The following is a 115,343-nucleotide window of genomic DNA, read 5'->3' on the forward strand; positions in this document are numbered from 1 at the left end:
TGGGAGGAGGTCATAATGATAATTTTATGAATTTAGCGATGTCCTAAAAGGGGTAAGGCTACAATATCACATCAACCAAAGATTCCATTTTGCAATATAAATATCTTGACAGTTTATATTTTCAAAAAGGAACTGTGGGATTGGAAGGAATCAGGCAAGCAAGAAACTATACCCCAGAAGATTACATTAATGTAATAAATAGCTATCCGAAATTTTGGAAATCAATTCGAGAAAACACCTTACAAGTAAGCAACGTGGGTGCCGAATTAGAACTTGGTATTGAAAAGCTCAAAGCGATATATCCTGAATTAAAACCTGCTAAAATCTACTTCACAATAGGAGCCTTTCGTACAGGAGGCACAACAATTGATAGTTTGGTTCTTATAGGTTCTGAAATATCATTGGCTGATAGCTCAACAGAGACAAGTGAATTTCCAGAAAACTTTTCCTACTTAAAATCACATTTTGCTACTAACCCCAAAAAACACCTAGTGTTTTTGAATGTTCACGAATATGTCCATACCCAGCAAAACCCAAGAGTTTTCAATATTTTATCATTGACACTATATGAAGGTGTTGCGGAGTTTGTTGCATCAAAAACACTTGATAAAGCATCACCAAATCCTCAAATTGCGTTTGGTAAAGAAAATGCCAAAAGAATACGAGAAGTATATGAAACTGAAATGTTCTATCCCAATAATCTATATAAATGGTTGGACGGAAATGCCCCAAATGAATTTGGAATGAGAGATCTGGGTTACTATGTTGGATATCAAATTTGCGAAAACTATTACAATCAAGCCGACGATAAGTCAAATGCTATTAAGACAATGATTGAGTTGGATTACACTAATGAATCGGAAGTAGAAGAATTCATTAAAAAATCGAATTACTTTTCTGAATCGCTCGACATTTTATATCAAAATTTCGAAAACAAACGACCTTACCTGGTTGGGATAAAGCAGTTTAACAATAAAAGTCAAAATGTGAGTCCCGAAATCAAAGAAATTACGGTAACGTTTTCTGAGCCTTTAAATGGACATAATACAGGTGTGGATTTTGGAGATTTAGGTCAAGACGCTTTTCCAAAAAATGACATTAATGGTAGATATTGGTCAGATGGAAATACCGCTTGGACTATTCCTGTGGAATTAGAGCCGAATAAAGATTATCAAATATTTATAAGCAACAATTTTAGAACTCAAGAGAGTATTCCTTTAAAGCCCTATTTAATTGAATTTAGAACAGGAAATAAATAAAAGCGGTTAATTATTTCAGTTCTTTCGCGAGTTCAGCAAAAGCGCATTACACTGAACAGCAATATTATTGGATGTATTTTATCACTCCCTCCTACCCTGAATAAGTTCTCTACTTTAAAAAAACAATTCGTCCTTGAAAAAGTACGATTCGGAAATAAAAGATTAGGCAACTAATCAAAGAAGTCTAGGTTTGATCAATCAAAAAAAAAAGACATCAAATGAACAAGACTTTTACAGTATTAAAAAAGGTGATTATATCTACTTTTTCTATTTTTTCACTTCTTTCGGTTACGGGTTACATTTACCTCTATGTACTTCCAAAAGGACCTGAAATCACAGCAATCCATAAAATTAATACCGGAACAGACTCTTTTGTTATCCACGCCTATAAAGATAGTAAGAGAAAATCGGTTAAGGTTTGGACGTACAAACCTGAAAGCTGGAATGACAAAGACAAAATAGTTTTCGTCATGCATGGTGGCGGACGAAATGCTGATGACTATCTAAACGCTTGGACTGAATTGGCCAATAAGAACAACCTATTAATAATAGCGCCTGAATTTGAGAATAAGTTTTCAAAATATACAACAAACGACTATCAAGAGGGGAATTTGTTTACCTTTTTTGGAACTAAAAATCCGAAAACAGAATGGGCATACACCGTCGTTGAAAACATATTTGACCACATTAAATCGGTTAATAATATTACAAACGAGCAGTACGATATTTTTGGACATTCAGCTGGCGGACAATTTGTTCATAGAATGGTCATGTTAATGCCGGAATCGAGAATAGGAACAGCTATTGCTGCAAATGCTGGATTCTACAGTTTGCCAAACGAGAACCTTGAATTTCCGTATGGCATCAAAAATACAGAGACGAATCTGCAAGAATCTTACAAGAAAAGATTGGTTGTTCTCTTGGGAGAATTAGATAATGACCCAAGTTTAGGTACTTTTAGAACCACCGATTTGGCAATGGAACAAGGAGCTCATAGATTGGAACGTGGAACCACTTTTTTTAATGCAAACAAGGAGTTGAAGCACAAAAATAATTGGACATATAATTGGGAAATAGACACAATAAAAAATGTTGGTCACGACTATAAAAAAATGTCTGAAAATGCGGTTGAGTGGCTAAAAAACTAACCTTAACATGGTATAACCGCAATGTCGGCGGATTCGACTACGTCAGTGCTTAAATAAAAATTCATAACTTAAAATCCGTAACTGATGGTTGTACAAGAGCGTTACCTGTAATTTATGAAAAATATTCTACTCTTATTGTTAATACTTGTCTGTGCTGATTGTAAATCTCAAGAAACAGAGGGAACAGAAAAAATCAATGTCCTATTTATTGGGAATAGTTTGACCTACTACTATGATATGCCTGAAACCCTGCAAAAAATGATAAACGAGACCAACTCTGGTTTTAACATTGAGCAAAGTACGTTTCCAGGAATATCATTGGATGGGCATTTGAACAGTATAATTGAATTACAAACTGAAAATAGAATTAGTACTCGGAAAAAAGAAGAAGGAGAAAAAACAGAAACGGAAATTAAATTATCCGAAAAGGATTGGGATATAATAGTCCTTCAGGAAGGAACAGTCCGACTTTTAATCCCAGAGGCCAAAGAATACAAGGTGGAAACTGCAATTGCCGAAATAAAGAATCGAATTTCAAATCAAAATTGTAAATTTATTTTATTTAAAACTTGGCCTTCAAAAAAAGAATACCCGAAACAATATTGCTATTCAAAATGGGCAATTAATCATTCATTGGAGAATGATGAGTACTGCTCGCCAGAAATAAAGAATTTAGAACAGGAAATAGAATTAATTAATGAGGCGTATGGTTCAGTAGCGGAAAAATATGGACTCATACTTTCTGACAATGGAAACATAGTGTATGAAATTCTGACCCAATATCCTGACATCAAATTATACGAGGACAATATTCACCCAAACAAATACGGAGCATTTTTAAACGCTTGTATTTTCTATCAAATGCTAACTGACAATAAAGCATCTGACTTGAAATACCATGGAGAAATTGAATCGAAAACAGCGGACATATTGAAGAGGATAGTACAATAAAAGCTAGAGATAAAACTGGCTATAATTCATTGCTCCCTCCTTCCCTGAGCTAAATTCCCTATTTTTAAGAAACCTAATAACAACGGGAATGCTTTCATCCCGCGGCCCTGGCTCGCTGAAAAATCCTGCCGGCAGCCACAACGAAATCATGGCCGATACCATTATATGCAAGCCTATGAAAAATATTCTACTTGTAGTTTTACTTCTATTATTTTGCAGCTGTCTAGAAAAAAAGACAGAAAATAGTACTGAAACCTCAATAGTTAGAGAAAAGAAAACTGAAAGAAAAAATGAGGTTGTAATTAGTATAAATGACACCATAAATTCATTTTTTACCAACCTTTACTTAGATAAAATGCAGCATAAACCTGATATGTTATTTCTAGGAAAGGAAGAAAAAAGAACATCAGTAACCATTCCAACCCAAAACACCATCAAAATTAATGGTGGTGTACCGTGGATTTCATTTTTCTATGAATTATATCTTGAAAAGGGAGATAGTCTTTTAATCGAAATACAAAGAGTAAATGTTAATCAATCTAAACAGATTGAACATCCAATATTTACATTAACAAATAGTGATAGAACTTGGAGTGAAACAAATTTCGGTTTTTTACTTTACAAGGATAATCTCGAAAATAAAGCAATAGTAATCGATGAAAATAAAATTCAAAACAATAAATATGATTCAGAAAAAATATACAGAAATTCAATTAAATTACTGGATAGTCTGAAATCTACTAATAGTATTTCGGATATATTCTACTCAACCAACGCAATTAATCAAAAATTAAAGTTAGCCACCTATAAAGTAAGAAAGGCAAAAAATCAAAACATAGATTTAGACATAGAGAGTTTAGACATAAAACTCAATGAAGAAGAATTTTTTGAAAATAAACAATATGTTAGTTTTTTAAGAGCTTTGATTTCATACAAATATTTTAAGGAAGATAAGCGGGTTAAGAATTCCGTTCTATTCGACTTTGTTGTCGAACAAGAAACATTTTTGAATGAATCTGCAAAAGAGGTTTTATTGGACTCATATCTTAAAAGTATTTTTTTCATTGAAAAATCAAAATTTGACAAATACCTGACAAAGTTTCACTCTATTAATGAAAATGATAAATTTAAAAATAAGTGGAATTCAGTTGTTAATAAACAAAGGGAGAACTCAAAAAAACTAAATACAACTGATAGAACTATCGGAATTTTAACCAATCTTGTCAATGACAATAAATTGACCTTTGAGCAAGTACTTTCAAAGCATAAAGGGAAAATTATTTTAGTGGATTTTTGGGCAAGTTGGTGTGCACCTTGCCGACAAGAAATGCCTTACCTTAAAGATTTAAAACAAAAGTTTAATGAGACGGAAATTAAAATCATCGAAATATCCATAGATAAAGACTATTCGGCCTGGGAAAGAGCATCAAAACTTGAAAAGATATCAAAGGAAGAGGATAGCTATATTATCTCAAATTGGGAAAAGTCTAATCTTTATAAGAATTATAAAATAAAAACTATACCGAGGTATTTACTATTTGGAAAAGATGGAAAGATAATAAATGAAAATGCCCCAAGGCCAAGTGAAAAAGAACTTGTTGATCTAATAATGGCTAGCGTGTAGCACTGACCATAATTCATTTTTCCTACTTCCCTGAGCTAAACTCCCTATTTTTAAGAACATTATAATCAACCACTAACCAATGATAAAATTCTTTAGAAAAATTAGGCGAAGTTTACTTGAAGAGGGCAAGATTGGAAAATACTTCAAATATGCTATCGGAGAAATCATTCTCGTGGTTATTGGAATTTTAATCGCGCTTCAAATCAATAATTGGAATGAAAATCGAAGAGTAAAAACAAGCTCTTTCCCAGACACTTTATAAGGGAAATTTTTTAATTTTGTACCCTAACTACATTTTATGTCTATTACATCTGTAATATCATATTCGGATATTGTAAAATAGATAGTCAATTTTCTTTGACTATCACCATTCTTTACTTCAGGTACTAATCTGAAGCATCTCTACTTATTTCCATTTTACAAATAAACACATCAGTAGTGGACGCTTTTGTATTTGAATTCATTTTTGAATACCGCAAGTGTTTGCACTATTTAAAACACCAGAATATGAAACCAGAACATTTTGGATATAATGACAAAATAGAACAACTAAGAATTCAACATAATCTATTGGGCTTTGAAATCGGAAGAGTTATTTCAGAGCACAAGGAAAGATATATAGTTAAAACTGAAAGAGGCGAATTTGATGCAGAAATCATAGGGAACTTAAGATATACGGCAAATACTCGTGAAGATTTTCCTGCTATTGGGGATTGGGTTGCTATTTCTGAATATGATGACAACAAAGTTCTCATACACTCCATTTTACCCAGAAAAACCATCATTAAAAGACAAGCAGTTGGTAAAAAAGGAGAAAATCAAATCATAGCAACTAATATTGACTTTGCATTGATTGTACAAGCAATCGATAGGGATTTCAACATCAATCGAATCGAAAGGTATCTAACAATTTGCAATGCATCCAATGTAAAGCCAATTATCATTCTGAATAAAATTGACTTGATAAATGATACTGATTTAACCAAATTGATATCCGAAGTTCAAAAAAGAGTGAAGCAAGTACCCATAATTGCTATTAGCAATACGTCCAAAAAAGGGATTGAACGGCTAAAAGAGCATATAGTAAAGGGCAAAACGTATTGTTTGTTGGGCTCGTCAGGAGTTGGAAAATCAAGCCTTCTAAATAATCTTTCAGGAAAACAACTGATGAAAACAAATACCATCAGCACAAGTACAAATAAGGGACGCCACGTTACAAGCCACCGAGAATTGATAGTTGTTGAAAACGGTGGAATTGTAATTGACAATCCCGGAATACGTGAAGTGGGTATCGCAGATTCAGTTGGAGGATTGGAAAAAACGTTTGAAAAAATAGTTGAGCTTTCCAAACACTGTAAGTTCAAGGATTGCACCCATACCATAGAAATTGATTGTGCTGTTTTGAAAGCCGTTGAAAATGAAAAGTTAGATAAATCGTCCTATGAGAATTATCTGAAAATGAACCGAGAAAAGGAACATTTTGAATCAACTGTGGCTGAAAAACGTAAAAAGGACAAAAATTTCGGAAAAATGGTCAAGCAATTTAAAAATTTAAGGAAATCAAATAAATACTAGGCACAACAACATGTTGAAGCGGTGGTGGTCTTGTTCTTTTAACTATATTTAGTTACCCTAAACGGAATCATCACTGCACTTTATTCAACCTTTGACAAATGAAAATAGCTTACAAGAAAAGACAATTGAATGTGAATTTGATCTTAGGGCTTGTTTGGCTCACTTGGTTTTTTATTGGATTTTTTACAAAAGAAGAACCAGGCTGGATTGATTACGGTTGGATTTTGATTTCCTTAATGTACTTAGGCCTCTATTTTTATCAAAAGACCTACAAGTATGTGAGTATAGAAAATGGAATCATAAACGTGAATGGTCCACTCGGAAAAAAACTAAATCTCAATGAGATTAAAAGGATTAAAAAATTTGCAGGGGATTATATTCTGAAAACGGATAAAAATGAACTGACCATCAATACGAAAATAATAGACCCAAATTCACAAACCGAATTGAATGCGGAATTGGAAAAACTGAATGTGGAATGGAATTGAAAACGTTTTATAATACTACATACCCAAACCATAGACTACTGCAAAAGCATTATGCTTAATTTATTCAAACCAAAATGACCAATCAAAAAATCGAACTCAAATATGTCCTTTATGGAATAGTTGCCGTATGCTTTACGTGGATTATTCATGAATTTGCCCATTGGCTCACAAGTGAATCATTAGGGTATGAATCCATCATGAGGATAAATGGGGGCTCTCCGGTAAAAGGAGAGAATCCGTCTGACATGCACAAAGTTTTCATTTCCGCCTCAGGCCCTATAATTACAATACTGCAAGGACTGATCGTCTTCATGGTTTTATGGTCTCAGAATTGGAATAAATACCTTTACCTTTTCTTGTTCACAGCATTCTACATGAGGCTTTTAGCTGGGTTCATGAACTTTATTAATCCGAATGATGAAGGTCGGATTAGTGCATTTTTGGGAATCGGAACTTTTACTTTGCCCATAATGGTGAGCGGACTCCTATATGTGATGGTCTATAAAATCTCAAAAAAACATAGTTTGAATTGGAAGTTTCAACTTTGGACAACCTTGATTGTAATGATCATGAGCTCAATACTGATTTTAATCGACCAATTTTTGGGAATCAGAATACTATAATGGCATGTTATAAAGAGTGACTTGAGAAAATGAGCGATAGCATAAAAATCGATTTTTTGGACCACGTAGCAATTCGTGTCGCGGATATGGAAGTTTCAGCAAAATGGTATGAAGATGTGCTGGGACTCAGAAGATATCAGTTACCGGAATGGGGAGACTTTCCCATCTTTTTATTCTCAGAAAAGTCAGGAATTGCTTTGTTTCCGGCCAATATAAGTGACCCAGAACTACCCCAAGATTCAAAAAATGTAAAAATTGATCATTTCGCATTCAATGTGTCGAAGGATAATTTTAAAAAAGCCAAAAAAAGATATGCCGAATTGAATTTGGAATTTAAAATTCAAGACCATCATTATTTTGATTCGATTTACACAAAGGATCCAGACGGCCATACTGTGGAACTGACTACTATAAAGGTCGACGAAAAGGAATTTTACAAGTAAACGGTCAATCAAGACCGTAATCGATTTTTGAACAAGCCAATCAACAGGTAGCATTTTTTGACGACACCACAGATTGTAATTAGCGTATCGTCTACAGTATTTTGCCTACTTTCACATCATGAAGAAACTTCTATTCCTATCCATATTATGTTTAATTGCCAGTTGTTCTGGAGATAACATAGATAAGGCAGCGCAAATAAATAGATATTACGAAGGGTTCAACAACTCGGATTTCAATCAAATCAAGGGAACTATTGCCGACAGCCTTATTATTACAGAAGGCGATTATGTGATGGAGTTTGACCAACAAAGCTACTACGGTCAATTTAAATGGGACTCCGTTTTTCAGCCTACGTATAAAGTGATTTCAATTGAACATCAAAATAATCAGTTTATAGCCACAGTTGCCGTGGAATCGCTCAGGTTTGAATTTCTACAGAACAATCCATTGACCTGTGAACATAGATTCAGTTTTACCGCAGATAAAATATCAAAGATTGATAATCTGGATTGCAAAGACGCCAATTGGCAGGTTTGGCAACAAGAACGGGATTCACTGGTCAATTGGGTTAAGGAAAACCACTCCGAACTTGATGGTTTTGTACATGATTTGAGCATGAAAGGAGCCCAGAATTACCTTCAGGCCATTGAATTGTACAAAAACAGTCGCTAATACTGATAATTCAGCCTATTCATACCAAAGTGAATTCATTTACAGCTATTTTACAAGGACACCACTACCCTCTCTATATGATTTTAAAACAGATTAAACGCAATACCATTTTTCTCTTCCTATTTTTACATACAACTAAACCAAAGAAGTATGCATAAAAAGCTCTTAATCCTTATCCTGATTGTTCTTTCTTTCCAAACCGATGTCATCGGGCAACAAAATAGCACTTACATAAAAGCAGGGTTACTGTACGATAGTAAAAACAATACCCTTTTAAAGAACAAATTAATTCAGATAAAAGGAACAAAAATCATTTCGATTGATGAGTTCGAATCACTACCTCGTGGCGCATCTGCAATTGACCTGACTGAATATACCGTACTCCCTGGACTCATCGATGCGCATACCCATGTACTTTTTTCTCAGGATGCGGGCAAAGACTTTGCCGAGCACAGCGTGCAATCCTTAACCATGGAGCATGATGGTCTACGCGTACTTCGTGGAGCCAAAAGAGCGGAGAGTTATTTGTACAACGGAATAACCAGCATTAAGGATTTGGGGAATTCTGGGCTTTATCTTGATGTTGCCCTGCGGGATGGCATTAATGAAGGAACCACGACAGGACCACGAATCTTTGCATCGGGACCTATTTTGGCCGCACAAGGAGGACAAATTTATGGGGTTCAACCCGAGCATCAGAAAATTATAGACCTAGAATATCGTAACATAAAAAGTCCTGAAGATGGGAAAAATGCCGTTCGTGAGCATGTAAACCAAAATGTTGATCTCATTAAAATATGTGCCGATAACATCCCGAACAGAACCTACTTGAGTGTTGAAGAGATGAAATCCATTGTGCAAACGGCTCATACTTACAATTTAACCGTAACCGCACATTGCGTTACCAATCAATCAGCTTGGAACGCAATCGAAGCAGGGGTTGATGGGATAGAACATGGTTTTAATTTGGCAGATACCACATTGACAAAAATGGCCGAAAAAGATATCTATCTGGTTCCCACAGAAAATAGTAGGACTTACATGCATATTTTCACTGAACTTGCTGGTTACGAAGCGAATGAATTGGATTGGGTGGATGGCTATGTCAAAAGGAACAACGATAGACTAGCTAGAGCCCGGAAAAACGGGGTACAAATTGTGGCAGGTTCCGATAATTACACAAACATCAACACAACAAGAGGTCAATCATCCAAGGATATGTACCGCTATTATTTCGAAGCGGGGATGCAACCTTTGGACATATTACAATCCAGCACATACATCTCTGCGACCCGACTTAACAAGGAAAACAGGATTGGAGTTATCGCACCCGACGCCTATGCAGACGTCATCGCTGTAAAAGGAGACCTTACCAAAGACTTTATCAAAACCATGGAAAATGTAGTTTTTGTGATGAAAGACGGAGCCATTTATGTCGATACAACCGAGTAAAGCAACTTACCACTACCCCACCTTTGGAAACTCCCAACCGTTATGATATGGCTTGGCCAACAAAGCATCCGCCTCCGAATGGTTGAACTTATGGTTATCCGCATCCCAGAATAATCGTTCCCCTGTTTTATAGGCGATATTCCCTAAATGGCTTACCACGGCCGCATCGTAACCAATTTTGATAGGCGCTTTCAAGATTGACTTATCACGGGTTTTTACGGCTTCCAAGAAATTCTGGGTGTGCAGTCCCAATCCTTGGCCCACACCTTTTTGTAAAGGGACAGTCTCTATTTTAGGCCCTAAATCCTGACTCCAATGTGGACGGTCGTGCTCAGGAATAACTTCCCAACCCCCTCGGTCTAGCACCAAGGTCCCATTGTTTCCAATAAAGGCGACACCATGGTTTCTACCGTAGTTTCCACCATCAATTCCCGTGGCATGTTCCCACAGTATGGAAAAATCGCCAAAGTCGTAGATGGTCTGTAAAGTATCCGGCGTTTCAGCAGCGTCCCCGGGGTAGGCAAATTTACCGCCCATGGCCATTACTGATTTTGGAGTGGAAGCCTTCATTCCAAAAAGAGCATAATCGATTAAATGTACGCCCCAATCTGTCATCAAGCCACCAGCATAGTCCCAGAACCACCTAAAGTTAAAATGAAACCTGTTTTTATTGAAGGGTCTATGTTCCGCTGGTCCCAACCACATATCATAATCCACACCTTCCGGAACGGGGCTGTTGGGAAGCACAGGAACAGACTGCATCCATCCTTGATAGGCCCAAGCCTTAACCAAACGTATCTGTCCCAATTTGCCAGAATGCACATAGTTGATCGCATCCACAAAGTGGGGCTCGCTACGTTGCCACTGCCCAATCTGAACCATTCGGTCACTTCCGTTTACTTTGGCAAGCATCGCATCACTTTCGGCAACTGAATTGGCAATCGGTTTTTCGCAATACACATCTTTGCCTGCATCAATGGCATCCGTAAGTTGTAGGCAATGCCAATGGTCTGGTGTACCGATTATGGCAATGTCAATATCTTTATCCTCCAGCAGTTTTCTATAATCTGAATACCATTTCGGTTTTTTTATGCCTCCTTTTTCCAACTCCGCGGTTTTTTCCCGAAGCACATTTTCATCCACATCGCATAGGGCAACAACATCCACCTCACTGTTCTGCAGCATGGAATTCAAATCCCCATACCCCATACCGTTACATCCAATAAGACCAACATGTATTTTATCGTTGGGGCTGATGGTTTTTCTGATAGAGGCCAATAATTCCGTAGGCAACACCATTGATGCTCCCAATCCGGCTGCTCCCAATCCACTGCGTTTTACAAATTGTCTTCTTGTTCCCATATGATTCTATTTTGGGATAAGATACAAAAAAACGTCCCTTGAAATGTTACTTTCAAGGGACGTCCTATTTTGTATATATGTTTTTTCGCTTACTTCTTCTCGGCGGGAGGTGCGTTTAATTTTTTGCTCATTTCCATGGAGATGGCAGAGCGATCAAACTTTAAACGACCGGCCATAGTCTCAATGACACAAGAGAAATCTTTGTCATTCAATTCAACTATTTTGCCGTGAAGCCCACTTTTAGTGATAATCTTATCACCTTTTTTAAGCTCCGAAGCGAATTTTTTCTCATCCTTCTGACGTTTGATTTGCGGGCGAATCATAAAAAAGTACGCCACGGCGAAAATCAAAATCAGCGGTAAAAACTGTCCTAGGTTTTCCATTTAGGTCTTTTAATTATTTTACAGGACCTGCTGGTGTAGCTCCTGGCGCTTGAACAAATGCCTTGATTCTTACGATTTCAGAACCTTTGGCAGTATTTGCTGTTACAGTAATGGTCTTGGTCACTTGATTTTGACCTGAACCGTTGAATTTAACCAACAATTCTCCAGTGTCCCCTGGTGCGATAGGATCTTTTGGAGGATTTGGCACTGTACATCCACAGCTACTTTTTGCATCGGTAATGATCAAAGGAGCATCACCTGTATTGGTAAAAGTAAAAACAGTTTCTTGTGGAGTCCCTCTTTGAATGGTACCGAAATCGTGCTCAGTTTTTTCAAAGGTCATTACAGGAACCTTTTTGTCAGCCTCATCTCTGCTCACAGCACTTTCTACATTGTCAGCAACTATTTTTTTAGATGCTTTGTCCTTACATGATACGCTGGTTAGGGCAACCACCATGATCAAACTTAAAATTGTTGTTATTCTTTTCATGATTAAAATTTGTTTTCCCAAAATTAAGGAATTATTGTTTATTGCAAACCTCGGCCTATTTTTTGGATCCTTCCGTCCGATTTATACTCCTTTGCCAACTTGTCCAAAACACCATTGATAAAGATGCTGCTCTTGGGGGTGGAGTATTCCTTGGCAATCTCTAAATACTCGTTCAACGTCACTTTTTCTGGAATGGACGAGAAGTTCAATAACTCACAAATGGCCATTTTTAGTATAATAGAGTCGATCTCCGCAATACGATCATTGTCCCAATTCGGCGTTTTGCCCTCTATCTCCTTCTCCCATTTACCATCATTGAGCAAGGTCTTGGTCAAAAGGTCATTGGCAAAGTCCATATCCTGTTGGTCCTTGAGCAAAGAAGGTAAAAAGAAACGGTCTCCAGAATCCGGTTTGGCTTTTTTCAAACGTTTGACCAAAAAGGTATTCACAATAGGGAAATCATCCACCCAAGTCAGTTTATCATCTTCAATGTAATCGTAGATCTTTTCGTTGGGGGCAATGATTTCCTTGAAGAGTTGAATGATCACATTACGGTCATTGGCATAGCTATCCTCATCATTGGACATGTAGTCCTTGTAAATATCACTTGCAACAACGGCCTTGTAAATGATTTTCACATATTCATCATTCAAATACCAATTATCCAACTTTCGATTGGATAATTCATTTTTCAATGCTTCATTGTTGACCAATTGCAGCAACAATCGGTTTTTTACAAATTTTTCTGGATTGGGATACTTGTCCTCTTCGGTGGCCACGTATTTTTTGGAAGCATGGCTCACATGTTTTTCTGCCAAACGATGGAGTTCAGCCAAAAGGCTTAAAATCAAAATGTATAGAACGTACATATTTTCTATACTGACTCGCAGAAACTTTTCCTGCTTTTGCAAAGAATCGTCCTTGGATTGCACCAATGCATAAATGCATTGCATCACTTTTACTCGGATGTGCCTTCTGGTTAACATGTCTAAAGAACTTTTAAAGTCATTGTTTGGCTTTCACACCGCAAAAGTAATCTTATATTTGAATCTTACCTACCAATCTTGCTTTCTTATCAGTTTTATAACATTTACTTTGTGCGGGATGGTATATATTTGCTGGATTGTCGACCATCATAGACACTAAAAAACCACCTTTTTCCCCTTTTTTATGAAGGAACTAAAGCACCTAAATAAATACTTTAAAAAATACTGGCTCAAACTATTTTTAGGGATAATCATTACGATTATTGCCCGTGTTTTTTCCTTGGTAATGCCTTCCTACGTGAACAAATCCATACAAGCGGTGGAGGATTTTACAGCTGATGTGATTTCGCTTTCAGATGCCAAGGGGCTTTTGCTCCAATATATTTTGATTATCATCGGTGCGGCCATTCTTTCAGGTTTGTTCACTTTTTTGATGCGCCAGACCATCATCAATGTATCCCGATACATCGAATACGATCTCAAAAACGAGGTGTTTGACCATTACCAACTCTTAAGCCTCAATTTTTATAAAAAGAACAGAATCGGTGATCTCATGAACCGAATCAGTGAGGACATCAACCAAGTACGATTGTACGGTGGGCCTGCCATTATGTACGGCATACAAACCTTGACGCTTTTTGTGTGTTTGGTGCCATTAATGTTCATAAAGGCCCCTACCCTTGCTGCCTATACTTTATTGCCCCTGCCAATTCTATCCGTTTTGATTTATCAAATCAGTAAAATCATCCATAAAAGGAGCACCAAGGTGCAGGAGTTTTTGTCCACGCTTTCCACCTTTACTCAAGAATCCTTTTCTGGGATATCCGTCATCAAGGCCTATAGCATTGAGCCCCGCATCAATACGGAATTGCGAGGGCTGGCCAACGAAGGAAAAGATACCAGTATGGCTTTGGCCAAAGTAAATGCCTGGTTTTTCCCATTGATGATCTTATTGATCGGAATCAGTAATGTTTTCGTTATCTATATTGGGGGGAAACAATATATCAACGGGGAAATTGAAACCATTGGGATCATAGCGGAATTCATCCTTTATGTGAACATGCTCACTTGGCCCGTGGCTGTTGTGGGTTGGTTGACATCCATTGTGCAACGCGCGGAAGCTTCGCAGAAGCGTATCAATGAGTTTTTAAAGGAAGAGCCTTCCATCCAAAACCTGGTTGAAACCCCTACTCCAATCAAAGGGGATATCGAGTTCAGAAATGTGACTTTTACCTACGAAGACACCAACATTACGGCCTTGAATGATGTTTCGTTCAGCGTAAAAGCGGGACAGACCGTGGCCATTTTGGGAAAAACAGGTTCTGGAAAATCCACGATCTTGGATTTGGTCGCCCGTCTCTATGATACCTCTTCCGGAGAAGTATTGATTGACGGCATACCGGTGCAACATTTGAATTTGAATAGTCTTCGAAGTTCCATTGGTGCTGTCCCTCAGGATGCTTTTCTTTTTTCGGATACGATTGAGAACAACATCCGTTTTGGTAATGAAAATGCTACGCATGATGAGATTGTGGAGGTTGCCAAAAAAGCGGTGGTGCATAAAAATATTGAAGGATTTGCCAAAAAATACGATACGGTCTTGGGCGAGAGGGGCATCACGCTCAGTGGAGGTCAAAAGCAACGGGTTTCCATTGCCCGTGCCCTAATGAAGGACCCAAAAATCTATTTGTTTGATGATTGTCTATCCGCTGTGGATACGGAGACCGAGGAAGAAATCCTCAACAATTTAAAACGCGTTTCCGAAAGCAAGACCACCCTGATTGTGAGCCACAGGGTATCATCTGCCAAAAATGCGGACAAAATCATAGTGTTGGATGGCGGCCGTATCATTCAAGAAGGTACCCACGAAGAATTGAACAATACCGATGGGTATTACAAAGACCTTTATATCAATCAACTTTCAGGTAAAGAATCATAAAAAAGTTGCTGAATTAGCTTTTTTTTTACATTTTTGATGACATAATTCAACATAGTACTAAATACACTATACCAAAATGGGCCAGAAAGATACAATGGATCAGGAAGAGATTTATTCTAAAGTCTTAAGAGCAGGAAGAAGAACCTATTTTTTTGACGTTAGAAGTACCAAGGCCGGAGATTACTACCTAACCATCACTGAAAGTAAAAAGTTTACTCACGACGATGGTTCTTTCCACTACAAAAAGCATAAAATTTATCTGTACAAGGAAGATTTCAGTGCTTTCCGTGAGATTATGGAGGAAATGATGGATTACATTATCGACGAAAAAGGTACCGAAGTCATCTCTGAGCGTCATCAAAAAGATTTTAAAAAGGAAGAAGGCAGTTTTAGTGAAAATGGAAGCGCAACTGACAACAACTTTACCGATGTCAGCTTCGACGATATCTAAAAAATAAATTCCTTTTAATAGTACAACGGCCTGTAATTTTTGCAGGTCGTTTTTTATTTTTATCCTATGGCAGTAACAATCTTAAAATTGAAGAACAATGGCTAGGACACCCAGCAATATGCTTCCCTTGGGCACCAAGGCACCCGATTTTGAACTCGTGGATACCGTTTCCGACAAAACAGTAGCGCTGAGCGATGTAAAAGGTAAAGAAGGGACGGTGGTCATGTTTATTTGCAACCATTGCCCTTTTGTGATCCATGTAAACCCTATGATTGTCAAACTAGCGAAGGAATATCAGGAAAAAGGGATTGCCTTCGTGGCCATTTCCAGCAACGACGTGGAAAACTATCCGCAAGACGCACCACATTTAATGAAGGAAAAAGCCAGTGAAGAAGGCTATACTTTCCCTTACTTGTATGATGAAAGCCAAGAAGTAGCCAAAGCATACGATGCTGCCTGTACACCAGATTTTTATCTTTTTGATGCCGATATGACCTTGGTGTACCGAGGACAACTGGACGATTCACGACCAGGTAACGATGTTCCGTTGACCGGAACCGATCTCAAGGGCGCCATGGATGCCGTTCTAAACAATAAAGATGTTGATGCCGAACAAAAGCCAAGTTTAGGCTGTAACATTAAATGGATAACCACTTAGCAATCCGAGTATGACCACTGCTGTTCTGGATAATGCCCTAACTTTAGAACCCGTCACAAAATCCAATCTGCAACAATATTTGACCGTTGGCTCCAAATCCTATCGCGAACATTACCTGCATTTATGGGAGAAAGAGGATCCAACGCCCTACATTTCGCATGGTTTGACCCAAGAAGTAGTGGAACGCGAACTACAAGACCCCAATGCACTGAACTATTTGATCAATTGGGATAATGAATCCGTAGGGATATTAAAATTGGTAAAGGATTGCGGAATTGATGAAATTTCGGATATAGATGCTTTAAAGGCTGAAAAAATCTATTTGTTGAAGGAGCATTCTGGAAAAGGTATCGGTAAACAACTGCTTCAATTTATTGAAGATACCGCGAGGGCACTCAACAAAAAAGTAGTTTGGCTGGATGCCATGCAAAAAGGAAAACCAGTGCATTTCTATCAAAAAAACGGATTTATCATCAAAAGAGAGAGCGAAGTGGTCCTTCCCCATGTAAAACAAGAAGAAAAGGCCATGTGGATATTGACCAAGCAACTCTAGCCTACCAACCTTTGCGCTTTACCAAATTTTCAATGTGGGCGAAATGATGATTGCTGTGCCACGCATAGCGTCCAATGTTTTCTTCCAATGTGGTTTCCTGGTTGCCATCTGGATGAATGAAGCTCCTTTTTAAATCTTGCTTTGAAAGTCCCCTAATCAAATAAACGAGTTTGGCATGTACTGCACTTAAATGATATAAGGACATAAGAATAGGTGCCGTTCGGGTGTCGAAAAGTTCGGCCCATGCCTTTTCATCATAGGCTTTTATGGTTGGTTTATCTTCTGTTAAGGCCCATTTGAAACGGATGTAGCTATTGTGGTGACTATCGGAAATATGATGAACCAATTGTCGTACCGTCCAGCCATCTGGCCGATATGGGGTTTCCAGTTGCTCCTCGGAAAGAGGCGATACCAAATCACTCAATCGCTGTGGCAATGTTTCCAAAACGGATATCCATTCTTCAAGCTTGGATTCTGTAATGGATTCGGGAATTTCAAATTTTCCAATAGGGTAACGCAGTTGTTCCAACACTTCTTTTTCCATCTTTTAAAAGTAATATTTTGATTGGGATTAAATTCCATCCATAATACTGTATTTTTAATACACTTTTAACTGATTTTAAATGTGATAATCAAATAATCTAGTAATTTTGTAGAGTACTGATTTACAAACCTAAAATTTTAAAAATATATGGCAACTTTAAGACTGGGAGATACTGCTCCGGATTTTACAGCGGTTACTTCAGAAGGAACATTGAACTTTTACGAATACCTTGGCGATAGTTGGGGAATTTTGTTCTCGCACCCGGCGGATTTCACTCCGGTTTGTACTACGGAACTGGGAACAGCAGCCAAGTTCAAGGATGAGTTCGAGAAGAGAAACGTAAAAATGATGGCACTCAGTGTTGATGGTGCAGCATCACATGCGGAATGGATCAAGGATATCAACGAAACACAGAACACAGAGGTTAACTTTCCGATAGTTGCCGATGTGGAAAGAAAGGTATCTGACCTATACGATATGATTCATCCAAATGCGGATAGTACACTTACCGTACGATCGGTTTTTATCATTGACCCAGACAAAAAAATCAAGCTTACCTTGACTTATCCAGCTTCAACTGGACGTAATTTCTATGAATTGTTGCGCGTAATCGATTCTTTGCAATTGACAGCAAACCACAAAGTGGCAACGCCAGCCAACTGGAAAAATGGAGAAAAAGTGGTGGTAAGCCCTGCTATTCCTACAGAAGAAGCCAAAGGAATCTTTACCAAAGGTGTGGAGGAAATCAAGCCATACCTGCGTTTAACGCCTGATCCAACAGCTTAATTTTTTAATTTATAAAGATTTAAGCTTGTTCCCAATAAATTAAACGTACCTTTGGAGTCAATTAATTTTTTTCAATTTATATTATGAGTAAAGGAACAGTAAAATTCTTCAATGACTCCAAAGGTTACGGATTTATCACTGAAGATGGTTCAAACACAGATCACTTTGTACACATTTCTGGTTTAATCGATGAAATTAGAGAAGGTGACGTTGTAGAATTCGAACTACAACAAGGTAAAAAAGGATTAAACGCCGTTAATGTACAAATTGCGGAATAGGTTATAATTAACTTTTTTATAGATAAGCCCGAGCAAATGCTCGGGCTTTTTTTTATTCCTACACGCAACCAATCCATTTTTTGCTATCTAAGTAATAAACACAGTCCCCCATAAACCATTAAACCAATATAAATGAACACCTTTTTCGGAGTACTTTCGTTCCTTTTGATTGTTAATGCCCTATTGTTGGTGTGGAGTGTAAACGGTTCCAAAAAATGAATCAAACAATCAACTGAACAATAGGTAGGGTTTTTAATCGTTGGATTGTTATGTGATAAACACGTACAGCCATGACCACTTTTTTCAGTATTTTAATTTTTTTGCTCGTTCTAAATCTCTTTTTACTATTGTTGAGTGTGAACAGGGCCAAATAAAAAAGCTCCCATTGCTGGAAGCTTTTCTCTTTTATAATGGATGGATTTCTTACTTTACATTCATCAATTCCACATCAAAAATCAATGTCGCGTTTGGAGGAATAACCCCACCAGCTCCAGTGCTTCCGTAGGCCAAGTGCGAAGGGATAACAAATCGTGCCTTGTCCCCTACCTGCAATAAGCCTATACCTTCGTCCCAACCAGGAATAACCTGTCCTATACCCAAAACAAAATCAATGGGTTGGTTTCTTTTGTAAGAAGAATCAAAGATTTGACCGTTGGCCAAAGAACCTTCATAGTGAACAGAAACGGTTTTGCCTTTTTCCGCTTTTGTACCATTGCCTTTCTGAATCATCTTATAGCGTAATCCACTATCTGTTTTATCAAAACCAGCAGCTAATTTTTCCAGTTCGGCTTCAGCTCTTTCTTTTTGCTCTGCAATACGCCTTTCGCGTTCCCCTTCAAATACTCTAAAGGCTTCAATGGCGTTCCATTTTTTGGCCTCATCCCCTACTCGAACAATTTCCAAGGTTTCAATAGTATCGCCTTGTGCAATGGCATCCACAACATCTTGACCTTCTTCCACACGACCAAATACGGTATGCTTGTTGTCCAACCAAGGTGTAGCCACATGGGTAATGAAAAATTGACTTCCATTGGTTCCAGGGCCGGCATTTGCCATGGACAACACTCCAGGCCCATCATGTACCAAGTCAGGGTGGAATTCATCATCGAATTTATACCCAGGGTCTCCTGTTCCAGTTCCTGTTGGGCATCCACCTTGAACCATAAAATCGGCAATTACCCTGTGGAATTTTAACCCATCATAATATGGTTTCCCTTGTGGTTTTACACTGTTCTCCATATTTCCTTCGGCCAGTGCAACAAAGTTGCCCACCGTGCCAGGTGTTTTATCATGAGTAAGTTTTACCAGTATTTCCCCTTTGGAGGTGTTGAACTTTGCGTAGATTCCGTCTTGCATTGTATTTGATTAATAGATTATTCGAAACTTAATTCTCTTTTTTTCAAGGATGCAAAGATACATTTTTAAGAGCTATTCTTTTAGGGTTGAAAGGATTTCCATAGGCTTCTATTTAATACTCAACTACCCCTAACATCAATTGAATCAGTATTTTATGTGATTATTGATGCTTTTTGATTAATTTCTGCGAAAATTCAGTTTCAATAGATGCTGATTTATCAGTATTAAAACAAGAAGACATGAAAAAAACACTGACCCTCCTTTTTTCAATTTTTATGCTTTCCTTCGTTTTTGCACAAAAAGACAGTCAGAGAGTAATCTCCACTATAGACTCCACCCAGAGCCCCGAATTGGTATTGATTCAAGAATTTACGGTGAAAGCCCCCTTGGATAAGGTTTGGAGTGCCTACACCACCAAAGAAGGCTGGGAAAATTGGGCCGTTCCCTTGGCCGAAGTGGATTTCAAAGTTGGGGGAACCATTAAAACCAATTATAACAAGGACGGAGCCATCGGGGATAATACCACCATCACAACCCACATTATCAATTACGTACCTGAAAAATTGATTACGCTACAAGCGGAAATAACGGATAATTTCCCTGATTTCATGAAGAAAGAAGCTGAAGACTTCTATAACGTTATCTATTTTAATGAATTGGAAGATGGTAACACCCAAGTGGAATCCTTCGGAATTGGTTACAAAAACACACCAAAGTATTTGGAACTGATAAATTATTTTATCCCAGCAAACGAACAAACGTTAATGAGCTTGATGAATTACTTGGAGAATGAGTAGTCATAAATTTTCATGTTAGAGAAAAGTAGCTATAAAATGGAACATTCAATATACCATGATTTGGAAGTCCGCGGGACCATTGAAAATACTTTCAAAGCCATTACACAACCCGAGCACCTAATCAATTGGTGGCCACAAAAATGCAAAGGAACCCTTGAAGAAAACCAAGAGTACAATTTCTTTTTCACGCCAGAATATGATTGGTACGGAAAAGTGGTCAAAATAGAGAAAAACAAATCTTTCCATATCAAAATGACCAAATCCGACCCTGATTGGGACCCGACCTCCTTTGGGTTTGACTTGGAAGAAAGCAATAACGGAACAGTGCAATTAAAATTTTGGCACGTAGGCTGGCCCGAATGTAACCATCATTTCAGAAGATCTTCTTTTTGCTGGGCCATATTGTTAAAGGGACTGAAAGATTACGTGGAACATGGAAAAGTAGTGCCTTTTGAAGAAAGGGAATAACAGTATTTTTGTTTTTTACAAATACATGAATGCATAGCAGCACCTTTACAAATAAACTCCTTCTTTTATTGCATCACTTTATTGGATAAAACCCAAGATCATATTTTTCGCTGAAACCCTGAAAGAGAATCAGAATTTGGTATTTTCAATATATAGTTTGTGCTTAATCCTTATCTTCGAGAAGTCTGTTTATACTATAAATTTAGCACGCAGATTAATTTTCAAAGACAATCGCTAACCATTACAAGATTTCAGAATTGTATTGTGGAGGAAACCCATCAAAAATACCTACAAACCTACCTTCAGCAATTTTCATATTTGTCTCCCAAAGAATTGGAGTTGCTCCGCTCACAACTGAGCTTCAACGAGTACAAGTCAAAGGATTTCTTTTTTAAGAATGGCGAAATCCAAAAAAAAATGGGCTATGTCTGCAAAGGATTATTGAGACGATATTACATCAACGAGAAAGGAAAATCCATAACCACCGGCTTTGTAAAAGAAAATGAATACGCCACCGACTACCCTGCCTTTATTCAACAACGTCCCAGTAAATACTATATGGAATGCTTGGAGCCGAGCACAATAATTGAACTTTCTTATGATGACATACAAGAAGGGTACAAAAACTTCAAGAACAACGAAAAATACGGCAGACTTATCGCCGAAAAAGTATTGACCATACAGACCGACCGGGTAGAAAGCTTTCTGTTTGAAACCGCCGAAGAACGTTACCTGAATTTTGTAAAGGACAACCCTAATTTGATCAATCGGATAAGTCTGACCCATCTATCTTCGCTTCTGGGCATAGAGCGCCAATCTTTGAGTAGAATACGGAGTAAGATTGCCAAAAAATAAGTTTGTCACATATGTGTCAGGTAGCACCCAAAATTCAGTTGCATCTTTGTTTCAACAAACAAAACAATATAATGATGCCTAGAAACCTATCTAACACATTAACTATATTCTTTTTCCTTTTGGTGTCCATATCCGCTTTCGGTCAAAAAAAGACCGAAGGCATCCATATGGATATTCAACAACGCACCAATGAAATATTTGACAGTTTAGTTACCATACGAAGGGATTTTCATATGTACCCCGAAGTAGGGGGGAACGAAAAACGAACATCAGAAAAAATTGCAGCTTACTTGTCCCGCCTCGGATTGGAAGTAAAAACGGGGATTGGCGGTTATGGTGTGGTCGGAATCCTAAAAGGTGCAAAACCCGGTAAAAAGATAGCCTGGAGAGCCGATATTGACGCCATGCCATACAAAGCTCCCGATATGGTGGACTTTGCATCGAAAAATGAAGGAGTACGGCACATTTGTGGCCACGACCTACATGCAGCTGTGGCATTGGGAATAGCCAATGTGCTGGTCGAACAGAAGGAAAACCTGACAGGGACCATATACTTCGTGTTTCAGCCATCGGAAGAAAATATTAAAGGGGCTTTGGCCATGATTGATGATGGCTTGTTCGATATGATTGAACCTGAGGAAATGTATGCCATGCATGTTACGCCTTTTCCAGCTGGGACCATTGCCACCAAACCAGAAGAAATGTTTTCGGACTATAAAAAAGTGGACCTTGTTTTTAAAAATAAAACGAATAGTGATGCTTTGTTCGAATTTGGAAAGCAAGCTATTTTATCTCTTGAAAATGTTGCACCCGAGAGCAAGTTTTGGAACATGCAGAATATGGGGGACCCACAAATAGGCATTACACATCCAAAGTCCATTTACAAGGATTTTACTACGGTGGACAAAAACAATTTTACCTTCAAAGAAACACCTCAAGGGTTGAAAATAAGCGGATATCTTAGTTTTAGTGACAAACAACAACGGGATGCGGCGATACCATTACTCAAGAAATTTATATCAAATTCCGAGCACTCCAATGAGTTTTTAGGGGCAGAGTTGGTAAATGTTTTTCCGACTTTGGACAACAACGAGCGATTGGTCAATGAAAGCTTGGAACAATTATCCAGTATTTATGGCAATGACAGGGTACTCCGCATGTACGGTGTGGTTGCAGATGGGCGTAGCGATGATTTTGCATTTTTTCAGCCCAAAGTACCGAGCGTTTACTTTTTTATGGGCGGGTCCAATTATGAAAAAGGTATCATAGCCCAGACCCACTCGCCTATCTTTAATGTGGATGAAAGTTCCATCAAGACAGGGGTTAATCTTTTTGCATCGCTTATAGTGGAGCGCCTAAATGACTAGTAGTTTACTGCTATTTTGGGTTCCAATCAACTAATTTAATTGTGGACTAGCCTTCTTTTTAATAGATTTATTGCATCAACCATTAGCTATGAAAAAGATTGCACTTACCCTGATTGCCATTGTTTTGGCAGGATTCAGTTCATTTGGACAAAGTTCTAACTTCATTGGGACCTTTATTAACGGTTCCAACAGTATTTCCATTCAATTTAAGCGTGTGGGCGATGAGTATCACGGTATGCTGGCAGCTGTTGGCACAAGTTTTGCCATTAGGGCCACAGGGTCTTTCAATAGTATATCAGGTGAGATCTACGGATTGGATGGCCCCGTGGATTTTGAAGCCACTTTGGACGGTACCAATATGAGTGTCCGTGCCACAGGGTACAATGAGCCATTTTACAAGTATTCTGATTTACATAACCTAGGTAATTTTGACCTGACTCCTTACATGAAAAACAACAGCGGCATCGCTGGCACTAATACCAACACTCAAAGAACCGTTACTACACCACCCCAGAATAACAATACAAGTGAATATCCTGAATTGAACAATCAAGGTTTGTTGAATATTATCGCAGGGAGTCAATTGGTTTTTTATCAGCGTACTTCGTATGTAAATGATAGTATGGCAAGCTCCATAACTTACGTGAATTTCTGTGCCAATGGAACCTTTACCATGAATACGGATGGCTCATTCAGTGTTGAGGGAAATTATGGTGGAAATGCACAAGGCGCTTCCAATGGCAATAATTCAGGGACTTGGCAATTGGTTTCTTACCAGGGGCAGCCCGCTGTCTATTTACAATATTACAATGGGGATACCAGCTTGAATCCATTTAACGAGAACGAAGTCCGCCAAGGGAGATGGCGTCGTGGCAATACCCAATACGCATTGCAGCGGAACAAAGTCCGCTGCAATTAAATTTTTCAAGATATAATAGGCTTCTTATTCGCCCATTGCTGCAGCTACGGCAGCTGAAAGTCTTTTGTAAGTTCCGTTTTGTAAACGTTCCCTAATAGCAGAAAAGGCATCTAGCGTTTCCTCGATATCCTTCAAGGTGTGAGTGGCTGTTGGAATCAAACGAAGTAGAATCAATCCTTTTGGAATTACCGGATACACCACAATGGAACAGAAAATTCCATGGTTCTCACGAAGGTCTTTTACCAGCGCCATCGCTTCCGGAATACTACCGTTCAAATAAACGGGGGTCACACAACTTGTGGTCGTTCCTATATCAAACCCTCTTTCCTTCAATCCATTTTGAAGTGCATTCACGTTTTCCCACAACTTGGCTTTGAGCTCGGGCATGGTACGCAACATATCCAGTCTTTTCAATGCTCCTTTCACATATACCATCGGCAATGATTTAGCGAACATCTGAGAACGAAGATTATATTTTAAGTACTCAATGATTTCTTTATCTGCAGCAACAAATGCCCCGATACCTGCCATGGACTTGGCAAAAGTGGCCAAATACACATCAATTTCATCCTGTACGCCTTGCTCCTCTCCTGCTCCAGCACCAGTTTTACCAAGGGTTCCAAATCCGTGAGCATCATCGACCAACAGTCTGAATTGAAACTTTTTCTTAAGGTCCACGATTTCTTTCAGGATACCTTGCTCACCACGCATACCAAAAACCCCTTCGGATATTACTAAGATTCCTCCTCCGGTTTCATTGGCCAATTTAGTGGCACGCTCCAAGTTTTTCTCTAAACTTTCTGGGTCGTTATGCTTAAAGGTAAAACGCTTGCCCATATGCAAACGTACACCATCGATAATACAAGCGTGGCAATCCACATCGTATACAATAATATCGTCCTTGGCCACCAAAGCATCAATTACAGACATAAAGCCTTGGTAACCGAAATTCAATAGGTAAGCGGCATCTTTGTGAACGAATTCTGCCAATTCGTTTTGTAATTGTTCGTGGTAATCGGTGTGCCCGCTCATCATTCGGGCACCCATTGGGTAAGCTGCACCATGTTCCAATGCGGCTTCCCCATCCACTTTTTTGATTTCAGGTAGGTTGGCGAGACCCAGATAGTCATTGATACTCCACGTTATTACGTCCTTTCCTTGAAACTTCATTCTGTTGGAAATAGGTCCTTCCAATTTTGGAAAAACAAAATAGCCTTCTGCTTGCGAAGCCCATTTTCCTAAAGGTCCTTTGTTCTCAATGATTCTATCGAATAAATCTCTCATCTACCTTAATATTGATTCAAATGCAAAAGTATATATTTTTATGAACCTCGCATAACGAAATGTTCATATATAAAAAAACGGCAATGAAATTTCATCGCCGTTCTTGAGGTATTGTAAGGTACTGGTTTTATTTAATGTACTTGATTTCTTCTGGTACTTCAGCATCTTGAATATCGAAAAACCCTTGATTTTCCATCCATTCGTTGCTGTAGACCTTGCTCATGTACCTTGAACCATGGTCTGGGAATACCACAACAACATTACTATCCTCTGTGAATTCTCCTTCTGTGTTCAATTGGTACAATGCCTGAGTTGCGGCACCACTTGTGTAACCTGCAAAAATACCTTCGGTATGGGCTAATTTACGGGCCATATGGGCACTTTCGCCATCAGTTACCTTCACATATCTATCAATGGCATTGAAATCCGTTGCAGCAGGTATCAAGTTTTTGCCCAATCCTTCAATTCGGTATGGATACACTTCATTGTGATCAAACTCTCCGGTTTCGTGATATTTTTTCAATACGGAACCATACGCATCAACACCCAAAACTTTAATTTTCGGGTTCTGCTCTTTCAAATAACGAGCAATTCCTGAAATAGTCCCTCCTGTTCCACTACAGGCTACCAAATGGGTAATCTGACCATTGGTCTGTTCCCAAATTTCTGGTCCAGTACTGGAATAGTGCGCATCAATGTTCAACTCGTTAAAATATTGATTGATGTATATGGAATTAGGCGTTTCGCTATGCAAACGCTTTGCCACTTCGTAGTAAGAACGTGGATCATCCGCACTGACATGGGCTGGACAAACATAAACGTTTGCTCCCATGGAACGCAACATATCAATCTTGTCTGGGGATGATTTTGAACTTACGGCCAAAATACATTTGTATCCCTTAACAATACTCACCATGGCAATACTAAAGCCTGTGTTGCCCGATGTGGTCTCAATAATGGTGCTACCCGGCTTAAGAATACCTTTACGCTCGGCTTCTTCAATAATATGAATCGCAATTCTATCTTTTGAAGAATGTCCAGGATTAAAGCATTCCAGTTTAGCATAGAAATTTCCAGTAAGTGGGGCGGTAATTCTGTTTAGCTTAACTAAGGGGGTACTTCCAATTAGGTCTAGGATATTGCTGTACGCATTTATCTGTTTCTTCATAACTGGTATTAGGTAGGGAACAATTCTTAAAACAATAAGAAATTTGTTCCGTGCAAATGTAACATTTTATTTTTAAAGCGCTTTTCCTTCGAGGTCCAAAATAAAGGCATATTCCTTTGCGGTTTCCTTCAACGCTTCAAATCTGCCCGATGCTCCTCCATGTCCAGCATCCATATTGGTATCCAAAAACAAGAGGTTGTCATTGGTTTTGTACTCGCGTAACTTGGCCACCCACTTGGCTGGCTCCCAATATTGCACTTGGGAATCATGTAGGCCTGTGGACACATACATATGCGGATACGCCTTGGCCTCTACATTATCGTAAGGGGAATAGGATTTAATGTAATCGTAATATTCCTTTTCGTTCGGATTGCCCCATTCGTCATATTCCCCTGTGGTCAATGGAATGGTATCATCCAGCATGGTAGTGACCACATCCACAAAAGGCACGGCCGCAATCACGCCATGATATAACTCCGGCTCAATATTAATAATGGCCCCCATCAACAGTCCGCCAGCGGAGCCACCCATGGCATATAAATGTTCTGAACTCGTGTAATTGCTATCTATCAGGTATTTGGAAACATCGACAAAATCGGTGAAAGTGTTTTTCTTATGCAACAATTTACCATCTTCATACCAAGGTCTACCCAAATACTCACCACCTCGAACGTGCGCAATGGCATAAATAAACCCTCTATCCAACAAACTCAATCGAATCGATGAAAAATAAGGGTCAATCGTAGCACCATACGACCCATAACCATACTGCAACAACGGACTGGTGCCATCCAGTGGTGTATCCTTGTGATAAATAATCGAGATAGGCACTTTTTTTCCATCCCTCGCTGTTGCCCACAAGCGTTCGGTTTTATAGTTGTCCTTATCGAACTTACCACCCAAAACCTCTTGTTGCTTCATTACCGTTTTGGTTTGGGTTTCCATATCAAAATCGATAATGGCATACGGTTCCCCCATCTCGTTGTAATAGTAACGAAGGACTTTGGTATCAAAATCCAAGTTAACGGAGGGCCCAGCAACGTAGGTCTCACTATCAAAAGGCAGATAATAACTGTCGGAACCGTCCCATTTGGCTATTTTCATTTGGTTGAGGCCATTGTTACGCTCGGTTACCACATAATAATCCCTGAAAATCTCAACATCCTCCAACAAAACATCCTCTTGGTGTGGTATAAATTCTTTCCAATGCTGTGATGATGTATTGTTTTCGCCAGTTTTCATCAACTTAAAGTTGGTGGCGCCATCTTTATTGGTCAGCACATAAAAGTCGTCCTCAAAATGGGAAATGGAATATTCCACCCCTTTTTCCCGTGGGGAGAACACCTTGAATTCTCCTTCGGCATCATCTGCGTCCAAAATTCGATATTCAGATGTAAGCGTACTACTGGAGCCGATTACAATATATTTTCTGGATTTGGTCTTATAGACAAAAGTATTGTAGGTGGAATCCTTTTCATGGAAAACCAGTTCGTCCTCATCGGATGAGGTACCCAACACGTGCTTGAAAATCCTATCCGAACGTAGCGTGACAGGGTCCTTTTTTGTGTAGAAAAGCGTTTTATTATCGTTGGCCCAAACGGAGCTTCCCGTGGTGTTTTCGATGATGTCCGGGTAAATCTCTCCAGATTTGAGGTTCTTTACCTGAATATTGTACTGTCTTCTAGAAATAGTATCCGTTCCAAAGGAGGCCATGGTATTGTCCGGGCTAATGGAAACACCTCTTAAGTTGAAAAATTCGTGTCCTTCGGCCATTTGATTGCAATCGAACAACAATTCCTCCTCCGCATTCAAGCTTTCTTTTTTACGGGAATAAATAGGATACTCCTTACCCTCCTCATATCGGGTAATATACCAGTATCCATCCAATTTATAGGGGACCGAAGAATCATCTTCTTTGATTCTACCTTTCATTTCCTTGAAAAGTTCCTCTTGGAATTTCTCGGTGTGAGCGGTCATTTTATGGAAGTACTCGTTCTCAGCGTTCAAATAGTCGAGCACCTGCTGGTCTTCCCTATTGTTCATCCAATAATAGTCATCGATTCTTACATCGCCATGTTTTTCAAGTTGCGTTGGATGCTTAGGGGCCACAGGAGGAGTTATGTTCATGGATTCTTCTTTGTTGTTTTTGCAAGCGGTCGCAAAAATAAGGCATAAAACCAGAACAGAAATTCTTGAATTCGTTTGTTTCATTGGAAAGTGTTTTAGCCAATTTACTACTTTTGACCTTAGGTTTGATAAATATTAATGCATTGCTTGTTTGGACGATTGTCCGACAAGCCTAAAAATTTGAAGATATGTTCGGAGATCTAATGGGAATGATGGGTAAAATTAAAGAAACCCAAAAGAAAGTTGAAGAAACCAAGGAGCGATTGAACACTGTGATGATTGATGAAGAATCCTCCGATGGACTCCTTAAAGTCACCTTAACGGCCAATCGTGAAATAAAATCCATCGCTATTGATGATTCCCTGCTGGAAGACAAAGAGCAATTGGAAGATTATTTGGTACTCACGTTGAACAAAGCCATAGAGAAGGCCAGCAAAGTAAACGAAGCGGAATTGGCAGCTGTAGCAAAAGAAGGCATGCCAAACATTCCTGGCATGGATGCTTTTATGAAGTAGTATGTAAGGTCGAGCGCGGTCGAGACCTTTTTAGACTTCTCGACTACGCTCGAAGTGACGAATTACCCTAAAGTTTTCAAAACTTTTAGGAAATGCTGATGCATGGTATCGGTATAGTCTAAATGGGTAACAATTCTGAGTTTACCTTGTCCCATTCCGATGATGGATACTTGATTTTTGTTCAATTGATCCAAAAATGCTTCGGAAGACATTTTATCCTCATTTATTTCAAATATGATGATGTTTGTTTCGATAGGTTCCACTTTTTTGATGAAATCCAACGATTCAAGCACCCCTCCTATTTCCGCTGCTTTTTTATGGTCTTCTGCCAGTCGGTCAATATTGTTGTCCAAAGCATAAATGCCCGCCGCAGCCAAATAACCTGACTGACGCATTCCTCCACCAAACACTTTGCGAATCCGCAAGGCTTTGTCTATATCGGCTTTGCTTCCCACCAAAACAGAACCTACGGGGCAGCCCATACCCTTGCTCAAACATACGCTTATCGTATCGAACAACTTGCCATAAGCTTTTGGGTCCTCACCTTTTTTCACTAAAGCGTTCCACAATCGGGCGCCATCCAAATGGTATTTTAAATTGTGCTTATCACATACCTTTCGGATTTTCTTCAATTCTTCAAAATCCCAACAAGCACCACCGCCTTTGTTCGTCGTATTTTCTATGCAGACCAATGTGGTCAGAGGACTGTGAGAAAAATCGGGTGGATTTATGGAGGCTTCTACCTGTTCGGCGGTCATCATACCGCGATGACCATCTACCAATCGGCACGAAACCCCACTGTTGAAGCTTACTCCTCCTCCTTCATAATTGTAAACGTGAGCGTATTTGTCACATATCAATTGGTCCCCGGGTTGGGTATGAATTTTAATGGCCGTTTGGTTGGTCATGGTGCCACTCGGGAAAAACAGGGCGGCTTCCATACCAAAATACTCGGCAACTTTGGCTTCCAATTCATTTACCGTAGGGTCGTTTTTAAATACATCATCACCTACTTTCGCATTCATCATAGCCTCCAACATTCCCGCTGAAGGTCTAGTGACCGTGTCACTTATCAAGTTTATCTCCATATAATTATTTAGTCCATGCAGTCCATTCCAATAGGCGAACCGTCAGGGATTTTTTCAACAGGTATCAATTTAAATTCTGAAGGCTCTTTCATGAATGCATCAATTCTTTTTACCATTTCCGCAGCAATGGCATTCTTACCATTGCTTAAGAGTTGTGTTTTCAGATTGTTCAACGCTTCATTGGCAATGGCATTTACTTGTGGATGCACATCATCATGCGCAGCAAGGTTCATGAAATGATAAAGTACCCTAAAGTTGATGGTATTCTGTACTTCTGCCTCGTAATCATCACGGTGTGATACATCAAAAGTAGCCTTGATGGTCTCATCCAGTACTTCTGTTAAGCCCATTTGTCCTTTATCCAAGCTTTTTTGCTGAATCAACCGGGAAGCACGTTGCGGATGGAGCAACAGTCCCAATGTCATATCCGCAGCCGTTTCCGGAATGGAGAGTGCATCAAAACTCACTCCTGTTCGTCCCTTGAACGATTCCCTTGAACGTCCAAATCCAATAGCTCTTGGTGGAAAAAGGTTCAATTTATCCTTGGGAACGGCAATCACTTCGGCATTCAATGTTTGTAGAATGGACTCCAATGCTGCTTCCTGAACCGCTTCATTTATAGGTTTGACGGGAGTTTGACCTCCATCTTTAACGGCATAATTGTAATCCAGGCCTCCGATGACCTTGGAAACTGCTTCAGTTTGATATCTATGGAAGAAATATAGCGGCACAAACACATCTTCCAAAACGGAATAGGCTTCGCCTGTTTTAATATTGTCTATGGAAAAGTTTTCGATGGCCTTTTTTCGGATTTCCAACATCGCATCCAATTCTTGGCTGGCACTTTTACCATTATCCCACAAGTGGGCCAATGCATGCGCTCCTCCCGAAGGACGAGCATCTTGGTCAGAAATATATCTCAATCCATCATCTTGTGCTTTTTCTAAAATGGCATTCAATGCAGCCTCTTCATCAGTGCCGCTTGGAAAATCTGAGTAGGCATAGGTCACAATTACCTTATCCCACTCGCCTATTCCTGTATCGTACGCATTGTCAAAAGTGATTTTCCCTCCTTCCAACTCAAATTGTGGATGTGGGTAGTCCATCACAGAAGCCCTATTGTTGGTACTAGCTGCAAAGTTGTGGGCAAAACCGAGCGTATGCCCTATTTCGTGTGCTGAAAGTTGACGAATTCGTGCCAAGGCCAACTCCAACATCAGTTCATAATTATCATCGCGTTCGGCAAAAGGTTGATTCATCAAGGCTTGAGCAATCATAAAATCCTGACGAATTCGTAAACTTCCCAAACTTACGTGCCCTTTCAAAATCTCTCCTGTTCTTGGGTCGGAAACACTGCTTCCATAACTCCAGCCACGCGTGGAACGGTGTACCCACTGCACCACATTGTAACGAATGTCAAGTGGGTCGGCATCATCGGGCAGCATTTTCATTTGAAAGGCATTCTTGTAACCCGCAGCTTCAAACGCTTGGTTCCACCATTTACCACCGTCCAACAGAGCAGAACGGATAGGTTCCGGGGTTCCGTTGTCCAAATAATACACAATGGGCTCAACGGCTTCGCTTACTTCCGCAGTAGGGTCTTTCTTTTGTAAACGGTGTCTTCTAATGAATCTTTTTACCAATGATTCCTGTACGGGCGTGGCATAATCATAATAAGAAAAGGGATATCCTCCGCTACGGGGATCAAACGCTCTTTTTTCGTAGTCATCATCGGGAAGTGCTATGAGTGAGTGGTGCTGAGCTACGGTTACCAAACTGGGCGTTGGTGTCACAGAACGAATCCAAGCACCTTGTGGCTCTCCTTTGAAGGTCAACGTAACATCGAACTCCACATTTTTGGGAAATGCCTTGGTGCGATCGAAGGCCCATGCACTTTTCGATTTATCCAGACTATACGAGCCTTGCTTGGCCCTTTTTAACCGATTCGAAACACCGTGGGCATCCCGCATAAGAAAATCAGTGAAATCTATCAAGTAGCTACCTTTGGACTCTTCCACAATCTCAAAACCTTCCAGAATGGATTTGGCAAAAGCCTGCTCCACAGATTTACGTTCCAATTCATTTTCCGTAATGGCCCGATATTGTAAGTTTGGCTGCACCAAAAGCAGTTTTTTACCGGCTTTTTTAAAGAAAACAACCTGTTCGTTGCCCAATTGGCCACGGTCGAGACCAATATCATTACTTCCCACGCCACTGCTCAGTGCATAGACATATAAAAATTCCTTTTCCAGGTCATCTACTTGCAGATAGATTTTGTCCGTGGAATCATCATAGAAAAAATCGAAATAGCCAGAAAACTTTTGGAAATCCTTGGCCTTTTCAAAAGTTTGAGCGCCTATCGAGGTGCAAACAAAATAAAATAAAGCGATGAGGGTAGTCGTGTTCTTCATAATCCGGTTGAAATGTTGCTTTAAAATTATGGAAATCCTTTTAAATAAACCTTCAATAACTTCCCTACTTAACAAAACCACAATTTCATAAAATTCGAAGCTTATTTTTAAATATTCCTTTTTTCTACATATTGATTTTTGAATAATGTTAACCCATATAGCCAAATGAATCACCTATCTTAAAAGAAAAACTATATGGGCACTACCGAGGACAAATCCATCTTTTCCAGCTACATAAAAAAAGATGGCCTGTTTGATGAAGTTTTCGATAAAAATGGGGATGTCAAATCCGTTTACCAGAAGCTTTTGGACTTGTATGGCACACGAACCATTGATGATTATGTCAACTTGAACAACAAAGCTAAATCATCTTTTTTCAATCAGGGAATTACTTTTCAGGTATATGGTGATAAGCAAAGTCAGGAAAAGATTTTTCCGTTTGACCTTTTTCCCAGAATCATCTCTACGGATGAATGGGAAATCATAGAAAAAGGTGCCATCCAACGTAACATTGCCCTCAATCATTTTTTATGGGATGTATACCACGACAAAAAAATTGTCAAAGACAAAGTGGTGCCCATAGAGCTTTTGAGTTCATCTCCCAACTATTTGCACCAAATGATGGGGGTTGACCCACCCAATCAAATTTACAACCACATCTCTGGAACGGACATCATTAAACATTCGGATGGCAATTATTATGTGTTGGAAGATAATATCCGTTGCCCCTCGGGCGTGAGCTATGTTATCTGTAACCGTACTGCGTTAAAGAGAGCTTTGTTCGGGGTGTTTAACCATTACAAAACACATTCGGTAACCAATTACGCCGAAAACCTCCTGCATCTATTGGAAACTGCAAAACCTCATGGAGTTGATGCACCAGTAACCGTTGTAATTACCCCAGGTATGTTCAACTCGGCTTATTATGAACATTCCTATCTGGCCAAGGCCATGGGCGTGGAATTGGTGGAAGGGCGCGACCTTTTTGTGGAAAACGATTTTGTCTACATGAAGACTACACAAGGTCCTGTTCGTGTGGATGTCGTATACCGAAGAATTGACGATCTTTTCCTAGACCCCATGGAATTCAGTCCCGATTCTGCTTTGGGGGTGCCCGGCATTTTCGCTGCGTATCGTAAAGGCAATGTTACCCTTGCAAACGCTCCAGGAACCGGTGTTGCAGACGATAAGGCCATTTACACCTATATGCCAGACATCATAAAATATTATTTGGACGAAGAGCCCATTCTTAAAAACGTCCATACTTATCATTGTAGTCGTCCGAAGGAACTGCAGTATGTATTGGATAATATCAAGGACTTGGTCATAAAACCTGTGGACGAGGCTGGCGGATACGGTATTTCCATAGGAAACCGACTGACCAAGGATGAAATTGAACGGGTAAAGTCTGAGGTTAAGGCCAATCCACGTAAATATGTGGCACAGCCCATTATGTCGCTTTCTGTCCACCCCACTTATATAGATCAGAAAGAATCCTTTGAACAACGTCATGTGGATTTAAGAACCTTTACCGTGCTTGGCAAAGACGAACAATTTGTATTAAAAGGAGGGCTTACCCGCGTAGCCCTCAAAGAAGGAAATTTAATCGTGAATTCCTCCCAAGGAGGCGGTTCCAAAGATACGTGGGTCCTAAAACAATAACTATATGCTTTCAAGAGTAGCCAACAACCTATTTTGGATGGGTAGATATATTGAACGTGCAGAACATATTGCCCGTTTTATGAATGTGAATTACTTTGCTTCGTTGGATGCCCCTAATCAACTTTCCCAGTCAAGGAATTTTGTTTTGCAGTCCATGTTGTTCATGGTCGGAGACCCTGTTTCGGACATCGATAAGGAATTGAACGAGGAAGAAGTACTATATGATTTGGGACTGAATCCAGAAAAACCCTATTCCATTATCAGTAGCATAAAAGTGGCGCGTGAAAACGCCAATAGTTCCCGTGATTTGATATCCACTGAGCTTTACGAAAGTTTGAACAAGTTCTATCACTTTGTGATGAACTATCCCACGGAGACCTATAAAAAAACCAACCTTTATGACTTTACCGTCAATATAACCGAAATTACTGCGGTGCTGCGGGGTAAAATCCGAGGTACGCTATTGCATGATGAAGTCTATGCCATCATTATGATGGGCGTAAACATTGAAAGGGCCATTCAGATTACTCGAATCATCAACACAAAATACAACGATGCCCTCATGGCCAAAGGAAGCTATAAAGATCCTATTGGCAACAGTTATGAATGGACCACCTTATTAAAATGCGCAGAATCTTATGATATGATGCGCAGATTGTACAAAAAAACACCTAATGGCACCTCTACCTTAGAGTTCTTGTTGTTGAATGGTAAATGTCCAAGATCGTTCATGAACTGTATCAACCAAGTGCACAAGCATATTTTGGAAATCGACAAAAAGGTAGAATACTCCCAAAGTTCCACGGCATTTTTAGTGGGGAAAGTAAAGGCAGAATTTCAGTTTAAACAGGTAGACGAAGTTTTGGAGGATATCCAAGGAAACCTGAATATGATCCTTAATAAAATGTTCAAAATTAGCGAGAGTATGGAGAAAGAATTCTTTAACTACTGATACTTTTTTGAGTAACTTGGCCGGATTGAAAATCACTCGAATGCTGTATGAATATGAAATAGATTATGATACTCGAAACTCCTATGAAATGGGGCTTAACGAGGCCTTTTGGCAGTTTTTGGTCATCCCGGAAGAGAACGATACACAAGAGCTTACCTATTGGCATTTTGAAAACGACCTTGACGAGAAAAACAGCGTTTCCGAAAACGGACTGGGGTTTAAAACCGTACAGGTACGTTCCAAAAAGGAATTGGACCATATCAAATTCAATGCACATTTTAAGCTTATCAAAAAAGAAATAAACCCGTTCGATTTTGATTTGCCTTTGGACATAAATGAAGAGCGAAAACTAGTGGACAGCTTGGATTTCAGGGTAGATTATGAACCCTATCTCAGAAAGACGAAATTCACACAACTGCTCGAAGAACACAAGTCCATCTACGCCTTTGATCCCAAAAAGTCAATTTTTGAAAACTTGACAGAGCTCAATCACTGGGCGTATGGACATCTGTACTTTAAAACTGGGGTTACCGATGTCAACACTTCGCTGGATGAAATCATTGAAAACCGACACGGGGTCTGTCAGGATTTCACACATTTATTCTGTGCCATAGCCAAACACCATGGGGTTCCAGCAAGATATGTCTCTGGATATTTACATCAAGGACATGGTTTTTTTGGAGATTCGCAAATGCATGCTTGGGCGGAGGCATTTGTACCCAATGTGGGTTGGATTGGATTTGACCCCACCAACAACGTCTTGGCCAATCATAATCACATAAAAGTCTGTCACGGAAAGGACTATATCGATTGTGCCCCATTGAAAGGAGTCGTTTATACCTTGGGCAAAAACGAAACTGAATATACCGTACAGGTAAAAGCTTCACAACAACAGTAAAATACCTAAGGTATTCTGCAGAAAGAAACTTATTTTTACCCAAAATACATTACATGATAACTACAGATCAGCAAAAAGATCTTATTGAGCGCCTTGGTGCGTTAAGGAGGTATCTTTGACATTGATGCCAAACTTATTGAAATAGAGAACGAGGAAGAGAAAACCCTTGCTCCCGGTTTTTGGGACAATCCGCAAGAAGCCCAAAAGCAAATGCAATCCATCAAATCCAAAAAGAATTGGGTAGAAGATTTTGAGGAAGCCAAAACATTGATTGGCGACCTTGAGGTACTTATGGAGTTTCAGCAAGCAGGTGAGGTATCGGAAGAGGAAGTCACTAAGCAGTTTGACAAGGCCCAAACAGCCATTGAAAAATTGGAGTTCCGCAACATGCTTTCAGATGAAGGGGATGAACTCACTGCCGTGCTTCAAATTACGGCTGGTGCCGGTGGCACAGAATCGTGTGATTGGGCGTCCATGCTAATGCGAATGTATATGATGTGGGCCGAGAAAAACGGTTACAAAATAAAGGAACTCAATTACCAAGAAGGTGATGTGGCCGGAATTAAGACTGTAACCCTAGAAATCGAAGGCGAATATGCTTTTGGATGGCTCAAGGGTGAAAACGGGGTGCATCGTTTAGTCCGCATCTCCCCTTTTGATAGTAATGCCAAAAGACATACATCCTTTGCCTCGGTCTATGTGTATCCATTAGTGGACGACAGTATCGAAATTGAGGTAAATCCGTCGGATATTGAAATAACCACAGCGCGATCCAGTGGTGCTGGAGGACAAAATGTGAACAAGGTGGAAACCAAGGTTCAACTGGTGCACAAACCCACAGGAATTCAAATATCCTGTTCCGATTCTCGCTCTCAACACGACAACAGGGCCACGGCCATGAAAATGTTGAAGTCACAGCTGTACGAAATAGAACTTCGCAAAAAGCAGGAGGCACGTGCCGAAATAGAATCTTCCAAAATGAAGATTGAATGGGGATCTCAAATACGCAACTACGTGATGCATCCATATAAATTGGTGAAAGATGTGCGTACAGGGGAAGAGACAGGAAACGTGGACGCCGTTATGGATGGCGATCTGGATGCATTTTTAAAAGCCTATCTAATGATGATGGGCCAAAAAGAAGAACAAGACTAAAAGCATAGGTCATGATCAAAATATACCATAATCCAAGATGCCGAAAATCGAGGGAAGGATTGGCCATCTTGGAAAAATCAGGAAAAGAATTCGAAGTTGTAAAATATTTGGATGATGTTCCCAGCAAAGAGGAATTGAAAACCTTGATTGAATATCTGGGTATCTCCCCTATTGATTTGGTAAGAAAAACAGAAGCCATTTGGAAAGAAAAATTCAAGGGCAAAACCTTGACCGATGATGAGGTGATCACTGCTATGGCCGAGAACCCAAAATTGATAGAGCGTCCTATCGTTGTGAATGGTAAAAAAGCAGTTGTGGGAAGACCTCCTGAGAACATAGCCAACTTGCTATGATTCTGATATCCAACTACATTTAACACCCGATAGGTGCTTAAATTAATCCTAAATAGTATCTTTAGCCCATGAAAAGTAAGCAAACCTTATTCTATATAACTCTTTTTATTGGAGTATTGTTCATTAATGATATTTCAGCACAATACGGTTATGGTTCTCCTTATGGATATGGATCACGCAGCATGTATGGTAGACGAAGTGCTATTCCACAAGCAGGACCTACGGAAAACACTAAAGAAGAAACTCCGCCTACCGCCGAAGAAATTGTGGATGAGCAAATGCCTTCCATTACCGAAGCAATAGGTCTAGACCCATTTGAGCAAGCTGTGGTTCGTACTTCATTGGTCCAATCTGTACAGCAGCGTATAGAACTTCAGATTTTGGAGTTGGAACCTCTTAAAATAAAGGAGGAAGTTGAGAAGATCAAACGGCGCCAAGATGCTGAATTAAAGGCTGGTCTGCCCGAAGACAAGTACGAAGCCTTTATGGAGCTTCAAGAAAATCATTTCAAGGCGAAAAAAAAGAAAAAGAAGAAGAAAAAGAAGAAGAACAAGGATTAACACTTCTTTAAGGTCATTCGCAGGTTCATTTACGTTGTTGAGGGATTTATATTTCGTGCCCTCCTTTTTTACTTCAATTTTTGCAGCGTAAAAATCAAACTATGTACAGGATAATTATCCCGTTGCTGCTATTGACCTTATCAACATTCCAAGGCTTAGCGCAACAAAACCAAAAACCCATTACTATTTCAGGAAAAGTGGTTGATTCAGAAACCGGTCAACCTCTGGAATACGCAACCTTCGTTTTGCAAAAAGCAGACAGCCCTGATCAGGTAACAGGAGGAATCACAGACCTCGATGGAAATTTTGAAATCGAGACCGACCCTGGAACTTACAACATCAGCGTCGAATTTATTTCTTACAAAACATATTCACGAAAAGGGCAAACCTACAATGCTGACACCAATTTAGGATCTATTTCCATGTCCCCCGACGTTGCACAACTAGCAGAAGTTGAAGTTGTCGGAGAAAAAACCACTGTTGAGGTTCGTTTGGACAAAAAAGTATACAATATAGGTAAAGATATTACCACCAGTGGAGGCAACGTAAGTGACGCCTTGAGCAATATTCCTTCTGTCGCAGTTGACGTGGAAGGAGCCATCAGCTTAAGGGGAAATGACAACGTTCGTATCCTTATCAACGGTAAACCTTCCGCTTTGGCAGGGTTTGGTTCTACTGACGTACTACAACAACTACCTGCCGATGCCATTGAAAAGGTAGAGGTAATTACCAGTCCTTCTGCCCGCTATGATGCCGAAGGTACGGCAGGTATCCTTAACATTATCCTGAAGAAGGAGAAAACATTGGGTATCAACGGGTCCGTCAATCTTACGGGCGGTATACCTTTCAATGCAAGGGCAACGACCAACTTCAATATAAGAACAGAGAAGTTCAACATTTTCAACACGCTTGGATATTACCATAGGGAATCCCCTGGAGGCGGTTACAATGACAACACCTATCAGTCCGAACAAAGTGAATTCGATAGAATCCTTGAAGACAGGGATATCAGTAGAAATGATGATGGGTTCAACGTGAACATTGGTATGGAGTATTTCATTACCGAAAAATCATCTGTTACAGGTAGTTTTTTCTATAGATGGTCTGATGAAAATGACATCAACGAGAATGACAACCAACGTTTTGCTGATGGCAGCATCAATAGTAGAACCATAAGGATAGAAGATCAGGCAGAGAAAGACAATAGCCGCCAGTTCTCTTTGAACTATACCAACAATATTGATGACGATGGTCAAAAATTGACGGCTGATCTACAATACTCTTACGATAATGAAGATGGTCTTACGGCCATTCGTGAAGACCGTACCATTCCAAGTGATAGTTTGATCGCTTTGGAAAATATTTACGAAAAGCAAAAGCAGGACGATATCTTGGCTCAAATCGATTATGTGTTGCCTATGGGCGATGCGCAATTTGAAGCGGGTTACCGAGGTACCTTTGAAAAAGAAGTGAACGATTACCAGTTGGACACTATCAATCAAGGCACAGGGAATTTTGTTACCAACGAAGATTTAACCAATATATTCACGTACCACGAAAATGTAAATGCACTTTACACCCAATATGGGAACAAATACGGTAAATTTTCCGTACTGCTCGGTTTGCGTTTGGAAAACACCGAAATGCGAGGCGAAGTGGACGCAACGATAGATAGTCAGGCCCTAGAAGAGCTTGTAGGAGAAGATGTAGATCTAAACTTTGACAAGAACTATTTAGGGCTTTTTCCTACTGTGAACTTTGTTTATGAAATTTCTAAAACACAGAATATTTCACTTGGTTACAACAGAAGGATCAACAGACCCAGAGGTTGGTTCATCAACCCTTTTCCATCTAGATCCAGTAGGACCAACGTTTTTCAAGGAAATCCGGATTTGGACCCAGCCTTTGCCAATGCATTTGATCTTGGATACATGAAGCGATGGAAAAAATTGACGTTCACATCTTCCGTATATTATCAGCGTGAAACACAATCTTTTGAGTTCATTACTGAAAATACCGGTCAATTTACTTCTGATGGTATCCAGATTATCCGAAGGGTTCCCATCAACCTATCCACCAACGAGCGCATCGGTGCCGAAGCGGGTGTAATGTACAATCCTGCCAAATGGTGGAGATTGAACGGTAGTTTCAACTTCTTTACCTTCTCTTCTGATGGAGAGTTCAATGGTGTTGATTATGGAACCACCAACTCAAGCTATTTTGCACGTTTGAGCTCAAAGTTTACCTTACCAGGAAAAATAGAGCTTCAGGCCAATTCCTTTTACATGGGACCTAGACAGAATGCCCAAACGGAATCTGACGCAATGTTCTCTATGAACTTGGCTTTGAGCAAGGATTTGTTTGATGATAAGGCCACACTCTCATTGAATGCCAGTGACCTGTTCAACTCCAGAAAACGTAGATCATTTACCCAGACACCTACGTTCACATCGGACAGTGAATTCCAGTGGAGACAAAGACAAGTGAATCTATCTTTCATCTATAGATTCAACCAGCCCAAAGAGCAACGCCAAAGAGGAAGACAGGACGGCGGCCCTGGCGATGACGAGGGAGAGGGACAATTCCAAGATTAAAAGGAGTTATACTTTAAAACATAAATAGAAAAGCAGCCGATATGGCTGCTTTTTTTATGCTCAATGAAATTTGAAAATCGTGAGTTCCGAGCAAAAAAAATTAGTCCTCAAATCCATGAGAACTAATTTTATGAAATAGGTTAAAATAAAAAAGAAGCCAAATTGGCTTCTTTTCGTATATCTTATTCTTCTAGTTGGGCACGCTTGGCCTCTTTTCTTTCTTTAAACATTTCCCTAAGGTTGCCAATCAACCAGTAAGGTACTACAAAGGTCAATAGGAATATCATCAACCAAAAACCGATTGTCAAAATTGTTAGAAAAGCTAAAAAACCTAAATATTGGTCAAATTCGAACATCTTTACTCCTTTTGTTTTAACAAAGATACTTTCTTCTTATCAAAAAAAACAAATAGATGGGCAAAAAAAAGTGTATTTATCTCGATGAACTACCAAATAAATGCCCTATATCCTACCTTTGTAGGACAAAATTTTAAACTATGAGTTTCAGGATTGAAAAAGATACCATGGGCGAGGTAAAGGTACCCGCCGATAAATATTGGGGCGCCCAAACCGAACGTTCCCGAAACAACTTTAAAATTGGTGCTCCCGCATCCATGCCCTTGGATGTGGTGTACGGATTTGCTTATTTAAAAAAGGCTGCGGCCTACACCAATCACGAATTGGGAGTGCTCAGTCAAGAAAAAAGAGACCTTATTGCACAGGTTTGTGATGAAATACTGGATGGCAAGCACGATGACCAGTTTCCCTTGGTCATTTGGCAAACTGGCTCCGGTACGCAGAGCAACATGAACGTGAACGAGGTAATCGCCAATCGTGCCCACGAAATCGCTGGCAAAAAAATTGGAGAGGGTGAAAAAACCATTCAGCCCAATGATGACGTGAACAAGAGTCAATCTTCCAATGATACCTTCCCGACAGGAATGCACATTGCAGCTTACAAAAAAATAGTGGAAGTAACCATTCCTGGCGTAGAACAACTACGGGACACATTGCAGAAGAAATCCGAAGAGTTCAAGGATGTGGTAAAGATTGGTAGAACCCACTTGATGGACGCCACTCCCCTAACCTTGGGTCAAGAATTCTCAGGCTACGTTTCCCAATTGAACCATGGATTGAAAGCGCTGAAAAACACATTGCCTCACTTGAGCGAACTTGCTTTGGGCGGAACAGCTGTAGGTACCGGTTTGAATACACCGAAAGGATATGATGTACTTGTCGCCAAGTACATTGCCGAATTTACTGGAAAACCTTTCGTGACCGCTGAGAATAAGTTTGAAGCTTTGGCGGCCCACGATGCCATTGTGGAAAGTCATGGTGCTTTGAAACAGTTGGCCGTTTCCCTGAACAAAATTGCCAATGATATCCGTATGATGGCTTCTGGACCACGTTCTGGAATTGGGGAAATCATTATCCCTGCCAACGAACCTGGAAGTTCCATTATGCCCGGTAAAGTGAACCCTACCCAATGTGAGGCCATGACCATGGTCTGTGCCCAGGTAATGGGCAACGACGTGGCCATTGGTGTTGGAGGCACGCAGGGTCATTACGAACTCAATGTATTTAAACCTGTTATGGCAGCCAATATTTTGCAATCTGCCCAATTGATCGGAGATGCTTGTGTAAGTTTTGATGTGAACTGTGCTTCTGGCATTGAGCCCAATCACGATACCATTAAAACGCTATTGAACAACTCCTTAATGTTGGTAACGGCATTGAACACCAAAATTGGTTATTACAAGGCTGCAGAGATTGCCAATACAGCACACAAAAACGGTACTACACTTAGAGAAGAGGCCGTTAATCTAGGATATGTAACCCCCGAAGAATATGACGAGTGGGTAAAACCTGAAGATATGGTGGGCAGTTTAAAATAAGCTTCCAGAGATTGAAGCATAAAAAATGCCCGTCCAAAATTGGACGGGCATTTTTATTATAGTGATAGTGTGTGTTTATTACTTCAATTCGAAGCTGGAAGTACCCAACAATTTCAATTTGTTGTCATAAACGTTCACCATGTAGTTTCCATCTTGGAAATCTCCACTTGGCTTGTTTATGTAGTCACATACATCCAAAGCATCGTTTTCGTAGTAGAAGTTGGTACCTTTACTATAAGTAAGAGAGCTTCCTTCCTCGGTGGTTTTTGTCAAACCTTCTCCCAATACGTTACCTTGTGGTCCAAGAACTTCGATAAAGAATTCTCTGTCACCAGCTTCAGCGATTACGTTATCGGCAATGGTAAAACAAACTTTGAATTTATCAGTAGCTCTGGCTCTTCTTGTAGAAACCAATTTACCACTGTTTCTTTCTTTAATAGCATCAACACTGATTGTGCTTAGGTTAAGCGCAGAACCTTTTTCAACGGCATCAGCCAATTGAGTGTTCTGGATGATCAAAGAATCGTTGAATACGGTTTGTTGTTCCAACTCAGCAAAAGTACTGTCTCTCTGCATGGCCAACAAGCTGTTGGATTGCGTCAAGGAATCCACTTGCTTCAATAGTTCTTCTCTTTCAGCTTTAAGAACGCTTACTTGTCTTCTGTAACGTGAAAGTGTTGCGATATCGGCTTTCATACTGCTTACAGAATCAATGTATTTTGCGATGTTATCTCTGGCAGCAACCAACTCTTCGTTTGTGGCGTTGCTTTCCAAAATAGCTTTGTCGTATTCAGACTTCAAGTTGTTCAAATCCTCTACAACCAATTCTTTCTCTTGAGTAAGAGCTTCGGTTGTTTGTTTTTTATCTTGATAAAGACTCACAGTGTAAATAATGGTTCCCAAAAGAACTACACCCAACAGACCTGCAATTACTTTCAATCCGTTATTGTTATTTTTTGTTTCAGTCATAACTTTTTGTTTTAATTGATTCTCGTTTAAGGTTTTTAATCAATCGTGTTTGGTTTATATACGCATCGGATTTGCATTTGGATTATTTGGGTGGAAATAATTTTCACAAAAAATTACAATTCTGCTCATTATCCCTTATTTTTAAAAGGATTTAAAAAAAGAAGACACCATGAAAAAAAATATACTTTTAACTGCTAGTGCTTTACTGATTCTACTGGTTTCATGTAAAGAAAAAGAAAAGAAGCAAGAGGAAACTGCGCAGGTTGAGACTCAAATTGAAGAAGTAGAGGCTCCTTCCCCTGCAGAAATAACCCCTATAGAACATGCCACCGCTGTAATTGAATGGGATGATAACACCATATATATAGATCCCGTTGGTGGAAAAGCAGCTTTTGAAGGTCAACCCTCACCGGATATGATTTTCATTACCGATATACACGGCGACCATTTCAATCCCGAAACGTTGAATGAATTGGATTTGGAAGGTGTTGAAATTATTGCTCCGGATGCGGTCAAATCACAAATGGATGAAGCCTTATCCTCCAAAACCACCATCATGAACAATGGAGAGACCAAAGAAATATCCGGTTTCTCGGTAAAAGCCATTCCTATGTACAACCTACGGGAAGAAGCCAAAGACTTCCATGTAAAAGGCAGAGGAAATGGATATGTGTTTACCTTTGGTAATGAACGCATTTATTTTTCAGGAGATACAGAGGATATTCCCGAAATGCGTGCTTTGGAAGATATTGACAAGGCCTTTGTCTGTATGAACCTACCTTATACCATGACTGTTGAAAGTGCGGCCGATGCGGTGTTGGAATTCAAGCCTAAACAAGTATACCCTTATCATTTTAGAGGACGCCCTGATGTCAGTGATGTTGAAAAATTCAAAAGCATTGTGAACGAAGGAGATTCCGATATAGAAGTGGTACAATTGGACTGGTATCCCAACGAAGATTACTAGTCCTATATAATATTAACGGGTTTTCATCGTTAGAACAACTAACTTAGTAACCAAATCAAATACTTGAATATGGCTCCCAAATCCCATGTTTTTGTAGTGATGGCAATACTTTTTGCCGTGCAAGCTACCTACGCAAATCAATGTGATAATTTTTATTCCAAAGTTACCTATGCGCTCAGTCATGGCAAAAAAGCCATGGATGCGACAAACTTTGAACACCAAATGTATTATGCCGAAAGGGCTTTGACCGCTATGGAAAAAGCTGAATCCTTTATGGCTGATTGTAGTTGTCAAAAAGCAAAGAACAAAACCCTTGACGCTATGGAAACCCTGGAACAGGCTATAGAACCCGCTGACTGGGACACTGGTAGATTCTTTACCAAGAAAGCTTTGGGGGAAATCAACGAGTTGATAACCATAATCGACCAATGCACCCTCGGAACTACCAATGAAGAGACTGTTGAAGTGGAAGAAAGCCCAGAAACAGAAGTGGAAGAAACCGCTTCGGTGGCCTCCATGGAACTAGAGATGATCAAAGTCTTCGAGAAACACGCCGACGATAAACTCCAATCCGCAGAGCAGGCCATTGAACAACTAGTGGAACTTTCCAACTCCATTGGCTCAAGTTCTGGAAATAACCAAGACCCGAACAGTTTGGCAGCTCATCAAAAAGCTTATCTGGAAAAAGCGAAAAAACTGTTGGAGGAAGGAATCAAAAATCTCGGTGGAGAAGAATAATTCCTCCTTTTTTTAACGAATCAATTTTTTGTACTTGATACGCTTGGGCATGATATCCGTTCCCAAGCGTTTCTTTTTGTTCTCTTCGTAATCGGAGAAAGAACCTTCAAAGAAATATACTTGAGAATCACCTTCAAACGCAAGGATGTGCGTACAAATCCTATCCAAGAACCATCTATCGTGGGAAATAATCACTGCACAACCTGCAAAATTCTCCAAACCTTCTTCCAAGGCACGGAGCGTGTTCACATCCAAATCGTTGGTAGGCTCATCCAAAAGGAGCACATTACCCTCTTCCTTTAGCGTCATGGCCAAGTGGAGACGGTTACGTTCACCACCGGAAAGCATATTCACTTTCTTGTTCTGTTCGCTACCAGAGAAATTAAATCGGCTCAGGTATGCTCGTGAATTCACTTGCTTCCCTCCCATCATGATCAATTCCTGGCTATCGCTAAAGTTTTCCCAAATGGTTTTTTCCGGGTCAATATTGGAGTGTGATTGATCCACATAAGCCAACTTCGCCGTCTCACCGACTTCAAATTCACCTTTATCGGGAGTCAATTCTCCCATGATCATTTTAAAAATGGTGGTCTTACCAGCACCGTTGGGACCAATAATGCCCACAATACCTGCTTGTGGCAAATTAAAATTGAGGTCTTCATAGAGCAATTTGTCACCAAAAGCTTTGCTTACACCTTTCGCCTCGATAACATTGGTTCCCAAACGAGGTCCGTTCGGGATATAGATTTCCAACTTTTCCTCTATCTGTTTTTGATCTTGACTGAGGAGTTTGTCATAATTCTTTAAACGGGCCTTTTGTTTGGCCTGTCTGCCTTTGGCACCTTGACGAACCCAATCCAGCTCACGTTCCAAGGTTTTTTGACGCTTGGAAGCCTGTTTGCTTTCTTGCTCCAATCGTTTTGCTTTTTGGTCCAACCAGCTGGAGTAGTTCCCTTTCCATGGAATACCTTCACCGCGATCCAATTCCAAAATCCAACCAGCAACGTTGTCCAAGAAATAACGGTCGTGCGTTACAGCGATAACGGTTCCCTTGTATTGTGCCAAATGATGCTCCAACCAATGTACCGATTCAGCATCCAAGTGGTTGGTGGGCTCATCCAACAATAGTACATCGGGCTCTTTCAATAACAAACGGCACAAGGCCACTCTTCTTCGTTCACCACCGGAAAGTACGCTTATCTTTTTGTCGGATTCTGGTGTACGAAGGGCATCCATCGCAATTTCCAATTTCGTATCCAGTTCCCATGCATTTGCAGCATCAATTTGATCTTGAAGCGCTGCTTGCTTGTCCATCAACTTTTGCATCTTATCGGCATCCTCATACACTTCGGGCAGACCGAACATATCGTTGATTTTATTGTACTCGTCCAAAATGGCCACGGTTTCGGCAACACCTTCCTTAACCACTTCAAGAACGGTTTTGTTCTCATCCAACTGTGGCTCCTGTTCCAAATAACCAACTGAATAACCCGGCGAGAAAACCACATCACCCTGATAGTTTTTATCCACACCCGCGATTATTTTCAACAAGGTGGACTTACCTGAACCGTTCAGACCCAAAATTCCGATTTTGGCCCCGTAGAAAAAGCTTAGGTATATATTTTTAAGTACAGGGGTATTGGCCGTTTTAAAGGTTTTGGTTACCCCAGACATTGAAAAAATGACTTTTTTATCGTCTGACATTTACTGTAAATTAAATTGTTTATGAAAAAGAGGCTACACTCTACCTTTTAAGGCATTGAATACCCAGGCTACGGCAAAAAATCCTATTCCAACAGCAGCAAAGCCCCATCCTGCTACTTCATCATATTTAAAAGCTCCAAGTGCTATCATTCCCAAACCCACCAAAATCATAATCCATGTGGCATAGGCCAGCACTGTGTTCTTATTCATTCCCATTATATTTTTTTCTGAAGAGTTTCAAATATCGTAAAAATAGGGATAATGTAAAGTTATTATTAAGGATTATGTTTCAAATGGAAAGCTAACCCCACATTTTTCCCTTACAGTATCCATCAACTCTGATAAATCCAGACTATTTTGATGCGACCACAGGTCACTCTCGACTTTCTTTTCCTTTAAACACCTATGAACCTCCAAGATTTCGTAATAGTAACCAATTCCAGTTAGAGGCAGGTCAACTTGATTGGTTTCTTCTCCTTTTACTAAAGTAAAGCCATCAGCTTCATGCCATCTTGGGTTTAGGAATACCTCCCCTTTTGTTCCTGAAATTTCTGCTTCCATTTTAGAATTGCTCGTAAAACCACTATAAAGCATAGCTTGAGCATCTGGATAGTCAAAAATCATACTGGTCTGCAATTCCGTTCCATTTTTATGGAATTTGGATGTCGCCAAAATTTCATCTGGCATTCCCAGCAACAGATAGGACAAGAAAATCGGATAAATCCCAATATCAAGAATCGTCCCTGAAGCCAAATTAGGATTCAATAATCTGGAATCTTCATCCCTATCCAGAGCATAAAACGCAAAATCGGCATGGAGATATTTCAGGTCTCCCAAATTCCCAGCATCAACAAGTTGTTTCACTTTTTGGATAGATGGATTAAAACGCGACCACATGGCTTCCATCAAAAAAGCATTGTGTTGCTTCGATGCATTTACCTGTTCCACCACTTCTGCCCTATTGACGCCCATTGGTTTTTCGCACAATACACCAATCCCGTTTTCAAGTGCTTTTAAGGACAACTCCTTATGGAAATTATGGGGAGTGGCAATGTAGACCACATCGACTGTTCCTGATTGGAACAATTCATCATAACTCCCAAATGTATGTTCCACTTTGTATTCATCTGCGAACTCTTTGGCCCGTTCCATTGATCGTGATGCCACTGCAGCAACCTCGGCATCAGGCACAAGCAAAAGGTCCGACACAAATTTCCTGGCAATTTTTCCCGGGCCTACTATGCCCCATCGTATTTTGGTTTCCATATAGTTCAAAAGTAATGATTATAACTCCTTATCTTTAACCAACGAAAAGAATTTAAAGCAGAATGGACATAAACTTCAATAAGAACGAAGACCATAATAAGTTAAAATTATCCGACCTAAAGCGCAGACTGGCCAAGGTAAAGCTCGGTGGCGGAAAAAGCCGTATTGAAAAGCACCATGCCAAAGGTAAAATGACCGCACGGGAACGAATCGATTATTTATTGGACCAGGATGCAGATTCCATTGAAATAGGTGCGTTTGCAGGAGAGGATATGTATGAGGAACACGGCGGGTGTCCCTCTGGAGGTGTTGTAGTTAAGATAGGCTACGTGCAAGGCAAACAATGTGTGGTCGTGGCCAACGACGCTACCGTAAAAGCAGGTGCTTGGTTCCCCATCACGGGAAAGAAAAATCTACGTGCCCAAGAAATTTCCATTGAAAACAGATTGCCCATCATTTATTTGGTGGACAGTGCAGGGGTTTATTTGCCCATGCAAGATGAAATATTCCCAGACAAAGAACATTTTGGACGAATTTTCAGGAACAATGCCGTAATGAGCAGCATGGGAATTACCCAAATTGCCGCTGTAATGGGCAGTTGCGTTGCTGGTGGGGCATACTTGCCCATTATGAGTGACGAAGCTTTGATCGTAGACAAAACGGGAAGCATATTTTTAGCAGGTAGTTATCTGGTAAAAGCTGCCATTGGGGAGTCCATTGACAATGAAACTTTGGGGGGCGCCACAACACACTCCGAAATCAGCGGGGTTACCGATTACAAAGCCAAGGATGATAAAGATGCCCTGGACAAGATCAAAAACATTGTAGACAAAATCGGGGATTTTGACAAGGCTGGATTCAACAGGGTTGAAGCGAAAAAACCAGCGGAGAATCCTGATGATATTTTTGGACTACTGCCCGCATCCCGCAGCGACCAATACGACATGTTGGAAATCATAAAACGTCTGGTCGATGATTCAGAATTTGAACAGTATAAGGAAGGCTATGGACAAACTATTTTAACGGGCTACGCACGTATCGACGGTTGGGCCGTAGGAATCGTTGCCAACCAACGTAAAGTGGTCAAAACCAAAAAGGGCGAAATGCAGTTTGGTGGCGTCATTTACTCCGATTCCGCGGACAAGGCCACCCGATTTATTGCCAATTGCAATCAAAAGAAAATTCCGTTGGTGTTCTTACAAGATGTCACAGGATTTATGGTAGGCAGTAAAAGTGAGCACGGCGGTATTATTAAAGACGGAGCCAAAATGGTAAATGCGGTAAGTAATTCCGTGGTACCCAAATTTACCATTGTAATCGGAAACAGCTACGGCGCTGGAAATTATGCCATGTGCGGCAAAGCCTACGACCCAAGATTGATTGTGGCCTGGCCTAGTGCTGAACTTGCAGTGATGAGTGGAAACTCCGCTGCAAAAGTGCTTTTACAGATTGAAAAAGCCAGTTTGAAGAAAAGTGGCGAATCCGTAGATGCTGAAAAGGAAAAAGAGCTTTTTGATGAAATCAAACAACGCTACGATGACCAAATATCTCCCTACTACGCCGCTGCCCGTCTTTGGACGGATGGCATAATCAATCCATTGGACACCCGCAAATGGATTTCCATGGGGATTGAGGCCGCCAACCATTCCCCTATTGAGAAAAAATTCAATATGGGAGTGCTTCAGGTATAAGGTTTTTAATTCCCTAAATGTGATTTGGGGCGTGGAATCAGTAACAATTCCGTTTGTCTACCATTGATGTACCGGAATCCATCTTCTCCGAAGAAGCCAGGCTCCTCCAACATGATTCGAATGTCCCTATTCCATTCTGGAATATTCACGGTGGCATTCAACTCAATGGCATAAGCGGTATTCGGGTTTAATGGATAGTTCTCTCCATCATCCTTCATCACACCGCCTTGTGCATCCCACATCCCGATAGTGGTTCCTGCAGAGTGCCCATACGTTCCCAGTGGATGGGTATAAATAGATGGTCGCAACCCAGCATCTTTGGCATCTTGCAAGGCTTTGTCCAAAATATCGTTTCCTACCCTGCCCTTGACCATGTTCTGGGTCAAAAAATCCTGTACACGATTACCATCATATAAGGCATTTACCAAAAAGGAAGGTGCTTCTGTTTCTTCTGGTTTCAGCACGTAGGCCAATTCCTGACAGTCGGTGTTCAAACGCAGGTAGGTAATTCCAAAATCACAATGCAATAAATCCCCGCGCTGGATCACAGCTTCATCTGGACGACCTGAAAAGGAATACAAATGACCTACTAATTCCTCGCTGGTACGCTGAATATCCACTGTGGGATGAAACCATGTCTCCAGACCTAAATCCGTTACTTTTTGACGCATCCACCACTCCACTTCGGTGGTCGTGGTCACTCCGGGTGTAATTACTTTTTCTGAAAAAGCCTCCGCGATAATGTCGTGGGTAATGTCCGTCAACTGATTAAAAATGGTCATCTCCCTTGGGGTACGGGTTTCTATCCAACGTACCGCCAATTGCTCTGCAGATACCACTTTGGACCGGTATTTTCTGGGCAGATTCGCCATAAATTCATCATAATCGGTTTTAACCAAACCATCGGCAATATTATGGTCCTTGGAAAAATTAAGTCCGATTTTATCTGGGTTTCGTTCGGTAATCAATTGCATCAACCGTTTCCATTGGTCGGGTTCTTTCTCCTTGTCCCATGCAGAGCTGATACTTTTACCGATGTTGTATCGAGCAACGGCCAATTTATCTATGGTGTTCTTTTCCTTATTCCTATAAAAAAGTAAAATAGTCCTACGTCTTGCATTCAACCACTTGGCTGGCAACATGGTCCGGAGCACTGGGTCTTCGTTATATTCACGGGATATCAATACCCACATATCCAAATCTGCCTCATCCATTAATTGGGGAAGGAGTTCATTAAAACGTTCTTCCAAAATCTCGTCCACCACTCGAGCTCGCTCTACTTCGGGTAGAATTTGTTGTGAGGTTACAATAAAAGGCAAGAGCAGTAGTACTAGTTTGATGGTTTTTCGCATGGTTGATTTTTTCCTGAAATTACGTTTTTGACAGATATAAAAAAAGTGCTCGAAGGCACTTTTTCATAAACTGTTGGCATGTGACTTTACGAGTCGGATAAACTCTGCACGATATCCTTGATTGTCATTTTCAAGCCCTGCCCCTGCCAATTGTACCACATCTTCCAATTCGCTATTATTCGTAAACTGAGATTTTCTTAAATGGAGTCCAAACAAGGCAACAGAAGCTGCGAAGCTAAAATCTGGGGAAATTTGGTCCAATGCATTTTTCACTGTTTTAGTAATCTCCGTACTGGTATCGCCATCTGGTTTTTTATACCTGAACTTAACGGTCAATAGTTCAGTTGTACCACCAGTAGTCGTATTGGAAGTATATTTTAAATCGTGAACGGGTTTCACAAACGGACTTTCGGTGCCTTTTGGAACTATTTCGTAAAGAGCGGTTACCGTATGCCCGCTACCTAATTCTCCTGCATCCTTGGTGTCATCAATAAAATCTTCATCGGCCAGCATTCTGTTTTCATACCCTATCAAACGGTAGGCTCCAACAACCGAAGGATTAAACTCCACTTGTATCTTCACATCTTTGGCTATGGTGTACAGTGTGCCTCCAAATTCTTGACCGAATATTTTTTGGGCTTCTTGCATGGTATCGATATATGCATGGTTTCCATTCCCTTTATCAGCCAATTTCTCCATTTTTGAATCTTTGTAATTTCCCATGCCAAAACCTAAAACAGATAAGAATACGCCTGACTTACGTTTTTCTTCGATAAGTTTTACCATGTCCTTGTCACTGGATGGCCCTACATTAAAATCGCCGTCGGTAGCCAAAATCACCCTGTTGTTCCCATTTTTAATGAAATTTTTACTGGCCAGTTTATAAGCTAACTCAATTCCTGCACCTCCAGCTGTGGAACCTCCTGAATGCAAATTCTCCAAAGCCTTTGTAATTTCCATTTTCTTATCCCCTCGTGTGGGTTCCAGAACCACTCCAGCTGCACCGGCATATACCACAATGGAAACCTTATCCTTTTCACGTAATTGATTTACCAATAGTTTGAATGCGGATTTTAGCAAGGGTAATTTATTGGCACTCCCCATGGAACCTGAAACATCTATCAAAAATGTAAGGTTCGACGCTGGTAATTCTTCATTCTGATAAGTTTTACCTTGTAAACCAATGCGTACCAATTGGGTATCCTTGTTCCATGGTGTCTGAACCACTTCTGTGTTTATGGAGAACGGATGTTCTTTGGGTTGTGGATAGGAATAATTGAAATAATTAATCATTTCTTCCACTTTAACGGCATCCACAGGTATTTGTTGACCGTTGTTGATCATTCTGCGAATATTACTGTAGGATGCTTTGTCCACATCTATGGAAAAAGTGGAAAGCGGGCTCAAAGAGACATGCTCGAATTGGTTTTCAGTGATCTCGGCATATTTTTCATCATTTTGGATCTGATAGTTCCCTTGTTTGGTTGTGATTACGATACAGCCATTTTTAGCCGATGACCCAAACAAGCTTCTTGCTTTGGCTCCCTTGTAGAAATTGATTTTGTCTATTTTGGAAGGGTCTAACTGAGCTATTACCGTATTATTTTGCTTTCGTATCGGTGTGCCATCCACAATATAAAGAGGCTCATTTCCAGCTTTGATGGATGCTTTACCCCTTATTTTCATAAAACTTACCTCTTCAGCAACTTGGACCCCAGCCGCATTACCCTGCAATGCATGGGCTATGGATTGATGGTAGGCTTTCTGTTTTCTACGTTTGATTTGGGCTGGCGACGCTACAGACTGTATCGCATATCCCGTGGCCCTATTCTGTCTTGATGTGCCATATCCAACAACTACAACCTCTTCCAAAGCCGCACTACTTTCCTCCAATTGTACATTGATTGTTTTGTTCACCCCTATTTTGACCTCTTTGGATTTAAATCCTATATAGGAAAAAATCAAGGTCTGGCCCTGATAAGCCACTACGCTATATTGTCCATCAAAATCGGTTTGAGTACCCTTCGTGGTTTCTTTTACCATAACATTGACCCCAGGCAGTGGAGCGTTATCCGAATCCGTAACCACACCGGTTACAGTATTTTGTTGTGCAGCAATCTGAAAAGAAATTGCTAGCAGAAAAAGTAAAACTTGATTTTTCATAATTGATACGGTTTTTAGATTTATAGCTAACCTAGTACCAATCATGTAGGTAGAAAAGTTGGAATTAGTCAGTGAGCAATTATAGCAAGTGAACTGTCCATAAGAGTTAGTTTACTTGATTTGCTCCAAGGTTTTTTTACGGTCCACCTTCTTAGTTGAAGTCTCTTCAAAGGTTTTTACAGAGTAAACCGCTTTAGGTACCTCGTATTTTGATAGACTCTTTAGCTGTTTAATGGTCTGAAGCAGTTTTCCGTTGTTGACTGATTCGTCTTCAACAATCAATATCAACTTCTGGCCCAAGGTATCATCGGGCAGCCCTGCTACAAAAAAACGGGATTGAATGAGACTGGACAACTTGTCCTCAATTTTCTCAGGCACCAATTTAACCCCTCCCGAATTGATGATGGAATCATATCTACCCAACCAATTAAATTGATTTTCACCTATTAATTCCACCAAATCATTCGTGATTATTTTCTCATCCGAAATGTTTGGGGCATCAATCACTAGACATCCTCTATCATCTAGTGAAACAGCAACATTCGGCAAGGCTTCAAAATAACTAGTTGATTCCGCATTAATTCGCTTTACGGCAATATGCGTAATAGTCTCCGTCATCCCATAGGTTTCATAAGCATGAACGGATAGTTCGGCAAGTGCTCTTCTTAAACTCAAATCCACTGGGGCTCCGCCAACGATAAGCTGTTTAATTCTGTCCATGGTATCTAACAAATTTTGAACCTGAAGTGGTACCATGGCCACAAAATCATAAGTTTTATCGTTGTTTGGCAATGGGGTCGAAGAGGGTTCCACGTAATCCAAATGCAGACCGAGAACCATAGCCCGGACCAACATCATTTTACCTGCAATTCCAGTGCAGGGCAAGCATAACAGCGCTTTTTGCTTGGGTTTCAATCCAAAATACGCTCCAGTGGCCAATGCTGAATTGACCATGTGCTCTTTTTTAAGTGTGATGGTTTTCGGATTTCCTGTAGACCCAGAGGTTTGAACGTTCAAAGTTGAAGCGTCCGAAGTCCAATCACATAAAAAGTCGCCTATCGATTTTTCAAAAGGTTCCCCTTCTATTGACAGGTATTGCCCTATTTTGACAAGCTCTTTTGTTGAAAACCGTATGCCGTTAAGTCTAAAATCGGGATGAATGTTATGCCAAGTCGGATTCGCCATCGGTCAATGCTACAAATTCTTCTTTGGACAATACGCGTCCAAAAAGTTTTTCCTTCCAGTTGTTCCAACCATACTTTTTGGAAAAAACAAACAGCAAAATAGGATAAATCACAAACACGGGAATAAGAACATCCCACCCCAGTACAGGTTCCGAAACATCTTTATAAAGGGAATTGGTGCGGAAAGCGGTCCAATCCGCAGTAACGAGTATCGCCGTGAAAAAATTATTGGCAGCGTGGAAACCCAAGGGCAATTCCAATCCTTCATCCATCAGGGTCAAAATACCCAGAAAAAAACCAGTCCCTATATAATAGACCAAAATGCCGTAGCCGAGTTTTTCCACTTCGGGGTTTACAATGTGTAGCAAACCAAACAATGTGGAACTGATTATAAACGGTAACCACCTGTTTTTGGCGGCTATCCCAATGCCCTGCATCAGATACCCTCTTGTAAAATATTCCTCAAAACTGGTTTGTATGGGAATCATAACAATGGATATGAGCAATAAAATTAAAAAAGGTACGGGTTTGAATTGAAACTCATAATTTTCGGGGGACATATAAATGTCCAAAAACACCAAGGACACGGAAACGATTCCCCAAAGCGTAAAAGCAAAAATTATCCTCTTCCAATCAATTTTTTTTCTGGAAGTGGTAAAATTCTTGATGGATAATTTATGAATGAATTTTACCGCAACCCATAAACTTATCATGGCCACTACAAACATGAGCAGTATCAAAAAAAAGAACATATTTAGTCCGAGGGAGTCGGCCATTGCACCGTAGTCTGAGTCCATGAGGGCTTGAGGACCGCTTTTGAGCATGACCGCAAATACCAAGGGAACCCCTCCAAGCAGTTGCCATCCAATAAAAATTATAATAAAACCGATTAAATACCGCCAACCATCGGACAGCCCTTTGTATGCTTGTTCTATGTACATATTTCTTGTATTAAATCCATATTCCAGACATTACCCTGCCTGTAAAAAATTTGACCCTTCGACACTTCCAAAGGGCTGTCGATATTATTTGTAAAAAGGCTTCCTGTTCCCAAACCTTGGGGCATTGTAGTGCCCAAAGCGTATGTGAATTGGGCTATGGCATTGAGGCCTATATTACTTTCCAACGCACTGGTAATCCACCAGCCGATATCTTGCTTTTCCGCCAAAGCTATCCATTCTTTGCAACCTTGTATTCCACCAATCAGACTTGGTTTCAATATAATGTATTGCGGTTGTATGGTTTGTAGTAGTTTCTCTTTTTCTGTTACATCAAAAATTCCGATTAATTCCTCATCCAACGCAATGGGCAGTGGTGTTTTTTCGCAGAGCTTGGCCATTTCCTCCCACTGACCTGCCTTTATGGGTTGCTCTATGGAATGTAACTTAAACTTTGATAAACGCTCCAGCTTTTGCACAGCTTCTTCAGGTAAGAAAGCACCGTTGGCGTCTACTCGGAGTTCAATTTCTTCTGGCGAAAAATTATCCCGAATGGATTTGAGTATTGCCATTTCCTTTTCAAAATCGATAGCACCGATTTTCATTTTGATACAACCAAAACCATCTTTCAACTTTTGCTCCAATTGTTTGAGCATGTAAGCTTCATCTCCCATCCAAATAAGGCCATTTATGGGTATTGGCGATTCATTTTGGGTAAAATCGGACGGAAAAAGTTCGAATGGATTCTTCGATTGCAAAGACAAAAATGCTTGCTCTAATCCAAACTGAATGGATGGATATTCACGTAAATCATTCAACAAAGCATCCTTTCCCAAATGGATGTTGTCACAGGCCCAAGCAAGCCGTTGCTCATAATCCGGGATATCATCGACACTTAAACCTCTGAGTATCCCGCACTCCCCTATGCCAAATGCATCATCATTTTTTAGGATAATGTACCAGGTTTCTTTTTGGGTCATTATCCCGCGCGAAGTGCCACTGGGAACCTTAAAATCGAGGATGTACTTATTGTAGTTTGCTTTCATGAAGTAGGCCAAATTTAAGTATATTTTGAATCTAAAACAGTACTTATGGGAAGTATCCATGGAAAAACCATTTGGATCACGGGCGCGTCCTCAGGAATAGGCAAGAGTTTGGCACTGGCACTCAGTTCCAACTCCTGCAATTTGATTCTTTCCTCAAGAAGGGAAGAAGAACTCATCAAGGTAAAAGCATTATGTGGTAACACGGACAACATTTCTATTTTGCCTTTGGATCTTAAAAATCACAAAGAGATGGAAATACTTATCCAAAAGGCCATTTCCTTTTATGGTACAATCGATATTTTAGTAAACAATGCCGGAATCAGTCAACGCTCTTTGATCAAGGATACCCAATTGGAAGTCTACAAGCAATTAATGGACATCAACTACTTGGGAACCGTAGCCCTGTCCAAAGCGATTTTACCGCATTTCATCACAAACAAAACAGGGCATTTTGTAACGGTTACCAGTCTCATGGGAAAGTTTGGTTCTCCCTATCGTTCTGGTTATTGTGGGGCTAAACATGCCCTTCATGGTTTTTTTGATGTTATGCGCATGGAACACGAAAAAGATGGTGTCAAAGTAACCCTGGTGTGCCCTGGTTTTGTTCAGACCGATGTGGCCAAAAACGCATTGACGGCAGATGGTTCTGCACAAAAGAATGATGATGTGGCCACCCAGAATGGTATCACACCTGCTTTGGCGGCCAAAAAGATGATTTCTGCCATTGAAAAGGAGAAGTTTGAAGTATACGTGGGAGGAAAAGAGGTGAAAGGAATCTATTTGAAGCGTTTTTTCCCGAAACTATTGCACAAAATGGTATTGAAGAGTCAGGTTCGGTAAATCAACTGAAATTGAACCAGAACCGTACCCCTTCCACATTTCTATCCACATTCAATTTGGATTGAAGCTGATTTACCAATCGGTTGATCAATCGAATTCCCATGGAAGAGTGTGAGCGCTCATCAGTGTCTTCAGGTAGTCCCACCCCGTTATCGGTATATTCAAAATACCCTTGGTCTCCGTTTTTACGCAAATGGATATAAATTTTACCGTTCTCATCATTTTCAGGAAAGGCATACTTGAAGGAATTGGATACGAGCTCGTTCAAAATCAAACCAAATGGAATGGCACGGTCAATGTCCAACTCGGTTCCTTCGGCATCAATGGTAATACTGATGTTGTGCCCACCCTTTTTGTAAACGGATTGTACGCTATTGATCAAACTTTCAATATAGCCTTGCATCTCAATAACCGAAAGGTCATCATTCTGATATAACTTTTGATGAATCAGTGCCATGGCCTTTACCCTGCTCTTACCTTCTTCCAAGGCCACAATAGCAGCCTTACTTCGGGTATTTTTGGTCTGTAGGCTCAACAAACTGGAAACCATTTGCAGATTGTTCTTTACCCTGTGGTGGATTTCCTTTAAAAGGGAGTCTTTTTCGACAAGTGAGTTTTCAATAATATGTTTTTGCTCGGCGATCAATCGTTGGTTTTTGATACTTTTCAAATACGCATAAACCAAACCTGCAAATCCCAAAAGGGTAAATATCAATGAAATAAACACCAGATTGATTCGCTCATCTTTGGCCTTCATCTCACTACGGGCCAATTCGTTTATTCGCTTTTGTTCATCTATCAACCTTTGCGAATTCTCCAAGTTCTTATTGGCTACAATGGTTACCAATTGCTGTTTTATGATGGTCGATTGCTTCTCTGCCAAGGAGTCTTCTATCCTTTCATTGCGTTTGTAGTACGCTGTTGCGTTCTTGTAACTTTCTATTTTATCATAATAGGCAGCCAATAGGCTGTTCCTTTTTATGGTTTGAAGAACACTGATGTTGTCAAACTCTTGATCAAGTATTGTTTTTGCTTTTGAAAAAGCATCTTCCTGTAGATTGGCTTCGGCTAAAAACAAAGAGTTTTCCACCACTTCACTTTGGTCCGCATTGCTCGCGGATGTTTTTAATATTTTGATGCTTTCCTCCAGTAACGGTATGGCCGTCTCATACTCACCCAATTCTACATGACATTTGGCAATACCGCCATCTATACGGGCCTTGAGCAATTCGGCCTCAAAAATGTCACTTTCACTGTTTTGAATGGAGACATCGTTAAGGTAAACATTCAAATATCCTTTGGCTTTGTTCAATTCCTTAAGTGCAGTTGGAGCAGAATCGTCCAATCGAAGGTAGTTACCCATTTTGGTATGGTACTTGGCCAACGCATAGGAATCATTGTCCGCAATGGTGGGTTTTACCTCTTGGGCATATTGTTGCCACGCTTCCCTGTACAACCCCAAATTGCTATAAATATCGTAGAAAGCAACGTTCTCCGTAATACCCAATTCACGCTTTTCTTCCCGAATTTCTATTTGCTTATCATAGAGTTGAAGGTTAGCATAATTATTGTCGAGCACGTCGAGTATTACTTTTTGGTAGGCTATATCAAAAGAGTCCTTGGCATCCATCAATTCCTTGGCGAGGACGGTACTCTTGTCGTATTCGCCCAAATCGTTGTAGACCTGCGCTTGCATGATTTGGTAGAGACGGGATGCAATGGTATCCTCTGTTTTTTCGGCATTGGCCAGATAGATTTTGATGGTATCCAACCAATCATAGGCAGAATTCACATTGTACCTGTCCAAAGAATTGAAAAAGACCTGGAACCGCTGAGCGGGTTGGTCGGTATCCTGAAATTCCTTCAGGACACTTTCCTCTTCTCCATCAATACTCTGTGCCGTTGTTGTGGAAAGAAATACAAAATATATCGCGGTAAATAAAAATCTTACGTAACGTCCCATTAATTTAATTGATACAGCGTCCTTGGCATTTACCAAAGACTCTATATTATTATCGTGCCCTTTTTTCCTTTATTGCCCCCGATACCAAATCAATTCAAAAAACGGAACTTATGCTGATTTGCAACGTATGGGGTACATAAAGAACGCTAGTTTAGCCACAAAATTAAATCTCAAGATAGAGACTTGACCGTTATTGTTGTGAAAGTGCCCTATTCTGTTGTGAAATGACAACTGGCGTATGCCAAGTGGCATTTTATCGATGTTTTGTGCCGTTTGTGGAGTTTTGCTCTAAACACGGAGCTTCTAAAATTGAAAAAGGCCCTGCTTTTTACAACAAGACCCTTTTACGAGAACACTATATGAAAATGAAAAAATTACTTTCTGAATTATTAACACTGCTAAAGTATGGCTGTTCTTCGAAGCTGTGAAAATATTGTTGCGAATGTCCCCAAAGTTGTGGTCTTCCCCTTTCATAAGTGTTGTGGCACAAAAAAAGCGCCTTTGAAGGGCGCTTATATATACTATTTTGTATCTGATAAACTAGCTGTTCATCGACGATAGAATAAATTCTTTAAAGTCTTTGGAAATCGGAATCAAGTTATTGTTGATCATAATGTCCTTGGAGTTGATGGCATCGATATGGTCCACATTCACAATGTATGACTTATGTGCTCTGTAAAATTTGTTCTTCGGTAACTTTTCCAAATAATCCTTTAACGGGGAACGTACCAAAAACTTTTTATCGGCTGTATTGACCTCCAAATAAACATTATCCGCCTTAATGAATTGGATATCGGTAAACTGTATTCGGTAATACAGATGTTGTTTCTTCACAAAAATGGAATCCTTGAGCACGGAGTTTGAAGTGATTTCGTCCGCTGCGTCATCATCATCAACCTTTTGAACACCTTTCTTCTCATAATTGAAGTTGGACAGTGCAATTTCAATGGAAGTATACAAATCCTGCTGCTCAAAAGGCTTTACCAAATAACCATCCGGCTTTACCGTTTTGGCATTTTCCACTGTGGCGCGGTCGGAGTTGGAGGTAACAAATATAAACGGGATGTTGTAGGTATCACGAATGTGCTTACCAAGGTCGATACCTGTTTTGTCCGAAGCCAAAATGATGTCAATCAATACAAGATCAACATGGTTGTTTTTCAATACATCTACGGCCTGTTCATACACAATAACATTGTCCACGATTTCATAGCCGATTTCCTCTAGCATGGATTGCATGTCATCTGCAATAATGACATTATCCTCTACGATTAAAATTTTTATCGGATGTTCCAAGTTCCTTTACGTTTATTTGGTTGTAAATCAAATTTACAAAAAAATATTAACAGAAATTAAGAATAATAACGCCAATAAAAAAGTGCTCAATGCTACTTTTTTTAATTCAGCATCCAAATCCCCAGGGTTTTGGGTTAGCATCACTTTTCGCAAATGAATCAATAAAGGAACAAAGGCCAGCATAAAGAAAGATGCTTTCCAGCCAAAGTTTTCCAACCAAAGGAATAATACAAAACAAACCAAGGCCATCAATATCAAGAAGGAATGATACCGTTTTCCATTATCGAACCCCATTTTGACCACCATAGTGATTTTACCGTGCTTTTTATCGGAAACCACATCCCTCAAATTGTTCAAATTCAATACCCCAACACATAAAAAACCAATGGCAACCGCTGGTAAAACAGCATTCCAGCCCAACGATTTGGTGTAGAGGAACATGCTTCCCAACACGCCCAATAGTCCGAAGAAAAGAAAAACAAATAGGTCACCCATACCTCTGTACCCATACGCATTGGAGCCTACGGTGTATTTTATTGCTGCCCAAATGCTCAACAGGCCGAGTACAAAAAATAACAGTATGTAGAAGAAGTTTTCCAAACCAAAAGCCGAATAAATCAGGGCCAAGGCAATCAACATACTGATGATAATGGAAATGATTATCCCCTTTTTGAGAGAGCTTCTTGTTATGGAACCACTTTGAATGGCTCTTGCTGGCCCTATACGATCCTCATTATCGGTTCCCTTTACCCCATCCCCATAGTCGTTGGCAAAATTGGAGGTAACCTGAAAGCCAACCGTGGTCAGCAAGGCCAATGTAAATAGTAGCCAATCAAACTGGTTTTCCATTACGGCCAATGCCGTTCCTGCTATAATTCCGGATAAAGAAAGTGGAAGTGTGCGAAGTCTAGCAGCTTGTACCCAAGCCTTTGTGTTTCCCAAGATTAATACGGATCTTCTATTTTAACTCTTTGGCCATCTTGGTAAGATGCCACGAATGCATCTTGGAATCCCATTTGTACCAATTGTTTTCTGAACTTCTGTGCTTCTTCCAAGGTTTCAAAATTACCCAAGGAATAAGCATAAAAAGGGTTCGTCTTCACAAAAAGAGTGTTGGTCAATGCCTCTGAGGCTAAAGTCACATTGTTTTCAACAAAGGATTTTACCTGTACGGAATAGATTTTTTCTTTGTTCAAAAACTCTTTGGCCAAGTAGAACTCCCTCACCAAGCTCAACTCTTCATTTTGATCCCTAAGATTGTCTATTCGTGCTTTGATCACATCCAAACTATCAATGGAAACAAGTACATTACTTTGATTATCAAAAGATTGCTTACTACTAAGCCCTGCGGTAAACGATGTAATAGCCAAAGTTCCAATGACAAACAGACCAACAAAACCTAGAAGAATGTTTCGTTGCAGTTTGATTTTACGCAGGTCTTTATTCTTATATTTTATCTGATCGAGAAGTCTTTCGTTGATAATCTGGGCCTTGTCTATATCCTTATGAAGGTCCAACAAATCGCTTTCTTCAATAAAAGGCATATTGTGAAGGGGTTATAATTATGTGCTATGCTAAATGCATAACAACCAATAAGTTAATCTGAATCCCTACAAAAATAAAATATTTACCTAAAGAAAAAAACTTTACAGCCCTAAAGCTTGCAAGAATCAAGCCTTGACGGACATTTTTCCATTACAGCATGTGTATACCATCATCCTGAATATTGATTTTTCTCTGACGGTACAAAATACCCACACCTTTTTTAAAGGCCTTTTTGCTCAAATGCAGGGTTTTCTTGATTTCTTCTGGAGATGATTTGTCGTGCAAGGGCAAAAAACCTCCGTTCTCTACGAGTTTATCCAAAATCATTTTGGCCGTGGGCTCCAGCATTTTGGCACCAATGGGCTGTAGGGAAATATCTATCTTTTTGTCCTCCCTTACATTTTTGACGAACCCTCTTAAACGGTCTCCAACAGTTACAGGTTTAAAAATGTCACTATCAAAAATGAGTCCTTTGTGACGGTCATCCACAATAACCTCCCACCCCAAAGGGGTTTTTCTATGCACCAACAAATCAACAGGGTCGTTCTGTTCATAGGTGACGTCCTCGTTGGACAAAAACTTGTCCACCCTACTGGATCCGGTCAAGCGCATACTCTCTTCGTCCATATAGCAATGTACAATGTACTTATTGCCTTCTTCCATACGCTGGGACTGTTCCCTAAATGGAACAAGCAGGTGTTTTTCCAGACCCCAATCCATGAAGGCTCCATATGCCCCCACTTCTACCACTTCCAGACAAGCAAAGCCATTACGTATTATTTTTGGCTCCAAGGTCGTAGATATAGGACGTTCGGCATTGTCCAAGTAACAAAATACCTCCATTTCCTGGTCAATCTGAAAATCTTCGGGGACATATTTGTTGGGCAATAGAATTTCCGTGCCTTCATCGTCTCCTAAAAAAAGTCCTATACTGGTGCTCCTGAGCACCTTAAGGGTATTGTAGTTTCCCAATTCTATCATTTGGCAAAGGTAGCTGTAAATCATGGGTATAAAAAACCATTCCCTTAAGTCAATTTTTTCAACAATTGATAAGATCGAAAAGATACATTAAGCAAAGGCTTAGAGTTGAAAATGAAAACCAGAGTCCTGTTCAATAAACTATCAAATCCATTGACCTTCGGAAAAAAACGAAATGGATATGCATCTTTTTCCCTATATATTTCTAAATCTTTACTCAACTCTTTAAAACTAAAATCAGATTTGAAGTATCGAACTATTGAAATCAGAACATACCTTTCTTTTTTGGCTTTTAACATCTTCAAACAATCTATATTCTCGCCTTTATTTTCATTTTCAATTGATTTTATCAACTCATCTTGCTTTTCTATTGCAAAAGCTAAATCCTTAAAATGGGTTTTCAAATGCTTTTTGGATTTGTTTCGAGTAATAGAATTGTTGGACATGTAGTATCTGTATACATCATAGTTCAAGTAAACTACTCTTTCTGCCTTACTAAAAAGAATAGGGGTTATATATGAATCCTGCAGAAACTTTCTGTGATAAAAAGTTACCTTACAATTATGGTAAAATTGTCTTCTTATAAAATACCACCAAACCTCAGGTTTGAAATTATGTTTACCTATAAACTGTGTGCCTTTCATAACAGAAACAGGCTTGTCTTCATCAATATTATCAGATTTGGACAGTGAATGACTTGTTACTTGTTTACTGTTAAATCCTATAATATCCAAATCATTTGTAATTGCTAAATTCAATATCTTTTCTAAGGTATTGGCAGCTATATAGTCATCAGCATCCACGAAATATAAATAGTGACCACATGCAATATCTACACCTCTATTTCTAGCGCCTCCATTGCCTTTGTTTTCCTGATTTATTAGCTTAATATTTCCGTGTTCTGCTATGAGTCCTCGAACAATAGATTCTGTAGCATCTGTAGACCCATCATTTACCACAATGATTTCATAACGTGATGAATCTATATTCTGGTTGAGCAAGCTTTTCAAACAAATTTCTATATGTGACTCAACATTATATGCTGGAATAACAATACTTAAATCCACTTAATCAGTTTTAAATTAACAAACGATTTTATAAGGCAAATATCAAGACAAGCATCTGGGGTTTAAACTTATTTCTTTCAAATAAAAAAGCTGCCCTTATTTGGACAGCTTCTTTAAACGGGTCGTAATCTTAATTATAAACCGATTCTTTTCCAAAGTGCTTCGTCAACATGTAATAGATTACCGCACGATGTTTATTCTTTTCCGACTTTCCGTACGCATCAATAACACTATTGATGGATTCCATCAATGCAGGGGTCTCCGCCAATCCCAATTTCTTGATCAAAAAATTGTTCTTGACCGTTTCCAATTCCTTATCATCGGAACCAGAAACTTTGGAAGCATCCAAATTATAAATAGCAGGACCCAATCCTATCGCAACTTTTGTCAGCAGATCCATATCCGGAGTTTGCCCAAATTTACTTTTGATGTCCTCGGCGTACTTTTCAATTAATTCGTCTCTTTTACTCATAATGTGTTAGTGTTCTTAATGGATTTTAAAGCAAAGGTTCTAAGATATGAAATCGAAGTACCCAAGCAAAATTTTATTGTTCAAAACCCGTGGTGTGGCGACTTCCAAGATTTTCGGCCTGTCTGATTTTGCATATAGTTTCTGTAATGCTTCATCCAATTCTGCCTCGTTTTTTGCATGGATATGTTCAAAACCATACATTTCTGCCAAATGTTCAGCGGATAAGTCGTGACTGGTCTCAAAAAAGGTCTCAAACTCTTCCGTATCCTCTTTGCCTGGCAAAATCCTGAAAATGCCCCCTCCTGAATTATTGATGAGCACAATCCTGAAATCAGGTCTCATATACTTGTTCCACAATGCGTTGCTGTCATAAAAGAAACTCAGGTCGCCCGTAAGTAAAACGGTGGGTTCCTTACTGTAAATGGAACTTCCCACGGCCGTGGAAGTAGTACCATCTATGCCGCTTGTACCACGATTGCAAAATACCTGAAGGGATTCATCCAAAGTAAAAAGTTGTGCATACCTTACGGTGGAGCTATTGGCCAAATGTACCTGATACCCTTTGGGTATGTTTTTTAAGATTCGGTCAAAAGCGATAAAATCCGAAAATGGAATTTCCTTCAAATAGTCCTTACGCTTTTTCTCGTAATTATCTTTTTTATGTTCCCAAAATGCCTTGAAATCACTATCGCCGGAACCATTGGCCCCCATCTTTTCAAAAAATTGATTGGGGTCGGCTTTAATATGCTTTGTCAAGCAATAAAAGGTATCATTGGCTTTTTTTGTATCGATATGCCAATGTTGCTTGGGCCTGTACTCCCGTAAAAAGGCCTTTATTTTTTTGGACACGATCAGTCCACCAAAGGTTACCAAAAGTTCTGGTTGCAACTTTTGAAAAAGCTCCTCCCTGTTTTTGGATTTTTCAATGGGAGCGATGATACTATCGATACTCTCAAAAAAGTTGGGATGGTGCAGATTCGATGTCGTTTCTGTAAACAAAACCGTATTGGGGTCGTTGGCCAAAAGCTCCAAGACTCCTTCATCAATAGCATTGGGATGATTTACACCGACCAAAACCATTTTCCGAGAACTGGTATTCCATATCGCGGCCAAATTGTCCCAATTATCATCCATCGGGTTTGATGGGTTTGCTAAAGCTTCCAAATTTTGGATTTGTACCGAGGGCTCTTCTACCCTTCCATACAAGGGCTCCTCAAAGGGAATGTTGATATGAACAGGATATTTGTCATCAAAAGCGACGGCAAGGGCCTTGACAATCTCTTTCTCGTTATGTTGTTGTACCTCCTCTTGACTGTTTTTCAACAACGACTTTCCATATTTTGAAATGGTCTGCGTGGCATGGGAAACATCCTGTTTCAAATTAGCCGAATAGCCAATGTGCTTTTCCAATACATTTTCCTGTCGTATCGTCTGTCCGTCCCCAATGTCTATCCTGTAACTGGGCCTATCCGCAGATACTACAATCAACGGGATGTCGCTATAAAATGCTTCCGCCACAGCGGGATAAAAATTCAACATCGCACTACCCGAAGAACAAAGCACGGCCACGGGCTCCTGCAGGTGTTGTGCCATGCCCATGGCAAAAAAGGCGGCACAGCGTTCATCTACAATGCTGAAACATTTAAAAAATGGATTTTTAGTGAAACTTATGGTCAATGGGGCGTTTCTGGACCCCGGGGAGATAACTATATTTTTAACACCCTTTGATTTAAAGTACAAAACCAAAGTCTGTGCAGCGGGTATATCTGAGTACATCATGGACTACAAAAATACATCATCTGTGTGGTAAAAAGCCAATATAGAGCTTATGAATTTACAGGATGCCCAACATGGTTTTACTCTTGTTCTGGGTCTCTTCCCATTCGCTTTCCGGGTTGGATGCTTCCGTGATTCCGCCTCCGACAAAAATGGATGCTTTACCATTCTCCAACTGCATGCACCTTAAGTTAACGAACAACGACAATTCTCCCTGTCCATTTAAGTTCAGCTCGCCCAAAAAACCTGTGTAGAATGTTCTTTTGTAGTTTTCGTTGGCCTTAATAAATTGTGTGGCCTCACCTGTGGGTATTCCACACACCGCAGGGGTTGGGTGCAATGCCCTGATAACTTCCTCAACCTTTAGGTTAGGCATCATGCTGCCGCGTACCTCGGAGCGTAAGTGCCATAAATTCCCCGCCCTCACGGATTCCGCTTCATCTATTTCCAAGCGCTCCATGGTATGGGCCAGTTTATCCCCAATGTACTCGGATACCATTTGCTGTTCCTCTATCTCCTTCTTTCCCCATTTTGGTTTTACATTTTCCACGTAGGGCAAGGTGGCAGCCAAAGACATGGTCTGTAATTTTTTGTCCCTGACTTTGACCAAGGTTTCGGGGGTTGCACCGCACCAAATTCCTACTTTGGGATGATGGAAAAGATAGCCAAAGGCGTTGGGATATTTGTTGAGAAGCGTTTTTAATATTTTGATGGGCGATTTAGAAACGGTAACCTCAATCTTTCTGGAAAGCACTACTTTTTGAAGCCTTCCTTTTTCAATTTCCTTGATACCGCTTTTTACCAAATTGATATGCGCTTCCCGCCCCGATTCATCCAAAGAAATGCTATTTGTGTCTTGGGACGCTTCATAATGAAACTTTCCTTTCCAAATCTCATCAGGTTGAATCAAAACAACCTTATCTTCTGAATCAAAAGGGGCAAAAACAAATCCTTTTTCCGTAAAATCCTTGGAGTGATGAAGTGCAGCATCAGCCTGAAAAACCCCTGAAATTTCATCTTCGTTGGGTTTCCTGTACAATGCAAATGGCAAACCTTCATCGAGACAGGTCTCTACCCTATCCAAAATCTCCTGAAGGTTCTTAGTTTTTGGGTAGTGCAATGGTGGTCAGTTTACAGTTGGAAATCAAACGGTCCTCTTCATCGGTAATTTTTATTTCCCACAATTGCGTGGTTCTCCCTTTGTGAAGTATGGAGGCCCTGGCATACACAAAGCCTTCTTTTATGGAACGAACATGGTTAGCAGCGATTTCAATGCCTCGAACAAAAAACTTTTGTCCGTCCAAGAAAATATAGGAAGCTGCACTCCCCACACTTTCGGCCAAAGCTACGGAAGCCCCTCCGTGCAATACACCATCAGGCTGGTGGACTTTTGGTGTGACGGGCATTTTGGCCAAGAGAAAATTTTCGCCTACATCAATATACGTTATGTCCAATGTTTCCATTAATGTGCCTTTGCAAATTTCGTTGCAAACAGACAGAATCTTCTCTTTGTGTTCGTTCATCCCTCTAATTTTTGTAAAATTACACAAAGCTTTGCCAATATCTAAATCAGCATTTTTAAACATGTCCAACACAGAGAAGACTGTTACCTACACTTCCGAGAATACATACCTGACGCAGAATGAATTAACCCCGAAAACCAAGAATGTATGGTTGGTTTTTCATGGAATCGGTTATTTGAGCCGCTATTTTGTGAAGTATTTCAATGGGCTTGATGCTGAGGAAAACTACATTATTGTTCCCCAAGCTCCTTCCAAGTATTATCTGAAGAACGAGTACAAATATGTTGGCGCAAGTTGGCTGACCAAGGAAAACACCCAAACGGAAATCAAGAATGTACTCAACTATATTGATGCGGTACTGGAAGCTGAAGAAATCCCAGAAAATGTAAACCTTATGCTCTTCGGGTTTTCGCAAGGGGTTTCCGTGGCTACGCGATGGCTGGCCAGCAAAAAGGCAAATTGTAAACTAGTGGCTTTGTATGCCGGTGGTATCCCCAATGAATTGACAGCGAAGGATTTTGATTTTTTGGATTTCGACTCTACTGATATAAAAATTATCTACGGCGACCAAGACCAATACTTGACCCCAGACCGATTGAAAAGCGAAAAAGTTAAAATTGACAAACTGTTCAAAGGCTATGCTGAAACCATCACATTTAAAGGTGGACATGAAGTAAAGCCAGAAATCATTGAAGGCCTGATTTAATTACTGGTCTCCTCCTTGGAAGCTTCCTCTTCGTAATATTCGATGGTTCTTGTGGTATATGTGTTTCCTGGAGTAACAATCTGCTTTACCCAATTGCTGGGTGTATGATTATCGAACTGAAAAATATACTTGTCCGCTGATTCCGTATTTACCGTTTTCTTGATGACCTTGCTCAGCACTCCGTCAGTATAGTGATAGAATTTTTTTTTCTGTGATACGAACTCCTTTCCTGCTACATCATACAGAAAATCTTCACTTGTAACCAGCTTACCTGCACTATTGAAAACCTCTTCGTTTGCAATATTGGGTTCTCCATCGATATACTCCTTGGTCAAAATAACCTCATATTCGCCATTCGCGCCTTTTTTGGTGGAAGTCCTAACTGATTTTTGCAAGATTCCATTGGTAAAAGTGCTAACCGTCTTTTCGTTTTTTACCTGAGTATATTCAAAAGTGGTCTCGTCCACCCCTTCGCCGTTGGATGTAATGATGCGGGTCAATTTTCCTTCCTCATCATAATGGTAGTGCTGCTGCTCCAAGAACTGTTTGTCATAGGAAATTATCTTTTCAATGATCTTACGATTGGGAACCGTATCCAATTCATAAAAATTGGCCATGGAAGTGGATTCATCCAAAACGTTGCCCTTATAGCTTTCCATGCGCTTCTCCACCAACTCACCTTCATTGTATTTGTAATAGGTAATGTCCTGGTCGGTCTCGTTGTATTGGGTAATTGTCTTGGTCAGTACACCATCCTTGTTGAATTCAAATAATTCCTTGCCATAATCGGTACTTACAAGGCACGATTTAACCTGCCCTTTGAGATCAAAGTCTTCAACAGTAAAGATTTGAACCTCTTGGGACCAAATTCCAAGGCTATGAATAAATGAAAAAAGGAGTAGTATGGTGTAGTGTTTTTTCATGCTGTAAAATTAGTCGTTAAAAATGCAACTGAAAAATCTAAACCGCATATATCGTGCCCTAGATGATCAAATGTTATTTAAAACTTTCTACCGGGGTCGAATGGAGCAATATCCATGGACAATTTATCCCCTGAAATGATTTCGGTTACCAATTTGCCGGTAGCCGGACCCAAGCTCCATCCCATCATGGCATGTCCGGTGGCAATGGTTACATTGTCAATGTTTTTAGGTCTACCTATATACGGAAGCCCATCGGGAGAAACGGGACGAAGTCCACATTGCGCATTTTTCTTGGCTTCCTCGGGAAGTCGTAGTCCTTGGTAGTATCCTTCCACCCCTTTTGCAATGGCCTCCACCCTTTCCTTGCGAATGTTATGGTTGATTCCTGAAAACTCCATGGTTCCCGCAAAACGCGTAAAGCCTTCCATGGGGGTAACAGCAATCTTTTTTTCCATCAAAATGGCGGGCATGGTAATGTTTGTGGGCTCTTCTACATTGATTCTGTATCCTTTACCTGCTTGCAACGGCAATTTCAAGTTCAATTTTTTTGACAGTTCAGAAGTCCAGGATCCTGCAGCAAAGACCACTTCATCCGCTTTGTAAGAGGTTTTGTTGGTAGTAACCCCGGTAATTTTATTCCCCGAGACGGACACATCGGTTACAGTTTCATTTTTGTGAAGGGCCACTCCACTTTTATCTAGGTACTCCACCATTCTTTTCATGATCAATGGTGGTGTGGTATGCCGGTCACATTCCCAAAGCACGGCTCCCTCAGCATTGAAATCCACATTGGGTTCTATTTGCCGTAATTCTTCTTTGGACAGGTGTTTGCCTACTAGTCCCATTTCTCCGGCTTTTTCCACCACTTCCATCTCGTGGTCGCGGGCTGCTTCGGTTTGGTAAACCATCAATAAGCCTTTATCCCCTATCTCAAAATCCCCCAAGTCGCCTGAAGCCTGGATACCTTCATACAGTTCCCTGCTCAAAAGGTTGATGTCCTTGATTACAGGCATGGCCTGCTTCACTTTGGATTGGGTTGAGGACTTTTTAAAATACCATGCCCATTTTATGAAATCAGGATCCAATCTAGGTTTCATATAAAAAGGGCTGGATGAATTGAACATATACTTCAATCCCTTTGTGATCATGCCAGGTGCGGCCAAGGAAATAATATGGCTTGGAGTGAGGTATCCTGCATTAACAAAAGAAGCTCCGGATGTAATATCGGATTTATCCAATACAGTTACCCGATGCCCTTCCTTTTGTAAAAAATAAGCGGTGGATAGTCCCACGATACCACCACCAATTACAATTACACTTTTATTCTTGTCCATGTTAATCCTTTAATACCGGTGCAAAATACATAAAGGGCTGAGAATGATAATGCCAAAATTGCGATTTCTTTATCTAACTTTTTGACTATTTTTGAAGGATTATGAAAACTTACAGACTAATGAAAAAATTATCCTTATTGGTATTGGGCTTTGCCTTTGCCTGCAATTCCTCCCAGAAAACAGTTGCGGAGGCCCAACAACCAAAACCGGTAGCCAGCCCGGTATCCTATGCGGAATCCATTACCCAAGAAGATCTTAAAGAGCATTTATACACCTATGCTTCAGATGAGTTTGAGGGAAGGGAAACCGGTACTCCCGGACAAAAAAAGGCCGTAAATTACATTAAGGCACACTATGAATCCTTGGAAATTCCACCAGCACAATCAAATGGCGAATATTTTCAAGATGTTCCCTTAGAGGTGTCCAAAGCTCCTGAGGGAAATATGAGCATCAATGGTACATCTTTTGAGCTTGGCGAACATGTATTGACCTTTTCAGAAGCCAAAGGTGACTACAATAGCATTGTTTACGCTGGATATGGTATAGAAGATGGAGACTATTCGGACTATAGCGGGATTGATGTAAAAGGGAAATATGTATTGATCAAAGCTGGTGAGCCAGTTGATGAAAATGGCGTATACGATATTTCCGGAAATATGGAACAATCGGTTTGGAGCAATGCATCCGAAGCAGTAGGCAAGAAACGTGATATTGCCAAAGAAAAAGGGGCTATTGGTGTATTATACTACGATATGTTGAGCTTCCCAAGGTCCAACAGGTATTTTCAGTATATGAAGAAGAACAATAGTGGTAGAATGAGATTGGCCGATGAAAAGAGTGATGAAGTTCTTATCTACTTGGACGATACCGCGGTAAAAGCTCTAAAAAGTGATATTGAGGAGGACAATATTCCCAAACTTATTGAGGCTGACATCGAATTGAACATTACGAGCAGCGATGAAAAAATCAATTCTGAAAATGTTGTGGCCATTTTAAAAGGTTCCGAAAAACCAGAAGAGTATGTCGTCATTTCTTCCCACTTGGACCATACTGGGATCACTTCCGACGGGCAAATCAATAACGGTGCCGATGACGATGGTTCCGGTACTGTTTCCTTATTGGAAATTGCAGAGGCCTTTAAAAAGGCTGCTAATGAAGGCAATGGTCCAAAACGTTCCATAGTGTTCTTACATGTTACCGGAGAAGAAAAAGGACTTTTAGGTTCTAGATATTATACCGATGTCGACCCTATTTTCCCTTTGGAAAACACTGTTGTGGACCTTAACATTGATATGATTGGACGTATCGACCCCAACTATGAAGGAGCTAGAAACTATTTGTATTTGATAGGTTCCGATAAATTGAGTACCGAATTGCACAATCTATCCGAAGAGGTAAATAATCAATATACCAACATTGAGTTTGATTACACATACAATGATGAGAACGACCCGAACCGTTTTTATTACCGAAGTGATCACTACAATTTTGCCAAAAACAATATTCCGATCATATTCTATTTCAATGGTACCCACGCGGACTATCATAGACCAAGCGACACACCTGACAAGATAAATTATGATCTCTTGGAAAACCGTTCAAGACTTATTTTCTATACAGCATGGGAAATAGCCAACAGACCCAACAGATTGGTAGTCGACAAGGCCGCTGATTAAAAAGCCAAGATTCAAAAAAGTAAAAGCCCTCAATACCTGAGGGCTTTTTTTATGTGATCGTTTTTAAAACAAAAAATCCCAAACCAGAAGGCTTGGGATTTTACAAACTCAAGGGTGGAAGACCGGGTTCGAACCGGCGACCTCTGGAACCACAATCCAGCGCTCTAACCAGCTGAGCTACAACCACCATTTAAAGCGGATGCAAAAATACTTTTTTGTAATGATTCAACCAAAATATTTTTCAAATTACATCAATTTATTCTCATATAGTAGATTCGCTCCCGTTCTGTTTTCTTTTAACTCACTGGCAACTAACATTAAAAGTTGAACAGTACAATTTACCGTTAAAATGCACGTTTTTAAGACCAAACACACATTTTTGGGCATTTCACAACAATTAATTCCCAAAACGGTGTTCCGAAATTATTTTTACAACAAATATTTTCAACTGGGTGTTGTCAGAAAAAAACTTCGTAATCAACCGTAAAGCCTCATTAGTTTCACTAGTGCTTTGCACCCTTATGTTTACAGTGACCATCACTGCTTTAGGGCAATCTTCCAATGAAAGGGATAGCTTGGCCTATAAACTACAACGCCTCGAATCAACCCATCGTTTCAATCCCAAAGACACTACCCACATCAATTTGCTAGTGGACCTTGCTTTTTCTTACCAATATCTGGACAGCGACAGCCTATACTCGGTGGCAAACAGAGCCTTGGAATACAGTAGAAAAATAAATTATGCCCATGGCATAATAGGTGGTTTGAATGCGCTGGGAACTTATCATTACAATAAAGGGAACAGGGAAAAATCCATGCCCATGTTCAAGGAGGCCCTTGAGCTTGCAACAGAGGTAAATGATATAGATTCGGAATTGTCCATCATAAATACCATGGCCCAAAACTATAGTTTTGAAGGAAACTATGCCGAAGCACTGAACCTTAACCTAAAGGGCATTGACCTGGCCAGAAAAATCGAGGATGAATCTACCCTTTCTGTGCTCAATGAAAATATAGCTGGACTATACGCCGACCAAAAAGACTTTAAAAATGCATTGATGTTTTATGACACTGTGCAGAAATTCAACAGAAGGTTGGGCGACGAAGTCGTGGATGCAGAAACGCAAAGTAACATGGCATCGCTATATAAAGATGCAAAGGATTATAAAAATGCGATGTTCAACATCAATCGGAGCATCAGTACCTTCGAAAAACATAAAATTTACGATTGGTTGGCCTATGCCTACCAGGTAAAGGGAGACATTTACCTCGATCAGAAAAAGTACAAATGGGCTTTATATTGGTACGACCAGAGCGATATGCTCTTCAAACACCAAATTGAGGATGATCGAATTAAAATTCAGTTGATGAATGGAATGGCCAAAGTATACTTCGGCTTAGAAAGGGACAGTCTCTCATTGGAATATGCCAAAAAGGGGCTTACACTTTCCAATAAAATCAAATCGTTGCAAGGGCAGATTGATTGTTCAGAGACATTGTACAAGGTTTACAAAAAGAACGGGGAAACCCCAGAAGCTTTGGCTTATCTGGAAACCTTCAAAACGTTGTCTGATTCGCTGTTCATGGACAAGAACAAGCAAAGCTTATCTCTTCTCGAAACCAAATTACACTACGAGCAGGAAAAGCAAGAATTAATAGAAGCCAATGAAGAAGCCCTTGCCAAACAACGTAATTACATCTATTTTACCGTAATCGTACTTCTGATTCTGACCATTATCACTTTTGTAATCCGAAGAAGTGAGAATATCCAGAAAAAATTGAACAAAGAACTCAAGGATAAATCACAAGCGGTAATCCAAAGAGAGTCACAACTTCATGAAATCAACAAAACCAATACAAAGTTGTTCTCAATTATTGGGCACGACCTCAGGGGACCTATTGGTGGTTTACAAAGTATTCTGAAAATGTTTACCGATGGGGACATTTCCACAAAAGAGCTGGTCTCGTTTATTCCAAAACTTAAAACAGATGTCGACAATATATCCTTTACCTTGAACAACCTGTTATCCTGGGGATTGAACCAACTTAACGGTGTTGTGACCAAACCTAAACGGGTATCCTTGTCTTACCTTGTGAGCAATAATATTCAATTGTTATCTGAGATTGCGAAAAGTAAATCCATCAAGATCATCAACCAACTTCCTGAAAACCCTCGTATTTGGGCCGATAACAACCAAATTGACATCGTTATCCGAAATTTACTGAGCAATGCCATAAAATTTACCCCTGAAAATGGTCTTATCACTATTGGCGCCGAAGAGAAATCGGGCATGTGGCAGATATCCGTTCGTGACACAGGTATCGGGATGACGGCTGAAATGCAACGTTCCGTTTTCAAGGATTCATCCAACATTACCACTTACGGTACCAACAATGAGAAAGGTACAGGGTTAGGCCTCTCGCTATGCAAGGAAATGGTCCATAAAAACAATGGGGAAATTTGGGTGGATAGCGTTCCGCGTAAGGGAACCACCTTCTACTTTACCGTTCCTAAAGCACAGAGTAGGTACCAAAAAGCGTCTTGATCAAATTAGATCATCAAGACTGTCCACTCCAACATATCGTTCCACTGTAAAACCTTCAGCGTACTCCACGCCAATCAACCTGCCTAAATCCCTGGCTCTGTAGATGACACTGTCCGTAAAGTTTTTACTGCTGATGGGTGTCTCTGGCTCGTCGCTATCAGGGTCAAAGAATTGTGAACCGTAGGCCATTATAGCATCGGTTTTCGTTTCTATAAATCCTGATACATCCACGGCAAAATCGGGTTCCAGGTTTTTCCATTGAATAAAATGATAGACCAATTTCGGCCTCCAGACTTCTTGCCATGCATCATCCCCGTCCATTTTGGTGTCTATTTTCATCAATCCGCTCAAAAAGCAGGCATCACTGACCAGTTTACTGCCTTTTCCATGATCAATATGACGGTCTTCGATAGCATTACAGAGCACAATTTCTGGTCGATATTTTCGAATGATTTTGATGAGTTCCAACTGATGCTCCTTGTCGTTCACAAAAAATCCATCGGCAAACTCCATGTTTTCACGAACGGCTACACCCAAAATTTCGGCTGCTTTTGCCGCTTCTCTGTCCCTTATTTCGGCAGAGCCCCGGGTTCCGAGTTCGCCACGGGTCAAATCCACTATCCCTACCTTTTTTCCTCTGGAAACTTCTTTTGCTATGGTGGCCCCTGCCCCAAGTTCGGCATCATCTGGATGCGCTCCGAATACTAAAATGTCTAATTTCATATAAATATTACGCCGTAACGGTCATGGATTTTACTTTGGCTATCGCCTGTTCAATATCCGCTATTAAATCTTCCGTTTCCTCAATGCCTAGAGAAAAACGAATCAACGAGTCCTTTATCCCTTGTTTGGCCCTGTCTTCCGGACTCATCAATGCATGGGAGGTTTGGGTCGGAGAAAGCATGGTGCTTTCAATCCCTGCCAAACTCATGGATGGTTTTATCAATTTCAATTCCTTAAAGAAAAGGGATGCATCTATTTCTGGTTTCAATTCAAAAGAAAGCATACCTCCAAAACCCTTCATCTGTGATTTGGCCAGTTCGTGCCCTGGATGGTCTTTAAGTCCAGGATAATACACATGGTCCACATCATCACTTTGACTCAAATAGGTGGCCATTTGCATTGCATTCTCATTTTGGGCCTTCACACGGATGGCCATCGTTTTTAAGCTTCGTTCCAAAAGCCAAACCGTATAATCGCTCAGGCTTCCACCAAAACAAATCCCTGTTTGCCAAACCTCTTCCATATGCTCTTGAGATGCGGCAACAACACCGGCACAGATATCGGAATGTCCTCCCATATATTTGGTGGCACTGTGGACTATCACATCAATTCCAAAATCAATTGGATTCTGATTGATGGGACTTGCAAAGGTATTGTCGATCATGGAAAGGATTCCTTTCTTTTTGGCCAAATCGGCCACTCCTTTTACATCAGTAATGGTCAACAATGGGTTCGATGGTGTTTCCAAATACAGCACTTTGGTATTTGGTTTGATTTCTTTTTCAAAATCTTCAACCTCCCATCCTGTAGTAAAGGAATATTCGATGCCAAATCTTTCAAATTGACTCACAGCAAAATGGTAGGTTCCCCCATAAATGGTCTGCTGTAGCACCACATGATCTCCAGCTTGAAGAAATGCCATCAATGCTGTGCTGATAGCTGCCATTCCGCTACCAAAAATCAAAGCAGCCTCGGTATGCTCCAAGGCTGCCAGTTTTTTACCCAACGCTTCTTGATTGGGCGTATTGTAATATCTAGGGTATCTTTTTACCGCTACGTCCTCAAATTGGTACGATGAACTCATGTACAAAGGAGACACTGCCCCTTTGAATTCCTTGTCCTCCAACTCGCCAACGTGGGTACAGATGGTATTCAATCCTTTTTTATCCTCGTTCATGTTGGTTTTCTTTAGGATAAAGATACGAAACCCATCATACTTGGACTTTCTTCCATTTTCCTTTTTTAAACCATATCATGGCCAAAACTGCCAACATTACTTCTGCCAAGGTAATGGCTATGAAAACACCTGTTGCACCCCACCCCAGAACCAAAGCTGAAATATAGGCCAATGGCAATTGAAAGAACCAGAACGAAATCAAATTGATCTTGGTGGGAGTACGGGTATCCCCTGCTCCATTGAAAGCTTGTGTCACTACCATACCATAGGCATAGAAAATATACCCGATGGCAATCACTTGAAGACAAAGTGCTCCGCTCTTTACCACCTCCGGCGTTGTATTGAACCAAGAAATAATGGTGTTCGCAAAGATAAGATACCCCAAGGAAACCGTGCCCATGAAATAGGCGTTGTATTTCCCCGTTTTCCAAACGGATTGCTCAGCCCTATCGGGTTGTTTGGCTCCAAGATTTTGACCAACCAAGGTTGCTGCTGCGTTGCTCATACCCCAAGATGGCATTAAAGTGAACATCATTACACGAATGGCAATGGTGTACCCTGCCAATACTTCGCTTCCGAACTCGGACATGATTCGCATAAGGAAAATCCAACTCGAAGTCCCAATCAGGAACTGGGCGATTCCACCCAATGAAACTTTGATCAAATTGAGCATTACCTTTAAGTTCAATACCAAATCCTTGGCCGCCAATTTGATTTTTCCCCAACCGAAGAATAAAATTCCCAATTGAAAGAGTACAGCCGTTCCCCTACCGATATTGGTAGCTACCGCTGCACCTTTTACGCCCATTTCAGGAATAGGTCCAAAACCGAAGATAAACATGGGGTCCAAAATGATATTGAGTCCATTGGAAAGTACCAAGGCCCACATGGCTATGGATGCATTCCCCGCGCCGCGGAAAATGGCATTGATCAAGAACAAGAGCACTACGGTAATGTTTCCTCCAATCAAAAATTGAGTATACCCATATCCGTCAGCAATCAGGTCGGGTTCGGCACCCATGAGGGCCAAGATATCCTTAGCATAAATAATACCAATGATTCCGATGGTTATGGAAATTACCACGCCCAAACTAATGGCCTGTATGGCTGCAATACGTGCCCCGTCCACGTCTTTTTCTCCGATCCTACGCGCCACAACTGCGGTGGCAGCCATGCTGAGCCCAATGGCCAACGCATAAACCAGCGTGATAACGGATTCTGTCAATCCGATGGTCGCCACGGCATTCACGCTTACTTTGGAGACATAGGCAATGTCCACCAGCGCAAAAATGGATTCCATGAGCATTTCCAAAATCATGGGAATGGAAAGCATGAAAATGGCCTTTCGGATGCTTCCAGAAGTAAATTCTGTCTCTTTACCGGAAATGGCTATCCAGAAATATTGAATGAATTTTTTAAATGAATTTGTATGTTGATGAGTCATTATCAAAGAATTATGTGTGGAAAAAGTAAGTCAATGTCGGATTCGCCGAGGGAGTTTCGGTTACTGGATCGGCCCTCGGCCAATGGTGACATCTATCGTGTACATAATTCTTGTTACTTCATGATGATGCAAATATGCGAAAAAATCCTATATATTATTCATTTTTTTTCATTTACTAGCCCACTCCTTGTCCCTACCTTCGTCCATACCAACTTAAATAATTCAAAATAATGCGTATTAAAATTTTGGTGATCATGGTACTATCATGTTCCTTGGCACTAACAACATCATGTAGAAAGTCTCCTGAGACTGCAGAGACCAAAGAAAAATCAGGTTATCAAGGACAAGGTAAAAGCCCTGTTGTACCTACGGTGGACAAGCCCATTCAAAAGCAATGGAAAGGTATTTGGGCCTTTAACGACAGAATGACTTTCTTTTCAAACAAATTTGAGGGTGCCCGGTTGAACGGTGTGGCCTACGACGGTAACGACCATTATACTATATGGGTTACCGCTGAAAACACACCCATCAACGTAAGTCCTTGGTATGCTTTTCAGGTATGGTCCGAGGAGCCGCGCGATATCACGGTTCAGTTAAACTATCAAGATTCAAGAAGCAGATATTACCCAAAGATCAGTACGGACGGAAGAAACTTTACCCCTCTCGATAGCACAAAATTTAAGGCCATTAACTCCGGCGTTGGCGAATTTGGAATAAAAGCAGCACCAGAATCTGCGGAATTGACAATTAGTGTGACCGAAGACCCAACTTGGATAACCGCACAGGAACTTTATACTTCCACCATTGTAAAGGAATGGGTGGATTCCCTGAGTCAAAAACCGTTTATTGAAAATTATCCAATCGGTCTGTCAAAGGAGAAACGTACCATGCACTTGATGGAAATCAATGCAAATGAAGAGGCCAATAAAGCCATGATGATCATTTCCAGACAACACCCACCCGAAGTAACTGGGTTTTTAGCCATGAAGTCTTTTATTGAAACCATTTCCGGGAATTCGGAACTAGCCAAGGAGTTTAGACAAGAGCACTCCGTGTTTGTGGTACCATTGATGAATCCTGATGGAGCCGACAATGGGCATTGGAGACATAATATGGGAGGCATTGACCTCAACAGGGACTGGCAAAACTTCCATCAGCCAGAAACCAGAAACGTTCGGGATTTTCTAGTAGAGAAAGACAAGACCTATGATTTTGTTTTCGGAGCAGATTTCCACTCGACATGGGACGATATCTACTACCCCATTGATACCACTGTAACCGGGGAAAAAGGGAAAATAGTATTTGACTGGATTGAAAACATCAGCGAAAGATTACCTCAGAAGAAAACCAACATAAGTGCTTCCGATCAAATTGACCCTACCATGGTATCCAGCAAGTATTTTTACGTACATCATGGAATGCCTGCCATTGTATTTGAACTGGGAGACAATACTTCCCGACCTTTCCTAAAAGAAAAAGGTAAAGTAGCTGCAGAGGAAATCATGAAACTTTTAATGGAGCAATAGCCTATTTTTTGGCATAGTGTACTTTGTACCTCCAAAAACTGATACCTCCTAAAACAAAGACCCCAAGTACCGTGTACCACACAAAGCTTGGGGTTATTACTTGGTCCCCACTGGCATAACTGTGCAGTCCTACCAAATAGAAGTTTACTCCAAAATAAGTCATCATAATACTGGCAAAGGCCACAATACTGGCAAAATTATAAGTCCACTTGCCACGTAGACCAGGAACCAATCGCATGTGAAGTACAAAAGCATACACCATGATTGAAATCAAAGCCCAAGTTTCCTTCGGGTCCCAACCCCAATAACGGCCCCAACTCTCATTGGCCCATTGACCACCCAAAAAGTTACCGATGGTCAGCATGACCAAACCAGCTGTAAGGGCCAATTCGTTGATTACGGTAAGCTCCTTAATAGCAAGATCCATTCGTTTTTTGTTCTTTTTGTTGGTAAGAATCATCAATAAGAGGGTAACTACCCCTAGAATCATCCCAACCGTCAAAGGACCATAACTACCTACGATTACGGCAACGTGAATCATCAACCAATAACTGTCCAATACAGGTACCAAGTTGGCAATCGCAGGATCCACCCAACTTTGATGGGCTATCCATAACAACATGGAGGTCACAAAAGCACTTGCTGCTATGGTAAGCTCACTCTTTCGACCTAGCGCCAAACCAATTCCCATGGTGGCCCACCCAACATACAATATACTTTCGTAGGCATCACTCCAAGGTGCATGGCCAGATATGTACCAGCGCAATATCAAACCAATGGTGTGCCAGATAAAGAACAATATGATGGTCCCTTTCAATAAATAAGCAAAGGCATCGAGAAATTTTCGTTCCTTGAAAATTTTGGCAATCAATACGAAGAACAACAAGACACCGACCATTGCGTAGTACTTATACAAACGGTTGAACAGGTCCAGCTTGTTGTAAATGATCTCGGTTTTTATCTTTCTATCCGATGGCAATACTTCCTCCCCGTGATTCTTTTGATTCTGTTTGAAGGCTTCCAGCAATCTATCAGGTTGAGAGTAATCTCCGGTCTTGATGGATTGTTGCAGCGAATTCAAATAATACGGCATCGCATTTCTGATGAAATTGGCATAGAGTGAATCCTGTACCTGATAGTCCCCACCACGATATTCAACAGCAGAAATCCATTTATTGTTTTCATCGTTCAGCAAGGGAAATATTTTGACGATGCTTCCACCCAAAGCAACATCCAACAAACTCAACCTTTCCCATACCTTTTTGATATCCTTTTCAAAATTCGAAGGATTGTTTGTAGTAGTGGCCTTTTCTAAATAAGGCCCCAATTTATTGACTCCTTTCTCATCAAAAAAATCAGTGGCCTTAACATAATCTGTACCCTTCGGAACTCCAATTACTTTTCGAATACTATCGTTTTGCCATTTACCCACTTCAATAAAATCCGCAGTGTACCAAACCCCAGGATTAAGCATCATGGAAAGGAAAACCTGATTGGAAGACATATCTTTATACTTGTCCTTACCGCTCAATTTTCGTAATAGTTCAGAAGAAAAAGTGTGTACAGGCTTCATTCTACCCTCCCCATCCTGTATGACCAAAGCACCAAACTTCTCGGCATGCTCTTTGGCTACGGTAGTGGCTTGAATCACAGAATCTATTTGTGCCTTCGTTGGGACATTGGAATGTTCATGCACCTCTTCTTGGGCGTTTGCCGAAACAAAAGCGAAGAAAAGTGCAATTGTTGTCAATGCGGCTTTCTTTTCCTTGATTTTTTCGAGCATGGTCTGTAAATCCCTGAAACGTGTTTTTCCAAAGAACATGATGCCCATCAAACCAATATACAGCAGAAAATAACCAATATAGGTAATCCATGTGCCCCACCAGTCATGATTTACGGAGAGAACGGTTCCTTTCTCATCAGGATGGAAACTGGATTGGAAGAACCGGTATCCTTGATGATCTAGTACGTGATTCATATAAATATCATAATCAAAAGGACGGTCGTCGTGCACCGTGACCTTACTCATGAATGAAGCATAACCTGTTTCGGTTCCCGGATATTTTTCAGCAATAAAATCGTTCAGCTCAATGGAAAAAGGAAGCTCGTATACTTTGGATCCATAACTCAATGAGAAATCCAACCCACCTACATTGATCTTGTCCGAGAAATTAGATGTTCCCTTGCTTCCCAACAATTTCACTTCCTTGCTCTCACCATTGGCAGAGATGGAAACAATTAAAGCATCTTGTGTTTCTTTGGTAATTTCCTCCTCGGGCACTTTAACAATACCATAACTACCTTTTATCAAAGGGTCAGGTACCACAAACTGCATGCCGCCCATAGTGTAAAGTGAGCGTAATTGCAACTGCTGGATGCTATCACTGGCCACTTCCCCTTGGAATTGGTCTGCCATTCGCATAAAATTACCTTCAAATGGCGATTTGATGCGGTAACCATTTTCTTCATCGTAAAAGATGTTGACGGCACCATCAGTTTCATTGTTTAAAGCGAAAAGGATGTTATGGACACTGGCTATTTTACCATTTTCCAGATAATGCTCGTGGCGCTGACCATTTCCAGCTTCTACAATTTGAAGGTACTCGGTTCCATTTTCATCTGGTATCAATCCTTTTTCTGCTCCTTTGATAAAATCCACATAACTGATGGAAAACGGTTGCCCATTGAAATCGGATTTCCACGGTAAACTGGAACGTTTTCCCTCTGGGGTCACTAGGATGTCATCTTCCAATACCCTACGTTTAGTTTCTCCATTGATGTCCCCATCTACAAAAGCAGTCAAATACGTCTTATCCGAATAAAAAACCTTCTCAGTGGCACCTTCCCTTATGGGCATCATACCCTCATAACTGATATAACGGGTCACAAACGCGCCAACGATGATCAAAATCCAAGAAAGGTGAAGAATCAGTACCGGCCATTTTTTCCATTGCAAAAGACGATACCTGTAAATGTTTCCAAAAAAGTTGATTACGAAGAAGACCATAATGGCCTCAAACCAAGTAGCGTTGTAAATATAAATTCGTGCGGTTTCGGTACTGTACCAGCTTTCCACAAAAGTTCCCATGGCCATTGCCGCAGCAAAGACCAAAAATAGAACAGCCATAAGTCTTGTGGAAAAAAGCGTTTTCTTAAGAATATCGATCATGGAAATTCGGTCTACTTTCGGTTTGCAAAAATACGGTCTTTTTAGAACTTCCTTGTTGCATAAAACGATAAAAATCACACATATTTGTTAATTCTTACTATGATTCATCAACCCTAAATTTGTAATTTTGGGCATGCTCAAGATTGTGATTTTGGGAACCGGCAACCTCGCCAAACACCTGTACAGCGCTTTTGCAGGAGCCACTAATGTTGATGTGGTCCAAGTTGTGGGACGCAATGGAGAAGCACTTCAGCAATTTTCGACACACTCCCCTATTTCCAACGATTTTAATGCCATTACTGATGCCGATGTGTATGTAATCGCAGTAAAAGATGATGTTATTGGCGAAGTGTCAAAACATCTATCGAACAAACAAGGAATCGTGGTCCACACTTCTGGAGCCATTAGTCTGAAAGCGATACAACCTATGAACAAAGGTGTTTTTTACCCACTACAGACGTTTACCAAAGGTAAGACGGTTGATTTTTCAAGTATTCCTATCTGTATTGAAGCTGAGGAGAAACAATCTTTGGAAACATTGAGAACCTTGGCAGCATCCATTTCTGAAAACGTACACCATATCGACTCGGAACAGCGAAAAAAATTGCATCTTGCAGCCGTTTTTGTGAACAACTTTACCAATTACCTCTACGGTATCGGCGAAGAACTTTGTTTGGAAGAAGGACTCTCTTTTGATTTATTGAAACCATTGATTATGGAAACTGCGAATAAAATCCAGACCATTTCGCCCAAAGAGGCTCAAACGGGGCCTGCACGCCGTAATGACATCAAAAGCAAGGAAGAGCACCTGGAACTTCTGAACAAACCAGAACACATTACACTCTATAAACTATTGAGCCAAGCCATAAAACAAGCGCATGAAAAAGAATTATAAAGAGCTACTGAGTAACATTACCACCTTTGTTTTTGATGTTGATGGGGTTTTTACAGATGGGACCGTTTTGATCACCACTGATGGCGAACTACTTCGCAAAATGAGTGTCAAGGATGGCTATGCCTTAAAAACTGCCATTAAAAAAGGATACAATGTGTGCATCATCACCGGTGGAACCAATCAAGGCGTAAAAGAGCGCTTAAAAGGTCTTGGGGTAACCGACTTTTACATGGGTGCCCATTACAAACAGGAACCGTTGGAGGAGTATTTGGATATTCATGATATTGACCCACAATCCGTGGTTTACATGGGCGATGATGTTCCCGATATTCCACCCATGAAAATGGTGGCCCTGGCCACTTCTCCACAGAACGCAGTACCCGAAGTAAAAGCTATTTCCGACTATGTTTCGCACAAAAATGGAGGCGATGGTTGTGTTCGCGATATTATTGAGCAAGTTTTAAAAGTTCGCGGGGACTGGAACGATAATTTTAGTGCCAAGAATGACTAAAAATCCACTCAAAGAAAAGCTCAAGGACAAAAAAATCATCTTAGGCTCTGGCTCGCCAAGACGCAAAATGTTTTTGGAAGAATTGGGACTTGATTTTGAAGTAGGACCTAAATCCGTAGAAGAGGTCTATCCTGAAGCATTACAAGGTCAAGAAATATCAGAGTATCTGGCCAAACTAAAGGCCACGCCATTTTTGGAGGAGTTGGAACCCAACCAAATCGTGATTACGTCCGATACCCTGGTTTGGCACAACAATACTTCTTTGGCCAAAGCTTCTGATAAAGCAGAAGCATTCGAAATGATCAAAACGCTCTCTGGCGATTGGCACGAAGTGATTACCTCTGTCTGTTTTACCACAAAAGATGCGCAAAAAACAGTAAGTGGGGTTACCAAGGTAAAGTTGAAGGAATTCTTGGATGATGAAATCAACTACTACATTGACACTTGTCAACCGTTTGATAAAGCTGGTGCCTACGGCATTCAGGAATGGATCGGTATGATCGGTATTACTGAGATTCAAGGTTCATATACCAACGTAGTGGGACTGCCCACCGATTTGGTCTACAAAACACTCATGGAGCTGTAATCACGTTCGTTTTACCGAAATGATTTTTACGGGACAGGCTTTGGAGGCTTGTTCACAGGTATCGTAAATGCCCTCATCGTGGGATTTGATGGTATGAAATCCTTTTTTGTTCTGGGAGTGTAATAAAACAGATTTCCCATCTTTCTTGGACATGGCAAATTGTTCTGGAGCCATCTCCACACAATAATTACAACCGATACATTTTTCACGCTGAAGCGTCACTACCACCATTAGGCCTCTATCTTATTTTCCACGATTTTGTACAACTTGTCCGATAGGCGAATTCTAAAATTCAAAGGAATGGTTACGGAATCGCCCTTTTTGGCGGTGGAAAGTTTGGCATCGTTCACCAACATTTCGGTCACTTTCATTTCTTTGGCTCCTGTTGAGGGGCCTGTCACCAAAATGGTATCACCAATTGAGATATCGTAAGCTTCAATGATGAACTCACCAATGTTACTTTTCGGGAAGAAGTGGGCTCCTTTACCAATATACACCTTCTTTTGTGTAGCCGAAGAACCGGGAATTTTACTCCACTCGCCCAACTTTTGGCCCAAGTAGTACCCGCTCCAAAAACCACGGTTGTATACTTTTTCCAATTCCTGCATCCAAGTGATTACTTTCTCTTTGTCGTAGTTGCCTTCGTATAAGCTATCCAATGCTTGACGATAACATTTGATTACTTTGGCCACATACTCCGGAGCACGCCCCCTACCCTCAATCTTCAATACTTTGATGCCTGCATCAGCCACTTGGTCCAAGAAATCAATGGTACATAAATCCTTTGGAGACATAATATACTCGTTGTCCAGTTCCATTTCAAAACCAGTCTCCTGGTCGATAACCGTATACTTTTTTCGGCAGTTTTGCTTGCAAGCACCTCTATTTGCGGATGAGTTGTAAGAGTGCAAACTCATATAACATTTACCCGAAACGGCCATACACAAGGCTCCATGACCGAAAACCTCTATCTCAACCAAACGACCCGATGGTCCTTTGATCTGTTCTTTTTCTATTTGCCCGGTAATCTTCTTTACTTGCCGCAAGCTCAACTCACGGCTCAACACCATGGTATCTGCGAACATGGCATAGAATTTTACCGTTTCAATATTGGTTACGTTGATTTGGGTGGATATATGTACTTCCAACCCCATTTCCCTGGCGGAAGCGATTACCGCTTGATCCATGGCAATAATTGCGGTCAAACCTACTTCTTTGGCCTTCTTTAATAAGGTCTTGACAATGGAAAGATCATGATCGTAGATAATGGTGTTCAAAGTCAAGTAAGTTCGCACCCCCCTGGCATTACATCGCTTTGCTATCTCGGGTAGATCGTCCAACGTAAAGTTCATGGTCGCCCTTGCTCTCATGTTCAATTGCTCCACACCAAAATACACCGAATCGGCTCCGTTCTCCAACGCAGCCTGTAACGATTCAAAGTTACCCGCAGGTGCCATCAACTCAATCTGTTGCATACCAAAAAGTTTAACTTCTGAAATATTCTGCAAAACTACATTTTTCCGTGTATTGGAAAAAGTTAAGTATCTTGATATAAACCGACTTTACCCCTAACTTTGGAAAAATGCACCAATGAAAATTTCTATATCAACTTTTAGTACTTCCTTTTTATTATTGATTTTCTTGCTTATCGGATGTAAACAAGAAAATAATCCAGAAGCTTTGGCCAATACTGCTTCTGCCAAAAAAACAAATGAGCAGCCACCCAAAGTTCCACTTTCAGATGATTTCAAGGAGTATTGGTACGCTGGAGAAGCGGAAATAACTTCGTACGAACTGAAGCAAGCACGATATGGGGAATTAAGGGAAGGCAAGGCTGTTTTGATTTACGTTACCGAACCCTTTTTGCCCCAAGAACAGGTTAAAGCAAACAATAGCAACCCTGAAAACGTATCGGTCTTGAAATTGAACGGCACTAAAAAGTTTTTAACGGGTATCTATCCCTATTCCATCATGAGCAGTACATTTTATCCTGTTTATGACAATCAGCATGCTCTTAAAACAAGTCTGTCGGTTCAAGAATGGTGTGGACATGTATACTCCCAACTTAACAACCGGGAACAGTTTGAGTTCACTTCACATTCCTATTTTGAAGGAGAGGCCGATCAAGCATTCGCGATGGAAAAAGCAATTCTTGAAAACGAGATCTGGACCAAAATCCGAATCAATCCCGAAAATCTTCCTGTGGGCAGTATCTCCATAATTCCTTCTCTCGAGTTTATTCGGTTAAGCCATCAAGAAATAAAAGCTTATAATGCCAATGCTCAACTTTCATCTAAAGATGGCCTTACAACTTACTCCATTTCTTACCCAGAATTGGAACGAAATTTGATGGTAAAATTCACGACTGACTTCCCCCATTCCATTGAAAGTTGGACGGAAGAATTTAAAAGTGACTTTGGTCCCGATGCAAAAAGAATGACAACTTCGGCCACCAAAATCAAGTCACTAAAAACTGCCTATTGGCAACAAAATGACAACAATAATTTAATATTAAGGGATAGTTTAGGTTTGTAACAGCAACGAATTGCTATGTTAAAAGTCTTGTAAAGAAACGGATGACTGCCTACAAACTACCTATATTTGAATTAACCACTAAACGACCAACTATGAAGCATTTTTGGGTACTCCTTTCCATAACCACATTAATTTTCACGAACGCTTTTGCCCAAAAACCCGATAAACTTACTGCTTCGGAACTATTCCACGAAATCCAAAAACTCAATTTTTTGGGCACAGCACTTTACGTCGCGGCACACCCCGATGACGAAAACACAAGTCTGATTTCCTATCTCGACAACCATGAAAAGGCAAGGACTGTTTATCTCTCCATGACCCGTGGCGATGGTGGTCAAAACTTGATTGGTTCTGAGTTGGCCGAGCTTTTAGGCGTATTGCGAACACAGGAACTTTTGGCCGCAAGACATATGGATGGCGGGGAACAACGATTTACCCGTGCCATCGACTTTGGGTTTTCCAAACACCCAAAAGAAACTTTGAAAATTTGGGATAAAGACAAAGTATTGGCCGATGTGGTTTGGGCCATTCGCAATATAAAACCCGATGTGATCATCAACCGTTTTGATCACAGAACGCCTGGTTCCACGCACGGACACCATACCTCTTCCGCTATTTTGAGTATGGAGGCCTTTGACATTGCCAATGATTCCAATGTGTATTCGGACCAATTACAATGGACCACACCATGGCAACCCAAACGTATTTTTTACAACACATCGTGGTGGCAATACGGAAGCCAAGAAGCCTTTGAAAAGGTTGACAAATCCGGCATGGTAAAGTTTGATGTTGGAACGTATTATCCTGAACTCGGGCTGTCCAACAACGAAATTGCGGCCATGGCACGTAGCCAACATCTATGCCAAGGGTTTGGCAGGTTGACCGACAGGGGCTCTTCCAACGAATACATTGAACTTTTAAAGGGAGACATGCCCAAAGAGAATGATGTTTTTGATGGTATCAATACAACTTGGTCGCGCGTTGAAGGAGGCGAAGCTGTTGGCGATATTTTATATAAGGTTGAGGAGGATTTCGATTTCCAAAACCCAGCCAAACATATCCCTGAACTTGTTCAAGCCTATCAATTGCTGCAAAAGGTGGAAGATGAGCATTGGAGGGCATTAAAATCAAAAGAGCTTAAGAATATCATCTTGGCGGCGGCAGGTTTGTACCTGGAAGCAAGCTCTGCGAGTTCTTCCGCTACTCCTGGAAGCAAGGCGACCATCAATATAGAAACCATCAACAGGTCGACTCCGAGTATTACTTTAAAAGAAATCGATATTGTTGGAGTTGGTGCCAAATTGACCCCAAACAAAGTCTTGGGAGACAATCAAAGAGAAAATTTTGAAATCAGTTTTACCATTCCCGAAAACACTTCATACACTAGTCCCTACTGGTTAAATGAACCTGGAACTTTGGGAACCTATACCGTGAATGATCAAACCTTGATTGGTAAACCAGAAACTCCAAGCGCTTTCAAAGCAATTTTCACTTTAGCCATTGACGGTGTTGAAATCCCTTTTGAAAAATCCGTGGTGCACAGGTATTCCAAACCGGACAAAGGCGAATTGTACGAACCCTTTGCCATTTTGCCCGAAGTAACTTCCAAGATTGATGAAAAGGTCTTGATTTTTGCCACTTCGGATACCAAAGAGGTTCAGGTAAAAATAAGAGCAGGAAAAAATGATGTTTCTGGATCAGTTGTGCTGAACCACCCATCAGGATGGGTAGTCACGCCAAAGAGTATTCCATTTTCCATTGCGCAAAAAGGAGAGGAAATCCCTGTTGTCTTCAATGTTACTCCACCCAACACAGAAAGTGAAGGGAAATTAGAGCCAAAAGTTACCCTCAACAATAAAGTGTTCGACAAAGAACTGGTGGAAATCAGTTACGATCATATCCCAAAGCAATCCGTATTGCTTCCATCCGAGGCCAAGGTGGTTCGTATGGACATCAAAAAATCCGGAGAGCATATTGCCTACATCATGGGTGCTGGGGACAATGTACCCGAAAGCTTGGAGCAAATAGGTTACCAAGTGCACATAGTGGACCCCAATGATATTCAAAATGGGGATTTGGACAATTATGATGCTGTAGTGGTTGGAATTAGAGCCTACAATGTGGTGGATGCCCTAAAATTCAAACAACCCGTCCTGTTTGAGTACGTTAAAAATGGAGGCACTATGATCGTGCAGTACAATACTGCTGGAAGATGGGCCAGTCAATTCGAAAATATTGCACCTTATGATGTAACACTCTCCAGGGACAGGGTTACTGACGAAAATGCCGAAATTGAAATATTGGCGCCCAACAATTCATTGGTCAACTACCCGAACACCATCACACAAAAGGATTTTGATGGTTGGGTACAAGAACGTGGATTGTATTTTCCGAGTGAGTGGAGTTCAGAATTCACACCTATTCTCTCCATGAAAGATGAGGGCGAAACTGACAAACAAGGAAGCCTTATTGTAGCACCTTATGGAGAAGGTCATTATATTTACACAGGATTAAGCTTTTTCAGGGAATTGCCTGTTGGGGTTTCGGGAGCGTACAAACTCTTTGCAAATATGCTTTCCGTAGGAAAAGATGAAGTAAAAAGAGACAGTAATGTCAAAGGATAATATGGATACCAAATTTGAATGGAAAAAGGAATACAGCATTGTAATCCTTTTAAACGCCATATATATATTGGTTTTTTACCTCATAATGATTTTAAACAATTAGCACCCTGAATGGCATTACTCGACTGGATTATTCTTGGTAGTACCCTACTCTTCATCGTTGCATACGGTGTTTGGAAAACCCGTGGCAACAATAATGTGGACGACTATGTACGTGGTGGCGACAACGTAAAGTGGTGGACCATTGGTCTATCCGTTATGGCTACACAGGCAAGTGCCATTACCTTTTTATCCACACCAGGGCAAGCCTTCCACGACGGAATGGGCTTTGTACAGTTTTATTTTGGACTGCCCATGGCCATGATTGTTATCTGCTTGGTGTTTATTCCCATTTATAAAAAACTAAAGGTATTTACCGCTTACGAGATGCTCGAAGGCCGTTTTGACCTGAAAACACGTACTCTTACCGCCCTTTTGTTCTTGGTGCAGCGTGGATTGGCCGCGGGAATCACAATTTTTGCTCCCTCCATTATTTTATCTGCGGTATTGGGATGGGATTTACGAACGTTGAATATAATCATTGGGATTCTGGTAATCATTTATACCGTTTCCGGGGGTACCAAGGCGGTTAGTGTCACCCAAAAACAACAGATGTTCATCATCATGTTGGGGATGTTCTTTGCTTTCTTTTTTATCATGGGGGCATTGCCAACGGACATTTCTTTTGGTAAAGCTTTAAAAATAGCAGGAGCCAACAATAAACTCGATATTCTTGATTTCTCTTTTGATACCGATAACCGATATACATTTTGGAGTGGTATCACAGGTGGTTTCTTTTTGGCATTGGCCTATTTTGGAACAGACCAGAGTCAGGTGCAGCGATATTTATCAGGTAAATCTGTTCGTGAAAGCCAGTTGGCTTTGATTTTCAATGGTATTTTTAAAATACCAATGCAGTTCTTTATCCTGTTGGTTGGTGCCATGGTGTTTGTTTTTTACCAGTACAACTCCTCTCCCCTCAACTTTAACCCTGCTGCAACCGAGGCTGTGTTGCAATCGGAATACGCGAATGACTATAAGACGCTTGAGAAGGACCATAAAGAATTGGAGAAAGAAAAACGAATGGCACAACATTCTTTCTCCTCCGCATTGGAGCTCAAAGAGTATAATGCCATTGAACAGGCAAAGCAGGATATCATCAATATAAATGAAAGGGAAAAAGATAACAGAGAGGCAGCAAAGACCATAATCTCAAAAGCGGATGCTACCGTGGAGACCAATGACAAGGATTACGTATTTATCCACTTTATCCTGAACAATTTGCCCATGGGGCTTATTGGTCTGTTATTGGCTGTTATTCTCTCTGCTGCGATGTCATCGACTGCATCGGAGTTAAACGCTCTGGGAACCATTACAGCTTTGGATTTGTATAAAAGGAATGTCAAAAAAGAGCATGACCAAGAACATTATTTAAAGGCTACCAAGGCATTTACCCTGCTTTGGGGAATCATTGCGATTGTGATTGCCAATGTGGCCAATCTTTTTGACAACCTTATCCAGTTGGTCAATATCATCGGTTCTATTTTCTACGGAAATGTACTGGGTATATTCTTACTGGCCTTCTTCTTCAAATTTGTGAAAGGAAATGCTGTTTTTGTGGCGGCCATCGTCACTCAAATTATTGTGATTGTTGGTTATAATCTAGACTGGATGTCCTATCTGTGGTTGAACGCCTTCGGATGTGTTTTGGTCATAGTTTTGGCCATTATCACTCAAATGTTCGACAATTTTTTAGGTAACTCCTCATCTATTCAGGAATAAAAAAAACCCACTGAAAAGTGGGCTCTTTTTATTATTTTAAGGAAATAGGCTTCAATTACATTTTCGCCCACTCTTTCAATGAATCTTTGTTCATTTTCACATAATCAGGATTGCCTGCAGCTTGAGCAGCGGCCAAGGATTTTTTAGCAGCTTCAACAGCAGCTTCCTTGTCTCCTAGCTTTGCATAGATCAAGGATTGGGTGCGCATCATCCAATAGGCACTTCCATCCCCCATTTCAACAGCCTTGTTTACCCATTCCTTAGCTTGTTCCATATTCATGCCTTCCGCAAAATAATAAGAACCTGCAGCAAAATAATCGTTGGCAGTCAAATCTTCCTTGCTTTCCATGGTTTCCTTGATGCTCTTGAGAGCCTTATCCACTGTGGGAACAATGAAATCAACACCAACATAAGTGTTCTCCCACATAATGCCCAAGGTTCCCCCATTGTTGTGAAGATCATCTATAGTAATAGTGAATGATTCAATGGGCATGGGAATCTCAAAGGTTTCAACTTTTACGGTAGCAGCAACTTTAGATGCATCCCACTCGGCAGGATTTCCCCAATTATCTGTTGCTGTATAGAAAAATACTTCCCATACTGCTTCATCGGGTCTTGTGTAAATGGCATATGTGCCAGCTTTCAGTTCCTTTCCCTCTACGGTTACATCATCACTGAAAGAAATAGTTGTGTTCTCATTGGCCCCTGTTCTCCAAATGGCACCATAAGGAACCAAGTCCCCAAATATGGTCCTACCCTTCATTGCAGGGCGTGAGTATTTAACAGTAACATCCGTCAAACCAACCTTTTGCTCCAATGTAGAGGATGGGCTGGGTGCTGGTGTCTGTATTTGTGCTTCCAAAGAAAAACACATCGACACCGCAAATAATAAGAGTGTAAATTTTTTCATAGTTATTGTATGTATTAATTGTTCAGCTGAACAAAATTAAAATAAAGCGATACGCTATTTGTTAATTAATCCTTAAAACAAAAATAGGAAATAAATGGCTCTGATTTAATTTTTGTTTAACTATTTATTATTTTAATTAAACATTTTACTGCTATCTTTGTGTAAATTCATTTAGATGCAACTCTATCAATTAAAATCCAAGCAAGTATTTCCCATCAGCAAAAAAGAAGCTTGGGATTTTCTATCGGACCCCAAAAACCTAGCAGTGATTACCCCAAAGCACATGGGGTTTCATATCTTGGCAGGAGCTGATAGGCCTATGTTTCAAGGCCAAGTGATTCAATACATTGTAAAACCGTTTCCGTTCGTCTCTACCAAATGGGTTACCGAAATTACCCATGTAAAGGATGGGGAATACTTTGTGGATGAGCAACGTTTTGGCCCCTACTCGTTATGGCACCACAAACACTTTTTGAAAGAAATTCCAGAAGGTGTGGAAATGGAGGATATTATCGATTATAAATTGCCTTTTGGATTTTTGGGACAGTTAACACACCCACTCCTAGTAAAAAAACAGTTGCACAAGATTTTTGAGTTTCGGGAAAAGAAGCTTGCTGAGTTATTCGGCCAAGTGGATGGAAAAGAGAATTTTTTAAGTATTGGAAAAGTATAACATGAAAAAGAATATATTATTGATTGGTGGTTCTTATGGTATTGGCTTGGAGATGGCCAAAAAGCTCTCCAAGGACAATCAGGTGTTTGTAGCCAGCCGAAGCAACGAAGAGCTTTCAAACATAGACGTTACCCACATTCCCTTTGATGTTTTGAATGATGACATCAGCGAAAAATCAATTCCAGAACAACTGGATGGCTTTGCATATTGTCCAGGGAGCATTAACCTGAAACCATTTAAAACAATGGGGATTGATACAATTCAAAATGATATGGAAATCAATTTCATTGCATTGGCCAAAACGGTCAAATCCATCATCAATAGAATGAATGAAAGTTCCAGCATGGTCTTTTTTAGCACAGTTGCCGTGGGAACAGGAATGCCTTTTCACACCAGTGTTTCGGCAGCAAAAGGAGCCATAGAAGGCTTTGCGCGTGCCCTGGCGGCAGAATACGCGCCAAAGGTAAGGGTAAATGTCATCGCTCCTTCGCTAGTGGACACGCCCTTATCGGAACGACTATTGAGCAATGACAAGAAAAAAGAGATGATGTCCGAAAGACATCCCATGAAAAGGGTTGGCAATACAGCGGATATTGCGAACATGGCTACCTTTTTGTTGGATTCCAATAATTCATGGATCACAGGACAAGTTATTGGGGTCGATGGTGGAATGTCTAGCTTAAATGTGAGTTCATGAAAGACAAAGTCATAGTTTTTTGGTTCAGGCGTGATTTGCGCCTAGATGACAACGTTGGGCTTTATCAAGCGCTACAAAATGATGTTCCTGTACTACCAATATTCATTTTTGATACCGAAATACTGGAAAACCTCCCTAAAAATGATGCAAGGGTCACATTTATCCACAAGCAGCTTCAAAAAATTAGCAATCAGCTTAGAACCAATCATGGCAGTAGCATTGCACAATTTCACGATACCCCGAAAAAGGTTTTTAAACAACTATTGGATGACTTTGACATTGAAGCCGTCTACACCAATCACGATTATGAACCTTATGCCAAAAAGCGTGATGAAGAAATAAAATCACTTTTAGAGGAAAACGATGTGCAGTTCAACACGTTTAAGGATCAGGTCATTTTTGAAAAAGATGAAGTAGTAAAGGACGACGGAGACCCTTATGTGGTGTACACCCCATTTATGCGAAAATGGAAGGAAAACTTCAATCCATCCACACATCTGGTGGAATATGATACGCTGAGCGACCTTGGTAAAAACCTATATGAATCCAAAAAATTACCAAGACTTTCCTTGGAAGATATGGGATTTGAGGAGTCCTCCATCGAGGTTCCCGATTATACGGTAACTTCAGGTTTGATTCAAAAATACGAGGACACACGGGACTACCCAGCCAAAGAAAAAGGAACTTCCCGACTGGGTCCCCATTTACGATTTGGCACGGTTTCCATCCGAAAAATGGTTAAGAAAGCCATTGATGAAAAGAACGAGACCTTTTGGAACGAATTGATTTGGAGAGAGTTTTTCATGCAGATTCTCTGGCATTTTCCACATACCGTCAATAAAGCTTTTAGAGCCAAATACGACAGAATCGAGTGGCGCAACAACGAAGAAGAGTTTGAAAAGTGGAAAAAAGGTGAAACAGGCTACCCACTGGTCGATGCTGGAATGCGAGAACTCAATGAAACAGGATACATGCACAATCGGGTTCGCATGTTGGTCGCCAGTTTTCTCTGCAAACATCTATTGATTGATTGGCGCTGGGGCGAAGCCTACTTTGCAGAAAAGCTGCTGGATTACGAAATGGCCAGCAATGTTGGTAATTGGCAATGGGCCGCAGGCAGTGGTGTGGATGCTGCTCCCTACTTCAGGATATTCAACCCTACCACGCAAATCAAAAAATTCGACAAGGACAAAAAATACATCAACACCTGGGTGCCTGACTTGCAGGAATTAAGCTATCCTGACCCTATCGTCGACCATAAAATGGCCCGTGAAAGATGTTTGAAAACGTATAAAGAAGCCGTCAGTTGAAGCTTTTTCGTTAATTTTATTTCCCTTAATTACATTCCACAATGAAAAACCCCGTTCTACAAACCTTTCCGTTAAGTTCTCCTTGGCAAACCTTAGACCCATTTTTATTCAGCGTGTACCATTTGGACCATTTTCCAAAAGGCAATGGCGAAATGGGACCAGACGAATCCTTGCTCAAAGGAAGAAACTTGGGTAGTGATTTTGACCCGAGCAATGAATGGCGGATGTACCACGGACAGACCATACCGGGATTTCCATCCCACCCCCATTGTGGCTTTGAAACCATAACCATTGTCAACAAAGGCTTTTGTGACCATTCTGATTCCTTGGGAGCAGCTGGAAGATTTGGTAAGGGCGATGTACAATGGATGACCGCTGGAGGAGGTGTGCAGCACTCCGAAATGTTTCCATTATTAAAAGATGATGAGGGAAATACGCTGGAATTGTTTCAAATTTGGTTGAACCTACCCAAAGCCGGAAAGTTCGTAGATCCTCATTTCAAAATGCTCTGGAATGAAGATATACCGATTGTAGAAGAGCAAAATGCAAAAATCAAAGTGGTTGCTGGCACCTATAAGGATGTAAACCCCGTTCCTCCAGCCCCGGATTCATGGGCTGCCACTACTGAAAACGAGGTGGCAGTTTGGAACATTCATGTGGATGCTGATTCAGAATATATGCTGCCAAAGGCAAATTCTTCAGAAGTAAACCGTGTACTATATTTTTACGAAGGGGATAACATCCAAATCGGGGATAAAAAAGTTAATCCCAACTTTGGAATTGTTATGGACCCAACCCAAGACGTCAACATCAAAATAGGCTCTGAAACAGCACATTTTATGTTGTTGCAAGGCAAACCCATTGGCGAACCCGTTGCCAAATACGGTCCCTTTGTGATGAACACCCAAACCGAAATACAAAAAGTAATGGAAAATTACCGCCTTACCCAATTTGGCGGTTGGCCTTGGCCATATCCTGACAATGTTCATGATAAGGATAAGGGGAGATTTGCACTCTATCCTGATGGAAAATTGGTTGAGAAAGAATAACCTTTTTCTTACAGTTAGCTTTGTTTCAACGATTTAGGGGCTTTTAAATGGAATTCTTCATAAATTACTGCCAGCCAGAACCAATTGAATAGAAATCAACCTACAACTATTCAATAAACCAACTTTGTATGAATGTGTCCCAACCATCAATTTTGCATGCCCTAATTTTTTGTTGTATTACACATCTTTGTTTCTCTCAGACCAATGAGATTGACAGTCTTCAAAACTTACTTGAAACAGCGAATGACACTACCCGAGTCAACACACTTAAAGAATTGGGGAGAAAGTTTAGGTTTCAAAACAAAGAAATGGCCATTAAATATGGCTTACAAAGTTTAGAAGAAGCTAAAGAGATAAACTTTACCCTAGGTGAAATCAAAGCATTGTACGACATTGGCCTTACTTATGGTATGACAGGGGACTATGCCACATCCCTGGGATATTTTAATAAGGCCCAATCCCTGGCATTGGAGCACGGGAATTTTCAAATTGTTCTTGATACTTATAATTCTTTGGGTATTGTATACAAACGTATAGGGGATTACCCAACAAGTCAGAGTTATTATTTAAAGAGCATTAAGTTGATTGATTCATTGAACTTGGGATTGGATGTTTCTCCAATATATGTCAATTTAGGGGTGCTACATTATCAGATGGGCCAAGACAAACAAGCCGTTGATAATTTTGAAAAGGCATTGGAACTTGTCCCAGAATCCAATCGTGAAGAACGCGAGCACTTTGTTCTTGTCAACTTAGCAGTGCTGGACTACCAAAATGGAGATTATGAAGTCGCATTAAACAAGTTTTTAAAAGCTGTTCCGTATAGCAAAGAGCGAAACGACAACATTTCTCTGTGTACTAAATACTCAAACATCGGTAGTTGTTACTTTAATTTGGGACAATGGGCATAAGCAGAGAAATATTTTTTTAAATCTTTAGAATTGGTTCAAAGCCTTTCTTTGAAAAAGGAAATTGCCGGGGCCTACTACAATCTAGCAAACCTAAGGTTTAAACAAAAGCGGTATAATGACGCGATGGATTACTCCAAACAAAACATCCAAGCTTTAAGCCAAATTGATGGGTACGATGACAAAGTAGAACCGCATCAGCTGACTTTTGAAATAAATGAGACCATTGGTAGACAGTCAAATGCTATTTATCATTTAAATCAGAAAATGGCATTCAAAGACAGCCTGATGAACGAAACCAAGGTCAAGGAAACACAGAACCTTCAAATCCAATGTAAAGGACAGGGAAATCGAGGCAAACGAACTTCAACTTGCTTTGCTCAACACCAGGGTGAAGCAGAACAAGAAAAGGTTGATCTATTTCATCATCATCTTGGTTTTGTTGTTGTTCTCTGCGAGCCTCCTCTACTTTAGGTTTTTGGCGAAGAAAAAATCAAATGCCCTGCTCCGCGAGAAGAACAAGTTGATATCCTAACAAAAGGATATGATCAGCGATATGAACAGGCAATTGGAAAAGAGAATGCTCCGGGCTCAGATGAACCTGCATTTTATCTTTAATTCCCTGATTTCCATCCAACACTTGATCAATACGGATCAATAAAAAAAGGAGCTCTTGTTTATCTTTCGAATTTTTCAAAACTGCTTCGGCAAGTTTTGGAAAGTTCGGTCGATATTACACTGGTCCTTCGGGAGGAGCTTGAGCTCTTGAAAATATATGTGGAATTGGAAGCGCTGTGTTTTGATGACTCCTTTAGTTATTCCTTTGACATTGATGAAGATTTGGGCATCGACAAACATGAAATCCCCATGTTTTTGGTCCAACTCTACATCGAAAATGCCATTATTCATTTTTGATACCCAAAATAGGTAAGAAACACTTGAGCATTTCCTTCAAGGACAAGGAGAACAACATTGAGTGTGTGATTGAGGACAATGGTGTTGGGAATCCAGCATTAAAGCCGGAAAATAATCAAAGAATATCCAGAGGCATGTCCATTACTTCAAAAAGAATCAATGCGCTGACGAAATTCACAAACCAAGAATTGGTACAAGTGGAAAGCCTCAACAAAAATGATAGCACGGGTACAAAAGTGACCATTTTAATCCCAAAGGATTAGCTAGACACATTAAACCCTCACAATATTCGCTCCGATGGCACGCAAGCGTTCATCGATGTTTTCGTAACCACGGTCAATCTGTTCGATATTGTGAATGGTAGAAGTTCCCTTGGCGGACAATGCTGCAATTAAAAGGGACACCCCTGCCCTAATATCGGGAGAAACCATGGTAGTGGCCTTCAATGTGGATTTAAAATCATGTCCGATAACAGTAGCCCTATGCGGGTCACACAGAATGATTTTTGCTCCCATATCAATGAGTTTGTCCACAAAGAACAATCGGCTCTCGAACATTTTTTGATGAATGAGCACCTCTCCCCTTGCTTGTGTGGCGACCACTAGAATAATGCTCAACAAATCAGGAGTAAGTCCTGGCCATGGGGCATCCGCAATCGTTAGGATAGACCCATCAATAAAATTCTGTATTTCGTAACCCTCTTCGTGCTTCGGAATAAAGATATCGTCGTTTTTTCGCTCTACATTAATTCCTAACTTTCGGAAGACTGTGGGGATTTGACCTAAATCATCCCAACTCACATTTTTGATGGTCAATTCACTCTGGGTCATTGCGGCCAAACCTATCCAGCTACCAATCTCGATCATATCGGGCAACATGGTGTGTTCGGTCCCTCCCAAAGAATCCACCCCTTCAATCTTCAATAAGTTGGAACCAATTCCCGAGATTTTAGCTCCCATGCGGTTCAGCATCTTGCACAATTGTTGCAAATAAGGTTCGCAAGCAGCATTGTAAATTGTGGTGGTACCTTCGGCCATCACAGCAGCCATTACAATGTTGGCGGTTCCCGTAACGGAGGCTTCATCCAAAAGCATGTACGTTCCCGTAAGCTTATCGGCCTCTACGCCATAGAAGTATTCCTCTTTATTATAACGGAACTGGGCTCCAAGTTTGATAAAGCCCTCAAAGTGGGTATCCAATCTTCGTCTTCCGATTTTGTCACCACCAGGTTTAGGGATATACCCTTTACCAAATCGTGCCAATAAAGGCCCGACCAGCATAATGGAACCACGGAGTCCGCGACCATCTTCTTTGAACTTAGCGGATTGTAGGTAATCCAAATTGACATCATCTGCCTTAAACGTATATGAACCCTTGCCTTTTTTCTGGATTTTTACTCCCAAATCCTCAAGAAGGGCAATCAATTTATTGACATCGACAATGTCAGGTATGTTGTTTATGGTAATTTTCTCCTCTGATAGCAATACGGCGCAAAGAATCTGTAGTGCTTCGTTCTTTGCTCCCTGAGGCGTGATTTCACCATGTAATTGGTGTCCGCCCTCTATTCGAAATGTACCCATGTATTCCTTTGGAATTTAGTATCGTTTTTTGCGACTTCTTTGTCCTTTTTTACCGCGGTTGTTGTTGGACTTGTTAGACCTACTTGGTCTATTTTTAAGGAATTGTCCACTCTCCGTCAGACTCTCATCACTTTTGGCCAAATCAATCTGTCCATCGCTCAATTCCTTCAAGTGATTGAATATGACAACATCTTCTACCGTGTCCTTGTTCCAAACCAGATAGCATTTTTTCATGTGGTTGGCAATGGCGTACTCCAAACCAGACCTTTTATCCCCTTTATCCCACTTTACAGCTTCATCAATCATTCTCTTGATGTTGTTCCCATAAAATCGATACTTCGGATGGTTTTGCGGGTACTCCAAAGGTTCTGGGCGTTGTTGCAAAACTTCTTTTGAGGTAATTGGGAAGGGTGAATCCACGTCCAACTTAAAGTCGGCCATGATAAACAATTGGTCCCAAAGCTTATGCTGAAAATCAGGAACATCCCTTAAATGCGGCTGCAAATTTCCCATCACGCTGATGATGGATTTGGCCACTCTGTTCCGTTCATCACGGTCTTCAATGGTTACTGCATGATCCACCATTTTCTGAAAATGACGACCATATTCGGGAATAAAGAGTTTTGGACGCTCTGTATTGTATTCTAGGTTATATACTTCGTTCAAACTTGTGTGTTTATGATTTGATAATTGGAAAGTCAATCCGATAACGCCTGCAAATTAATAAAATTATGGCAAACAAAGGGTTTAGAGGGAAATTACCCCTTCCACAACCGAAACTTCCTTGTATTTTTCAATGACCGCATCGGGATCTTTCAAATTTACTGTTACTGATAGACTGGTATAAGTTCCCTTCTTGGATTTTTTAGATTCTATCACAGCCCCTGTATTGTCGAAAATATCTTGAATTTGAGAAATCCGTTTTTCATCCGTTGGAACAATGAATTTGTAGAGATATGTTGAAGGCCAATTGGTGGTCTCCAATAATTGTTCACGAAGTTTTGCGTAAAACTCTTCTGTGTTCTTTTTGTCCATACCGCAATTTTCTACAAATATATGGCTTAACCAACGATTTTTTTTCCTTCGAGCGATTTCATTACTTTGTATCATTAATTCAAGGTCTTTGGGCAAGAGCAAGGTAGTTATAACAGGAGCCCCTGGAACAGGGAAAACATCCATCGTAAATGGATTGGAGAGCAAGGGTTTCCATTGCTTTCATGAGATTATTAGGGACATGACCTCCAAAGCAAAAGAACAAGGTCAGTCCGAGGAGTATATTTCCAACCCGCTTGTATTTGTTGACGATGCACTGCAGTTCAACAAAGACTTGCTGGAGGGTAGGACATCCCACTACAGGGAATCGCTAAGCCTGAATGCTCCAATAAGCTTTTTTGACCGTGGCATACCGGATGTATTGGCCTATATGGACTTTTTTGGTCAGGAGTACGACGATTTTTTTACTTCGCATTGCGAAAACCATAGATACGATTCAGTTTTCATTGTTCCACCTTGGAGAGAGATCTATGTTTCCGATAACGAACGAATGGAAACCTTTGAAGAAGCAGAGAGCATTCATCATTCCTTGATGAAAATCTATACACAATTTGGCTATGACCCCATCGAAGTGCCAAAAGATGCAGTCCTAAATCGGATTGACTTTATTTTGGAAACACTTAAAAAACAATAGTGCATAAGGACACCACAAGTATTTTAAAACAATTTTGGGGGTATGATGATTTCAGGGGTTCCCAAAAGCAAATCATCAATACAGTTCTTTCCGGACAAGATGTGCTGGCCCTGATGCCCACTGGTGGAGGTAAATCCGTTTGTTATCAAGTGCCTTCGCTGGCCATGGAGGGCATCTGCATTGTAGTATCACCTTTGGTGGCACTCATCCAAGACCAAGTAGCGCAATTAGAAAAGCGAGGTATCAAGGCCATTGCTTTAACGGGAGGGATTCCACCCAGCGAGCTGAACGATCTATTGGACAATTGCCTGTATGGCAACTATAAATTTTTATACCTGTCCCCAGAACGCTTGCAACAAACCATTGTTAGGGAGCGAATCCAACAAATGAACGTGAACCTTATCGCTATAGATGAGGCCCACTGTATATCACAATGGGGAAACGATTTTAGACCAGCTTATTTGGAATGTTCCGTTTTAAAGGAGCTTGTGCCCAATACCCCGATGATTGCTCTAACCGCAACAGCCACACCAAGAGTTGTAGATGATATTGTGGAGAATTTGGAATTGGAAAATGTCACAGTGTTCAAAGATTCCTTCTCTCGCTCCAATATCAATTTTAAAGTAAAGCGTTCCGAGGACAAGCTATACCAGCTTAAAAAGTATATGGAGAAAATTCCCGGAAGTGCCATTGTGTATGTACGCTCTAGAAAGATGTCCATTTCGCTGGCCAACTTTTTGATCAAGAAAGGCATCTCAGCTTCTTTTTTTCACGGAGGCATCCCTAAATCGGACAAAGAAGAAAAACTCAATCTTTGGTTAAACGGAAAAGTAAGGGTGATGGTCGCTACCAATGCGTTTGGTATGGGCGTGGACAAACCGGATGTCCGGTTAGTGGTTCACTACCAAATACCCGATAGTTTGGAAAGTTATTTTCAAGAGGCAGGAAGAGCTGGACGTGACGGAGAACCCTCCACGGCAATCATCATAACTTCCAACGAAGACGAGGATAAGGCCAAGCAACAGTTTTTATCCACATTGCCAGATGTGGCTTTCGTGAAACAGGTCTATTCCAAGCTCAACAATTACTTTCAGATTTCCTATGGCGAGCTTATCTCCGAACCTTTGGCTTTCAAATTCAACGAGTTTTGTAAACGATACGAATTCAATCCGAACATGACCTTTAATGCCATCCGCATTCTAGATCAGAATTCCGTGCTGTCGCTTGCGGAGAATTTCAAGGAAAAAACCACCCTTCAATTTGTGGCTTCCAAAACCGAGATTTTTAATTATCTGGATAAAAACAAAAAAACCGCACCTATCATCCAAACGATTTTACGGACCTACGGAGGCATTACCGATTACGAGACCAAAATCAACTTGTATATGCTCTCCCAAAAAACAGGTACAAGTGAAGAACGGTTAAAACAAATACTGCAGCAACTGGCGGATGATAACATCGCGGCGTACGAAAACAATACTTCCGATCTGGAAATCACTTTTTTGGTGCCCCGTGAAGATAATCATACCATTAACTTGTTCGCCAAAAAAATCAAGGGTTTTAATCAGGTGAAAGAAAACAATATGGCCGCTATGTTGGGCTACATTTCCAATAAAAAGTTATGCCGTAGTGTTTACCTGCTGAATTATTTTGGGGAAAAGACTGCGGAAAAGTGCGGTACATGCGATATTTGTACCAAGAAAAAAGTACTGGCCTCTCCACACGACCTGGAGCAAAGGGTCTTGGAGCTTTTGGACATTCGCCCACATACTTCCCGACAATTGGAGAAAGAAACGGGCATCAATGAAAAGGAACTTTTAAAAACACTGGAAAGACTACTGGAAGATGAGTTGGTCTCCCTAAACTTTAAAAATGAGTACATCAAAACATAATCCCCTTCGTATTGTTTTTATGGGCACCCCGGATTTTGCCGTGGGCAGTCTCGAACAGCTTATAAAAGCTGATTTTAATGTAGTCGGTGTCGTTACCGCGCCGGACAGACCTGCAGGTCGTGGGCGTAAGGTGCAAGAATCGGCCGTAAAACAATGTGCTACAAAACATAACTTAAAGGTATTACAGCCCACTAATTTAAAAGACAAAGCTTTTTTGGAGGAGCTCAAAAGTCTTGATGCCAATTTACAGGTGGTGGTCGCCTTTAGAATGCTACCCAAAGCGGTTTGGCAAATGCCCGAACACGGCACCTTTAATCTACATGCTTCCCTCCTGCCCCAATATCGTGGTGCGGCACCCATCAACTGGGCCATAATCAATGGGGAAACGGAAACGGGCGTGACTACATTTTTTATTGATGAAAAAATAGATACGGGCAGTGTCATACTTCAAAAAACAACATCGATATTACCTGATGATAACGTAGGGACTTTACACGATAGATTGATGGAACTGGGTTCCCATTTGGTTGTGGAGACCTGTAAACAAATTGAGGCGGGAACGGTCAAAAGGCAAAAGCAAGACGAAAGTGCAGCACTTAAACCCGCTCCAAAAATCCATAAGGAGACTTGCCGCATTGATTGGGAAGCATCCATGGAAGATATTTACAATCATATTAGAGGATTGAGCCCTTACCCAGGTGCATGGACGGAATTGGTGAACGGAGATAAAGCCGAAGCCATGAAAATCTTTACAACCGAAATGGAGCAGGCTGACCATAACTACGAGATCGGTAAACTGATTGCAGAAAAAAAATCATTGAAGGTAGCTGTCCAAAATGGGTATATTTCTCTTTTGGAATTACAGTTGCCAGGGAAGCGAAGAATGCAGTTCAACGAGGTTTTGAATGGGCTAAATCTGGAAAACAAGGCACATCTTCGCTAAAGCCTTGCTATGATTGGGCTGCGAAAAGTTGTCATTTTTTTCCGACTTTATCAACAAACGTTTCAAGTTATCAACAAAAACCCCGATTTCCCTTGGTTTTACTTGCGTGAGTTGCAAATCCATATAAATTTGTTCAGCATTAAAATTATATTAACAACAATTAATTTAATTCCATTATGAACAAAACAGAATTAATCGATGCTATGGCAGCTGATGCTGGCATCACTAAAGCAGCAGCAAAAAAAGCATTGGAATCTTTCTTGGGAAATGTAGAGGGAACGCTTAAAAAAGGAGACAGAGTTTCCTTGGTAGGTTTTGGTTCTTGGTCAGTTTCTAAAAGAAGCGCTAGAGAAGGTAGAAATCCACAAACTGGAGCTACTATTAAGATTGCCGCTAAGAACGTTGTAAAGTTCAAAGCAGGTGCTGAATTGAGCGGTGCAGTAAACTAATCAATTATTTATTTAATATACGAAAGCACTCCTTTTTGGGGTGCTTTTTTAGTTTATATGCATCTTGTTTTTTTGCATATTTTGAATATTATGTTAAATTTAAGTACAAGAAGAAATGTAAATGGTAAGCCAAAAGCCTAAAAAAGGGAATTTACTTGTTGCGGAACCTTCACTTACCGGTGATGTTTCTTTCAACAGGTCCGTTGTACTTATAGCAGAACACAATCACGAAGGTTCAGTGGGCTTTATTTTAAATAAACCTCTTGATTATACCATTTGCGACCTGGTTTCCGATATTACCATTCCTTTTCAAGTTTTCAATGGTGGCCCGGTGGAGCAAGACAATCTCTATTTCATACACAAGGTCCCTGAACTCATTGAAAACAGCATTGAGATTTCCGATGGTATTTTTTGGGGCGGCAATTTTGAAATGACTGTGGAACTCATCAACAGTGGAACCATAACAGAACAAGATATTCGCTTTTTCTTAGGATATTCCGGATGGGGAACCAGCCAGCTGGACCAAGAACTTTCATCAAAATCTTGGGTAGTGGTACCCAACGAATATGAAAGCAGTATTCTTGAAAAAGCCGCCAATGCCTTTTGGAAAGAAAAAATGGTGGAATTGGGCGGGGACTATCTACTCTGGTCCAATGCTCCCGAAAATCCTTCGCTCAATTAACCGATTCGGGCTTTGGCATTCAATTTGCCCACCAAGCTCTTCGCTACTTTGGATTCATACTCTTTTTTCCTGTACTTGCTGATAGGCTTAATACCTACGATGGAGTTGGTAATGAACAGTTCATCCACTTTTTGAAGTTCAAAAGGAGAAATGGAGTCCTCCACCAAATCGTACTCTTCAGAACCGGCAATGATTTTCATAAGGTTTTTACGGATGATGCCATCCAAACAACCATCACTCAGGGGAGGGGTTTTTATTTCGTTGCCCTTCACTAAAAACAGGTTTCCGTTAATGGCCTCCACTACTTTTTTGTCGGTATTTACCAATAAACAGTTGGCATAGCCATTTTCTTCGGCATATACCCCAGCGACCACATTCAATATTTTATTGGTGGATTTTAAGTTGGAAAGCATATCCTTGTTCACATAATAGTCCTTGAACAATTCCACTTCGTAATCCCCATCGTCAAGAATGAAAAAAGGAGATTCCATATCGCGCGTTTCAATCACGTAGGATACATCGTTGGTACTTGGGGTATACAGTCCGCCCTCGTTCCTAAATACGGTCAAACGCACTCGAACTGCTCCACTTTCCTGATTCTTGGAGCTAATGGTCTTCTTTATCTCCTCTTCCAGAAATTCCAAGGTAAACTCCATGGGGATTTCCATCCGTAGAATACGCATGGATGCCATTAACCTAAAGTAGTGGTCTTCCCAAAAAAATAGGGTTCCATTTACATAACGAACCGTCTCAAAAAGAGCGTCGCCATACTTGAACGCCCTGTTGTTTTGTGTAAAAATCGCTTTATCCGCTGCTAAAAGCTCTCCATTGTAATTGACCATAAAAAAGTCCCGATTTAAATCGGGACCAAAGATACGGTTTACTTAAGAATCAGACTAGGTTGAACCCAGAACCTGTTTAAGGTCGGAAACTTGGATTTCCCAAAGCATTTTTGCCTCGTCCACCTCGTCATCTTCCGCAAAATCTGTTATAAAAAGAGAAACATCTTTGGTTATTTCGTCAACTATAATGCGCATTTCAAAAAAGGAACCATCTTCGTTTTCCTCCCATGCCAATTTTACAAATTCCTCACTTTTTCGCTTGAGCAGCTTAGCTCTCTCTTCTGCACCATCCCATATAAATGTAAAAATCTCTCCACGGGAATTAACGTTGTCGGCATACCATTCAGATAGTCCCGAGGGAGTGGAAATATATTGGTAAAGCAACTGAGGCGACGCCTGGATCACAAACTCCAGTTCAAATTTAACCTTATCACTCATTGTCGTGTTCTTTAAATCGTTTTTCAACTTTAGTATAGTTTGGGAAGATATAAAAATAAATATCAAATAATAAATTAATCATGAATTTTGATTCAGCGAAAATTTAAACATATATTTGCACCCGCTTAGCGCAATCACGGCGAGGTAGCTCAGCTGGTTAGAGCGTCGGATTCATAACCCGGAGGCCGGGGGTTCAAGTCCCCCTCTCGCTACAAAAACAAAGTCATTTAACTGTTTTTCAGCTGAATGGCTTTTTTGTTTTTTCCGTATTTTTTTTCCTAACTTAAAGACTTTAAACCAACCTTCGAATGAATTACTTTAAAAAGTTAGGAACTGCCAATTTATTGATGTTGATTCTTTGCGCATTGATCATTCTTGTGGCAGAATATTTATTTCTTAACGGGGATACCGAACACGGCCTGTTTGTGGGGCTATGGGCACCTACTCTTCTAGGTGTTATGATTTACTTAAAGCTTGTGGACAATGACAGCAAATGATATCGTTTTATGGTTTTCCATTGTAGTCATTGTACTGGTCGCCATTTGGGCCATACTTATGATTCGTGCCTACAATAAAGCAAGTAATAGAAAATAAGTAGGTTTTACTATCCCATTCTTACTGGTCATTTTATGCCATTCGGTAAAAACATTATGGAATTTACCCGTATTTTTAAAGTACCATGAAGAATACCATATCCGAACGCATTGCCGATTTTCTTAAAAATTACCCTCCGTTCAATGCGATGGAGGCCAAACAACTGGAGCAGTTATCCCTTGAGGTAATCATTATCCACAAGGAGACCAATACTCTTGTTTTTTCACAGAACGAGAGTCCACACGAAAACTTTTACGTGGTTAACAAAGGTGCTGTAGCCCTGTCGAAAGCAGGTTCCAGCCAAATTTTGGATATCTGTGATGAAGGGGATGTTTTTGGGCTCCGTCCCCTATTGGCCAACGAGAACTACAAATTAGAGGCCAAAGCTTACGAAGAGACCATTCTCTACGCCATTCCCATCAAGGATTTTAAACCCTTGGCCTTGGAAAACAAACGCATCGGAAACTTTTTGATAGAAAGCTTTGCTTCCAATACCGGTAACCCATATTCCATTAAACACCGTGGCAAATTATATGGGGCCAGTAGCGATTCCAATCAATACTCCAGCGATAAGATTCTGGATCTACAGCCCATCAAATATTCCACGGACCTCATCACGTGTAAAGAAGGTACCAAAATAAAGACCATTGCCAATAAAATGACCAAGCATAACGTAAGCTGTATTTTGGTTGAAAGGGATGGTCTTCCCGTAGGCATCATTACCGATAAGGATTTAAGGAAAAAAGTAGCCACAGGAGAGTTTCCCATCACGGCAACGGCAAAAACCATTATGTCCTCGCCAATAATAACATACCCTAAGGAACTTACCTTGGCGCAATCACAAATGGCTATGATGAAAAGCAACATCAGTCATTTGATCCTTACCGAGGATGGAACCACGGATACCAAATCGTTAGGTATCCTGTCCAAGCACGATATTATGGTTGCCGTCGGAAACAATCCCGCTGTTTTACTACGGGCCATCAAAAGAGCTACGGATGCCAAACGATTACGAGGCATACGGCATGGCATCATGAATCTGCTGCAAGGATATCTAGACCAGAACATCCCTTTGGGATTGGTTTCCAAAATTATTTCCGAATTGAATGACGCTTCCACAAAACAGGTCATTCAGCTTGCCTTGTCCAAAATGGAAGAAGAGCCCCCCGTACAGTTTACATGGCTCAGTATGGGCAGTCAAGGACGTGGCGAACAATTATTGAACACCGATCAGGACAACGCTATTATTTTTGAAGACGTATCCGATGAAAAATTAGAGGAAACCAGAGGCTATTTTTTAAAGTTGGGCGAACGAATTTCCAAAATGCTAAACACTATTGGGTTTGAATATTGTCCCGCTGATATGATGGCATCCAACCGCTCCTGGTGTCACAGCTTGAGCGAGTGGAAACAAGTTACCGCCCACTGGATCCATAATCCTGGGCCTGATGAAATTTTACTGTCTTCCATCTTTTTTGATTATAACGTTACGTATGGCGATAAATCGCTTGCGGATGAATTATCGCACAGCATTTTCGACCATGCCAACCATTATCCGCAATTCTTCACGCATTTGGCGAGCGGCGCATTGCAAAATCCATCACCATCAGGCTTTTTCAGGGATTTTTTGGTGGAACAGGATGGGGAGCACAAAGACTTCTTTGATTTGAAGCTACGCGCCCTTATGCCCATTATCGATGCCGCACGGGTGCTAATTCTATCGCATTCCATCAAGTCCATCAACAATACAGCGGAGCGTTACGAAAAATTGGCCGAGCTGGAACCCAATAACCGAGAACTTTATTTGGCATGCTCCTACGCAAGCAAAGCTTTGCTCAAGTTTAGAACCAGACAGGGGCTTTTGCACAACGATTCGGGCAGGTATATTGCTTTGGACAAATTGAACAAGGAAGAAAAAATAAAACTGAAAAGGACCTTTAAAACCGTCAAGGAAATCCAATCTTTGATTGAAGTTAGGTTCCAAGTTAAAAACCTGATGCGCTAATGTGGCCTTTCTCCAAAAAAAAACCGTTGGAGCTTCCCGATTTTTGGTGGGCATACGAGGAGCATTTCAAGGAAAAGCTTCCAGAAGATATCCGTGACAACACTTTTGTAGTGCTTGATACAGAAACCACGGGATTTAGCTTTACAAGAGACCGGATGTTGTGTATCGGGGCCTTAAAACTTTTGGATAACAATATCGTGGTAAAAGAGAGTTTTGAGGTGTATATTCAACAAGAGCACTACGATTCTGAAAGTGCAGAAATACATGGGATTCTTAAGAAGAGTAAAAAAGAGAGCATCTCTGAGCTCGATGCCTTAAAACAATTTTTAGTGTATGCCAAGAACCATATTTTGGTAGGCCATCATGTGATGTTCGACGTTAATATGATCAACGCTGCCTTGAAACGAAATGGACTTCCCAAATTAAAGAACAAGACGTTGGATACTGAATCACTCTACATCAGAACATTGTTAATATCCACCGTAGTTCAGAAAAAAGAGCGGTATTCCCTTGATGATCTCGCCAAAAAGTTCAGTATTTCCAGAAAGGACAGGCACACTGCCTTAGGCGATGCCTTTATTACCGCGATTGCCTTTCTACGGACCATAGAAAAACTGAAACCACAAAAATTAAAGGACCTCCTTGGGTAAAGAGGTCCTTCTTAACTTATAAAACAAGTCTATTTAAAGGCTTTCCTTCATAATGTTTTCCACTACTTCGGGGTTCAACAAGGTTGAAGTGTCCCCTAAGTTACTGGTATCCTTGGATGCGATTTTTCTAAGGATTCTCCTCATAATCTTACCACTTCGAGTTTTTGGCAGACCTTCCGTAAACTGAATTTTATCCAGCTTCGCGATGGGTCCAATATGCTCTGTGATCAATTGGTTGATTTCCTTTTTAAGATTGTCACGGTTACGGGTTTCCCCTGTTTCCTTCAAAATAATATAACCATACAAGGCATTTCCCTTGATATCGTGCGGGAATCCGACAATAGCGGATTCGGCCACAGCTGGATGCTCGTTAATGGCATCCTCAATCGGTGCCGTACCCAAATTATGGCCGGAAACAATGATCACGTCATCTACCCTACCTGTAATTCGGTAGTACCCCACCTCATCGCGGAGTGCTCCATCACCGGTAAAATATTTACCTTCAAAAGCCGAGAAATAGGTATCCTTGTAGCGCTGATGATTGCCCCAAATAGTTCTGGCAATTGATGGCCATGGATATTTGATGCACAATCGACCGTCCACTTGGTTGCCTTTGATTTCCTCGCCATTTTCATCCATAAGTGCAGGCTGGATACCCGGCATGGGCAAAGTGGCATAAGTTGGTTTTGTTGGTGTGGAAAATGGAATCGGGGAAATCAAGATTCCGCCGGTTTCCGTTTGCCACCACGTATCCACAATAGGGCATTTTTTCTCCCCTACGTGGTCGTTATACCAGTGCCATGCCTCCTCATTTATAGGTTCTCCCACAGTACCCAACACTTTTAAGCTGGACAGGTCATATTCCGTTACAAAATCCAAGTTTTCCTTAGCCAATGCCCTAATTGCTGTTGGTGCTGTGTAAAACTGGGTTACTTTGTGTTTCTGTACCACATCCCAGAACCTACCAAAATCGGGGTAAGAAGGTACCCCTTCGAACATTACGGTTGTAGCACCGTTGGCCAGCGGTCCATACACTATGTAAGAGTGGCCCGTAATCCAACCGATGTCCGCAGTACACCAATACACATCTTCTTCACGGTACTGGAACACATTTTTAAAAGTATATGCCGTATACACCATGTACCCACCGGTTGTATGGACCATACCTTTTGGACGGCCCGTGGAACCAGAGGTGTACAAAATAAACAAAGGGTCTTCGGCATCCATGATTTCCGGAACACAATCGGAATAGGCTTTATCCAAAAGTGGTTGAATCCATACATCACGACCTTCTTTCATGGTTACATCGCCACCTGTTCGTTTGGTCACCAATACGGTTTCCACATCCGGGCAACTTTCCAAACCTTCATCTACAATGGCCTTTAAATCGATAACTTTTTTACCTCGATAAGACCCATCGGATGTCAGTACCATTTTTGCACCACAATCATTGATTCTGGTTGCCAATGCTGTTGACGAAAATCCAGCAAAAACAACGGAGTGAATGGCTCCGATACGGGCACAGGCCAGTAAAGCCACCGCCAAATCTGGAATCATGGGAAGGTAAATTACCACCCTATCACCTTTTTGAACTCCTTTATCCTTCAATACATTCGCATATTTGCACACACGCTCATGAAGTTGGCGGTATGTAATATGCTCTGCTTCCTCCTTGGGGTCGTTGGGTTCAAAAAGAATAGCGGTTTTATCGCCACGAATGCGAAGATGACGATCGATACAGTTTTCGGTAATGTTCAACTTGGCCCCCTTAAACCAGCTTATCTCTGGTTTTGTGAAATCCCATTCCAAAACGGAATCCCATTTTTTACGCCAATGGAAGTGCTCTTCGGCCACTTCTTCCCAAAATCCTTCGGGGTTTCTAACGGATTTTCGATACACCTGAAAATACTCCTCCAAGTGCTTGATATGATAATTACTCATGTAACGCTACGTTTAGTTAATATGTAAATAATTAGTTCAGTTTCACTTTTCTTTCGGGACTTAACCCAATAAATCTTCAATATCGGAGATGACCTTTTTTATGGAGAACGGTTTGGTCATGTAACTGTCTGCTCCCATTTTCAATCCTTTTTCCACATCTTTCTCCTTGCTCTTTGCGGATAAAAACACCACTTTGGTATGGGAAAGGTCTATATTGTCCCTAACACGCTTTAAGGTTTCGTACCCATCCATTTCAGGCATCATGATATCCAAAAGTATAAGGTCAGGTTTCTCCCTGTTCGATATGTCCAATGCCTCGGTACCATCTCGGGCGATGAACACTTCAAAGTCTTTCTTTTTAAAGGCATATTCCAACGACATTACGATGTTGGGTTCATCATCCACTATCAGTATTTTTTTCTGCATCATTGTTCTTTGGGTATTGAAAACATCATACGTGTACCTTTCTTAAATTTTTTATCCACCGCAATGGAACCTTTATGACTTTCCACTATTTTTTTGCAAATGGCAAGACCAAGGCCACTACCCTGCGGTTTCTTTACATTTTGATTTTTTGATTGATAGAATTTGTCAAAGATGTAATCCTTGTCCTCTTCGGGTATTCCCCTGCCATTATCTTTAATGGTAACCAAAACCTCCTTATTAAGGTCTTCCAACAGAATTTTGATTCTTCCGTTATGGGGTTCTGTAAATTTAAGGGAATTCGAGAGCAAATTCGTCAATACTTGCAAAATTCGGTCCTCATCATAGGCTGCAAACACCTTTTCTTTGTGAGAAAACTTAATTTTTATCTCTTTTTTGGATGCAATTTGCTCCACTCCTTTTATGGCCTTCTGAATGGTTATTGACATATTATGTTCGTCAATGTCCAGTTCCGATCTATTCCCCGATAATTTTTCAAGGTCCAAAATGTTATGAATCAAGGTGTCCAAACGATCACTGTCCCTATTGATATTTTCCAGGAATCTGTTTCTGAGTTCGGGTGGCATTCCCTCATCTTCCAAAACTTCCGAAGCTGCTTTTATGGAGGTAATTGGTGTCTTGAGCTCGTGTGCCACGGTATCCAAAAACTCGTCCTTGAGCTTATCCTGAATGCGAAGCTCCTTGTTGGCTGCTTTTAATTGCTGGGCCATAGCAGCAAGCTCTTCGGACTTTTCCCTAAGTAATTTGTTGCTTGCTTTGGTTTCCTTGCTCTCTTCCAAAATATTGAGTACCTCCACTAAACTTATGGGTGTTTCCTTCGAAACCGAGGCCAATAATATTTTTGCCGAAGCACTTCCGATACTCCCCGTTAAAAGCTTCTCTGAAAAATTGATCAATCTAGCATCTGCTCGTTCTTCGGTTTCGGATATATTATATTTTTTATTGAAAAATTGTAAGGCCCTATTGGTCCGTTGCTCTCCCAAAAAACGATTTAATAATCGTTTAATATCAGCTACATAAGCTTCTCCTTTCCAGATAAATCCTCCCTCCTGAAGATTACCATAGTTTTCGTGATTAACGAACATCTCGGCATAATTACGTTCCCTATAATTACCTTTGGTATGAAGGGAAAACCCAACGAACGTCAGGGTATTAAAGGACATGCTCCATAAAAAGGCATTACTTTCCGGCGTTAAATAATCCAACCCAAACAAATGTGCCGGCTGCAACCAGGCCTGACCAAAGAGTCCTTCTTCCATAGATTCCACACCGGGCATGGTGGCTTGACTAATTATTGGCAAAAACAAGGTGTAAAACACAACAGCTAAACCTACTAGAATACCAATTTCTGCTCCTTTTGCTGTTCCCCTTCGCCAGGTCAACCCCAAAAAGAACGATGGTGCCAACTGAGCAATGATCACAAAAGAGATCAATCCGATGGAATACAAAGAAAGTTGAGCGGAAAACCGAATGTAGAAGAAATAGGCAATGATGATCAAAAGAAAAATAGCAACTCTCCTAATGTTTTTGATACGCTTATTGTTTTCTTCGGGATTGCCTTCCACCAATGTTTTAATGAATCCGTAGGGAATCACAATGTTGTTACTTACCATGGTTGACAATGCAAGGGTAGAGACCACAATCATTGAAATGACAGTGGTAAATCCACCGATAAAAACCAAAAGTGCCAATCCGTAATTGTTCTCCTGTAAAGGCAATAAAAGGGAATAATAATCATGATTTACCGTAGCTGGGAGACTAATATTCCCAGCCCAGGCTATAAAAATCACGAAAACATTGAATAACAGCAAGTACAACGGGAACAACCAAATGGCTTTGCGCAAATAGCTTTCGTTATCGTTCTCCACTACGGCCACATGAAATTGTCTGGGCAGCAAAAAAATGGCGAAAATGGAAAGACAGATGGTAAACAGCCAGTTGAAACCATTCTCTAAACCACCAAAAGTGGTC

The 115,343-nt window shown here is 40.6% G+C and carries 108 protein-coding genes, 2 tRNA genes and 1 pseudogene (1 of these 111 running past the window's edge); 62 read left to right on the plus strand and 49 right to left on the minus strand.

Annotated elements, in window-relative coordinates:
• The first annotated feature begins 89 nt into the window (after positions 1 to 89).
• The 11 genes and pseudogenes from EO132_RS15835 to EO132_RS15885 all read left to right on the plus strand — a co-directional run bounded on the left by EO132_RS15835 (position 90) and on the right by EO132_RS15885 (position 10,236).
• Positions 90 to 1,259 carry a gliding motility protein GldB-related protein gene (locus tag EO132_RS15835; RefSeq protein WP_470299671.1) on the plus strand — a complete coding sequence of 390 codons (1,170 nt, stop codon included), beginning with the start codon at positions 90 to 92 and terminating at the stop codon, positions 1,257 to 1,259.
• Positions 1,260 to 1,477: 218 nt separating this feature from the next.
• Complete coding sequence (locus EO132_RS15840) at positions 1,478 to 2,407, plus strand: alpha/beta hydrolase family protein (RefSeq protein WP_127138793.1); 930 nt, start codon at positions 1,478 to 1,480, stop codon at positions 2,405 to 2,407.
• Positions 2,408 to 2,521: 114 nt separating this feature from the next.
• Positions 2,522 to 3,358, plus strand: coding sequence for an SGNH/GDSL hydrolase family protein (locus EO132_RS15845; protein WP_127138794.1), 837 nt, complete (start codon positions 2,522 to 2,524; stop codon positions 3,356 to 3,358).
• A gap of 148 nt (positions 3,359 to 3,506) precedes the next feature.
• The gene (locus EO132_RS15850; protein WP_164732364.1) at positions 3,507 to 4,982 is read left to right on the plus strand and encodes a TlpA family protein disulfide reductase; all 1,476 of its coding nucleotides are present in this window, start codon (positions 3,507 to 3,509) and stop codon (positions 4,980 to 4,982) included.
• Between the two features lie 79 nt (positions 4,983 to 5,061).
• A pseudogene (locus EO132_RS19610) lies at positions 5,062 to 5,214 on the plus strand (DUF6090 family protein); the annotation flags it as partial.
• A gap of 275 nt (positions 5,215 to 5,489) precedes the next feature.
• A complete protein-coding gene (rsgA, locus tag EO132_RS15860) occupies positions 5,490 to 6,557 on the plus strand; it encodes a ribosome small subunit-dependent GTPase A (RefSeq protein WP_127138797.1) in 1,068 nt (355 codons plus the stop codon).
• Positions 6,558 to 6,655: 98 nt separating this feature from the next.
• Positions 6,656 to 7,045, plus strand: a complete 390-nt coding sequence (locus tag EO132_RS15865; protein ID WP_127138798.1) for a hypothetical protein — start codon at positions 6,656 to 6,658, stop codon at positions 7,043 to 7,045.
• A gap of 74 nt (positions 7,046 to 7,119) precedes the next feature.
• Positions 7,120 to 7,668 carry a hypothetical protein gene (locus EO132_RS15870; RefSeq protein ID WP_127138799.1) on the plus strand — a complete coding sequence of 183 codons (549 nt, stop codon included), beginning with the start codon at positions 7,120 to 7,122 and terminating at the stop codon, positions 7,666 to 7,668.
• 29 nt (positions 7,669 to 7,697) lie between these two features.
• Complete coding sequence (locus tag EO132_RS15875) at positions 7,698 to 8,111, plus strand: VOC family protein (protein ID WP_127138800.1); 414 nt, start codon at positions 7,698 to 7,700, stop codon at positions 8,109 to 8,111.
• Between the two features lie 118 nt (positions 8,112 to 8,229).
• Complete coding sequence (locus EO132_RS15880; protein WP_127138801.1) at positions 8,230 to 8,784, plus strand: hypothetical protein; 555 nt, start codon at positions 8,230 to 8,232, stop codon at positions 8,782 to 8,784.
• Between the two features lie 150 nt (positions 8,785 to 8,934).
• A complete protein-coding gene (locus EO132_RS15885; protein WP_127138802.1) occupies positions 8,935 to 10,236 on the plus strand; it encodes an amidohydrolase family protein in 1,302 nt (433 codons plus the stop codon).
• 12 nt (positions 10,237 to 10,248) lie between these two features.
• Here the strand turns inward: EO132_RS15885 and EO132_RS15890 are convergent, their stop codons facing one another.
• The 4 genes from EO132_RS15890 to nusB all read right to left on the minus strand — a co-directional run bounded on the left by EO132_RS15890 (position 10,249) and on the right by nusB (position 13,457).
• On the minus strand, positions 10,249 to 11,598 hold the full coding sequence (locus EO132_RS15890) for a Gfo/Idh/MocA family protein (protein WP_127138803.1): 1,350 nt from the start codon (positions 11,596 to 11,598) through the stop codon (positions 10,249 to 10,251).
• An 89-nt stretch (positions 11,599 to 11,687) separates the two neighbouring features.
• Complete coding sequence (yajC, locus tag EO132_RS15895) at positions 11,688 to 11,981, minus strand: preprotein translocase subunit YajC (protein ID WP_127138804.1); 294 nt, start codon at positions 11,979 to 11,981, stop codon at positions 11,688 to 11,690.
• 13 nt (positions 11,982 to 11,994) lie between these two features.
• Positions 11,995 to 12,471, minus strand: a complete 477-nt coding sequence (locus EO132_RS15900) for a DUF1573 domain-containing protein (protein ID WP_127138805.1) — start codon at positions 12,469 to 12,471, stop codon at positions 11,995 to 11,997.
• Between the two features lie 38 nt (positions 12,472 to 12,509).
• Positions 12,510 to 13,457: a transcription antitermination factor NusB gene (gene nusB / locus EO132_RS15905; protein WP_127138806.1), complete on the minus strand. Its 948-nt coding sequence runs from the start codon at positions 13,455 to 13,457 to the stop codon at positions 12,510 to 12,512.
• 184 nt (positions 13,458 to 13,641) lie between these two features.
• Here nusB and EO132_RS15910 point away from each other — a divergent pair, with 184 nt between their 5' ends.
• The 4 genes from EO132_RS15910 to EO132_RS15925 all read left to right on the plus strand — a co-directional run bounded on the left by EO132_RS15910 (position 13,642) and on the right by EO132_RS15925 (position 17,058).
• A complete protein-coding gene (locus EO132_RS15910; RefSeq protein WP_127138807.1) occupies positions 13,642 to 15,396 on the plus strand; it encodes an ABC transporter ATP-binding protein in 1,755 nt (584 codons plus the stop codon).
• Between the two features lie 76 nt (positions 15,397 to 15,472).
• A complete protein-coding gene (locus EO132_RS15915; RefSeq protein ID WP_127138808.1) occupies positions 15,473 to 15,847 on the plus strand; it encodes a PUR family DNA/RNA-binding protein in 375 nt (124 codons plus the stop codon).
• Between the two features lie 97 nt (positions 15,848 to 15,944).
• Entirely contained in the window at positions 15,945 to 16,505 is a 561-nt protein-coding gene (locus EO132_RS15920) for a thioredoxin family protein (protein ID WP_127138809.1), read from the plus strand.
• Between the two features lie 10 nt (positions 16,506 to 16,515).
• On the plus strand, positions 16,516 to 17,058 hold the full coding sequence (locus EO132_RS15925; protein WP_127138810.1) for a GNAT family N-acetyltransferase: 543 nt from the start codon (positions 16,516 to 16,518) through the stop codon (positions 17,056 to 17,058).
• A gap of 1 nt (position 17,059) precedes the next feature.
• Here EO132_RS15925 and EO132_RS15930 read toward each other — a convergent pair whose 3' ends face one another.
• Positions 17,060 to 17,602, minus strand: a complete 543-nt coding sequence (locus EO132_RS15930; RefSeq protein WP_127138811.1) for a YfiT family bacillithiol transferase — start codon at positions 17,600 to 17,602, stop codon at positions 17,060 to 17,062.
• Positions 17,603 to 17,749: 147 nt separating this feature from the next.
• Between EO132_RS15930 and EO132_RS15935 the strand changes: the two genes are divergently transcribed.
• Together EO132_RS15935 and EO132_RS15940 are read left to right on the plus strand one after the other, a co-directional pair.
• Positions 17,750 to 18,388, plus strand: a complete 639-nt coding sequence (locus tag EO132_RS15935; protein WP_127138812.1) for a peroxiredoxin — start codon at positions 17,750 to 17,752, stop codon at positions 18,386 to 18,388.
• A gap of 83 nt (positions 18,389 to 18,471) precedes the next feature.
• A complete protein-coding gene (locus EO132_RS15940) occupies positions 18,472 to 18,666 on the plus strand; it encodes a cold-shock protein (protein ID WP_108246532.1) in 195 nt (64 codons plus the stop codon).
• Between the two features lie 423 nt (positions 18,667 to 19,089).
• On the opposite strand, the gene EO132_RS15945 is transcribed toward EO132_RS15940, so the two are convergent.
• Positions 19,090 to 20,022 (minus strand): peptidylprolyl isomerase, encoded by a 933-nt coding sequence (locus EO132_RS15945; protein ID WP_127138813.1) that lies wholly within the window; start codon positions 20,020 to 20,022, stop codon positions 19,090 to 19,092.
• 239 nt (positions 20,023 to 20,261) lie between these two features.
• Between EO132_RS15945 and EO132_RS15950 the strand changes: the two genes are divergently transcribed.
• From EO132_RS15950 to EO132_RS15970, 5 genes are all read left to right on the plus strand, one after another.
• The gene (locus EO132_RS15950; RefSeq protein WP_127138814.1) at positions 20,262 to 20,819 is read left to right on the plus strand and encodes an SRPBCC family protein; all 558 of its coding nucleotides are present in this window, start codon (positions 20,262 to 20,264) and stop codon (positions 20,817 to 20,819) included.
• Positions 20,820 to 20,855: 36 nt separating this feature from the next.
• Complete coding sequence (locus EO132_RS15955) at positions 20,856 to 21,287, plus strand: SRPBCC family protein (protein WP_127138815.1); 432 nt, start codon at positions 20,856 to 20,858, stop codon at positions 21,285 to 21,287.
• 264 nt (positions 21,288 to 21,551) lie between these two features.
• The gene (locus EO132_RS15960; RefSeq protein ID WP_127138816.1) at positions 21,552 to 22,142 is read left to right on the plus strand and encodes a Crp/Fnr family transcriptional regulator; all 591 of its coding nucleotides are present in this window, start codon (positions 21,552 to 21,554) and stop codon (positions 22,140 to 22,142) included.
• A gap of 71 nt (positions 22,143 to 22,213) precedes the next feature.
• On the plus strand, positions 22,214 to 23,509 hold the full coding sequence (locus EO132_RS15965) for a M20 metallopeptidase family protein (protein WP_127138817.1): 1,296 nt from the start codon (positions 22,214 to 22,216) through the stop codon (positions 23,507 to 23,509).
• 88 nt (positions 23,510 to 23,597) lie between these two features.
• Positions 23,598 to 24,428 carry a hypothetical protein gene (locus tag EO132_RS15970; protein WP_127138818.1) on the plus strand — a complete coding sequence of 277 codons (831 nt, stop codon included), beginning with the start codon at positions 23,598 to 23,600 and terminating at the stop codon, positions 24,426 to 24,428.
• A gap of 24 nt (positions 24,429 to 24,452) precedes the next feature.
• On the opposite strand, the gene EO132_RS15975 is transcribed toward EO132_RS15970, so the two are convergent.
• From EO132_RS15975 to EO132_RS15985, 3 genes are all read right to left on the minus strand, one after another.
• Positions 24,453 to 25,712, minus strand: coding sequence for a cysteate-C-fatty acyltransferase (locus tag EO132_RS15975; protein ID WP_127138819.1), 1,260 nt, complete (start codon positions 25,710 to 25,712; stop codon positions 24,453 to 24,455).
• A gap of 127 nt (positions 25,713 to 25,839) precedes the next feature.
• A complete protein-coding gene (locus tag EO132_RS15980; RefSeq protein ID WP_127138820.1) occupies positions 25,840 to 26,880 on the minus strand; it encodes a cysteate synthase in 1,041 nt (346 codons plus the stop codon).
• Between the two features lie 72 nt (positions 26,881 to 26,952).
• A complete protein-coding gene (locus EO132_RS15985; RefSeq protein WP_127138821.1) occupies positions 26,953 to 29,091 on the minus strand; it encodes a S9 family peptidase in 2,139 nt (712 codons plus the stop codon).
• A 104-nt stretch (positions 29,092 to 29,195) separates the two neighbouring features.
• Here EO132_RS15985 and EO132_RS15990 point away from each other — a divergent pair, with 104 nt between their 5' ends.
• Entirely contained in the window at positions 29,196 to 29,522 is a 327-nt protein-coding gene (locus EO132_RS15990) for a YbaB/EbfC family nucleoid-associated protein (RefSeq protein WP_127138822.1), read from the plus strand.
• A gap of 62 nt (positions 29,523 to 29,584) precedes the next feature.
• On the opposite strand, the gene EO132_RS15995 is transcribed toward EO132_RS15990, so the two are convergent.
• Together EO132_RS15995 and EO132_RS16000 are read right to left on the minus strand one after the other, a co-directional pair.
• Positions 29,585 to 30,610, minus strand: a complete 1,026-nt coding sequence (locus EO132_RS15995; protein ID WP_127138823.1) for a threonine aldolase family protein — start codon at positions 30,608 to 30,610, stop codon at positions 29,585 to 29,587.
• Positions 30,611 to 30,618: 8 nt separating this feature from the next.
• Positions 30,619 to 33,021, minus strand: coding sequence for a zinc-dependent metalloprotease (locus tag EO132_RS16000; RefSeq protein WP_127138824.1), 2,403 nt, complete (start codon positions 33,019 to 33,021; stop codon positions 30,619 to 30,621).
• A 195-nt stretch (positions 33,022 to 33,216) separates the two neighbouring features.
• Here EO132_RS16000 and EO132_RS16005 point away from each other — a divergent pair, with 195 nt between their 5' ends.
• The 8 genes from EO132_RS16005 to fumC all read left to right on the plus strand — a co-directional run bounded on the left by EO132_RS16005 (position 33,217) and on the right by fumC (position 43,089).
• Positions 33,217 to 34,683, plus strand: coding sequence for a circularly permuted type 2 ATP-grasp protein (locus EO132_RS16005; protein WP_127138825.1), 1,467 nt, complete (start codon positions 33,217 to 33,219; stop codon positions 34,681 to 34,683).
• A 4-nt stretch (positions 34,684 to 34,687) separates the two neighbouring features.
• Positions 34,688 to 35,635: an alpha-E domain-containing protein gene (locus tag EO132_RS16010; protein WP_127138826.1), complete on the plus strand. Its 948-nt coding sequence runs from the start codon at positions 34,688 to 34,690 to the stop codon at positions 35,633 to 35,635.
• 40 nt (positions 35,636 to 35,675) lie between these two features.
• A complete protein-coding gene (locus EO132_RS16015) occupies positions 35,676 to 36,533 on the plus strand; it encodes a transglutaminase-like domain-containing protein (RefSeq protein ID WP_127138827.1) in 858 nt (285 codons plus the stop codon).
• 53 nt (positions 36,534 to 36,586) lie between these two features.
• Positions 36,587 to 37,688, plus strand: a protein-coding gene (gene prfB, locus EO132_RS16020) for a peptide chain release factor 2 (protein ID WP_127138828.1) whose coding sequence is annotated in 2 segments (ribosomal slippage) — positions 36,587 to 36,649 and positions 36,651 to 37,688 — 1,101 coding nt in all. Because the reading frame shifts where the segments join, the coding sequence is not laid out codon by codon here.
• Between the two features lie 11 nt (positions 37,689 to 37,699).
• Positions 37,700 to 38,041, plus strand: coding sequence for an arsenate reductase (glutaredoxin) (gene arsC / locus EO132_RS16025; RefSeq protein WP_127138829.1), 342 nt, complete (start codon positions 37,700 to 37,702; stop codon positions 38,039 to 38,041).
• A 68-nt stretch (positions 38,042 to 38,109) separates the two neighbouring features.
• Positions 38,110 to 38,601, plus strand: coding sequence for a hypothetical protein (locus EO132_RS16030; RefSeq protein ID WP_127138830.1), 492 nt, complete (start codon positions 38,110 to 38,112; stop codon positions 38,599 to 38,601).
• Positions 38,602 to 38,702: 101 nt separating this feature from the next.
• Entirely contained in the window at positions 38,703 to 41,195 is a 2,493-nt protein-coding gene (locus EO132_RS16035) for a TonB-dependent receptor (protein WP_127138831.1), read from the plus strand.
• 496 nt (positions 41,196 to 41,691) lie between these two features.
• Positions 41,692 to 43,089 (plus strand): class II fumarate hydratase, encoded by a 1,398-nt coding sequence (fumC, locus tag EO132_RS16040; protein WP_127138832.1) that lies wholly within the window; start codon positions 41,692 to 41,694, stop codon positions 43,087 to 43,089.
• A 78-nt stretch (positions 43,090 to 43,167) separates the two neighbouring features.
• Here the strand turns inward: fumC and EO132_RS16045 are convergent, their stop codons facing one another.
• Positions 43,168 to 44,058: a hypothetical protein gene (locus EO132_RS16045; RefSeq protein ID WP_127138833.1), complete on the minus strand. Its 891-nt coding sequence runs from the start codon at positions 44,056 to 44,058 to the stop codon at positions 43,168 to 43,170.
• A 169-nt stretch (positions 44,059 to 44,227) separates the two neighbouring features.
• Here EO132_RS16045 and EO132_RS16050 point away from each other — a divergent pair, with 169 nt between their 5' ends.
• The gene (locus EO132_RS16050; protein ID WP_127138834.1) at positions 44,228 to 45,025 is read left to right on the plus strand and encodes an MBL fold metallo-hydrolase; all 798 of its coding nucleotides are present in this window, start codon (positions 44,228 to 44,230) and stop codon (positions 45,023 to 45,025) included.
• Between the two features lie 69 nt (positions 45,026 to 45,094).
• Entirely contained in the window at positions 45,095 to 45,763 is a 669-nt protein-coding gene (locus EO132_RS16055; protein ID WP_127138835.1) for a hypothetical protein, read from the plus strand.
• A 12-nt stretch (positions 45,764 to 45,775) separates the two neighbouring features.
• On the opposite strand, the gene ettA is transcribed toward EO132_RS16055, so the two are convergent.
• The 3 genes from ettA to EO132_RS16065 form a co-directional block, all read right to left on the minus strand.
• Positions 45,776 to 47,467, minus strand: coding sequence for an energy-dependent translational throttle protein EttA (gene ettA, locus EO132_RS16060; protein ID WP_127138836.1), 1,692 nt, complete (start codon positions 47,465 to 47,467; stop codon positions 45,776 to 45,778).
• 33 nt (positions 47,468 to 47,500) lie between these two features.
• Positions 47,501 to 47,683, minus strand: coding sequence for a CAL67264 family membrane protein (locus EO132_RS19355; protein ID WP_041801594.1), 183 nt, complete (start codon positions 47,681 to 47,683; stop codon positions 47,501 to 47,503).
• A gap of 66 nt (positions 47,684 to 47,749) precedes the next feature.
• Positions 47,750 to 48,733 carry a Gfo/Idh/MocA family protein gene (locus EO132_RS16065; RefSeq protein WP_127138837.1) on the minus strand — a complete coding sequence of 328 codons (984 nt, stop codon included), beginning with the start codon at positions 48,731 to 48,733 and terminating at the stop codon, positions 47,750 to 47,752.
• Positions 48,734 to 48,795: 62 nt separating this feature from the next.
• Between EO132_RS16065 and EO132_RS16070 the strand changes: the two genes are divergently transcribed.
• Positions 48,796 to 50,424 (plus strand): acyl-CoA carboxylase subunit beta, encoded by a 1,629-nt coding sequence (locus EO132_RS16070; protein WP_127138838.1) that lies wholly within the window; start codon positions 48,796 to 48,798, stop codon positions 50,422 to 50,424.
• A 5-nt stretch (positions 50,425 to 50,429) separates the two neighbouring features.
• On the opposite strand, the gene EO132_RS16075 is transcribed toward EO132_RS16070, so the two are convergent.
• The 5 genes from EO132_RS16075 to EO132_RS16095 form a co-directional block, all read right to left on the minus strand.
• A complete protein-coding gene (locus tag EO132_RS16075; RefSeq protein ID WP_127138839.1) occupies positions 50,430 to 51,776 on the minus strand; it encodes a M24 family metallopeptidase in 1,347 nt (448 codons plus the stop codon).
• A gap of 63 nt (positions 51,777 to 51,839) precedes the next feature.
• Positions 51,840 to 53,939, minus strand: coding sequence for a VWA domain-containing protein (locus EO132_RS16080; protein WP_127138840.1), 2,100 nt, complete (start codon positions 53,937 to 53,939; stop codon positions 51,840 to 51,842).
• Positions 53,940 to 54,050: 111 nt separating this feature from the next.
• Entirely contained in the window at positions 54,051 to 55,124 is a 1,074-nt protein-coding gene (locus EO132_RS16085) for an AMP-binding protein (protein WP_127138841.1), read from the minus strand.
• Complete coding sequence (locus tag EO132_RS16090; protein ID WP_127138842.1) at positions 55,102 to 56,064, minus strand: CPBP family intramembrane glutamic endopeptidase; 963 nt, start codon at positions 56,062 to 56,064, stop codon at positions 55,102 to 55,104. The genes EO132_RS16085 and EO132_RS16090 overlap by 23 nt, the downstream gene beginning before the upstream one ends.
• Entirely contained in the window at positions 56,055 to 57,107 is a 1,053-nt protein-coding gene (locus tag EO132_RS16095) for an o-succinylbenzoate synthase (RefSeq protein WP_127138843.1), read from the minus strand. Before EO132_RS16095 ends, EO132_RS16090 begins: the two co-directional genes overlap by 10 nt.
• Before the next feature lie 45 nt (positions 57,108 to 57,152).
• Here EO132_RS16095 and EO132_RS16100 point away from each other — a divergent pair, with 45 nt between their 5' ends.
• Positions 57,153 to 57,947 carry an SDR family oxidoreductase gene (locus EO132_RS16100; RefSeq protein WP_127138844.1) on the plus strand — a complete coding sequence of 265 codons (795 nt, stop codon included), beginning with the start codon at positions 57,153 to 57,155 and terminating at the stop codon, positions 57,945 to 57,947.
• A gap of 1 nt (position 57,948) precedes the next feature.
• Here EO132_RS16100 and EO132_RS16105 read toward each other — a convergent pair whose 3' ends face one another.
• The 10 genes from EO132_RS16105 to EO132_RS16150 all read right to left on the minus strand — a co-directional run bounded on the left by EO132_RS16105 (position 57,949) and on the right by EO132_RS16150 (position 68,567).
• Entirely contained in the window at positions 57,949 to 59,910 is a 1,962-nt protein-coding gene (locus EO132_RS16105) for a sensor histidine kinase (RefSeq protein WP_127138845.1), read from the minus strand.
• Between the two features lie 540 nt (positions 59,911 to 60,450).
• Positions 60,451 to 61,206, minus strand: coding sequence for a LytR/AlgR family response regulator transcription factor (locus tag EO132_RS16110; protein ID WP_127138846.1), 756 nt, complete (start codon positions 61,204 to 61,206; stop codon positions 60,451 to 60,453).
• 33 nt (positions 61,207 to 61,239) lie between these two features.
• Complete coding sequence (gene menA, locus EO132_RS16115; RefSeq protein WP_127138847.1) at positions 61,240 to 62,148, minus strand: 1,4-dihydroxy-2-naphthoate octaprenyltransferase; 909 nt, start codon at positions 62,146 to 62,148, stop codon at positions 61,240 to 61,242.
• Between the two features lie 2 nt (positions 62,149 to 62,150).
• Entirely contained in the window at positions 62,151 to 62,750 is a 600-nt protein-coding gene (locus EO132_RS16120; protein ID WP_127138848.1) for an SPOR domain-containing protein, read from the minus strand.
• A 151-nt stretch (positions 62,751 to 62,901) separates the two neighbouring features.
• Positions 62,902 to 63,732 (minus strand): CvfB family protein, encoded by an 831-nt coding sequence (locus EO132_RS16125; protein ID WP_127138849.1) that lies wholly within the window; start codon positions 63,730 to 63,732, stop codon positions 62,902 to 62,904.
• Between the two features lie 44 nt (positions 63,733 to 63,776).
• Positions 63,777 to 64,796: a glycosyltransferase gene (locus tag EO132_RS16130; RefSeq protein ID WP_127138850.1), complete on the minus strand. Its 1,020-nt coding sequence runs from the start codon at positions 64,794 to 64,796 to the stop codon at positions 63,777 to 63,779.
• Between the two features lie 130 nt (positions 64,797 to 64,926).
• The gene (locus tag EO132_RS16135; protein ID WP_127138851.1) at positions 64,927 to 65,268 is read right to left on the minus strand and encodes a DUF2853 family protein; all 342 of its coding nucleotides are present in this window, start codon (positions 65,266 to 65,268) and stop codon (positions 64,927 to 64,929) included.
• Between the two features lie 39 nt (positions 65,269 to 65,307).
• A complete protein-coding gene (gene menD / locus EO132_RS16140; protein WP_127138852.1) occupies positions 65,308 to 67,047 on the minus strand; it encodes a 2-succinyl-5-enolpyruvyl-6-hydroxy-3-cyclohexene-1-carboxylic-acid synthase in 1,740 nt (579 codons plus the stop codon).
• Positions 67,048 to 67,102: 55 nt separating this feature from the next.
• The gene (locus EO132_RS16145; protein WP_235856487.1) at positions 67,103 to 68,164 is read right to left on the minus strand and encodes a chorismate-binding protein; all 1,062 of its coding nucleotides are present in this window, start codon (positions 68,162 to 68,164) and stop codon (positions 67,103 to 67,105) included.
• A complete protein-coding gene (locus EO132_RS16150; RefSeq protein WP_127138853.1) occupies positions 68,145 to 68,567 on the minus strand; it encodes a PaaI family thioesterase in 423 nt (140 codons plus the stop codon). Before EO132_RS16150 ends, EO132_RS16145 begins: the two co-directional genes overlap by 20 nt.
• A gap of 61 nt (positions 68,568 to 68,628) precedes the next feature.
• Here EO132_RS16150 and EO132_RS16155 point away from each other — a divergent pair, with 61 nt between their 5' ends.
• Entirely contained in the window at positions 68,629 to 69,273 is a 645-nt protein-coding gene (locus EO132_RS16155; protein WP_127138854.1) for an alpha/beta hydrolase, read from the plus strand.
• On the opposite strand, the gene EO132_RS16160 is transcribed toward EO132_RS16155, so the two are convergent.
• Both EO132_RS16160 and EO132_RS16165 read right to left on the minus strand, forming a co-directional pair.
• Positions 69,270 to 70,196 (minus strand): hypothetical protein, encoded by a 927-nt coding sequence (locus EO132_RS16160; RefSeq protein ID WP_127138855.1) that lies wholly within the window; start codon positions 70,194 to 70,196, stop codon positions 69,270 to 69,272. The genes EO132_RS16155 and EO132_RS16160 overlap by 4 nt on opposite strands.
• Positions 70,197 to 70,273: 77 nt before the next feature.
• Positions 70,274 to 71,530, minus strand: coding sequence for an NAD(P)/FAD-dependent oxidoreductase (locus tag EO132_RS16165; RefSeq protein ID WP_127138856.1), 1,257 nt, complete (start codon positions 71,528 to 71,530; stop codon positions 70,274 to 70,276).
• 119 nt (positions 71,531 to 71,649) lie between these two features.
• On the opposite strand from EO132_RS16165, the gene EO132_RS16170 reads away from it, so the two are divergent.
• Positions 71,650 to 73,206 carry a M28 family peptidase gene (locus EO132_RS16170; protein WP_127138857.1) on the plus strand — a complete coding sequence of 519 codons (1,557 nt, stop codon included), beginning with the start codon at positions 71,650 to 71,652 and terminating at the stop codon, positions 73,204 to 73,206.
• 112 nt (positions 73,207 to 73,318) lie between these two features.
• Here EO132_RS16170 and EO132_RS16175 read toward each other — a convergent pair.
• Positions 73,319 to 73,394, minus strand: a tRNA-His gene (locus tag EO132_RS16175).
• 333 nt (positions 73,395 to 73,727) lie between these two features.
• Here EO132_RS16175 and EO132_RS16180 point away from each other — a divergent pair.
• Positions 73,728 to 75,752, plus strand: coding sequence for a tetratricopeptide repeat-containing sensor histidine kinase (locus EO132_RS16180; RefSeq protein WP_235856488.1), 2,025 nt, complete (start codon positions 73,728 to 73,730; stop codon positions 75,750 to 75,752).
• Here EO132_RS16180 and bshB1 read toward each other — a convergent pair whose 3' ends face one another.
• From bshB1 to EO132_RS16195, 3 genes are read right to left on the minus strand one after another with little or no spacing between them, the layout of a single operon-like run.
• Complete coding sequence (bshB1, locus tag EO132_RS16185; RefSeq protein WP_127138859.1) at positions 75,753 to 76,475, minus strand: bacillithiol biosynthesis deacetylase BshB1; 723 nt, start codon at positions 76,473 to 76,475, stop codon at positions 75,753 to 75,755.
• Positions 76,476 to 76,482: 7 nt separating this feature from the next.
• A complete protein-coding gene (locus tag EO132_RS16190; protein ID WP_127138860.1) occupies positions 76,483 to 77,652 on the minus strand; it encodes a trans-sulfuration enzyme family protein in 1,170 nt (389 codons plus the stop codon).
• Between the two features lie 34 nt (positions 77,653 to 77,686).
• Positions 77,687 to 79,096 carry an MATE family efflux transporter gene (locus EO132_RS16195; RefSeq protein ID WP_127138861.1) on the minus strand — a complete coding sequence of 470 codons (1,410 nt, stop codon included), beginning with the start codon at positions 79,094 to 79,096 and terminating at the stop codon, positions 77,687 to 77,689.
• A gap of 254 nt (positions 79,097 to 79,350) precedes the next feature.
• Here EO132_RS16195 and EO132_RS16200 point away from each other — a divergent pair, with 254 nt between their 5' ends.
• Positions 79,351 to 80,622 carry a M14 family metallopeptidase gene (locus EO132_RS16200; RefSeq protein ID WP_235856489.1) on the plus strand — a complete coding sequence of 424 codons (1,272 nt, stop codon included), beginning with the start codon at positions 79,351 to 79,353 and terminating at the stop codon, positions 80,620 to 80,622.
• A gap of 1 nt (position 80,623) precedes the next feature.
• On the opposite strand, the gene EO132_RS16205 is transcribed toward EO132_RS16200, so the two are convergent.
• Positions 80,624 to 83,791 carry a cytochrome c biogenesis protein gene (locus tag EO132_RS16205; RefSeq protein ID WP_127138863.1) on the minus strand — a complete coding sequence of 1,056 codons (3,168 nt, stop codon included), beginning with the start codon at positions 83,789 to 83,791 and terminating at the stop codon, positions 80,624 to 80,626.
• A gap of 133 nt (positions 83,792 to 83,924) precedes the next feature.
• Between EO132_RS16205 and EO132_RS16210 the strand changes: the two genes are divergently transcribed.
• Genes EO132_RS16210 through EO132_RS16220 form a run of 3 tightly spaced genes read left to right on the plus strand, consistent with a single transcriptional unit; the run spans position 83,925 to position 85,783 of the window.
• Positions 83,925 to 84,686: a Rossmann-like and DUF2520 domain-containing protein gene (locus tag EO132_RS16210; RefSeq protein WP_127138864.1), complete on the plus strand. Its 762-nt coding sequence runs from the start codon at positions 83,925 to 83,927 to the stop codon at positions 84,684 to 84,686.
• Entirely contained in the window at positions 84,670 to 85,197 is a 528-nt protein-coding gene (locus EO132_RS16215; protein WP_127138865.1) for a KdsC family phosphatase, read from the plus strand. Before EO132_RS16210 ends, EO132_RS16215 begins: the two co-directional genes overlap by 17 nt.
• Positions 85,190 to 85,783, plus strand: a complete 594-nt coding sequence (locus EO132_RS16220; protein WP_127138866.1) for a Maf family nucleotide pyrophosphatase — start codon at positions 85,190 to 85,192, stop codon at positions 85,781 to 85,783. The genes EO132_RS16215 and EO132_RS16220 overlap by 8 nt, the downstream gene beginning before the upstream one ends.
• Here EO132_RS16220 and EO132_RS16225 read toward each other — a convergent pair whose 3' ends face one another.
• Both EO132_RS16225 and EO132_RS16230 read right to left on the minus strand, forming a co-directional pair.
• Positions 85,784 to 86,014 (minus strand): ferredoxin, encoded by a 231-nt coding sequence (locus tag EO132_RS16225; RefSeq protein ID WP_127138867.1) that lies wholly within the window; start codon positions 86,012 to 86,014, stop codon positions 85,784 to 85,786. It lies immediately after the preceding gene.
• Entirely contained in the window at positions 86,014 to 87,258 is a 1,245-nt protein-coding gene (locus tag EO132_RS16230; protein WP_127138868.1) for a peptidase U32 family protein, read from the minus strand. Before EO132_RS16230 ends, EO132_RS16225 begins: the two co-directional genes overlap by 1 nt.
• A 115-nt stretch (positions 87,259 to 87,373) precedes the next feature.
• On the opposite strand from EO132_RS16230, the gene EO132_RS16235 reads away from it, so the two are divergent.
• The 3 genes from EO132_RS16235 (at position 87,374) to EO132_RS16245 (ending at position 92,763) form a co-directional block, all read left to right on the plus strand.
• Positions 87,374 to 88,318, plus strand: a complete 945-nt coding sequence (locus EO132_RS16235) for a septum formation inhibitor Maf (RefSeq protein WP_127138869.1) — start codon at positions 87,374 to 87,376, stop codon at positions 88,316 to 88,318.
• A gap of 92 nt (positions 88,319 to 88,410) precedes the next feature.
• Positions 88,411 to 90,942, plus strand: coding sequence for a PIG-L family deacetylase (locus EO132_RS16240; protein WP_127138870.1), 2,532 nt, complete (start codon positions 88,411 to 88,413; stop codon positions 90,940 to 90,942).
• A gap of 111 nt (positions 90,943 to 91,053) precedes the next feature.
• On the plus strand, positions 91,054 to 92,763 hold the full coding sequence (locus EO132_RS16245; RefSeq protein ID WP_127138871.1) for a sodium:solute symporter family transporter: 1,710 nt from the start codon (positions 91,054 to 91,056) through the stop codon (positions 92,761 to 92,763).
• 55 nt (positions 92,764 to 92,818) lie between these two features.
• On the opposite strand, the gene EO132_RS16250 is transcribed toward EO132_RS16245, so the two are convergent.
• Positions 92,819 to 93,673 (minus strand): DUF2911 domain-containing protein, encoded by an 855-nt coding sequence (locus EO132_RS16250; RefSeq protein WP_127138872.1) that lies wholly within the window; start codon positions 93,671 to 93,673, stop codon positions 92,819 to 92,821.
• A gap of 175 nt (positions 93,674 to 93,848) precedes the next feature.
• On the opposite strand from EO132_RS16250, the gene EO132_RS16255 reads away from it, so the two are divergent.
• The 6 genes from EO132_RS16255 to EO132_RS16280 all read left to right on the plus strand — a co-directional run bounded on the left by EO132_RS16255 (position 93,849) and on the right by EO132_RS16280 (position 98,784).
• A complete protein-coding gene (locus EO132_RS16255; protein WP_127138873.1) occupies positions 93,849 to 94,346 on the plus strand; it encodes an SRPBCC family protein in 498 nt (165 codons plus the stop codon).
• A 1-nt stretch (position 94,347) separates the two neighbouring features.
• Positions 94,348 to 95,043, plus strand: coding sequence for an SDR family NAD(P)-dependent oxidoreductase (locus tag EO132_RS16260; RefSeq protein ID WP_127138874.1), 696 nt, complete (start codon positions 94,348 to 94,350; stop codon positions 95,041 to 95,043).
• Positions 95,040 to 96,353: a cryptochrome/photolyase family protein gene (locus EO132_RS16265; RefSeq protein WP_127138875.1), complete on the plus strand. Its 1,314-nt coding sequence runs from the start codon at positions 95,040 to 95,042 to the stop codon at positions 96,351 to 96,353. Before EO132_RS16260 ends, EO132_RS16265 begins: the two co-directional genes overlap by 4 nt.
• Positions 96,354 to 96,394: 41 nt before the next feature.
• Positions 96,395 to 97,402: a pirin family protein gene (locus EO132_RS16270; RefSeq protein ID WP_127138876.1), complete on the plus strand. Its 1,008-nt coding sequence runs from the start codon at positions 96,395 to 96,397 to the stop codon at positions 97,400 to 97,402.
• Between the two features lie 308 nt (positions 97,403 to 97,710).
• The gene (locus EO132_RS16275; protein ID WP_164732365.1) at positions 97,711 to 98,313 is read left to right on the plus strand and encodes a tetratricopeptide repeat protein; all 603 of its coding nucleotides are present in this window, start codon (positions 97,711 to 97,713) and stop codon (positions 98,311 to 98,313) included.
• A gap of 48 nt (positions 98,314 to 98,361) precedes the next feature.
• Positions 98,362 to 98,784 (plus strand): hypothetical protein, encoded by a 423-nt coding sequence (locus EO132_RS16280; protein WP_127138878.1) that lies wholly within the window; start codon positions 98,362 to 98,364, stop codon positions 98,782 to 98,784.
• Between the two features lie 19 nt (positions 98,785 to 98,803).
• On the opposite strand, the gene EO132_RS19815 is transcribed toward EO132_RS16280, so the two are convergent.
• Positions 98,804 to 99,007: a hypothetical protein gene (locus EO132_RS19815; RefSeq protein WP_262707595.1), complete on the minus strand. Its 204-nt coding sequence runs from the start codon at positions 99,005 to 99,007 to the stop codon at positions 98,804 to 98,806.
• A gap of 17 nt (positions 99,008 to 99,024) precedes the next feature.
• Here EO132_RS19815 and EO132_RS19685 point away from each other — a divergent pair, with 17 nt between their 5' ends.
• Both EO132_RS19685 and EO132_RS16295 read left to right on the plus strand, forming a co-directional pair.
• Entirely contained in the window at positions 99,025 to 99,225 is a 201-nt protein-coding gene (locus EO132_RS19685; protein ID WP_164732366.1) for a hypothetical protein, read from the plus strand.
• Positions 99,222 to 99,488, plus strand: coding sequence for a hypothetical protein (locus tag EO132_RS16295; RefSeq protein ID WP_127138881.1), 267 nt, complete (start codon positions 99,222 to 99,224; stop codon positions 99,486 to 99,488). The genes EO132_RS19685 and EO132_RS16295 overlap by 4 nt, the downstream gene beginning before the upstream one ends.
• 9 nt (positions 99,489 to 99,497) lie before the next feature.
• On the opposite strand, the gene murA is transcribed toward EO132_RS16295, so the two are convergent.
• From murA to EO132_RS16310, 3 genes are all read right to left on the minus strand, one after another.
• A complete protein-coding gene (murA, locus tag EO132_RS16300) occupies positions 99,498 to 100,805 on the minus strand; it encodes a UDP-N-acetylglucosamine 1-carboxyvinyltransferase (protein ID WP_127138882.1) in 1,308 nt (435 codons plus the stop codon).
• A gap of 15 nt (positions 100,806 to 100,820) precedes the next feature.
• Positions 100,821 to 101,471: a DUF4290 domain-containing protein gene (locus tag EO132_RS16305; protein ID WP_127138883.1), complete on the minus strand. Its 651-nt coding sequence runs from the start codon at positions 101,469 to 101,471 to the stop codon at positions 100,821 to 100,823.
• Between the two features lie 81 nt (positions 101,472 to 101,552).
• Positions 101,553 to 101,840 carry a DUF493 family protein gene (locus EO132_RS16310; protein WP_127138884.1) on the minus strand — a complete coding sequence of 96 codons (288 nt, stop codon included), beginning with the start codon at positions 101,838 to 101,840 and terminating at the stop codon, positions 101,553 to 101,555.
• Positions 101,841 to 101,928: 88 nt separating this feature from the next.
• Here EO132_RS16310 and EO132_RS16315 point away from each other — a divergent pair, with 88 nt between their 5' ends.
• From EO132_RS16315 to EO132_RS16335, 5 genes are all read left to right on the plus strand, one after another.
• A complete protein-coding gene (locus tag EO132_RS16315) occupies positions 101,929 to 102,492 on the plus strand; it encodes an AAA family ATPase (RefSeq protein WP_127138885.1) in 564 nt (187 codons plus the stop codon).
• Complete coding sequence (locus tag EO132_RS16320; protein ID WP_127138886.1) at positions 102,492 to 104,384, plus strand: RecQ family ATP-dependent DNA helicase; 1,893 nt, start codon at positions 102,492 to 102,494, stop codon at positions 104,382 to 104,384. Before EO132_RS16315 ends, EO132_RS16320 begins: the two co-directional genes overlap by 1 nt.
• Positions 104,365 to 105,327: a methionyl-tRNA formyltransferase gene (fmt, locus tag EO132_RS16325; protein WP_127138887.1), complete on the plus strand. Its 963-nt coding sequence runs from the start codon at positions 104,365 to 104,367 to the stop codon at positions 105,325 to 105,327. Before EO132_RS16320 ends, fmt begins: the two co-directional genes overlap by 20 nt.
• Before the next feature lie 176 nt (positions 105,328 to 105,503).
• Positions 105,504 to 105,776 (plus strand): HU family DNA-binding protein, encoded by a 273-nt coding sequence (locus EO132_RS16330; protein WP_014034238.1) that lies wholly within the window; start codon positions 105,504 to 105,506, stop codon positions 105,774 to 105,776.
• Between the two features lie 121 nt (positions 105,777 to 105,897).
• Positions 105,898 to 106,458, plus strand: coding sequence for a YqgE/AlgH family protein (locus EO132_RS16335; RefSeq protein ID WP_127138888.1), 561 nt, complete (start codon positions 105,898 to 105,900; stop codon positions 106,456 to 106,458).
• Here the strand turns inward: EO132_RS16335 and EO132_RS16340 are convergent.
• Both EO132_RS16340 and EO132_RS16345 read right to left on the minus strand, forming a co-directional pair.
• On the minus strand, positions 106,455 to 107,300 hold the full coding sequence (locus EO132_RS16340) for an aminotransferase class IV (protein ID WP_127138889.1): 846 nt from the start codon (positions 107,298 to 107,300) through the stop codon (positions 106,455 to 106,457). The genes EO132_RS16335 and EO132_RS16340 overlap by 4 nt on opposite strands.
• Positions 107,301 to 107,354: 54 nt before the next feature.
• Complete coding sequence (locus tag EO132_RS16345) at positions 107,355 to 107,738, minus strand: START-like domain-containing protein (protein ID WP_127139016.1); 384 nt, start codon at positions 107,736 to 107,738, stop codon at positions 107,355 to 107,357.
• Positions 107,739 to 107,876: 138 nt separating this feature from the next.
• Between EO132_RS16345 and EO132_RS16350 the strand changes: the two genes are divergently transcribed.
• The 4 genes from EO132_RS16350 (at position 107,877) to EO132_RS16365 (ending at position 110,987) form a co-directional block, all read left to right on the plus strand.
• Positions 107,877 to 107,950 (plus strand) — tRNA-Met (locus EO132_RS16350).
• A 96-nt stretch (positions 107,951 to 108,046) separates the two neighbouring features.
• On the plus strand, positions 108,047 to 108,235 hold the full coding sequence (locus EO132_RS16355; protein WP_127138890.1) for a hypothetical protein: 189 nt from the start codon (positions 108,047 to 108,049) through the stop codon (positions 108,233 to 108,235).
• A 182-nt stretch (positions 108,236 to 108,417) separates the two neighbouring features.
• Positions 108,418 to 110,337, plus strand: a complete 1,920-nt coding sequence (locus tag EO132_RS16360) for a DUF294 nucleotidyltransferase-like domain-containing protein (RefSeq protein WP_127138891.1) — start codon at positions 108,418 to 108,420, stop codon at positions 110,335 to 110,337.
• Positions 110,337 to 110,987: a 3'-5' exonuclease gene (locus tag EO132_RS16365; protein WP_127138892.1), complete on the plus strand. Its 651-nt coding sequence runs from the start codon at positions 110,337 to 110,339 to the stop codon at positions 110,985 to 110,987. Before EO132_RS16360 ends, EO132_RS16365 begins: the two co-directional genes overlap by 1 nt.
• 33 nt (positions 110,988 to 111,020) lie before the next feature.
• Here the strand turns inward: EO132_RS16365 and acs are convergent, their stop codons facing one another.
• The 3 genes in view from acs to EO132_RS16380 are tightly spaced (at most 60 nt apart) and all read right to left on the minus strand, a layout consistent with a single transcriptional unit that may run on beyond the window.
• Positions 111,021 to 112,928: an acetate--CoA ligase gene (gene acs / locus EO132_RS16370; protein ID WP_127138893.1), complete on the minus strand. Its 1,908-nt coding sequence runs from the start codon at positions 112,926 to 112,928 to the stop codon at positions 111,021 to 111,023.
• Between the two features lie 60 nt (positions 112,929 to 112,988).
• Positions 112,989 to 113,354, minus strand: coding sequence for a response regulator transcription factor (locus EO132_RS16375; RefSeq protein ID WP_127139017.1), 366 nt, complete (start codon positions 113,352 to 113,354; stop codon positions 112,989 to 112,991).
• Positions 113,354 to 115,343 carry the 3' portion of an ATP-binding protein gene (locus EO132_RS16380; protein WP_127138894.1) on the minus strand. Its footprint extends 698 nt past the window's final position, so only the last 1,990 of its 2,688 coding nucleotides appear in the window; its start codon lies off the right edge, out of view; its stop codon occupies positions 113,354 to 113,356. Before EO132_RS16380 ends, EO132_RS16375 begins: the two co-directional genes overlap by 1 nt.

The sequence above is a fragment of the Flagellimonas oceanensis genome (genome assembly GCF_003992595.1).
Lineage (GTDB): Bacteria > Bacteroidota > Bacteroidia > Flavobacteriales > Flavobacteriaceae > Flagellimonas > Flagellimonas oceanensis.

What these genes read in the sequence shown, in the direction of transcription:
- EO132_RS15840 (WP_127138793.1), top strand. Translation starts at nt 1,478, where the DNA reads ATGAACAAGACTTTTACAGTATTAAAAAAGGTGATTATATCTACTTTT.
- EO132_RS15845 (WP_127138794.1), top strand. Translation starts at nt 2,522, where the DNA reads ATGAAAAATATTCTACTCTTATTGTTAATACTTGTCTGTGCTGATTGT.
- EO132_RS15850 (WP_164732364.1), top strand. Translation starts at nt 3,507, where the DNA reads ATGGCCGATACCATTATATGCAAGCCTATGAAAAATATTCTACTTGTA.
- rsgA (WP_127138797.1), top strand. Translation starts at nt 5,490, where the DNA reads ATGAAACCAGAACATTTTGGATATAATGACAAAATAGAACAACTAAGA.
- EO132_RS15865 (WP_127138798.1), top strand. Translation starts at nt 6,656, where the DNA reads ATGAAAATAGCTTACAAGAAAAGACAATTGAATGTGAATTTGATCTTA.
- EO132_RS15870 (WP_127138799.1), top strand. Translation starts at nt 7,120, where the DNA reads ATGACCAATCAAAAAATCGAACTCAAATATGTCCTTTATGGAATAGTT.
- EO132_RS15875 (WP_127138800.1), top strand. Translation starts at nt 7,698, where the DNA reads ATGAGCGATAGCATAAAAATCGATTTTTTGGACCACGTAGCAATTCGT.
- EO132_RS15880 (WP_127138801.1), top strand. Translation starts at nt 8,230, where the DNA reads ATGAAGAAACTTCTATTCCTATCCATATTATGTTTAATTGCCAGTTGT.
- EO132_RS15885 (WP_127138802.1), top strand. Translation starts at nt 8,935, where the DNA reads ATGCATAAAAAGCTCTTAATCCTTATCCTGATTGTTCTTTCTTTCCAA.
- EO132_RS15890 (WP_127138803.1), bottom strand. Translation starts at nt 11,598, where the DNA reads ATGGGAACAAGAAGACAATTTGTAAAACGCAGTGGATTGGGAGCAGCC.
- yajC (WP_127138804.1), bottom strand. Translation starts at nt 11,981, where the DNA reads ATGGAAAACCTAGGACAGTTTTTACCGCTGATTTTGATTTTCGCCGTG.
- EO132_RS15900 (WP_127138805.1), bottom strand. Translation starts at nt 12,471, where the DNA reads ATGAAAAGAATAACAACAATTTTAAGTTTGATCATGGTGGTTGCCCTA.
- nusB (WP_127138806.1), bottom strand. Translation starts at nt 13,457, where the DNA reads ATGTTAACCAGAAGGCACATCCGAGTAAAAGTGATGCAATGCATTTAT.
- EO132_RS15910 (WP_127138807.1), top strand. Translation starts at nt 13,642, where the DNA reads ATGAAGGAACTAAAGCACCTAAATAAATACTTTAAAAAATACTGGCTC.
- EO132_RS15915 (WP_127138808.1), top strand. Translation starts at nt 15,473, where the DNA reads ATGGGCCAGAAAGATACAATGGATCAGGAAGAGATTTATTCTAAAGTC.
- EO132_RS15920 (WP_127138809.1), top strand. Translation starts at nt 15,945, where the DNA reads ATGGCTAGGACACCCAGCAATATGCTTCCCTTGGGCACCAAGGCACCC.
- EO132_RS15925 (WP_127138810.1), top strand. Translation starts at nt 16,516, where the DNA reads ATGACCACTGCTGTTCTGGATAATGCCCTAACTTTAGAACCCGTCACA.
- EO132_RS15930 (WP_127138811.1), bottom strand. Translation starts at nt 17,602, where the DNA reads ATGGAAAAAGAAGTGTTGGAACAACTGCGTTACCCTATTGGAAAATTT.
- EO132_RS15935 (WP_127138812.1), top strand. Translation starts at nt 17,750, where the DNA reads ATGGCAACTTTAAGACTGGGAGATACTGCTCCGGATTTTACAGCGGTT.
- EO132_RS15940 (WP_108246532.1), top strand. Translation starts at nt 18,472, where the DNA reads ATGAGTAAAGGAACAGTAAAATTCTTCAATGACTCCAAAGGTTACGGA.
- EO132_RS15945 (WP_127138813.1), bottom strand. Translation starts at nt 20,022, where the DNA reads ATGCAAGACGGAATCTACGCAAAGTTCAACACCTCCAAAGGGGAAATA.
- EO132_RS15950 (WP_127138814.1), top strand. Translation starts at nt 20,262, where the DNA reads ATGAAAAAAACACTGACCCTCCTTTTTTCAATTTTTATGCTTTCCTTC.
- EO132_RS15955 (WP_127138815.1), top strand. Translation starts at nt 20,856, where the DNA reads ATGGAACATTCAATATACCATGATTTGGAAGTCCGCGGGACCATTGAA.
- EO132_RS15965 (WP_127138817.1), top strand. Translation starts at nt 22,214, where the DNA reads ATGATGCCTAGAAACCTATCTAACACATTAACTATATTCTTTTTCCTT.
- EO132_RS15970 (WP_127138818.1), top strand. Translation starts at nt 23,598, where the DNA reads ATGAAAAAGATTGCACTTACCCTGATTGCCATTGTTTTGGCAGGATTC.
- EO132_RS15975 (WP_127138819.1), bottom strand. Translation starts at nt 25,712, where the DNA reads ATGAGAGATTTATTCGATAGAATCATTGAGAACAAAGGACCTTTAGGA.
- EO132_RS15980 (WP_127138820.1), bottom strand. Translation starts at nt 26,880, where the DNA reads ATGAAGAAACAGATAAATGCGTACAGCAATATCCTAGACCTAATTGGA.
- EO132_RS15985 (WP_127138821.1), bottom strand. Translation starts at nt 29,091, where the DNA reads ATGAAACAAACGAATTCAAGAATTTCTGTTCTGGTTTTATGCCTTATT.
- EO132_RS15990 (WP_127138822.1), top strand. Translation starts at nt 29,196, where the DNA reads ATGTTCGGAGATCTAATGGGAATGATGGGTAAAATTAAAGAAACCCAA.
- EO132_RS15995 (WP_127138823.1), bottom strand. Translation starts at nt 30,610, where the DNA reads ATGGAGATAAACTTGATAAGTGACACGGTCACTAGACCTTCAGCGGGA.
- EO132_RS16000 (WP_127138824.1), bottom strand. Translation starts at nt 33,021, where the DNA reads ATGAAGAACACGACTACCCTCATCGCTTTATTTTATTTTGTTTGCACC.
- EO132_RS16005 (WP_127138825.1), top strand. Translation starts at nt 33,217, where the DNA reads ATGGGCACTACCGAGGACAAATCCATCTTTTCCAGCTACATAAAAAAA.
- EO132_RS16010 (WP_127138826.1), top strand. Translation starts at nt 34,688, where the DNA reads ATGCTTTCAAGAGTAGCCAACAACCTATTTTGGATGGGTAGATATATT.
- EO132_RS16015 (WP_127138827.1), top strand. Translation starts at nt 35,676, where the DNA reads ATGCTGTATGAATATGAAATAGATTATGATACTCGAAACTCCTATGAA.
- arsC (WP_127138829.1), top strand. Translation starts at nt 37,700, where the DNA reads ATGATCAAAATATACCATAATCCAAGATGCCGAAAATCGAGGGAAGGA.
- EO132_RS16030 (WP_127138830.1), top strand. Translation starts at nt 38,110, where the DNA reads ATGAAAAGTAAGCAAACCTTATTCTATATAACTCTTTTTATTGGAGTA.
- EO132_RS16035 (WP_127138831.1), top strand. Translation starts at nt 38,703, where the DNA reads ATGTACAGGATAATTATCCCGTTGCTGCTATTGACCTTATCAACATTC.
- fumC (WP_127138832.1), top strand. Translation starts at nt 41,692, where the DNA reads ATGAGTTTCAGGATTGAAAAAGATACCATGGGCGAGGTAAAGGTACCC.
- EO132_RS16045 (WP_127138833.1), bottom strand. Translation starts at nt 44,058, where the DNA reads ATGACTGAAACAAAAAATAACAATAACGGATTGAAAGTAATTGCAGGT.
- EO132_RS16050 (WP_127138834.1), top strand. Translation starts at nt 44,228, where the DNA reads ATGAAAAAAAATATACTTTTAACTGCTAGTGCTTTACTGATTCTACTG.
- EO132_RS16055 (WP_127138835.1), top strand. Translation starts at nt 45,095, where the DNA reads ATGGCTCCCAAATCCCATGTTTTTGTAGTGATGGCAATACTTTTTGCC.
- ettA (WP_127138836.1), bottom strand. Translation starts at nt 47,467, where the DNA reads ATGTCAGACGATAAAAAAGTCATTTTTTCAATGTCTGGGGTAACCAAA.
- EO132_RS19355 (WP_041801594.1), bottom strand. Translation starts at nt 47,683, where the DNA reads ATGGGAATGAATAAGAACACAGTGCTGGCCTATGCCACATGGATTATG.
- EO132_RS16065 (WP_127138837.1), bottom strand. Translation starts at nt 48,733, where the DNA reads ATGGAAACCAAAATACGATGGGGCATAGTAGGCCCGGGAAAAATTGCC.
- EO132_RS16070 (WP_127138838.1), top strand. Translation starts at nt 48,796, where the DNA reads ATGGACATAAACTTCAATAAGAACGAAGACCATAATAAGTTAAAATTA.
- EO132_RS16075 (WP_127138839.1), bottom strand. Translation starts at nt 51,776, where the DNA reads ATGCGAAAAACCATCAAACTAGTACTACTGCTCTTGCCTTTTATTGTA.
- EO132_RS16080 (WP_127138840.1), bottom strand. Translation starts at nt 53,939, where the DNA reads ATGAAAAATCAAGTTTTACTTTTTCTGCTAGCAATTTCTTTTCAGATT.
- EO132_RS16085 (WP_127138841.1), bottom strand. Translation starts at nt 55,124, where the DNA reads ATGGCGAATCCGACTTGGCATAACATTCATCCCGATTTTAGACTTAAC.
- EO132_RS16090 (WP_127138842.1), bottom strand. Translation starts at nt 56,064, where the DNA reads ATGTACATAGAACAAGCATACAAAGGGCTGTCCGATGGTTGGCGGTAT.
- EO132_RS16095 (WP_127138843.1), bottom strand. Translation starts at nt 57,107, where the DNA reads ATGAAAGCAAACTACAATAAGTACATCCTCGATTTTAAGGTTCCCAGT.
- EO132_RS16100 (WP_127138844.1), top strand. Translation starts at nt 57,153, where the DNA reads ATGGGAAGTATCCATGGAAAAACCATTTGGATCACGGGCGCGTCCTCA.
- EO132_RS16105 (WP_127138845.1), bottom strand. Translation starts at nt 59,910, where the DNA reads ATGGGACGTTACGTAAGATTTTTATTTACCGCGATATATTTTGTATTT.
- EO132_RS16120 (WP_127138848.1), bottom strand. Translation starts at nt 62,750, where the DNA reads ATGCCTTTTATTGAAGAAAGCGATTTGTTGGACCTTCATAAGGATATA.
- EO132_RS16125 (WP_127138849.1), bottom strand. Translation starts at nt 63,732, where the DNA reads ATGATAGAATTGGGAAACTACAATACCCTTAAGGTGCTCAGGAGCACC.
- EO132_RS16135 (WP_127138851.1), bottom strand. Translation starts at nt 65,268, where the DNA reads ATGAGTAAAAGAGACGAATTAATTGAAAAGTACGCCGAGGACATCAAA.
- menD (WP_127138852.1), bottom strand. Translation starts at nt 67,047, where the DNA reads ATGATGTACTCAGATATACCCGCTGCACAGACTTTGGTTTTGTACTTT.
- EO132_RS16150 (WP_127138853.1), bottom strand. Translation starts at nt 68,567, where the DNA reads ATGAACGAACACAAAGAGAAGATTCTGTCTGTTTGCAACGAAATTTGC.
- EO132_RS16155 (WP_127138854.1), top strand. Translation starts at nt 68,629, where the DNA reads ATGTCCAACACAGAGAAGACTGTTACCTACACTTCCGAGAATACATAC.
- EO132_RS16160 (WP_127138855.1), bottom strand. Translation starts at nt 70,196, where the DNA reads ATGAAAAAACACTACACCATACTACTCCTTTTTTCATTTATTCATAGC.
- EO132_RS16165 (WP_127138856.1), bottom strand. Translation starts at nt 71,530, where the DNA reads ATGGACAAGAATAAAAGTGTAATTGTAATTGGTGGTGGTATCGTGGGA.
- EO132_RS16170 (WP_127138857.1), top strand. Translation starts at nt 71,650, where the DNA reads ATGAAAAAATTATCCTTATTGGTATTGGGCTTTGCCTTTGCCTGCAAT.
- EO132_RS16180 (WP_235856488.1), top strand. Translation starts at nt 73,728, where the DNA reads ATGTTTACAGTGACCATCACTGCTTTAGGGCAATCTTCCAATGAAAGG.
- bshB1 (WP_127138859.1), bottom strand. Translation starts at nt 76,475, where the DNA reads ATGAAATTAGACATTTTAGTATTCGGAGCGCATCCAGATGATGCCGAA.
- EO132_RS16190 (WP_127138860.1), bottom strand. Translation starts at nt 77,652, where the DNA reads ATGAACGAGGATAAAAAAGGATTGAATACCATCTGTACCCACGTTGGC.
- EO132_RS16195 (WP_127138861.1), bottom strand. Translation starts at nt 79,096, where the DNA reads ATGACTCATCAACATACAAATTCATTTAAAAAATTCATTCAATATTTC.
- EO132_RS16200 (WP_235856489.1), top strand. Translation starts at nt 79,351, where the DNA reads ATGGTACTATCATGTTCCTTGGCACTAACAACATCATGTAGAAAGTCT.
- EO132_RS16205 (WP_127138863.1), bottom strand. Translation starts at nt 83,791, where the DNA reads ATGATCGATATTCTTAAGAAAACGCTTTTTTCCACAAGACTTATGGCT.
- EO132_RS16210 (WP_127138864.1), top strand. Translation starts at nt 83,925, where the DNA reads ATGCTCAAGATTGTGATTTTGGGAACCGGCAACCTCGCCAAACACCTG.
- EO132_RS16215 (WP_127138865.1), top strand. Translation starts at nt 84,670, where the DNA reads ATGAAAAAGAATTATAAAGAGCTACTGAGTAACATTACCACCTTTGTT.
- EO132_RS16220 (WP_127138866.1), top strand. Translation starts at nt 85,190, where the DNA reads ATGACTAAAAATCCACTCAAAGAAAAGCTCAAGGACAAAAAAATCATC.
- EO132_RS16225 (WP_127138867.1), bottom strand. Translation starts at nt 86,014, where the DNA reads ATGGTGGTAGTGACGCTTCAGCGTGAAAAATGTATCGGTTGTAATTAT.
- EO132_RS16230 (WP_127138868.1), bottom strand. Translation starts at nt 87,258, where the DNA reads ATGCAACAGATTGAGTTGATGGCACCTGCGGGTAACTTTGAATCGTTA.
- EO132_RS16235 (WP_127138869.1), top strand. Translation starts at nt 87,374, where the DNA reads ATGAAAATTTCTATATCAACTTTTAGTACTTCCTTTTTATTATTGATT.
- EO132_RS16240 (WP_127138870.1), top strand. Translation starts at nt 88,411, where the DNA reads ATGAAGCATTTTTGGGTACTCCTTTCCATAACCACATTAATTTTCACG.
- EO132_RS16245 (WP_127138871.1), top strand. Translation starts at nt 91,054, where the DNA reads ATGGCATTACTCGACTGGATTATTCTTGGTAGTACCCTACTCTTCATC.
- EO132_RS16250 (WP_127138872.1), bottom strand. Translation starts at nt 93,673, where the DNA reads ATGAAAAAATTTACACTCTTATTATTTGCGGTGTCGATGTGTTTTTCT.
- EO132_RS16255 (WP_127138873.1), top strand. Translation starts at nt 93,849, where the DNA reads ATGCAACTCTATCAATTAAAATCCAAGCAAGTATTTCCCATCAGCAAA.
- EO132_RS16260 (WP_127138874.1), top strand. Translation starts at nt 94,348, where the DNA reads ATGAAAAAGAATATATTATTGATTGGTGGTTCTTATGGTATTGGCTTG.
- EO132_RS16265 (WP_127138875.1), top strand. Translation starts at nt 95,040, where the DNA reads ATGAAAGACAAAGTCATAGTTTTTTGGTTCAGGCGTGATTTGCGCCTA.
- EO132_RS16270 (WP_127138876.1), top strand. Translation starts at nt 96,395, where the DNA reads ATGAAAAACCCCGTTCTACAAACCTTTCCGTTAAGTTCTCCTTGGCAA.
- EO132_RS16275 (WP_164732365.1), top strand. Translation starts at nt 97,711, where the DNA reads ATGGCCATTAAATATGGCTTACAAAGTTTAGAAGAAGCTAAAGAGATA.
- murA (WP_127138882.1), bottom strand. Translation starts at nt 100,805, where the DNA reads ATGGGTACATTTCGAATAGAGGGCGGACACCAATTACATGGTGAAATC.
- EO132_RS16310 (WP_127138884.1), bottom strand. Translation starts at nt 101,840, where the DNA reads ATGGACAAAAAGAACACAGAAGAGTTTTACGCAAAACTTCGTGAACAA.
- fmt (WP_127138887.1), top strand. Translation starts at nt 104,365, where the DNA reads ATGAGTACATCAAAACATAATCCCCTTCGTATTGTTTTTATGGGCACC.
- EO132_RS16330 (WP_014034238.1), top strand. Translation starts at nt 105,504, where the DNA reads ATGAACAAAACAGAATTAATCGATGCTATGGCAGCTGATGCTGGCATC.
- EO132_RS16335 (WP_127138888.1), top strand. Translation starts at nt 105,898, where the DNA reads ATGGTAAGCCAAAAGCCTAAAAAAGGGAATTTACTTGTTGCGGAACCT.
- EO132_RS16340 (WP_127138889.1), bottom strand. Translation starts at nt 107,300, where the DNA reads ATGGTCAATTACAATGGAGAGCTTTTAGCAGCGGATAAAGCGATTTTT.
- EO132_RS16345 (WP_127139016.1), bottom strand. Translation starts at nt 107,738, where the DNA reads ATGAGTGATAAGGTTAAATTTGAACTGGAGTTTGTGATCCAGGCGTCG.
- EO132_RS16355 (WP_127138890.1), top strand. Translation starts at nt 108,047, where the DNA reads ATGAATTACTTTAAAAAGTTAGGAACTGCCAATTTATTGATGTTGATT.
- EO132_RS16360 (WP_127138891.1), top strand. Translation starts at nt 108,418, where the DNA reads ATGAAGAATACCATATCCGAACGCATTGCCGATTTTCTTAAAAATTAC.
- EO132_RS16365 (WP_127138892.1), top strand. Translation starts at nt 110,337, where the DNA reads ATGTGGCCTTTCTCCAAAAAAAAACCGTTGGAGCTTCCCGATTTTTGG.
- acs (WP_127138893.1), bottom strand. Translation starts at nt 112,928, where the DNA reads ATGAGTAATTATCATATCAAGCACTTGGAGGAGTATTTTCAGGTGTAT.
- EO132_RS16375 (WP_127139017.1), bottom strand. Translation starts at nt 113,354, where the DNA reads ATGCAGAAAAAAATACTGATAGTGGATGATGAACCCAACATCGTAATG.